Raw genomic sequence first — 114,309 nt, 5'->3', positions numbered from 1 at the left:
ACTGGTAGAAAGAAGCTGTTGATCGATACAGGAGGTTATAAAGTAGATCCTTTGGAAATAGAAGCTATCTTGACAACTCATCCCTCGATACAGGAAGCTGTAGTTGTTGGTGTGAAACAAGATGATATCGGAGAGATAATAAAAGCAGCAATCGTGACAAAAGAGGGAGCAAAAATCGAAGAAAAAGAAATTGTACTGTTCTGTAAAGAGCGGATGACAGAGTTTAAGATCCCGAAAATCATTGAATTTCGAGAAGAAATTCCTAAAAGTGCGTTAGGTAAAATTTTGAGAAAAGATTTAATTTAGTAAAAACAAGAGAGTAAAGTGATGAAAAGCGTCGAATTCATAAAAGCAGAAACCAAGAAAGTGCTATTAGAAATTTTACCCAATGTCAATCCAGAAACCCTATCAGATGAAAGTAATATTTTTAGTTTGGGATTGGGTTCAGTTGACGCAATGATGTTGCTTGACAAACTGGAAAACACTTTTGATATTAAATTTTTAAATAGTGAGATTAATTTAGATGTATTTGAGAATTTAGCAAGTCTAATAAAACTGATACAGAAAAAATCTTCTAATTCCCCTTTTTCTGAAAATTAAAAAGAGACTTAATATTTATTTGTAGCCCTGACAAAAAAAATCAAAAACATCCCTCAAGTTTGGCGATCGCTAATTTGTTGTATGTAATTACTAGGAGCCAAAATGTTATCAGATCATCCCTCTTTAAGTTTTCAACACATCCGGTTAAATAACCTAATTTTATACCCATACATAGTTCGGGAAACGGTACTTAACCTTCATAAATACGAAATAAGACCAGACGATGTTTTTCTAGTAACCTATCCCAAAGCAGGAACCTTCTGGCTAGCAGAAATTGTTTATAACATTGCTAAACCAAAGCCCCCTAACGAACAAGTATCTCGTACTGAAACAATACCTCTGCTGGAATTTTACTCTTTAGACACACTAGAACTATACCCGTCGCCACGTTATTTTAAAACCCATTTACCATCCGAAATGATCCGACCTAATAGCCAACACAGAGCGAAGTATATTTATCTGGCCCGAAATCCAAGAGATGTGGCAGTTTCGTACTTTCATTTCCTGCGTAGTGGAGTAGAATTTGGCTGGGATGGTACTTGGGAAGAATTTTTCGGGTATTTTATGCAGGGAAATGTGCCTTTTGGCTCCTACTTCGATCATGTCTTACCTTGGTGGAACCACAGAAATGATGAAAATGTGCTGTTTATCAAGTATGAGGATATGAAGAAGGATTTGATAAACAATATCAATCTAATTGCTGAATTCCTAAACTTCAATCTTTCTAGGGAAGAAGCAGAATTTGTAGCTCAAAAATCCTCTTTTAAAGAGATGAAGGCTAACCCAGAAACGAATATGGATCAATGGTCTGAATCTTTTAAACCAGGTAGTTCGTTTATGCGTAAAGGGATTGTTGGCGACTGGATAAACTATTTTTCAGATGAGCAGATCGAGCAATTCAACCAATGGTACGCATCCCATATAGAAGGCACCGATCTTGAGTTTGAATGGTTATCGTAGAGATGAGAAATCATCGGCTTCTAGAATTTATCCGATCGCCATAAAATAGCTTGTTCGATCCTCCACAGGCAATCCCCGTCGAAGTGACGGTTTTTGGATGATTTATATCCCGATGCCAATGCTCTAAATTAACATTAAATCCTCGCAGCAACGTCCCTTAGCTCCTCTACTATCTTCTTATTTTTATGGCTGCGGCTTCCGTATAAGCGGGCTGAGAAAACAGTAATTATTTCCAACACATCTTTAGCTAAATGGCTCTCCCGTGGTTGTGGTGATAATAAAAACTTATTTAATCGTAGGGTGGGTTAGGCACGGGCGATAATTTCAACACTTTCAAGCAATAATTAAGTTCCCGTGCCGTAACCCACCATCCCAGCTATCTGTAACATATACAAACATTTTCCACCATCAACCCGAAAGACCCGCAGAGGCAAGCCCTCAAGCTTAAGGATTTTCGCGGCACTCCCAGATGGGAGTGTTACCTTATTGCATACTTTCTTTTGCGAATTTGTATGTTATGCAACAAATTATTGCATTGTTAGCCATTATGCAATTTATCCTGCTATTGTATAAGAGTACACAAAACAGGGGAGGGAGTTGTGAGTCAAAGAGTCACCATTGCAGTTCCGGAATCACTGTTTGCCCGACTTCAGCCCGTCAAGCATCAATTTAATATTTCCGCTATTTGCCAGGAGGCCCTAGAGATGGCTATCACCTACGAAGAACTCAAAGTCCAAGTCACCGAACAAGACAATTTGGTGGAACGCCTTCAGACGGAAAAGAAAGTTCTCCTCAACAAAGTCCGTCAAGAAGGGTTTGAATTAGGCATTCGCTCCAGTGCCAAGTTATCGTACAAAGATTTCCGCCATTTTGAACGAGTTCAGTCTCTGGCGGTTGCCCTTGATGAAGATGTGCTGGACTACCTCTGGACTTTTCTGAATCTGAAAGACTATCCAGAACAAGCTCGTTTGAATGATGCCGATTTTACTTACTTACTGGAAGTCGATCCCCAAAGTCGGATTAGCTTTGTTCAAGGATGGATCGATGGAGTGTTATCCGTTTGGCAAACCATAAAGACTCAAGTAGAGAACCCTCAGTAGTCGCATCCTCAACCCAGGCTTTATCTTTTGAGCAATTACCCAAGTGGTATCACAATAGACATCTCCGCCAAAAGAATCTCAAAGGGCAGGCAGAATGCCTACCCCACAAGAATTTTTGGAGATGTCTAATAGAATTCATCGGGTAATACCGAGCAAGTAATCTAACAATTCTGCTGTACTCGTGCCAGTAGCCATATCTGTATAGTTATAGCCATTGCCACCACAGACAACTGCCCATTTAACGATCGTCAAATTTGGTGAGTGGGAGAGCTTTAGGATGAGGTCAGTTTCCACCTCTCCCCCTAGAGATCCCCCATAACCGCGCTCAATTTTCAAGTCACAGCCGCAGACAGTAATTATATTATAAATCCAAATATTTGCAGCGTTTTTACCCTCTATATTTGCGACTAACTGCTCATAGTGATATTCGTCCATATATAAATCGTAACTAGCGTTATGATTATGTAACCAACACGGAGAATTTGTGGCTGTGTAATGTTTAAATCCTGGCAGTGGTTGTTGCCTGACTTCTTCAGCTAGCTGTAGCCCTTCAGAGGGCTTGAAGGTAGCCAAAAATAAGTAATCTGGCCCAGCGCGATTAAGCTCAATTTCCCAGAACCAATTCAAAACCATCAGCAACATCCTTAATCTAATATCTTCTCTGAAAATTTCTTTTTACCACTACGACAGATTATCGCGGGAAAGCAACTTGATAGAATACATCTAGTGTAGGGCTGGGTGAGAGCCTTTATCCCTGAGTTATACTATCTATCCAATAAGTTGCTTTCTGCTGACATTAATAGAGGAACTGCCCAATGGCGACAAAAGAGGAAATCTTACACAACTTCGATCCTAGCGGGATTGGTGTCGATAACGGTAATCTGTTGGGACTTCCGTTTGATTGCGAATCAGCCAATATTATTGTATTTGGCATTCCTTGGGAAGTTACTGTTTCCTATGGCTGCGGTACAGCGGCGGGGCCGCAAAGGGTGCTGGAAGCTTCTCGGCAACTAGATTTATATGACTTCGATTATCCTGATGGCTGGAAAGAGGGTATTTTTATGTATGAAATTCCCTCACATATTCAGCAGAAAAATGAAATTTTCAGACAAGATGCTGCCAAGATTATCGAGCATATGGAACAAGGGGGGCTGGTGGAAGATAATCCAGACTTAGTTCAAGTGTTGGAAAATATCAATCAGGAATGTATTGCTGTCAATCAATGGCTGTTTGCACAAGCTACTGCTGCCATGAATCAGGGCAAACAAGTGGCTGTAATTGGTGGCGACCACAGCGTTCCGCTAGGATATTTTCAGGCATTGGCTCAACGTTATCCTGAGTTTGGAATTCTGCATATTGATGCTCACGCAGATTTGAGAGAAGCATATGAGGGTTTTCAATTTTCTCATGCTTCGATTATGTTTAACGTGCTGCAATTGCCGCAAGTTTCTAAATTAGTTCAAGTTGGGATTCGCGATGTTTCTTTTGATGAAATAAATCTGATTGAGCAGTCGGAAGGGCGAGTTTCTGCTTATTACGATCGAATGCTCAAACAAAAACTTTATGCTGGAATTACTTGGTTAGAGCTTTGCAAACAAATTGTGGCAGAATTACCCCAGCAAGTCTATATCAGTTTTGATGTTGATGGACTCGACCCCAAACTGTGTCCGCATACGGGAACACCCGTCCCTGGAGGTTTGGAATTGGAGCAAGCTTTTTGTTTGTTCCGGGAAGTGGTGGATAGCGGACGGCAGATTATTGGTTTTGATCTGTGCGAAGTTGGCAATGATGAGTGGGATGGCAATGTGGGGGCGAGAGCGGTTTATAAATTGTGCAATCTGATGAGTTTATCGCGGCAAAAGCTGTTTAAGTGACTGAAAACCTCGAAGACTCACAAAGATGTGATGGTGGGTGATGGCACGGTTCGTTAATTATTGGTTTTTCTCAAAAGTTATCGCCCGTGCAGTCCCCCACCCTACTGGTTAGATAATATGTTAGATAATATGTTGCGATCGCTCTCACTATAAACATAGTTTTTAAACAAAAATAATATCAAATCGCAATTTTATATATTAGATATCTCCTCCAAAAGAATCTCAAAGGGCAGGCAGGATGCCTACCCCACAAGAATTTTTGGAGAGGTCTAATGTTTGTCTGTCAAAAGGGAGTCTGTGTCACAAGATGGAGAATTTCTCCTAAGTGGGGATGCAGAAAGGAAAGTTCTCTGGCGTGCAAATGTAACCGATTTGCTATTGTACGACAACCATAGAGGCGATCGCCTAAAATAGGCACGCCAATTCCTCTGGAATCGGCAGCGTGAACCCTAATCTGATGAGTGCGTCCTGTGACGGGAACAAACTCCACGCGAGTGTAGTTTCCTTCTCTTGCCATAACTCGGAAGTGCGTCATACTGGGTTTTCCGCGCTGTTCATCGACTTGCTGAGAAGGGCGATTTTGCGGATCTCCCCATAATGGCAATTCGATCGTACCTCGTTCAATCGTGACAGAACCTGAAAGTAGAGCTTCATAAACCTTGCTCACCAGTCGCTGCTGAAACTGCCGGCTGAGTTGTGCATAAGTTTGACGATTTCGAGCTAACAGAAGAATTCCAGATGTTTCCAGATCCAAACGATGCACGGCAAAAATCTCCATACCATCCGGTAGCTGATGGCGCAAGCGACTGAGAACGCTATCAATGCGATCGCGATAACGCCCAGGCACAGAAAGCAGTCCGGCTGGTTTGTTGACAGCAATCAGCCATTGGTCTTCATAAATAATCGGTAGCGATTGCTCTATAAAACAGTTATGTGCGATCGCATCTTTGCCAGACAATCCTGATAGCAGAAACCCCATTAAAGGCTGACAGCGCTCCGCACAAGCTGCATAGAATTCTCCCGGAATTTTGTCACCATTAATAGAAGGTAGGCCCCACCAAAACTCCGCCATTGCCAGGGGTTTTAAGTTGTGTGTTGCTGCATAGTGAAGCAGCTTTGGGGCGCAACAGTCGCCGGTGCCAGTGGGCGACCCTCCCGGCATTAACTGCTGCAACGATCGCGATTTTCCGAAAAAATTGGTGAGAGAGTAGGCAGCGTGCATCTGAGCTTGCAGTTGACGCGACAACTCTTTGCGCTGTTGTTTTAGTTCGCGCATCCTCATATTAGCTTGTGCGATCGACTGTTGGAGTGGCTGCAATGCTTCATCCCGTTGACGTTTGAGTTGCCGTCGTTCCATACCATCTAATTGGCTTTGTCGATCGAGTTGTTCAAGCGCAACGGAAAGTGCTTCTTTTGTGAGCGTTTCGCATAAAATTTGACGTTTTTCTTGTCGTTCCTGTTTGTTCGTGCGATGGTGAGAGTTCATTTGCAGCAAACGTTGTTCAAACTCGCGACAAAGATTTTCGTACTGCTGCCTTTCTGGAAGTTGTTTGAGGGCAATTAGTTCTTGCTTAATAGCCTCCAATTGTGCTAAAGTTAGAGACTCTTGCAAAACAACTTCATCTCTTCCTGGAATCGGCGGCACCCAGCCCTCAACCACACTCTGACCCAAAAGAAGTCCGGAAAAAGCTTTGAGAACTTTTTCTTCTCCAGAAGGCAGTTGCACCAGCAATACTCCATACATCTTGCCCTCACGAGAATAACGGTCATCGCTGGCAAGGAATCGCATCAAACCAAAAGCGATCGCTTCTATTTTTGCTGTGCGAGGAAGTCTCAACAAATCGCCGCTTTCAGGACATCGCCCTTCGTACCAATAATGAGGAAATAAATCGCCGATAGCATTATTGTCATCAATAAAATCTGAAATTAAATGAATAATCGCCATATATTATTGTGTTTTTGTGCTAGACTCTGACAAAGTTAAAAAATTCCGACAATGCCGTAATAAATGCAAGCACTGGCACCAATAATGTAGACGAACCAGGTAAGAAAGAACCCAATAGCACGACCGGGCGAAGGCCCATAGGTTTTTATCAAGCCCCAAGCATGGGCGATCCGACCAACTGTCAGGGCACCTCCAAGTAGCCACAAAAGCAACCTGGGTGCGTGCATTAACTCAAGTACAAGTACGAACAACAATGCGTGGGGAACATATTCCGCAAAATTACCGTAAGCACGCACTTTCCGTTGCAAAAGACCGTCATCGTTTGTTTTCGTCGGTACAGATTTTTGGGTTAAACTCTCGACAAAAGCTGCCCAGGCATTAGGGTTTTCCAAGTAATTTGATTGTGTGGCAATATCTTCTTTTGATTCTCCATGCCAAACCCTTGTTTTCGTGCGCTCCATCACGACGATGTAGGAAAGTGCAAAAGCAATTAAGCCGTTGACTCCGATGAATAAAGTGGAAATGGGGATAGGGATCGAGTTCATTTCGAGTTTCCTTAGTTAACTGACAATGGTGTTTCGCGTTTATGGTGGAAAATGTTTGTTGATGTTACAGATGTATGAGATGGTGGGTGACGGTACGGGAACTTAATTATTGCTTGAAAGTGCTAAACTTATCGCCCGTGCCTAACCCACCCTACGGCTGAATAAGTTTTTACTATCACCCCAAAAAGGGGAGAGCCAAAACTTAGTATTAGGACACATAAATGCGTTAAGTGCGGTACAGTTTGAGATTGTGCGATCGCCATGCGTTCAAAAAACATTTTTAAACTGAAAATCCCCCACTAAAATCTTTGATTTGGTGGGGGAGAATATCAAGATTTGGGAGAATATTCCAGCGCTGCGCCATCCCAGTTGCCTGTATTGGCAGCTGCTTCGTATGTAGTTTGCAAGAAAGCAAGCAGCATAGCATCTGGGTCGTCAGCTTGTCGCACTGCTTCGTAGGGGAGGATAAATTCTCGCAACTGCGAACTGTAAAATGCCTCTTTTGGCTGCACGGGGTAGTCTGGGAATCCTTGCGGTTCCGGGTAAGCGTAGGCGTAAAAAACAGGCTCGTCTACTGACCCACCACCCGGCCAAAAACCACAACTGCTGACCTCGTGCGAGTATGCGTCTCTGGTCACCCAATCTGCTAAATTAATAACCCCACCTGGATGTTCTGGCGCACGCCGTCCGGAGAAGCGGGTGACGGCGAGGTCAAAGCTGCCCCAGAAATAATGTACGGGGCTGCATTTACCGATAAAACGAGCCCGAAATGCTGTCATCACCCGGTCTGCTTGCACAAAAATCCGCCAAAGCCGCTGTGCGTATTCCGCATCGTAAGCTGCGTGTTTCGTGTCTCGGTCAAAAGGAATTGGGTCTGCGACTTCCTGGGGCATATTCCAAATCTTTACTTCGATGCCCAATTCACTTAATGTACGCATCACGTCCTCGTAGAAATCTGCCACGGAGCGCGGTGCGAGCCCAATAGTTTTGGTCATACCGTCGCTAGTCTGGAAAAGCAACTGGTGAGCGAGAAAATCAAAGCTAATTTCAAAGGTACGAGTTCCGTAGGGAATTGAAGCGGTTGTTAACCCACGGGGCGTTACGTACAAAGTGCAATTCCAACAGTGGTTAATTTTGGGAACGAGCTTGAGCCGAATTTTGCCGACTATCTGAGTCCACATATGTAGCGTTTCATAGGTATCTTGCCATGCGGCAAGAGGCAAACTTGGCCAAGCGTTATCGGTAATGGAATCTACCATGATGGAAACCTCGATGTGAGGAAATGGCTAATACAGTAGAGAATGCTTCCATAGTAACCGATGGGCTCTTCCGGATTTACAGAGAAAAATGTTTGTTTATGTTACAGTTGAGTGCGCTCGGTGGGTGACGGCACGGAAAGTAAATTATCGATCGAAAGTGCTATAGAAGCGCGAGATACTGCTTCGGTTGTGCCGAGAGAACGCAGAATACCAATTGCTACTACTAAAACTCATATTGTTCAATTCGCTCTGTCTCTCCAATGGCATCTTTAACCCAATCTTGCATAGCTGGTAAAGACCAAATTGTGTTTGCATAAGCTGAAGAAACGGGGTCTAATTCGACAGCATAAGTAATAAAACGAGAAACAACGGGAGCAAACATAGCATCGGCGATCGTAAAATGTCCGAACAGAAAATCACCGCCTGACTCGAACTTCTGACGACAATCTTGCCAGATACTGACAATGCGTTGAATATCTTCTGCGACTCCCGGTTGTCTGCCTTTTCCAGGCAACCGGGCTCGACAGTTCATGGACATATGCTGGCGGAGATTGGCAAAACCTGCGTGCATTTCTTGAGAAATGGAACGAGCGATCGCTCTTGCTTGTCTATCGATTGGCCATAAATTGGCTGACGGAAAACATTCGGCTAGATATTCGCAAATTGATAATGATTCCCACACATTCACATCGTTGTGTAGCAAAGCTGGTACTTTTCCGTTTGGAGAATATTGCAAAATCTCTTGTTTCGCGGTCGGCGTATAAAGGGGAATGCGTATTTCGGTAAACTCAATGTCTAAGTGTTTGAGAACTAACCAAGGACGCAGCGACCAAGAAGAATAATTTTTGTTGCCAATTATTAAAGTAAATTCTGCCATTTTAACTCGACTTCAATTGTATTTATCGGAGATCGATCGAGAGGGTATGGGCTTGATGAATTTGAGAGTCATGCGATCGCTCTCCTCCAATTCCCGATTTGTCCGCAGATAATCTCGCACGCGATCGCAACCATAATTTAACAAATCCAGCTTGAGGATTCGCTCTACATTCCACAGATTCAGGGTGTTATCCTCACTGACGGAAGCGACAAAAGTTCCGTCAGGACTGTACGCCACTCCCCTAATTGCCGCAGTGTGACCTCTGAGGGTTGTTAATTCCGTACCGTCGAGTTTCCACAACTTCACCGTATTGTCTACACCGCCAGAAGCGATAATTTGACTGTCAGGACTAAACCCCACTCCCCATACTGCTGCTGTGTGACCTACAAGCGTTCTGAGTAATTTCCCATCAACTGTCCAAAGCTTAACGGTATTATCGCCACTACCAGAAGCGATGATATTACCTTGACGGTTAAAAGCAACTCTCCAAACTGCCGCAGTGTGACCTCGGAAAGTTCTCACCAAACTACCGTCCAGCTTCCACAACTTTACAGTACCGTCTCCGCCTGCGGAGGCAAGTAACTGACCGTCGGGACTAAATGCTACCTGCCAAACAGGAGCGTGATGTTCGGTCATGGTATGCAATAATGTACCGTCGCGTCGCCAAAGCTTAATTGTGTTATCTACACTTCCCGTAGCAATAATTTGAGCGTCTGGACTGAAAGCGACTGAAAAGACGGTAGCTTGATGACCTGTTAAAGTTGCGATCTCTTTCCCATTTCGCTCCCAAATATTTACCTTATTATCGTTTCTGGTAGCAGCAATTAACTGGCCATCCGCACCGCTAGCAACACCAACTCCATAGAGTGCCGAATTTTCTCCAGTGAAAGTCGCCAACAATTTGCCTTCCCGACTCCAAAGTTTAACTGTACCGTCCTCGCTAGAAGTAGCGATCGTCGAACTATCGGCACTGATAGCGATTCCCCAAATTCCACCTTTATGGGCAGTAATAGTTGTCTGTAAGGGATTTTGACTTTCCCACAATCTGACGGTATTTTCTGCACCCGCCGAAGCAATATAGCTGCCATCGGGACTCCAAGCTACATCCCAAATCGAGGCGCTGTGACCTCTAAAGGTAGTCAGTTCTGTGCCGTCAATATGCCAAATTTTGACAGTTTTATCCCGACTTGCAGAGACGATTTTTTGACCGTTGGGACTAAACGCCACTGAAGATATGACAGCAGTATGACCGACAAGCGTCCTCAGCAAAGTACCGTCCAGCTTCCAAACTTTTATGGTTTTGTCTCCACTTGCCGAAACAATTGTTTTACCGTCGGGACTAAACGCCACTGAAGATACGATCGCAGTATGACCGACGAGCGATCTCAAAAAAGTACCGTCAAGCTTCCAGAGTTTTATAGTTTTGTCTCCACTTGTTGATGCAATTATTTCACCATCGGGACTAAATGCGACTGAAGTTAAGGCACCACCAGTACGAGCTGGGAAAGTTTTTAATAAAGTACCGTCTAACTGCCAGAGTTTCACAGTATTATCTTGACTTGCAGAGGCAATTGTATTACCTTGCGGACTAAAAGCGACTCCCCACACGGCAAGACTGTGACCCTGAAAAGTTTTCAGTAAAGTGCCATCTAACTTCCAAAGTTTTACAGTACCATCGTCACTTCCAGAAGCAATTAGCTGACCGTCTGGGCTAAATTTGACTCGGCGAACGATCGCTTGATGACCTTTGAGGGTGGCAATTTCCGTACCATCGACGCGCCAAACTTTAATTGTTTTATCTACGCTTGCCGAGGCAATTAGCTTGCTATCAGGACTGATATCGACTGTCATCACAGCCGCTTGATGTCCCGAAAAATGATTGTATTCATCTATTCCGTAAACAGTTTGCCGCATTACATTTTGTACGCGATCCTGAATATTAGCGTTTGTTTCACTTAATTTTTGCAATCTTTGTTGGGCTTTGATTGCTTCGATCAGTGCATCTAATCTGCGATGGGAGGCAAACAATCCTTCAGAAGAAGAAACTAATGCTCGAATTTCGCTGAGTCTGGCTTGGCTTTCGCTTTTGACTGCTTGGCGGTACTGAAGGAAAGCTCCTATTCCCAATGCGGTAGAAACTACAGAGGCAATACCGACTGTTACCAGCAGGAATCTTTGCAATTTAGCAGTTTTTTTCTCTTGAGTGAGTCGCGCTTCTACTTCTTTAATGCGTTCTGCTTCTAGTGCCTGCTGAACTTCTTTGCGATCGAATTCAACCGAAGCTGCTAAAAACTTATAGTCTAAATCGCTCAAGCTTTTACCTTGCGCCCAGAGTTGGGCATCTTGCAAAGCTTGTCCGCGCAATAATCGCGATTCGTCTGTTTGTTGAGAGACAATCCAAGCATCAAATGCTTGCGAATAAGGACGCAGCAACGCTAATTGATTTTCTACCCATGCCAAGGTAAAAACTTGTTGATAAATGAGATTTTTTACCTCCAAGTAACCTTGCTGTTTTTCGATCGAACCGCTGAGGATAAGTTCGATTTGCTCGCGGCTATCATCGCTGGGAACTTTCACCCCTTGTAAAATTTGCTGATATATGCCCAATAATCTGCCTGTTTTTTGGCCGTTGTGAAGGATGCGATCGCGTATCGTTTTTAAATGCTCAGGCTCATCTTGCGATTCCCATTTATTGATGATGTGTTCTCTCACCACCGACTCCACAAAAAATCCCTCTGTCCCCAGCGGTATTGTCAAAGTGCCGCTTTCGGATTCTTCTGCCGCTCTTATCACCAACATACACAGCTTTTGGGTCAAAAATGGTTGTCCGCCAGTCCAAGTCAATATTTCTTTAATAACTGCTTGGGCATTACTTATGACAGTTTCTAATCCCTTGACTAAGGGCGCGGCTTCTGATAATTTAAAGCCCTGCAAATCTATGCTTTGTCCGATATTAAATGGCGTTCGACTTTTATCGGCTATTAAGTCGCTGGGTGTGGCGACTCCGAAAAGGGCAAAGGTAATCCGGTTGTACTCTGGATCGATCGCGCGTTGGTTATAACAATATCGAATTAAGGCGAAAAAATCATCGACGGGAAAATCTAAACTTAAAATACTATCAATTTCATCGACAAATATAAAAATTCTGTCATTAGGAAATTTCACCAATAAGATTTCTTCTATAAATTGACTCAACCTTTGCAGGAGGGAAATTTCTTCTTGTTCCTGCCACCAACTTTTTAAATTAACTTGTCCTAATAGGTTAAAACCGCGCCACAAATCGCCCACAATTCCTTTGTACCACTGTAAGGGGGTGATGTTTTCGCTGCCGATGCGAGTCATGTCGATCGTACTGCATAAAAATCCTTCTGCTTGCAGTCGGTGTAGGGTACGAACGAGCAGTGAAGATTTGCCCATTTGACGGGAGTTGAGGACGTAACAAAACTCGCCCTTTTTTAAGGCTTGATAGAGTTGGTCGTCTGCTTTTCGTTTGACGTAGGTGGGTGCATCTGTGTTGAGACTGCCACCTACTTGGTATGTAACATTGTTCATTGCCCATCTGCAAAAATCTGTTTGGCAGTCAAATTTAATTCTGGAAATGTCGGAGATACGATCGAGTCATCACCTCGAAACTGATTAACCTGATATTCCCCATCGACTAAATAATAGATGGAAATAGTCGGTTGTTTGGGATGTTCCACTCACTCAACAGTTTAACTAACTGAGGACTGCTCTTGCTGGTTTATGGTGAAAAATGTTAGCCTATGTAACAGAATATCGTGATGGTGGGTTACGCACAGAAAGTTAATTATTAGTTTTTTGGTAGAAGTTATCGCCCGTGCCTCCCATAAATTTATTTACGGGTTTCTACTTACGTGCTAGGGTACAAATATTTTATCCGGGAAGGAACGGAATAAAGAGTCTACCCTATGAGGGAGACTGCATCTGCGATCGCGATTTGGTCGATCGCCTAAAGTAGATGCCAGAGGTGACCCGCCACAAAATTGCCAAACTATTGAGTAGGTTGACCAACTAGCCCTGTCAGCTTTTTTGCGATCTATCAAGATTTTTCTATCTTACCGTCGTTTTTGCAACAAATTTTTTACTAATTGTTCCGAGCGCTCGCACAATTCGCCCAACCCTTACAAATTATTATATTTTTAGTACAATTAAGATATGCCTAGCTTAAGTTGATTTTATTATTCTCCCAACTGTGCTGTGCAAGTTTTACAAAAAGAATATTGAACTTATGCAAATTATTCCAGGGTACATAATTACCGAAAAAATCTACGAAAACTTTAAAACGGTTGTTTATAAAGCATATAGCCATGAAGCTCAAGCAGCTGCGATCGTAAAAATACCTAGAGCTACTCATCCTACGTGGGAAGAAATTATTTGTTTGAAAAATGAATACGAAATTTCTAAAAACCTGGACATACCGGGGATCGTCAAACCTTACAAATTGGCGAATTACCCGCACGGATTAGCCCTGATATTAGAATATTTTGACGGCGAATCTCTCGAACAATTTGCTCTGGGGAAACCCCTGGAAACAATTGCTTTTTTAAAAATTGCGATCGCGCTGGCCGATACACTTAATAGAATTCACAGCAATTTGGTAATTCATAAAGACATCAAACCGCATAATATTTTGATAAATCCCCAAACATTAGAAACAAAAATCACAGACTTTAGCATTGCATCGCGGCTGACAAGAGAAAACTTATACTTAAGTAACTGTAATTCTCTAGAGGGTACGCTTGCCTATATATCACCAGAGCAAACTGGTCGCATGAACCGGAATATTGACTATCGCACTGACCTTTATTCATTAGGAGTCACATTTTATGAAATATTGACCGGGCAGTTACCATTTGATAGTACAGACCCATTGGAATTAATACATTGTCATATTGCCAAACAACCCTTGCCCCCAAACAAGCGGATTAGTAATATTCCCGAAGCTGTTTCCGATACGATCGTCAAGTTGTTAGCTAAAAATGCTGAAGATCGATACCAAAGCGCTTTGGGATTAAAAGCAGACTTAGAACTTTGTTTAGATCGGCTATCAGCCACTGGCCAAATTATAAACTTTTCTCCCGGTCAGTGGGATAAAGCCAGCCAATTCCTGATTCCGCAGAAACTGTACGGACGAGAGAAAGAAGTAGCCAGTTTGATGGAGGCTTTTGAAAGAGTCAGTAACCCCCGTCTTTCACAGGAGCGATCGGGAAATGAAAGCGGGATAGAGATGATGCTCGTAAGCGGCTATTCCGGGATTGGCAAATCTTCCTTAGTGAATGAAGTTCATAAACCGATTGTGCGTCAGCGAGGATATTTTATCGCTGGTAAGTTCGATCAATTTAAGCGGAATATCCCTTATGTTTCTGTAGTCAGCGCCTTTCAAGATTTGATTCGGCAGTTGTTAACGGAAAGTAAAGAAAATATTGCTGGCTGGAAAAATAAACTATTAGATGCCCTTGCTGCGAACGGTCAGATAATTATTGATGTGATACCGGAAGTCGAATTGATTGTAGGGCCACAGCCACCAGTGCCGCAGTTGGGGCCGGCTGAATCGCAGAATCGATTTAATCGGGTATTTCAGCAATTTATACAAGTATTTACCAAACCAGAACATCCCCTCGTCCTATTTTTAGATGATTTACAATGGGCGGATTCAGCATCTCTGAAATTGATTCAGGTGCTAATGACGAATTCGGATAGCAAATATTTGTTGCTGATGGGAGCGTATCGAGATAACGAAGTCAGCGCGACTCATCCGTTGATGCTGACTTTAGAGGAAATTCTCAAAGCTGGCGCGATCGTCAATAATATTATCCTGCGTGCTTTGGATATGGAAAACGTCAGCCAATTAGTAGCGGATACGCTTGGCGATATGCCATCCGGCACGAATAGCGAACGCACTCACAGATCCCAGCCGTTAGCCGATTTAGTTTACAACAAAACTCAAGGCAATCCCTTCTTTTTAACTCAGCTGCTCACCTCGCTTTACCAGGAAAAGTTATTAAACTTTGATTTTAGTAGCGGAATGTGGCAGTGGGATATCGCCCAGATTCAAGCGATCGGTATCACCGATTATAACGTAGTCGAACTCATCGCGAAAAATATTCAGAAGCTGTCGGAGGAGACGCAAACTGTCTTAAAATTAGCTGCCTGTGTTGGCAATCAATTTAATTTATCCGTTTTGGCAATTGTCAATGAAAAATCTCAGTCAGCTACAGCTGCCGATTTATGGTCAGCGCTGCAAGCCGGGTTAATTTTACCTCTTAGCAATGCCTACAAAATACCGCTCTTACTTGAAGAAGACAGCAGGGCGGCTTTAACGTTCGATCGTGTGAACGTTAGCTACAAATTTTTGCACGATCGCGTGCAGCAAGCAGCCTATTCTCTGATTCCCGAAGAACGAAAAAAAGAAACCCATCTGAAAATTGGCCAACTGCTGCTGAAAAATACTAATCCAGAAGAACGGAAAGAAAATATTTTTGCTTTAGTTAACCAACTGAATTTCGGGACTGACTTAATCGCCTGTGAAGAAGAAAAATATGAGTTGGCTGAGTTAAATTTTATTGCGGGTCAGAAAGCGAAGGCGGCGACAGCTTACGAACCAGCGCTCAAGTATTTAAATGTTGGGCTAGAACTGCTGGGTGCAGATAGTTGGCAAAGCCACTACGAATTGACATTAAATCTGTATTTAGAAGCAGCAGAAGTAGAATATTTGAATATTAACTTTGAGCGCTCGGCTATTTTAGCTGACACCATTTTACAACACGCCACTAACCTGCTCGATCGAGTCAAGGTCTACGAGATCCAAATACAGTTTTATATGGCTCAAAACCAGATGCTTACAGCGATGAATACTGGCTTGCAAGCACTGGAGATGCTAGGTGTTAGTCTATCAAGTCCGCCGAGTAGCGATCGTTGGGTGGTTGATTTGCCTGAACTGGAAGACTTAGAAAATCTTCCCGCTATGACAGATCCCTATCACCTGGCAACTCTGCGCCTTCTTATGACCGTTGGCGCTCCTGCTACTATGGCAAAGCCAGAAATTTTACCGCTACTGGTATTGACTCAAGTCAATCTTTGTATCGAACACGGCTATTCGGGAATAGCCGCTTTTACCTATGCTTTTTATGGCATGATCTTGTGTGCGATAATCGGTAAAGTGGATGCCGGATACAAGTCTGGGCAACTAGCTTTGAGGCTCTTACAAAGATTTGATGCCAGAGAACTGCAATCTAAAGTATATAACCTATTTAACCTTTTTATCAGACCTTGGAAAGAGCATACTAAGGAAACTATTACACCGTTTTTGCAGGGTTTTCAAAGTGGATTGGAAACTGGTGATTTAGAGTTCGCTTGCTATTGTGCTAATAACTATTGCTCTAATATGTTTTGGTTGGGAGAACCAGTTGAATTAGTTGAAAAACAGCAACATCAATACCTTACTCTCCAGTTAAGCTTTAAGCAAGAATACTCTATTTACTATGCAAAAATATGGAGACAATTGAGCTTAAATATTTCCGGTGCGGAAAGTGGATACCTATTAATTGGGAGCAGTCTAGATGAGTCGGAGAGCTTGCCAGTTTTTTTAGAACTTAATAATCCGATTTTGCTTTTTTCCATTTATTTTGCCAAAAGTTTTCTATTTTATTTATTTGGAAATTATACTGAAGCTGTTGCCAATGCCGAGTTAGCAGTAAAATACGCTGCTCCTGTGATGGGTTGGATAGTAAGTTTTGCTGCTTATAACTTTTACTATTCTCTTGCTCTTCTGGCTGTGTATCGCCAGGGAGATTGTGGGAAAGAGGATCGGCAACAAGAATTGCTCAAACAAGTGGAGGAAAATCAGGAAAAGATGCGGAAATGGGCAGAATACGCCCCATGCAATTTCCAACACAAGTACGAGCTAGTGGAAGCAGAGAAAGCACGGGTATTAGGACAAATTTTAGCAGCGATGGAGTATTACGATCGCGCCATAAACGGAGCCAAGGAACAAGGATACATTCAAGAAGAAGCACTGGCTAATGAACTAGCAGCAGAATTTTATTTTTCCCTGGATCGAAAAAAAGTAAGTCAGACATATTTGATGGAAGCATACTATGGCTATATTCGTTGGGGAGCAATGGCAAAAGTTAAAAATTTAGAGTCAAGATATAGCCAAATATTATCTCAAATAATCAAAACAGAAACGCAGATTTTTAATATAACAAAAACAACTACTTTGACGAATAGTATTGCTTCGGATAAGTTGGATTTTGCCACAGTAATCAAAGCTTCACAAGCCGTTACGGATGAAATTGTTTTGGATAGATTGCTAGATAAATTATTGAATATTGCGATGGAAAATGCGGGGGCCCAAAAGAGTTGCCTTATTTTAGATAAAAATGGTCAACTCTTAATAGAGGCTACTGGTAGCGTAGAGCGAGACGGGGTTGTAATGCCATCATCAATACCCGTTTCTTGCAGTCAGCATCTGCCGATATGCCTGATAAATTTTGTAGCTAGGACTTGTGAAAACGTAGTTTTGAATGATGCTGCAAAAGAAGGGAAATTTACCGCAGATCCTTATATTATCAAAAATCAACCGAAATCGATTTTATGCGTACCGATTATCAATCAAAGTAAATCGATCGGCATTCTTTATTTAGAAAATAACTTGACCGCTGGTGCATTCACTCCCGGACGTTTGGAAGTCATTAAGATCCTTTCTTCCCAAGCAGCCATTTCTCTAAAAAATGCTATGTTGTATAACAATTTAGAAGTGGCAACTGAAAACTTAAAACAAGCCAACGAACAGTTAGAAGATTACAGCAAAACTTTGGAACGGCGGGTGGACGAGAGGACGCTGGAATTAAGGGAAAAAAATCAGCAGTTACAACAAACTTTGCAAGAATTACAGCAAACTCAGACTCAGTTGATTCAAAATGAAAAAATGTCTTCTCTGGGGCAGTTGGTTGCTGGGATCGCTCACGAAATTAACAATCCAGTTAACTTTATCTATGGCAATCTTAACCATGCTAGGCAGTATCTTGAAGACCTCTTACACCTGATTCGGGTTTATGACAAATACTCCAATAACTCACCTGAAATTGAAGCTGAAATAGAAGCGAGCGATTTTGAATTTGTCAGGACTGACTTCCCGAAAATTATAGATTCCATGCAGGTAGGGGCCGATCGCATTCGTCAGATTGTGCTGTCACTGCGAAACTTCTCCCGCCTGGATGAAGCGGATATGAAATCTGTGGATATTCATTCCGGTATCGATAGCTCTTTGTTGATTTTACAGCATCGCCTCAAAGAAAAGGTAGGAAATCCACCAATTGAAGTTATCAAAGATTACGGTCAGCTTCCGAAAGTCGAGTGTTATCCAGGGCAACTGAACCAGGTATTTATGAATATACTGACCAATGCTATTGATGCTCTATACGACCGGGAATATACAGACAAAAATTCGGTACACGCTAAGCAATCACCTTACATCCGAATTTGCACGGATGTGCTGGATAACGGTTGGGTACTAATCAAAATAGCAGATAACGGCCCTGGTATGAGGGAAGAGATCCGTCAAAAGTTATTTGACCCCTTCTTCACCACAAAACCAGTCGGTTCTGGCACTGGGTTGGGTTTATCTATTACCTATCAGATAGTGGTGGAAAAACACGGCGGTAAACTCAAATGTTCCTCAGTGCCGGGAGAGGGGGCGGAGTTCGTCATTGAAATTCCTGTCAAGCAGCAGAGAAAGGGGTTAGGGGTTAGGATCTAGGAAAAAAACTCTTCTTTTGGGAAATTGTTAAACTTTTCCTAAAACTGGGAATACTATAAACTACCAGGGATGTAGCGCCTATAAATAGTCGCAAAGTTAAGCGCGTTCAAAACTCGCGTTTGCCTCTAATAGATCGTCAAACGCTATCTAGGACAAAATGACAAAAATATACCTTTTGGGGGATGCGGTAACGCCATTTGCTTGAAATTACTTTTGCCCAAAAGCTCGGTTTGATGGTCAAAGATAGCGCGATCGACGATTTTTAGGGAGGCATCTATGTTTTGGTTGTTTAAATTACAAATAAAAGCTGTAACCTCATGTCAGGCAATTTTAGGGATGCTTCTATCGATCGGCTGTTTGAGGAGCAAGTAGAGCGAACCCCCTCTTCGATCGCCGTAGTTTTTGAACGCGAACAGCTGACTTATCAAGAACTGAATCAACGAGCGAATCAGCTAGCACATTATCTGCGAAATCTGGGCGTGAAACCAGAAGTGCTGGTGGGGATATGCGTCCATCGCTCTTTAGAAATGGTCATCGCGATTTTGGGCGTCCTGAAAGCTGGTGGGGCATACTTACCGCTAGACCCTGCTTATCCGAAAGAGCGCTTGGCTTTCATGTTGCAAGACGCACGAGTTTCAGTGCTGCTGACTCAGGAAAAACTACTGGCAGACCTAACCCCCCCTCCCCGTGGCGGGGAGGGGTTGGGGGTGGGGTCACAACAGCAACATCCCACAGTTATTTGTTTGGATAAAGACTGGGAAAATATCGATCGCAACAGCAAAGTAAACCCCAGCAACATCGTAAAACCGGATAACTTAGCTTACGTTATTTACACTTCAGGTTCTACAGGTAAACCCAAAGGAGTATTAGTAGAACACGAAGGTTTGTGCAATTTAGCGATCGCACAAATTAAAACCTTTGACGTACAACCAAACAGTCGCGTTCTCCAATTCGCATCCTTCAGCTTCGATGCTTGCGTTTCGGAAATTTTCATGGCATTAATTGCAGGCGCAACGTTAGTTTTGGGAACGCGGGATGCTTTAATGCCGGGACAAGGTTTAATTAAACTGTTGCGCGAGAAAGAAATTACTACAGTTACCTTACCGCCGTCAGCACTTGCAGTTTTGCCAGTCGAAGAATTACCATCTTTGCGATCGCTCATTATTGCTGGAGAAGCCTGTCCTCCCGATATCGTAACTCGTTGGGCGAACAATCGTCGCTTTTTCAACGCTTATGGGCCAACAGAAGCGACCGTTTGTGCAACGATCGCCGAATGCACTCCAAACGGGAAGAAACCGCCGATCGGTCGCCCGATTCCCAACAAAGAAGTATATATATTAGATGAGGAATTACAGCCCGTTTCTATCGGTGTTCCCGGCGAAATTTACATCGGTGGGATTGGCATAGCACGAGGTTATCTCAACCGTCCCGAATTAACTAGCGATCGCTTTATTCCCAATCCCTTTTTGAATAATTCCGAATTAAACTCAAAACTTTACAAAACTGGAGATTTAGCTTGCTATTTACCTGATGGAAACATCGAATTTTTGGGGAGAATTGACGAACAGGTAAAAGTTCGCGGCTACCGGATCGAATTGGGTGAAATCGAAGCAACGCTGCGCCAACATCCAGGCGTGCAAACTGCGGCGGTGACGGCGCGAGAAGATGTACCGGGACAAAAACGTTTAGTCGCGTATTTAGTGCAAAATCCCGATTACGAGGGTGATGGAGAAGAATCTGAATATATCGAACAATGGCAAGCTGTTTCTGATGAAACATACAGCCAAACTTCTGTAGAACAAGATGCAACATTTAATGTAGCTGGTTGGAATAGCAGTTACACGGGAAAGCCGATTCCAGAAGAAGAAATGCGGGAGTGGGTAGAACAAACAGTCGATCGCATTCTGGCTTTACAACCCAATCGCGTCTTAGAACTCGGTTGCGGTACGGGGATGTTGCTATTCCGAATTGCTCCCCAATGCACCTTATATTTTGGTGCTGATTTCTCGCAAGAAGTGGTGCGATATCTGGACAAACAGTTAGAAAAACGAGAACAAAAGTTACCGCAAGTAATTCTCAGTCACAGAACCGCCGATAACTTTGAGGGAATTGAAGCGGGAGATTTCGATACGGTAATTCTGAATTCTGTTAGTCAGAACTTTCCCAGTATCGAATATCTTTTGCGAGTTTTGGAAGGAGCGGTAAAGGCGGTTAAACCGGGTGGCAGCATTTTTGTGGGAGATGTCCGCAGTTTGCCGTTGCTGGAAGCTTACCACACCTCGGTTCAACTGGATCGAGCATCAGAAGAATTGGAGCGATCGCAACTTTTACAGAAAGTGCGATCGCGCCTAGCTCAAGAAGAAGAATTGGTCATCGCTCCAACTTTTTTCACAGCACTTAAGCAACATCTACCTCAAATTAGCGACGTTCAAATTCAACTCAAGCGCGGCGTTCACCACAATGAATTAACTCGTTTCCGTTACGATGTAACTCTCCACATTGGCAACGAAGTTATCCCCAACGCCGATATTTCTTGGTTGGATTGGCAACAGGAGAAATTCACTTTGCCAGCACTTCTCCAGCTGCTAGTAAAAACCAATCCCGAAATTTTAGGATTGCGTGGCGTACCCAATGCACGTTTATTAACAGAAGTCAAGACTATTGAATGGTTAAATAGCTCTGATGGTTGCCAAACTGTCGGCGAATGGCGCGAAGAGTTATTGCATAAATATGAGGGAACTGGATTAGATCCCGAACAATTTTGGGCATTAAGCAGGGAATTACCTTATGCGATCGATATTAGTTGGTCGAGTGAAATTGGCTGCTACGATGTGGTGTTGCAACGTCGAGAAAGTGTAGGAAAGTTCACCAATCACCAACTAGCAACTACCAATTACCCACCACGTTGGAACGACTACGCCAACAAACCGCTGCAAGCAAAAATTGCCCGCAAACTAATCCCGCAATTACGCAGTTTTTTGCAAGAAAAACTGCCCGAATACATGGTGCCAGAACGCTTTGTGATGCTGGATAGTTTGCCGCTGACTCCCAACGGCAAAGTCGATCGCAAAGCACTGCCAGCACCCGATTCTAGCAGACCGGAATTAGAAGAAAACTATGCAGAACCTCGCACGCCTGTCGAAAAAGTTTTGGCAGGAATTTGGGCGGAAATTTTGGGAGTGGAACGAGTTGGCATCAACGACAACTTTATAGAATTGGGCGGACAATCATTATTGGCAATTCAAATAATTTCTCGCGTGCGCGAAACTTACCAAGTAGAGTTACCGCTGCGTTGCTTATTTGATGAACCTACCGTAGCGGGATTAGCTCAACAAATTGAGATCGCACGCCGAGAAAAACCGGGATGGCAACTTCCTGCGATCGCACCCATTTCTCGAAACCAAAACATACCTCTTTCTTTCCCCCAGCAAAGACTTTGGTTTTTTGAACAATTGGTGCCGGGAACTCCATTGTGTAACGAATCTGCCGACGTTCGCCTTCCTTGCGCGATCGATGTAGAAGCAATGGAAAAAAGCCTCAACGAAATTATCCGGCGTCACGAAATCTGGCGAACTACTTTTGCAGTGGTAGACGGACAACCAGTGCAAATTATTCAGCCAGCGGCTCATCTTAAACTGCGCGTGGTAGATCTCCAGCATCTTCCTTATTCGGAAAGAGAAGCAGAAGCGCTTCGGTTAGCAACAGAGGAAGTCCGACAACCTTTTGACTTAACAAAAATGCCGCTATTGCGAGCAAGTTTAATGAGATTGGGCGAGACAGAACATCGGTTATTCCTAACTCTGCATCACCTAATTTTTGATGGCGTTTCTCTATATAATGCTTTCCTGCAAGAACTGGCAACACTTTACGAAGCATTCTGTGCGGGTAAACCTTCTGCCTTGCCAGACTTGCCAATTCAGTATGCCGATTATGCTTACTGGCAGCACCAATGTGCCGAGGAATATTTGCAAAATCAGATCGAATATTGGCAGCAGCAATTAGCAGATTTACCAACATTACAAATGCCGACCGATCGACCTCGACCCGCAGCAGAAACTTTCCGAGGTGCGAGATATTCTCTGGCATTACCCAAACAGTTAAGCGAAGATATCAAAGCACTTAGCAGTCGGTCAGGAGTAACCTTGTTTATGACCCTGCTGGCAGCATTCAAAACTTTGCTGAGCAGATATGCAGGACAAGACGATATTCCCGTTGGTGTGGTTATCTCCGGTTCTAATCGTCCGGAAATTCAAGAACTGGTTGGCTTCTTTATTAACATTTTGGTTTTGCGTTCCGACCTTTCGGGAAATCCCAGTTTCCGACAATTATTAGGGAGGGTGAAAGAAGTAACCTTGGGTGCTTATGCTAACCAAGATGTACCTTTCCAAAAGTTAGTAAAAGAACTGCGACCCGATCGTCATTTATCCGGACATCCCCTGTTTCAAGTCATGTTTCTCCTCGAACCGCCAACACCTGCATTAGATTCGGGGTGGAACCTCAGACCGCTAGATGTGGATACGGGTACGGCGAAGTTGGATTTAACTGTTTCCTTAGACGACAAACCAGAGGGATTGATCGGTTACTTCCAATACAATACAGATTTATTTGATGCGGCGACGATCGATCGCATGGCAGGACATTTTCAAACTTTGCTAGAAGGTATTGTCGCCAATCCCGATCGCCAACTCTCCGAATTACCTTTACTAACAGCAAAAGAGCAGCAATCGCTCCTAGAATGGGGAAGCGATCGTCAGATATCGGGAATAGAAAATAACTTAATTCCCAAACATTCCTGCCTTCATCACCTGTTTGAGGCGCGAGTGCAGCAGACACCAGACGCCGTGGCGGTGGTTTTTGAGGGGAAACAGCTAACTTACCGACAACTGAATCGGCAAGCCAACCAATTGGCCCATTACCTGCAAAAATTGGGCGTTGGCCCAGACGTACTGGTAGGAATGTGCTTAGAACGTTCTTTGGAAACGATCGTAGGCATTTTGGGCATCCTGAAAGCAGGTGGGGCTTATGTCCCGTTAGATCCCGCCTATCCGGAAGAACGGCTGGCTTTTATGTTGGAAGACTCGCAAGTTTCGGTGTTGCTGACGCAGGCGCATCTAGCTAACACGCCGATCGCACAAAAAGCTAAAGTAGTTTGCTTAGATACAGAGTGGGAAATTATCGATCGAGAAAGCGATAATAACTCGAATAGTTCAGTAAAACCCGACAATTTAGCTTACGTTATTTACACTTCCGGTTCTACAGGCAAACCTAAAGGTGTGCTGGTAAATCACTCGAATGTAGTTCGTTTGTTTGCCGCAACAAATGAGTGGTTTGAATTTAACGAACGGGATGTATGGACGCTGTTCCATTCATCTGCATTTGACTTTTCAGTTTGGGAAGTCTGGGGTGCTTTAATTTACGGTGGGCGTTTGGTAGTAGTTCCCTACTGGGTAAGTCGATCGCCCGAACAATTTTACAACCTTTTGTGCAGCGAAGGAGTAACAGTTCTCAATCAAACTCCCTCTGCTTTTCGCCAACTGATGCAGGTCGAGGAATCTTTGGCCGAAGTTAAAAAGCTGGCACTTCGCTTCGTAATATTTGGCGGAGAAGCTTTGGAAATCCAAAGTTTGAAACCTTGGTTCGATCGACACGGGGACGAGTTACCGCAGTTAGTCAATATGTACGGCATCACGGAAACAACTGTCCACGTCACCTATCGTCCGCTGACAAAAGCCGATCTTAATAGTAGGGGAAGTGCGATCGGTATTCCTATCCCCGACTTGCAAGTTTACATCCTCGATCGATACTTACAACCTGTACCTATTGGCGTTCCGGGTGAATTATATATCGGTGGTGCAGGTTTAGCGCGAGGCTATCTCAATCGTCCCGAATTGACTGCCCAAAGATTTATTTCCAACCCCTTTAATGATTTGGGATTGTCAGATTCCAGTCCCAATCCCAAATCCGAAAAACTCTACCAAACGGGAGATTTAGCGCGTTATCTGCCGGATGGTAACATTGAATATCTAGGCCGCATAGATAACCAAGTGAAGATTCGCGGTTTCCGGATCGAGTTGGGAGAAATTGAGACAGTGTTGGGGAAACATCCCGACGTGCGGGAAACAGTAGTAATGGTTCGCGAAGATGTACCGGGCGATAAACGTTTGGTGGCATATATTGTTGCCAAACATCAGCCAGAAAGAGTGCCTTATCAAACTTCGTGTTTGGTAGAATTTGGCGGTACAAATTCGGCAATAGCCCGCACAGAGGATATCTCATTCGGTGGTATTTGTCTGGAAAATGTGCCAGATATCGCTCCCGGTCAACCTGTTCGACTGCACCTCCAACTACCCGGTGCTAGCGAGCAAAGCTGGTTATCTGGAACCGTTGTCTGGCAGTACGAAGAACGCACGGGAATTGAATTTGAACGGGAAGAAGAACAACAAAATATAGTTCGGGAAAGCGTTAAATACCTTTTGACAGATCGAGGCTTTTTGAAAGTTTGGCAACGCACGTTTACGTCAAAGTTGCGCGACTTCCTCAAGCAAAAGTTACCCGATTATATGGTGCCTTCCAATTTTGTAATTTTGGATGCTTTACCGCTAACTCCAAATGGTAAAATTGACCGTCGATCGCTACTTGCGATCGGGCAAACAATAGGCGATCGCGTGCAGGTAAAAACAATCGCAGAATCCGACAAAGGAGAGAACAACCAAGACTCTTCGGAGGGAATAATTACTGATAACCTCCCAACCGAGTTGCCAGCAGGTTTTGTTGCGCCTCGCAATGAAACCGAGCAAGTAGTAGCTGGGATATGGGCGGAAGTTCTCAGAGTCGAAAAAGTTGGCATTGATGATAACTTTTTGGATTTGGGCGGACATTCTTTATTAGCTACTCAAGTAATTGCTCGGTTGCAGGCTGCTTTCCAAATGGAATTACCGTTACGCACCATTTTCGAGTCACCTACTGTACGCGAACTTGCTGAGGCAATTACGAAGTTAAAAAGTAGTAAAAATCCCTTCCAAGCACCAACTATTACATCAGTTTCCCGCGCAGCTTATCGCCAGAAACTGTCCTCCCTCAAAAAGGGGCTAGGGGATAGGGACTAGGGGATAGGGGGAGCGGGGGAGCGGGGGGGCAGGGGAGCGGGGGAGCGGGGGGGCGGGGGAGATGGGGGCAATTAATCTTTTTCTCTTTCTCTTTCTCTTTCTCTTTCTCTTTCCCTTTCCCTTTCCCTTTCCCTCTCCCTTTCCCTTTTCCCCTAATCCCTAATCCCTAATCTCCCTTTTCCCCTAATCCCTACTCCCTAACCCCTTATCCCTAATCCCTAATCCCTAACCCCTAACCCCTAACCCCTAACCCCTAATCCCTAACCCCTAAACCCTTGCCCCTAGCTATGACAACTATCGATATTTCCGATGAAGATGTGTTCGTACTTCCGCTATCTTTTGCCCAGCAGCGGTTGTGGTTTTTCGATCGATTGTCTCCCGGTAGTGCTATTTATAACGTTCCCGGTGGCGTACAATTTAACGGGGCGCTGAATCTGGAAGCGTTAGAACAGAGTTTTAACGAAATTGTACGGCGTCACGAAGTATTGCGGACTACCTTTACTATCGTGGATGGGCAGCCAGTTCAAGTTGTTGCCCCAGCGCCAACTGGCACAGCAAGGGGGCGTCACTACCTGCTAGATGTAGTAGACCTCAGTTACCTTCCAGAAAACGAACGTCAGACGAAAGCGCAACAATTGGCTACAAGGGAAGCCAGACAGCCGTTTAACCTGGAGCGCGGCCCACTGCTGCGCGTCAAATTGCTACGCTTTGGCGAACAAGAGTACGTCTTCCTGATGACAATCCACCACATCATCTCGGATGGTTGGTCATTGGGAGTATTCATGTATGAATTGATACAGCTTTACGATGCTTTCTGCTTGGGCTTGCCCTCCCCACTGCCAGAACTGCCAATTCAGTATGCCGACTATGCGATTTGGCAGCAGCAATGGCTGGAGGGAGAGATTATGGCCAGTCAGCTTTCCTTCTGGCAGCAGCAACTCGGCGGTAGTTCGCAAACGCTGGAATTGCTCGCAGATCGATCGCGACCTGCCGTGCAGAGTTTCCGTGGTGCCAATCAACCGCTAACACTATCGCCAACTTTGGTGGAAAAACTCAAGGCACTGTCGCGTCGAGAAGGTGTCACTTTATTTACGATTTTGCTGGCGGCATTCAACATTTTGCTATATCGTTACACCGGACAGGAAGATATTTTAGTCGGTTCGCCGATCGCAGGTCGTCAATATCCCGATTTAGAAAAATTAATTGGCTTTTTTGTCAATACTATAGTAGTGCGAACTGACCTCGCTGGAAACCCCAGTTTTAAGCAACTGTTGCACCGAGTTTGGGAAACTACCTTTGGAGCTTTTGCTAACCAAGAGCTACCTTTCGAGAAGTTGGTGGAGGCGCTGCAACCAGAACGAAGCCTGAGTAAAAATCCGCTGTTTCAGGTAATGTTTGTTCTCCAAAATGTCAATATGCCCAGCCTCGATTCTAGATGGAGTGTCACCCAGCTAGATTTTGATACTGGTGCGACGCAATTCGATTTAACTTTGGCATTAGAAGAGAGGCACGATCGCATCGTGGGCGGGTTTATATACAACACGGATTTATTTGATGCCGATACCATGACCAGGATGGCAGGGCATTTTCAGACTTTGCTTGAAAGTATTGTCGCCCATCCAGAACAGCGCATTTGCGAATTGTCTTTGTTGACCGAGCGAGAGCATCAGCAACTTTTGTTGTGGAATAACACGCAGGCAGATTATCCTTTAAATGCTTGTATTCACCACCTATTTGAAGCTTGGGTAGAACAAACGCCAGATGCAGTAGCTCTCATCTTTGAAGATGAAGAATTAACTTATCGAGAACTGAACGCCAAAGCAAATCAGCTAGCACATTATCTAATAAGTTTTGGTGTGAAAGCAGAGGAACTCGTAGGAATTTGCGTAGATCGATCGGTGGAAATGATAATCGGAATTTTGGGAATTTTGAAAGCTGGTGGTGCTTACGTTCCGTTAGATCCGGCATATCCCCAAGAGCGCTTGGCATTTATGTTAGAAGATGCTGGCGTTTCGGTGTTGCTAACTCAAGCAAGTTTATTAGCAACTCTTCCCAAACACAAGGCGCGTGTTTTCTGTTTGGATAAAGACTGGCAAGAAGTTGCATTACAGAGTGAGGAAAATCCTTCGCTGGAACTGACACCGAATCATCTCGCTTACGTTATTTATACTTCTGGATCTACAGGCAAACCTAAAGGGGTACTGATAGAACATCTGGGTTTGTGCAATCTAGTTACTGCACAGATCGATTTGTTCGATGTGCGATCGAATAGCCGCATCCTCCAGTTTGCTTCGCCAAGCTTTGATGCTTCCATTTGGGAAATAGTCATGGCTTTAGGATCGGGCGCAACGCTGGTGATGGGAACGCGGGAATCCTTAATGCCGGGACAAGCTTTGCTGAGGTTGTTGCGAGAGAAAGAAATTACTATAGTTACCCTTCCGCCGTCAGCATTAGCAGTTTTGCCATCAGAAGAACTTCCGGTATTAAGATCGATTGTGGTTGCTGGAGAAAGTTGCTCTCCAGAGATCGTAGCTCGTTGGGCGAAAGGTCGTCGTTTCTTTAACGCTTATGGGCCGACAGAAACTACCGTTTGTGCAACTGTTGCTGAATGCACTCCTTTTGACAAAAAGCTTTCGATCGGTCGTGCGATCGCTAATAGCCAAGTTTACATCTTAGATACTCATTTGCAACCAGTTCCGATCGGCGTTCCAGGAGAAATATATATCGGTGGTGTTGGTTTAGCAAGAGGTTATCTCAACCGCCCCGATTTAACTGCCAAAAAATTTATTGCCAATCCATTTCTCGATAATTCTGAGTTTAACTCAAAACTCTACAAGACTGGAGACTTTGCTCGCTATCTCCCTGATGGCAATATTGAATATCTCGGTCGGATAGATAACCAAGTAAAAATTCGCGGATTCCGCATCGAAACGTTAGAAATCGAAGCACTTCTGAAACAGCATCCCGACATAGAACAAGCGGCGGTAATTGCTAGGGAAGATATCCCTGGCGACAAGCGTTTGATAGCTTATGTAGTTTCTAAACTGATGCCCGATCGCGTGCCTTATCAAAGGGAATGTTCGATCGAATTTGATGGAAATACAGCGGTAAAATTACAGACCGAAGATATTTCGATCGGCGGCGTTTGTTTGGTAGGAATATCAGATATTGTTGCAGGTAAGCGATTGCGCTTGCACTTCACACTCCCAGGTTCTCATGAGGCAATATGGCTGTGGGGAAAAGTTGCATGGCAAAAGGGAAAACAAGCTGGCATTCAGTTTGAACTTAACCCTTCAGAACAAGCCATTTTAAAGAAGAGTCTAGACTATCTTCTGGAAACTCAAGGTTTCTTGAAAGTTTTGCAACGCACAGCCGTTGAGAGCTTACGCAGCTTCTTAAAACAAAAGCTGCCTGACTATATGGTTCCTTCCAGCTTTGTGTTTCTGAACGAATTGCCGCTGACACCTAATGGCAAAGTCGATCGCAAATCGCTACCCGCACCAGAACATCTTCGCTCGGATTTGTCAGCAAATTACGTACCTCCCCAAACTGAGATCGAACAAACCATTGCTAAAGTTTGGCAAGCAGTTCTGCAAACTGACAAAGTGGGTATGAATGACAACTTTTTCGATTTAGGCGGTCATTCATTACGCATGGCTCAAGTTCATAACAAATTACAAGAGGTATTGCACAAAGAGCTATCGTTGGTAGAACTATTTAAATATCCGACGATTGGAGCTTTGGCTAAGTATTTAAGTCCAGAACCTAGTCATACCAAAGCTGACCAAATGAATGGATTCAATGGCTCACCTTTACAACAAAGTATCAACAGGGCCAAGCAGCAAAAAGAAGCGATCGATCGCCAAAAGCAACGCCTACAGGTAAGGATAAATAACAATGGATGAACTGCAACAAGCTATAGCCATTATCGGTATGGCTGGTCGTTTCCCCGGTGCCAAAAATGTCGATGAATTTTGGCAAAACCTGCGCGACGGCGTGGAATCGATTTCTTTCTTTTCTGACGAAGAATTGCAAGCTTCTGGTATCGACTATGCTTTGCTGAAAAATCCCCATTACGTGAAAGCGAAAGGCGTTCTGGAAGAGATCGAATTATTTGATGCGGGATTTTTTGGTATTAATCCGAGAGAAGCAGCAATCACCGATCCGCAACATCGTTTATTTTTAGAGAGTGCTTGGTCAGCACTGGAAAATGCTGGTTACAATCCGGAAACTTACCAAGGTTCGATCGGCGTCTATGCTGGCGTCGGAATGAGCGGCTATTTGTTAAACAATCTTTATTCAAATCCCGAAGTTATCCATTCGGTTGGCGCTTATCAGTTGTTGATTTCAAACGATAAAGATTTCTTGCCTACGCGAGTTTCTTACAAGTTAAATTTGAAGGGGCCAAGTGTCAATATTCAAACAGCTTGTTCTACTTCCTTAGTTGCTACTTGTTTGGCTTGCCAAAGTTTGTTAAATTACCAATGCGATATCGCATTGGCGGGTGGCGTTTCCATCAGCGTACCATCAAAAATAGGTTATTTGCATCAAGAAGGAATGATTCTTTCTCCCGACGGACATTGTAGAGCTTTTGATGCGAAAGCGCAGGGAACTGTGAATGGCAACGGTGTGGGAATTGTTGTCTTAAAGAGATTGGAAGATGCGATCGCAGACGGCGATAGCATCCATGCAGTTATCAGAGGTTTTGCAATTAATAACGATGGTTGTTTGAAAGTTGGCTATACTGCTCCTAGTATAGACGGTCAAGCTGAGGCGATCGCACAAGCTTTGGCGATGGCAGAAGTCGATCCGGAAACTATTAATTATATTGAAGCGCACGGAACTGGTACTCCTTTGGGAGATCCGATCGAAATTGCGGCATTAACGCAAGCTTTCCGCGCCAATACTGAGAAGAAAGGATTTTGTGCAATTGGTTCTGCAAAAACAAATATCGGACATTTGGATACCGCTGCTGGCGTGACTGGTTTAATCAAAACAGTGCAAGCACTCAAACACAAATTATTGCCACCGAGTTTGCACTTTGAAAAACCCAATCCTCGGATTGATTTCGCCAATAGTCCGTTTTTCGTTAATGCCAAACTTTCCGAATGGCAGAGAAATGGCACTCCCCGCCGTGCTGGTGTAAGTTCTTTTGGTATTGGTGGAACTAACGCTCATGTGGTTTTAGAAGAAGCGCCTATTCTCGAACCATCGGGAGATTCTAGACCTTGGCAATTGCTAGTTTTATCTGCTAAAACTGAATCTGCGATCGATACCGCAACTGCTAATTTAGTTGAACATTTAAATAATTATCCTGAAATTAACCTTGCTGATGCAGCTTACACGCTTGGCATTGGTCGAAAAGCTTTCAATCATCGACGGATATTAGTTTGCCAAGACCGAGAAGATGCTGTTACGGCACTTTCTCAACTCGATGCCAAACGAGTTTTTACTAATTTTGGAGAAGTTAAAAATCGACCTGTCGCGTTCATGTTTTCCGGTCAAGGTTCGCAATATGCAAACATGGCGGCGGAACTCTACCAACTAGAACCGATATTTAGAGAAGAAATCGATTTTTGTGCGGAATTTCTCATCCCATATCTGGGATTGGATTTGCGCGATGTGCTGTATGCAAGCGAGGAACAAGCAGAACAATTAGACATCTCCAGAAAAGAATCTCAGAGACAGGCAGGATGCCTATCCCACAAGAATTTTTGGAGGGGTCTATTGCAGCAAACTGCGATCGCACAACCAGCTTTGTTTGCGATCGAATACGCCTTAGCTAAATTATGGATGTCGTGGGGTGTGCATCCGCAAGGTGCGATCGGTCACAGCATCGGCGAATATGTCGCCGCTTGTCTCGCAGGTGTTTTCTCCCTAGAAGAAGCACTATCGCTAGTAGCTGTACGGGGAAAATTGATGCAGCAAATGCTACCTGGGTCGATGCTGGCAGTACCGCTGACCGCACAGCAAGTGCAACCTCTGCTGGACAACGAACTTGAGCTTGCTGCGATTAACGCGCCGTCTCTGTGCGTTGTTTCCGGTGCGACAGATGCGATCGAAGCACTGCAACAAAAACTGTTAGAAAAAGGCGTGGAATGTCGTCGCCTACATACTTCTCATGCGTTCCATTCTCAAATGATGGAACCCATTTTAGAGGTATTTACAGAACAGGTGAAGAAAGTAAACTTGAAAGCACCACAAATTCCCTACATTTCCAACGTCACTGGCACTTGGATCGCCGCAGAAGAGGCAACAAATCCGCATTATTGGGCTAGACATTTGCGCCAAACAGTGCTTTTTAGTTCGGGATTGCAAACATTATGGCAAGAATCGGATTGGGTGCTGTTAGAAATTGGCCCCGGCAAAACGCTTACTACCCTCGCCAAACAGCATTTAGATAAAGTTAGCGATCGCATTGTAGTTTCTTCTTTAAGACATCCCCAAGATCGACAATCTGATGTTACCTTTTTATTAAACACAGTAGGCAAACTTTGGCTATCGGGAATACAAATAGATTGGTCGGGATTTTACAGTCAAGAAAAACGCGATCGCGTACCTTTGCCAACTTATCCGTTTGAGCGTCAACGATATTGGATTGAACCGCCAAAAATAGTAGGTGATAAAAACAATAACTCTGTACCTGAATGGACATCAATATTAGAAGCAGCAAAGATACAAGCACTTGCGGAAATATCGAAATTTGACAATCCAACCTATCTAAGAAAGAAAGAGTGTTTGGATCGTTTGTGTATTGCTTATATGAACCTTGCCTTGAGAGAATTGGGCGCATTTAGCAATCCAAACGAAAAGTATTCTCTAGAAGAGTTGTGCGATCGATTCCCAATTCTGCCGCGTCACAAGCAATTAATATCTGTATGGTTGAAGACTTTGGTAGAAGAAAGGCAGTTACAGGAAGATGGAGAAAAATTTACCAATCTTGTCACAATTTCTCCAGATTCAATCAATGCTCTTGAAGAAGAACTAAAAGCAAAATGGGCAGACACGCCTGAATGGGCAGAAGTTATCCAAACCTATCGGCAAAAGCTTGTCCCGATACTTGTTGGCAAAGAAGATCCGCTACAGTTAATATTTTCTGAAAGCTTCTATGATGTAGCGGAAAGTATAGGTCGAGCTTTACCTCTGCTTCCTTATCACAACAATATCCTACGAACAAGCTTGCAGCAATTGGTGAAGTCGTTATCACCGCAAGTAAATCTGCGAATTCTGGAAATTGGCGCGGGAATGGGACTCACTACAACCGAGTTATTGCCTGTCTTACCACCGCAGCAAACTAACTACATTTTCACTGATGTTGCTCGTTTTTTCTTAGACAAAGCCAAGCAAAAGTTTAGCGATTATCCTCATGTTCAATATCGCCTATTAGATATCGAACAACCTCCAGAAAAGCAAGGTTATGAGGCGCACAGCTTTGATGTAATAATAGCCGCTCAGGTGTTGCACGTCACCCGCAATATAGAGGAAAGTTTAGCTCATATCCGCTCTTTGTTGGCCCCCGACGGTTTGTTATTAATTTGGGAAGTAACGCAAGCTCAAATGGATTACAACATCACCGATGGTTTAATGATGAAACCGTTGTCCGATGGAGAACGCACTCAAGGTAATCCATTTTTATCTAAAAAACAGTGGATTGAAGCATTACGAAATCATGGATTTGTTGACATCGCGGTTTTCCCTGAAACCGACGTTTTAGGACACCATATTTTGTTGGCTAAAGCTTCTGCATCGGCAGATATAGCCGCACCTTCAGCATTTACAGTTTATCGAGAAAATGCTGTAGAAAAAGCAGAAGTTGCTTTTGGGAAAAAGGCGAAGATTGCTGAGTGGTTTTATACTCCTTCTTGGCAACGATCTCTACCTCCAAAACCCGATAAGCTAATTAATCGACAAAGTTGGTTATTGTTTGTTGATGAGTGCGGTTTTGGTGAAAAACTGGTGAAGAAGCTGGAACAAGAAAACCAGGATGTTATTGTTGTCAAAGCGGGTAATGAGTTCATCTCTCACAGCGATATTGTATATACAATTAACCCTCAACAACGCGATGATTATGAAGCTTTGCTGAAAGAAGTTCGGAAAGTGAATAAAACTCCACAAAAGATCGTTCATTTATGGAGTGTCACGCCAAACAATGAATTAGAAATCGCATCTCTGGAAGCATCTCAAAATTTAGGTTTCTACAGTTTGCTATTTCTAGCGCAAGCACTTGGAAAACAGGATTTTAGCGAGGAAATTGAAATCGCGGTTATCTCGAATAATATGCAGGAGGTAACTGGCGATGAGATACTTTGTCCGCAGAAAGCAACTATTTTGGGGCCATGTAAAGTTATTCCGCAAGAATACTTAAACATAAGCTGTCGCAGCATTGATGTTGTACTTCCGGAAGCAGGAAATAGACAAAGAGAGAAAATTGCCGATTATCTGTTCGCGGAAATAACTGCAAAATCATCCGATTTAGTTATTGCCTATCGGGGAAATCATCGCTGGGTACAAACTTTTGAATCGGTACAATTGGATAGTGAAGAAAAATTAAATTTGAGAGAAGGGGGAGTTTATTTAATTACAGGTGGATTGGGTGGGATTGGATTGGTGCTGGCGGAATATCTGGCAGAAAAAGTGCAAGCTAAATTAGTTTTAATCGCTCGATCGCACTTTCCCGCCAAACATGAATGGCAACAATGGCTAGCCTCTCACGAAGAGAAAGATAGCATCAGTTGCAAGATTCGGAAATTGCAACAAATAGAATCCTTGGGTGCAGAAGTTCTCGTAGCCAGCGCAGATGTGGCTAACTTAGAACAAATGCAACAAGTAATAGCTAATGCGTGCGATCGCTTTGGCACAATTAACGGAGTTATCCACGCGGCTGGAATTTCGCCCGGAGGCATGATTCAACTAAAAACCAAAGAAAATTTAGCCAATCTTTTAGCGCCAAAAGTAAAGGGAACTTTGGTAATTGACGCTTTGCTCAAGGATTTTAACCTGGATTTCCTGATCCTTTGTTCGTCTCTGAATTCATTTATAGCTGGACTTGGTTTAGTAGACCATTGCGGTGCTAATGCTTTTCTCGATGCCTTCGCACATTACAATACTACTAAATGCGATCGCTTCACCATTTCAGTTAACTGGGATGGCTGGCAAGAAGTAGGACAAGCAGCCAATTCAGCCACATCAGAACAACTCAAAAAGTGGCGCGAAGCAAGTTTCAAACAAGGCATATTTCCCCAAGAAGGAATCGAGGCATTTAAGCGCATTCTAGGAACTACATTGCCTCAAATTATGGTATCGACCCAAGATTTTATAATTCGATTCCAACAGTACAAAGCTTCTAAAGAATTACAGCACTTGCAATCTCAAAAGGAAACAAAACAATCCAAACTGCTAAACTCGCGACCGCAACTGAATACCGCTTATGTAACACCTCGCGATCGCATTGAGCAAACTATTGCTGAAATCTGGCAACAATCTCTAGGGATCGACAAAATTGGCATCTACGACGACTTCTTTGAATTGGGAGGAGATTCTCTCCTAGCAATTCATTTAATTGCCAAGATTAGCGAAGCTACTAATACAAAATTGTCAGCCCATAGCCTGATCGATGCACCGACTATTGCCGATTTAGCTAAATTAATCGCACAGGCAACATCGCCAACAACATCTAATTCCACACTGGTGGAAATTCAAACTGGCAGCAACACTAAAAAACCTATCTTCTTAGTGCATCCCATTGGCGGTCACGTCTATATTTATCGGGAATTAGCACGTTATCTGCCGGATTTACCTGTTTATGGATTCCAGGCGCAAGGAGTAGATGGAAAAGCAGAACCTCTGACTACAGTTGAAGAAATGGCGGCTCAATATATCGAAGCATTGCGCGTCGTTCAACCTGAAGGGCCGTATTTTTTGGGCGGTTCTTCTTTTGGCGGAACTGTAGCTTTCGAGATGGCACAGCAACTACAAAAACTAGGTCAAAAAGTAGCAATGCTTACCTTAATCGATACTCCTAGCCCCGATCGATTACCATCAGAAAATTTAGAAGATGATGACCTCAAAACGATGGCTTATGCACTCGGCGTTGGTGCGGATATTTCGATTTCAGCAAACAAACTCGCACAGATGAACGATGAAGAAAGACTGCTTTACTTTTTGGAAAAAGGTAAGTCCGATCTGAAAATGCCTGCTGATTTTGGCGTTGCCGAACTTCGCCGCTTTTATCAGGTTTTCAAACTCAATATGAAGGCGATGAAAAAATATATCCCCCAAGTTTATTCTGGCCAAATTATCTTTTTCCGTGCGTGCGATCGCGATGCCTTTAACCCGGAAAATCCCGAACTCGGCTGGAAAGATTTGGCTGCTGGGGGACTGGAGATTCACGTAATACCTGGAAATCACATTACCATGAATTTCGCTCCTAACGTGGATGTGATGGCCCAAAGGCTGAAGACGAAGATCTCTGAGGTACTGTCAGCAGACTGAAAATTTGTGCGATCGCTCAAACTTTCACCGCTGATATCGATCGATTACCTGCTCAATAAATGCCTGCCATTTCTGATTGGGAACCCAAATTCTATGTAAATCATTTTTGGCAGTTTCTTCATCTACCCCTTCATGAAGCAATCTGTATAAATAGATAAAAGATGAAACTCTCATATTGGCAGCGCAGTGAACAAACACCGATTTGTTCGCATTCGCTTGCATGACGCTAAAAAATTGACTGATATCCTCAACAGTAGGATTTTCCCAAACTACTGGGATGTGTACGTATTCCATTCCCAAATTTTCAACAAGTGCTTGCTCGTTTGGCAAGGCTTTGGGTGATTCGGCTAAGGCTAAATTCACTATAACTTGATATCCAGCATCTTTAATAACACCTAACTGCGCTTCGGTCGGCTGTCCCGCCGTTGCCACTTTTGCCGACACTTTGAAAAAGTTGTAAATGCTTTCAATTTGGTTCTCAGACATTCTGTTCTCCTTTGGTCGGCAAATGAGCGATCGAAATATTGCCACCAGTAATATTTACTATTAAGGTTCTCTAGCGGAATAGCTGAGGATAAATCTGCCTCCAAGCCATCCACGTAAAAACTCCAGTTAACAGCACCATCCATAGCAATTGTATTAACCAATACTGCGGGATTGCTAACTCCCAACGCAACAAATCTACCAACGGAGAAAGAGGAAGAAAACTAGCCACTTTACTCAATAAAGGTGGTAGAGTTTCGCGGGGAAAAAAGGTGCCGCAGATAGTGTACATTGGTACAATTAATAAGTAAATTGGCACGTTTATGTGATCGATCGTTCGCATGACACCAGCTGTGAGCAGTCCCATCGCCGCAAAGAGCAGACTGCCCAGGCAAATTAACGGTAAAGATAATAACAAATTCCAGCCAGAGAAAAACCCCAATAAAACTTCTACGATACCCGTCACAACTCCGGTAATTGCGCCGCGAGTCGCCGCCCAAAGCCAGTCGCCGCAGAACACTTCTGCAAAAGTCAGCGGTGCTGTTAGCAACGCTTGCCAAGTTTTTTGGAAATTCAAACGAACAAAGCTGCCGAAAGCTCCTTCAGAATAGGACTGGAAAATCACTCCGATCGCAATCATTCCCGGTGCAATAAACGTCATGTAATCGACAGTTTTACCCGCATAAGTAACGTCTCCCAGTAGCGGCGTTAAGCCATAACCAAAAGCTAGCAAGTAAACGATCGGTTCTAACATAGGAGGAAGACAGTTAACCAGCCAAGTCTTTTGATAAACTTTAGCGTGGCGATGCCAAACTGAATAGATTCCCCAAAGTGTGATGCTCGATTTAAACTTCATTTAAAGACCTACCAGTTAGGCGTAAAAAGACATCTTCTAAATTAGCTCGTCGCCGCGTGAGCGAGGTTGGCTGTTTGGCGACGAGTTCCTCCCACAACAGATTGGGATTTTCAGGCGGTAAGGTCAACAAATATCCGCTACTGAAAGGACGACACCAAGTTCCTGTTTGTTTTGCAAGTTGTTGCAGGATTGATTCGGCAACGCCTTCAATTTCGACAATTTCTTGACCTACTATGCGCGAAATTAGTTCGGTGGGAGTGCCAGAATCAATTACTTGACCTTCCTGAAGCAGCAGGAGACGATCGCACAATCGTTGCGCTTCGTCCATATAATGAGTAGTCAATAAAACTGCACAGCCATTTTGTTTCAATTGACTCACCAATTTCCAAAATTCTTGCCTTGCATCTGGGTCTAACCCCGTAGTCGGTTCGTCTAAAAACACTACATGAGGTTTATTAATTATCGCACGCGCTAAAACTACTCGCCGCTTCCATCCTCCAGAAAGTTCATCAATTTTATAATTTGCATAATCTTGCAATCCCAGTCGATCGAGTAATTCTCCGACCTGATGCCGCGCCGCTTTACCCGTGATGCGATAATGATGGGCAAAGTGAATCAAATTCTCTTTAACTGTGAATTCCGGATCTAAATTATCTTCTTGAGTTACAATTCCCATGAAATAGCGAGCTTGCCGACCCTGAAGGTGTACTTGCCAGTCTCCCAACTGCACAAATCCTCGACTGGGAATCACCCCTCCGTAAAGCATCCCCACCGTTGTGGTTTTTCCAGCTCCATTCGGCCCTAAAACTCCGAGAATTTCTCCTGGGTTAAGCGTAAAATTGACGTTTTGCACGACTGGGCGAGTGCCGTAAAATTTCCACAGGTCGTTTGCTACTAATGCGATCGATTCCATAAATTACCTGGATGTTAATTATCCTCACTGCCCTAATTTACAGATTGCTATATAATTTGGCGATCCTGATGTGAAAGCTGCCTTATCGTAACCTCCCAACTTAGTTTCTACTGTAAATCCATTGTACTTAAGCAAGTTCCCCATCTCGTTCGGGTGATAAAGCCGCAGTTTTGTTTCTTCCACAAATTCCTTTTTCTGTTCTATTAATCGGAAAAATAACTTACTCTTGGCGATTTGTGCGCTCACATCCAACTCGTTAACAACAGTTACCACCATTGTTCCTCTTCCATCTGGATCGGGATATACAGAATATAGGGTGGGCAATGGAGACCACATCGCCTCTATAGTCTGTTTCGTATAATAATTAAGCATATCTATAATAAATTTTCCGTCTGGTTTTAAATGTTTTTTCACGCAATTAAAACAGGATTCCAAATCTTCTATCCTTAAGAGATGGTAGATTGAGTTTAAGGAAAATATAATTAACGAAAACTGCTTGCCCAAATCGAAATCGCGGACATCAGCTTTTATCCATTCTACTCGGTCAGATTTCTTTCTAGCTTCCCCCAGCATAGAGTCCGAAATATCAATTCCCGTTACTTGCAAACCTTTTGCCGCTAACGGAAAAGCGATTCTCCCCGTACCGCAACATAGTTCTAAGACAGGTTCGCCATACTGACTAACCATGTCAGTCCAAAAAGGAATGTCTATCTTGGCTAAGTTAGAGAATGGGTAAAAATTATCGTAGATTAGATCGTAATGTCTGCCATCATAATGGATAGACTCGCGATCGGAAAGCTTGATAATGCTTTCCCCCTCTGGTTGACTTTTTAAATCGTCAATATTTGAGATTATCTGATTTTCTAATTCGTTGCTCACTTCGTTACTCACCGTTAAATTTACTCATTTTATTATATAGCAAGGGCAAATGAGTGAGGGAAACATTGCCACCAGTAATAATTACCCCGATTTTGGCATCAGATGCCGTAACTGCACCTTCTAATAAAGCAGCAGCAGCTAGCGCACCTGTAGGTTCGACAACAATCTTTAAACGTTCCCACAAGAAAAACATGGTGCGAATAATTGCTGCTTCAGATACAGTTACCATGTCATCAACATAATGCAACACTAATGGAAAGGTAATCTCACCAAGACAAGGGGTGCGAACACCGTCGGCGATCGTATCGGGATTGCGAACTTTATGCAATACTTTGGTGTGGAAAGAACGAGTGGCATCATCAGCTTTTTCTGGTTCTACGCCAATGACGCGACAGTTTGGCGATCGCATCTTGGTAGCGATCGCAGAACCGGAAAGCAAACCTCCACCGCCACAACAAACTAAGAGTAAATCCAACTGACCCACTTCTGAAATTAGTTCCAGCGCTGCTGTACCTTGTCCCGCGACTACATGAGGATGGTCGTAAGGAGGAATCAGGGTTAAATTGCGATCGCTTGCTATCCTTTTACCCAGTTCTTCCCTTGTGGTTTCGTTAGGATTGTAAAGAATAACTTCCGCACCATAACCGCGAGTGGCCGCAATTTTCACATCTGGAGCATTCTCCGGCATTACAATAGTAGCGGGAATTGCGAGTAGTTTGCCAGCCAGAGCTACTGCTTGTGCGTGATTGCCGGAAGAATATGTTAAAACACCCTGCCGCTTTTGTTCCTCCGACAATTGTACCAGTGCGTTATAGGCTCCTCGAAATTTAAACGAACCCGTGCGTTGAAAATTTTCGCATTTAAAAAATACCTGACAGCCTGTTAGTTCGTTAACCGTAGTTGAAGTGATAACGGGAGTGCGATGAGCTATACCTGCTAATCTTTTGGCAGCAGCTTCTACGTCTGTATAGGAGACAGGTAAACTTTTGGAAGAGGATGTGTTTGATTGATTTTGCGTCATAAAAATTACCAAAAATAAAGCCAAGGATTGTTTGCGATCGACTCTCATTTAATCAGACGCAAGAGGGTAGAGGACTTTTGACTTTTAGAGCGCCCGTGCCTAACCCGCCCTACGATTACATAAGTTTCTATCACCACAAAAAGTAACATTGGGTTTCTCCAGAATTATACCATTATGTGCGGTTGTTACTACTTGGTATGTAGGGTTTTCTTCACTCCCATTACCTTGACTGATTGCCCAATCATAAATTTCCTAAAAAATACGGTTTACTTCTATTTATTTTTCGGTTTTCCTCATCGCCATCACTGATTATCTTAGGCATCATAAAGATGTGCTTGAACAAAAGCTACAGCAAATCTCAAACAAAAGCGAGGAAATAGAGTTATGGCTCTTCTTAGATGGAATCCTTACATTGAAATTTCTACTATCCACAGTCAATTGGATAAAATATTTGACGAAATGATTGGATTTTCTCCATCCCAAAACAGCATTTGGACACCAGCAGTTGAGTTGCAAGACAACGGCGACAATTTGACCTTAAAAGCTGAACTGCCTGGTATTGAAGCTAAAGATTTGGATGTCAGCGTTACTCGCGATGCTGTTGTTCTTCGTGGGGAACACCGCTACGAAAATCAATCGGAAAATAATGGTTTCTTCCGTTCTGAGTTCCGTTACGGTAAATTTGAGCGCGTAGTTGCTTTGCCTGTGACGGTAGAAAACGATAAGGTGGAAGCTAATTTTAGCAACGGTATTCTGATGCTAACTCTGCCTAAGACAGCAGCAGCTAAAAATCGCGTAGTGAAGGTGAATTTAGCTGAGACTGAAACTGCTGCTAATGTAGAAACAGAACCATCTGAAGCTAAGTAAGCCGATTCGAGCGACAAAGTAATCTCTGAATAGTTGAGTAAAGCCACTCAAGTTGCGATTAATCTGACAACTTGGGTGGCTTTTTCGGCTCTTTCCGATTGATGGGGTAAAATGTTGATTTGTGTTACGAATTTGGGGGATGGTGCGTTAGGCACGGCAATTTAATTATTGGTTGCCATACTCAATTTATCGCCCTTGCCCAACACAACTTACAGTTAAATAAGATCTGATTATCTAGTGGCTAGGGAAGAGGAAAATTTTTGACTTTTAACTTTTGACTTTTGACTTTCCTATTTAACCCCTAGTTTTGTCAATTCTTGAATAATCTCGAATTCGTAGTTGCTCGCTAAGTCTGTAAGAGCCTGCGCTATGGAAGCATTTTCTGGCGGAATTTGCTTAACTAAATTCAAAATTATATCATCGCTGCATTGAACTGCGGCTTGCTGTATTTGTGCGACCAACTCAGTTGGAATTTTCTTGAAACTTTCAGATGTTAACTGAAAAGTGGTTACCGAATCATCTCGATCGGCAGCTAGTTTGCTCGCGTCTGCGGATGATTCCGCACAGATATATTGGACACCTAAATGTTTCCTAATTTTTCCTAGCAATTCCTCTTGTTGAAATGGCTTGCTCAGAAAATCGTCACAACCGGAATCGAAGGCCATTTTTTGGTCTTCTTCAAAGGCGCTGGCACTCAAGGCAACGATCGCAGTTTCTTGACCTCGCAAAGAGCTTTTAATGTGTTTGGTAGCTTGATAGCCATTGACGATCGGCATTCTCATATCCATCAAAATTAGGTGCGGTTCCCAACTTTCCCACAGGGAGATCGCCTCTAGCCCATTTTCGGCTTCTTGGACTTGAAAGCCGATCGAGGTGAATAATCTGGCTAACAAAAGGCGGCTTTCCGGGCGATCGTCTACGACTAAAATGCGATATTCTACTTGGTTAGGCGCTAAACCAATTACTTTGTAGTTACTGCGATCCGTTTTAATCTCAGTACGATCGGCAAAGCTGATTTTGATATCGAATGTAAATATACTTCCTAACCCCAATTTGCTACTGACTCTAATATCTCCGCCCATCAATTGCACGAATTTTCGGCTAATCGGCAAACCCAATCCGGTTCCTTGTCCTGATTTTATACCTGTTTCTGTTTGCCCAAAGGCTTCAAATAACTTGTTCATCTCAGTCGGACAAATGCCGGAACCGGTGTCTTCTATTTCAAAATAAAGTCGAGCATCCTTCATTCTCGATCGTTCGTCGTTCGTTGTTGATGGCGATGAACCATCAACTCTCACGCGCACCGTTACCCTACCTTTTTCTGTAAACTTGATGGCGTTCCCCAGGATGTTAATCAAAACTTGGCGCAATTTTCCTTCATCTGTTTTGATAAATTGAGGTAGGTCTGTAACTCTCTCGAAAATTAGCTGCAATCCGTTAGATTTAGCTTTTAATCGAAACATATCTTCAACGCTATCCAGCAAACCAATTAAATCAAAGCTGCTTTCATTTAAAGTGGTGCGACCTGCCTCTATTTTGGACATTTCGAGAATGTCATTAATTAGGGACAGCAGGTGTTCGCCAGCGCGATTGATAATTCCCAGATATTCTTGTTGCTCGGTTTTGAGGGAAGCATCGCCAGCTATCATTTGGGAAAAGCCGAGAATAGCATTGAGAGGGGTACGCAGTTCGTGGCTCATCGAAGCTAGAAATTCGCTTTTGGCACGGTTGGCTGTATCTGCTGCCAATGCTGCTTTTTGTAACGCTTCCGATTGCTTTTTAGTTCGCTCTAGTAATTCGGCTTGCTGCAATGCAACTCCTAACTGATTGCCAATTTGAATGGCGATTTTAATTTCTGCTTCTTGCCAGTGGCGATGGCCAGAGTTTTGATAAATTGCCAGCAATCCCCAAAGTTTTTTGCCGGAAAAGATGGGAACTATGATGTATGCTTTGGCTTGAAATTGCTCTAATAAGTTAATATAACAATCGTTAAATCCAGCGTTGTAAATGTCTTCTACAGCTAGGTAGTTTCTCCCTTTACTGTAAAGGCCACCTTTAGTTTCTTGCAGATAAGTATCTTGAAATATGACACTATTTCCGCTTTCAAATGATTTCACAACGCAGCGATCGTGTTCTGTAGAAACGGCTGTCAAGCTGGGGTTACTAGCTTGTGACTGCATTACGGACATCCATCCCGGCCCAACTGACTCGGCGACCAATTCGCCGCTCCAGTCGGGTTGGAAACAATAAACTAGGACGCGATCGCACTTGATTACCTGCCGCAATTCTTGGGTAGTAGCGGTAAATATGGTTTCCATATCCAAGGTTTGCCGCATTCTTTGAATTACTTGGGCGATCGCTTTTTCCCGTTCCGCACTTTCTCTGACAGCTACTTCTGCTTTTCTGCGCTCTGCAATTTCAGTTTTGGCTTGTTCAAATAGGGTAGATTGCTGAATCGCGATCGCCAGTTGCACGGAAATTTGTTTGAGAGATTCTATTTCCGAAGCGAGCCACTGACGAGGGCTGCTACAGTGATGGACAACCAGCAATCCCCATAACTTTTCATTATACGAAATGGGAACTACCAAGTTAGCTTTTACCGCAAATTGCGAGAGTAAATTAACGTGGCACTCGCTTAAATCACCTGCGTAAATATTTTCGATCGCCCGAATGCGACCTTGCTGATAAAGAATAGCGTAGTTTTCCCGGAAGCAATTATCTTCAATATCGATGCCCTTCATCGGCGTCCACCCTTCCCCCACCGACTCGACAACGACCGAGCCACCCCAATCGGGATAAAATTGATAAATAATTGTCCGATCTGTTGACAAAAACTGCCGCACTTCTTCGACTGCCGTTGTCAGCACTTCCTCCAAGTTGAGAGAGGAACGAATCCGCTCTTGGATCGCACTGACTAGGCGCTCCCTTTTCAGTTGTTGCTCCAGGGCAATTTCCGCTTGCTTGCGATCGGTAATGTCAGTCGCCGAGCCGATCGCCTGTTTCACCTTACCATCAGGGTTTCTGGCGAATACGCTCTCTCTCGTGAGAATATACCGCCATTCTCCTTTGGTATCTCTCACCCGATATTCCAACTGGAAAATATCGCCATCCGTCGCCGTTTCATATTGTTGGAAATGCGCGGCCATTTTTGGTAAATCTTCAGGATGAATAATACTGCGGAAAAACGCCCCTCCCATTTCTGGAACTTGTGCTGGGGTATAGCCGAGCAAGGTAGCAATTTGGCGATTGCTATAAACAGTGCGGCGCTCGATTAGATCGTAAATATATAAAACATTTGGAGAAGCCTGGGTAATCCGCTCAATAAAATGCTTGCTCTGTTGCAAGGCTTCTTCTGCTAACTTGCGATCGCTAATATTGCTAAATGTACAAACCACGCGCTCGATGTTGCCATCATCGCTCAATTGCGGATCGACATTCAGCAGCAACCAAAGCGTATCTTGTTTGGCAGGACGAAATGCGCCGATGACGAGGTTATGCACGGGCTGACGCTGCACGATCGCTTGCTTTAAAGGATGGCTCTGTTGGCAAACGACATTACCTTTTTCATCGAGTAGCTGCCAATTGAGGTCAAAAGCACTTTTTACCGGGATTTCGCATGGGCAAATACCCAGCAATTCTCTCCCCACTTCGTTAATTAAAATAATTTGGCCATCCCCATCCAGCAGCAGCACTCCTACTGGCATAGTCTCGATCAGCGATCGAAAGCGTTTTTCGCTTTCTTGCAATGCTACTTGCCTAACTAATTGAGCTGTATATCGGCGATCGAACAGTGAGGTGACTAACGTTCCAACTAAGACGATCAGGGTGCCAACTCCAATCTGAATTGCTAACCAAGAATTATCAGATCTTTCGATTGGGATTTCTTCCCAATCCGGCATTTGTAAAAAGCAAGTCGCCCACATTCCGGTGTAGTGCATTCCGCTGATGGCAATACCCATGACGAAGGCGCTGGATAGTTTCAGCAACGGGATCGACCTCGACCCCCAGCCTACCTTCCCTAGAACGGTAGACGGGAATGTTTCTCCTTCTCTCGTAGGCAAGAAGGTTGCGGGGTTAGGTTTACTTGCATTGCGAAATTGAAAAGCCAACCACAAGGCAGTACTGGATGCGCCGATCGCCACCGCCACTGACAGGGCGACGAGGTGGGGGCGGTAGTGTATCGCCACCGGCACTCTCAGCCCTGCCATACCCAGGTAGTGCATTGAGGCGATCGCCAGTCCCATCGCCGTGCTACCCCCCAGCAGCACCGATAGATTCAGTTCGGGGCGGCTGAATAACAGCAATGCCAATCCCGATGCCACAATTCCATCCAACCAAGAAAGGAAGGTTAGCGGCACGTCGTAGTTGACTGGGATAGGTAGCTGGAAGGCTAACATGGCGATGAAGTGCATCGACCATATCCCCGTTCCCATTGCGATCGCGCCACCCAGTATCCAAGCCAGTCGCGATCGCGGCGATGATGCAGGCGTCACTCGCCCCGCTAAATCTAGTGCTGTGTAGGAGGCGATCGCTGCGATCGTAAATGAGAGGGTTACTAAAATCGGGTCGTAACTGCCAGGAATTATGTCCATAAAAAAATACTTGACAAACTTAAACTGGGACTCCTTCACTTACTAACACTTTTTCAAAACAGCTTATTTCCGATCTTACTTTTGACTTGAGAGGAATTTTAATCACAAACTCGGTGCCTTTCCCGAACTCAGAGTAACATTGCAAGAAACCTTGGTGTTTTTTGATAATCTGATAAGAAATCGCCAAACCCAGTCCGGTTCCGTAACCTATGGGTTTGGTAGTATAGAACGGATCGTAGATTTTAGCCATCACTTCCGGACTCATACCCATGCCGTTATCGGCAATGTGAATTTCCACCCATTTATGTTCGACTAAAACGGTGCGAATGTGTATTTTAGGGTGGTAACCTTGCACCCTGGTAACGTTGTATTTTTCCCGCTCTTCGATCGCATCGATCGCATTACTCAGAATATTCATAAACACTTGATTTAGCTGCCCTGCATAACATTCGAGCGGCGGCAAATCCCCATACTCTTTTATCGTTTGGATCGCCGGACGGTGGGGCTGTTCTTTCAAACGATGTTGCAAAATCATTAAAGTGCTGTCAATCCCATCATGGATATTTACTCGTTTCATTTCCGCTTCGTCTAGGCGGGAAAAGCAGCGCAAAGAATTGACAATTTTTTTGATTCGCTCTGCTCCCACTTTAATAGACGCTAAAATTTTCACCAAGTCTTCTACTATAAAATCTAGTTCGCTCGCGTTAATTTTTTGCTGAATCTCGCCCACTGGCTGAGGATAATGCTTTTGATAAAGTTTAACTGTTTCTAAAATATCTCGAATATATTCACTCGTCGGAGCAATATTGGCATAAATAAAGTTGATGGGATTGTTAATTTCGTGAGCTACTCCGGCTACCATTTGCCCCAAAGAAGACATTTTTTCGGTTTGCACGAGTTGAATTTGGGTGCATTTAAGTTCTTCTAGGGTTTTTTCTAACTCTTGCGCTTGGCTGCGAAGTTTGGCTTCCGATTGTCGCAAAGCCGCTTCTGCCAAGGAGCGATCGCAATTTTCCTGTTGCAAAAGTTCATTTGCTCGCTCTAATGCTGCGGTTCTTTCGCGCACCCGCTTTTCTAACTCAATTGTTAGTTGGCTGAGTGCATTTTGAATTTGTTTGCGTTCGGCAATTTCGTTTTGTAAAGCCGCATTTGCTGCTGTCAGTTGCGCCGGATTGGGTATAGCTATAATTTTCGGGATCAGTTCTATCATTACAGCTGCTGTAGTTATGGAAACACCAGCTGTCATTGCTTTCAGAAAACCCGACCACCAATAATCGGGATGCCACAGCGTCCAAATTTCCATAATGTGGGTGATGCCGCAGCAGATAATGAAAGAACCGAACAAAAAGAAAATCCAATCAAACGGCACGTCTTTCCGCTTTTTTATTATGTAAATTAGTTCGATTGGAATTAAAAAGTAAGCTAAGGCAATCAGAGAATCTGAAACTATATGCAATCCCACCAATCCAGGCTTCCATAAGTAGCAGTGTCCGTGCGGAATAAAGTACCCTGAAAAAAATTGCCCTGAAAAAAATTGATGGAGATTTTCTGTCACGATAAATTATCCTCCCTGGTTGGCAAAAATTTACTTTATTATTGATGGTTTCCTAAAAAAGCTAGGTTTGTTCAAATTTTAATTTGACGAAAGTTTCTATATCTTAAGATACAGTTTAATTGTACCTTGACAGGAGGCAGACGATCGCTCTGTTATAAATATACATTTGCCGACTGTAATGCTAGCTTATTTGCATTGTGGAGTTTACCCTGGCGAGATCGTCACTCTAAAGAAAGATTTTTTTGATTTTTCTGGGAGTGCTGCTGCGCTCCAGAAAAAATAAAGCTGGCAGAATTTTGGTAAAAAAAGTAACAATTCTTAATTTCGATCGCATATAGACCTTCTCAAGTAAATAAATGTTCCGCTTTTTCCCCCTGATTTTTCTAAAGCAAGCCCAACAGTTCTGTTTGCTTAATACATTTAAATAAGTTTATCTTAAAAAAGATTGATTTACTGAATCTAGATTGTCACATTTTTAACAGTGTCCGAGCCTATGATATGTGACATTTAAGGTGACACGCCGATGGATGATCGGGCCCATCTTGGCAGCAGGGATAGCTCTGTGAAAACTGTCCGGACTCGCTGAATGTACGGCGACAATTTTTTTGACAGCAAAAAAAGAATGAAAATAAATTTTATCAAGGTGAAGCGATTGACAGTCACCCTACCCTTTATAATTTATCGTGTGCTGACGAAACTCAAAATACGAATGTTTGCTGAAACAAAGGACACCAATATAACATAAAGAGCGTCCCGCCTTAAGTCGATAGGCTTTTGAATTGATACATCCAAAAATTGACTATTTACAGAAAAAGAGAAATTTGGTAAATAAATAACACAGTAAGATTAATTGACAATTAATAATTCATAAATTACCTGCTTACAATTGCAATTTACAATTCAAGCGAGGAGTCAGATAAGTTTATTTTATATGGCGATGGTACGTTATGACAATAGACGAAGTAATAGAATTAATCCGCGCTAAATTCCAAAAGGAATTAAATCCCGTACAGGAAATGGTACTCCGCGAAGTCTGGCAAGGAGAAACATATTCTAAGATAGCATCTGCCTCTCACTATGGGGAGCATTACCTGAGAAACACAGCGTCCTCCTTGTGGCAATTGCTGTCAGGAATTTTTAACACAACCATTACCAAAGCCAACTTCCGCTCAACTCTAGAGTCCCGCTCCCTGTCAGCGGATGAGCAACAGTTAATCGCAGAATTCAGCTGCAAGCAAGCTCTGGCAACACCCTTGGAATTTCCCAGTGGCCCAGTGCCGATCGCTTCCCCATTTTACATCGAGCGCCCACCGATTGAAGAACTTGCTTATCAAGAAATTGTCAAACCGGGAAGCATTATTCGGATCAAAGCCCCTAGAAAAATGGGTAAAAGCTCCCTGATGCTGCGGATATTAGAGCGAGCCGTTTCGACTGGCTACCGCAGCGTCACTTTGGACTTTCAGCAAGCAGAAGAAGCTGTTTTTGAGAACCTGGATAAATTTCTGCGTTGGTTTTGCGCCAACGTCAGCCGACAGCTACAACTAAAATCTTTATTAGACGATTATTGGGATGAAGATATGGGTAGCAAAGTGAGCTGCACTATCTATTTCCAAGCGTATCTGCTCAAAGAAACAGACAGCCCTTTAGTGTTAGCTTTAAATGAAGTGAATGCGCTTTTTGAGTATCCTAAAATAGCTCAAGAATTTTTGCCCCTGCTGCGAAGTTGGTACGAAGAATCCAAGCGGATTGACAGCCTCAAAAAACTGCGGTTAATCGTGCTACACTCCACAGAAATTTATGTTCCCTTAAAACTTTCCCAATCACCTTTTAATATAGGATTGCCACTGGAATTACCTGATTTTACAAAAGCGCAAGTAATCGCTTTGGCGCGACTGCACGGACTGAATTGGACAGATGGCCCAGAAGCCGATCGACTCCTCGCAATGGTGGGAGGACATCCCTATTTAGTGCGGCTCGCTCTCTATCAAATGGCTCAGGGAAATTTGACCTTAGACCGACTGCTCCAAGAAGCTCCCACAATAGGTGGAATTTATAAAGACCACTTACGGAGCCTGTGGGCAATTTTGCAAGAGCATCCAGAACTGTTGGCAGCACTCAAACAAGTGGTCGTCGCCCAAGGCAAAGTACAATTAGAACCGATACTCGCCTATAAGTTAGATAGCATGGGGCTAGTACAACTCGATGGCAATGAGTGTAGTTTCAGTTGCGAATTATACCGCCAGTATTTTAGTTCGCAAAACCTGGGTTAAAAGGGATACCTTGGGCGGTTGCACTACAATATCTAATTGCAATCGGCTTGAATTGTGTTTGAAGATGTGAGCGATCGCAATTGTTAACTCATCGATTATCGTGCGTTTCCAAGCTTAAGCTTCCGGGTCAAGGAACTGCATAACTTTTCGCGCAATCAGTTCGGGAGAATAACGAGTTGTATCGATTACCAGAGTTCGATCGGGGGCTAATTTTTCTAGTGCTACTCTTGTTGCAGATGGATCGTAGCTTCGTCGTTCCTCAACTACAATCTTTAAGCGATCGCGCACAGCAGATACCGAGTATACTCCCTGACGTACCCGCTCTAAAATTTCTGCTGTTTCTCGATCTGAAAAGAAAGCTGTGGCTTCTGGCACTCCCAAATCTGCAAAACTGCTACTTTGGCTTACTTCAGAATGATGTCCTGCTTGACTCGATTTGGCAACGCGATCGAAAGAATCATTACGAATTAAAAGGCGTTGCAATCTCACATATTCAGGAGCATCCAAAAACACAAATTGCGCTAGGGGAAGCATTTTTGTTGCATAAGTAACCTCATTTTCACCCCGCAATCCATCAAATATGAGTGGGAAATGAATTTCCAAAGGATCGATCTGCAATTGGCTTAAAATATGTACCATTCCTGCCGGAAATAGCTGTTTGTATCGACGGGTATAGTAGAGCCGCGATAAGCGACACGAGGGATTCCCCCCTTTTTCATCCATCTTGACGATCGTCGGAATAATAAACCGATCGGTTAAAGTGCGCCGATTCGGGAGCAAGCTAAACTCTAGTCCTGCATGGGATAACGCAGCAGTGACCGTACTTTTGCCAACACCAGTCAGCCCTACCAAAATCAAAAACGGACGCTCCACCAGTGGGAGCCACCCTTGAGAAACTGAAAACCCGATGCCAATACCAGGAGCTAGTTCCACGGAAACAAGCTCGTCTTGAAAGAACAGCATTATGTTGATTCTACTTCCTATGATGTAAATTTATCAGAACTTTGGTTAGTTTTGGTGAAAAAAAATATACCCCTTAAAACAATCACAAAGGCCAATAAGTTTAAGCATTATTAAAAGCACATTAACTAATTCGCCGTCAGCCTGCCAGTCAATTCAGTAGTCCCCATCAGTGATGGGATATAAGACGGGGAATGGCCGATCGATCTCTAACCGCTTCAAAAGGGCGGTTTGAAAGGGCAAGCGGTCGATGAGGAATCCCCAAATATTTCCGTAGGGGACTTTATCTCAAATTGTATATTGTGATATGATCTCTAAATCCAGGAGGTGATATCGAGTGTTATAGAAAGGCATACAAGTTCGTCTATACCCATCAGGAGAGCAACAAATACTATTAGCTCAGATGTTTGGCTCTGCCGATTTGTGTAACTATGCCTTGAACAAATCTATTGAAGTTTAGAAAGAAACAAATAAAAGGCTTGGAGGTTCACCACTCAATGCACTTCTGCCCGCATTCAAAAAACCATTTATAAATTGTTGTTACAGACGGTGAGAAAGGGTTATACCTTTGTTTGTCAGAGATCGCTTCGATCGGTTTATTGTCGGTGTATTTCCAATTCCAACACTATTTGACATCATTCTGCGCTCGCCGGAAGGCGATCGGATCGGAACCTATCAGGACAATAAATTAATTTACGGTGTCAGTGCGGGGAATGAAACCTCATTACTAAAAGAAACTGTGTCGATCGCAGCCTATGGCGCGAACTGGAAATTAGAAATTATCACGAATCCAGCATTAATTATGGGAGCGCGATCGCTGCTGCCCGATATTGTTTTATTTGGCGCACAAAACTTTGAGTTTCTTCGCATTGTGCAGTTGGCAGAATTATCTCAGAATCGGGAATTATTAAGTTAAGGGGGTATCGTTATGTCTGCAATTGCAGTTCCTAAAAAAACAAAGAGCAAAATCAATATTCTGATCGTGGATGACCAGCCGGACAATTTGCGAATCTTGTCTAGCATTTTGCGGGATGAAATGTACAAGGTGAGACAAGCTATAAGTGGAGAAGTCGCCTTGGCTGCGATTCAGGCAAATACTCCCGATCTGATCTTGCTCGATATCCGGATGCCACAAATGGATGGCTATCAGGTTTGTTCGATTCTGAAAGCCAATCCTGCCACTCGCGATATCCCCGTGATTTTCTTGAGTGCGTTGAATGATGCCAGCGATAAGGTCAAAGCCTTTGCGGCGGGTGCAGCAGATTATATTACCAAACCCTTTCAAACCGAGGAAGTACTGGTTCGGATCGGACATCAACTCACGATTCGGCAGCAGCAGCAGCAATTATTAGAGCAGAATCAACAGCTACAGCAAACCGGAGTAATGCTGCAATTTCAGGCAGAACAAGAACGATTAATGGGCACGATTATTCAACGAATTCGGCAATCTCTCGATAAAGAAGTTGTTTTCAGTACAACGGTTTCAGCCATTCAACAGTTGCTGCGAGCCGAGCGCGTTTTAATTTATCAATTGTTTGATAATCACACGGGAAAAGTGGTTGACGAAGCCGTTTTGTCCGGTTTTCCAGCTATTTTGGGAATGGATTTTCCAGCAGAAGTATTTCCCTCCACTTATCACGAACTTTACAAACACGGCAGAATTTGTATCATTAATGATATCTATGCCAAAAATGCCGATATTACCCCTTGTTTAGTTGAATTTGTCGAACAATTGGCAGTTCGGGCCAAGTTAGTTGTACCGATTCTGGCTAATGAAAAACTGTGGGGATTGCTAATTATTCACCATTGCTCTGCCCCCAGAGTGTGGCTGCGTTCGGAAGTGAGTTTGCTTTCCCAACTGGCAGGGCAGATTGCGATCGGTATTCAACAGGCAGAACTATATCAAGAAATCCAAAATTTTAACAGCACTTTGGAACGGCAAGTGCATATTCGTACTTTACAATTACAGCAATCCCTCGCCTTTGAAGCTACTCTCAAACGTATTTCCGATAAAGTACGCGACTCGTTAGATTCCCATCAAATTCTGCAAATTGCAGTCAAAGAGTTAGCCACCGCCATCGAAGCAAAAGCTTGCGATGCTGCTCTCTACAGTCCAGATCGCCTCACCTCGACAATTCACTATCAGTATGTACAACCTGGGCTACCCGCGACTCAAGGACAACAAATCCAGCTCGAAGATGCACCTGAGATATACGGTCAATTGCAGCAGGGATATTGTTTTGCGTTTTGTCAGATGCAAGCTAGCCCCATTCCCCATCATTCAGCAATTTTCGTCTGTCCGATAGTTGATGGGCAATTGCCACAAGCTGGAATCATTGGCCATCTTTGGGTGTTCAAAGCGATCGCTTCTAGCTTTAGCGAGATGGAAATTAATTTAGTGCAACAAGTTGCTAACCAGTGTGCGATCGCTCTCCGTCAAGCTCAATTGTATGAAGCCGCTCAAGCTCAGGTCAAGGAACTCCAACGACTCAATCAACTCAAAGACGATTTTCTCAGTACTATCTCCCACGAACTGCGTACTCCAATCTCTAGTATCCAAATGGTCACTAACTTATTGATAACGCTAACTAATCAGGAAGAAACTTTCGTGCGGGAAATTTTTCATTTGAAAGAACAAAATAACAAAGCGATCGATTATCTCAAGGTTTTGCAGGAAGAATCTGAGCGGGAACTAAACTTAATCGAAGATCTGCTCAGTCTTCAGCACATCGAAGCGGGTGTTTACGCCAGTCAACCTACTCCGATCGATTTGCGAGACTGGTTGCCTCATGCGATCGAAAGTTTTGAAATTAGAGCCCGAAACCAACAGCAAACACTACAAGTTGAAATCGCTCCCGATTTTCCGATCCTGACTGTTGACTTGCATAGCTTCAGCCGGATCGTCACCGAACTACTCAATAATGCCTGCAAATATACCCCCCCCCGTGAGACGATCTCTATTTTTGCTTATACAAAAGCCGACCATTTCTATTTAAATATCGTGAATACGGGTGTCGAAATTGCTCCTGAAGAACTGCCTCGTGTTTTTGATAAGTTCTACCGGATTCCTAACAAAGACCCTTGGAAACACAGTGGCACTGGCTTGGGACTGGCACTGGTGAAAAAGCTAGTTGAGCAAATGCGTGGGACGATCGCTGTTCAAAGCGCGAACAATGCCACCCAATTCATCATTCGATTGCCTCTTTTTATTGAAAATTGAGATAACTGGGGTGGGCATTGTCCACCTTACTAGCCCCGCAGCCCCAGTCCCTTTAAATTGACGATCGCCTTTACCAACTCTTCTGGCTCAACAGGCTTGGGAATATGCCGCTGAAATCCAGCTGCGATCGCTTGTTGTTGGTCAATTTCTCCTGCATAAGCCGTCAGAGCGATCGCAGGCACCTGTCCCCCCTGTTCTGGCGGCATAGTTCGGATTTGCCGAATTAACATATAGCCATCCATCTTTGCCATACCAATATCGCTGACCACCACATTTACACTCGATCGCGAGAAAACTTCCAAAGCTTCGATCGCCGATTGAGCAGTGATAACGATCGCCCCTGCTTGTCGCAGGATGAACGCAACTACGTCCCGTGCATCTTCCTCATCATCGACTAACAAAACTCGAAGCTTAGCAAGTGGGCAATCGGCAATAGACAATGAAGAGTAGTCCAATAGCTCACTTTTCTCTTGTGCCAATTCGCTGTTTTCGATTAAGGGCAGCTCAACTGTGAAGGTAGCACCCTGTCCTTCGCCAGGGCTATCTGCGCGAACAGTTCCACCATGTAACTCAACTAAATGACGAACTATTGCCAACCCCAGTCCCAATCCGCCAAACATCCGCGTGGTGGAAGAATCTGCCTGACGGAAATACTCAAACACATGAGGTAGAAATTCTGGAGAAATGCCTTTACCAGTATCGCTAACAGTAATTTGAGCGTAGGAATGGAGAGAAAGAGAAGATGACGAAGCATTTTTGCGATCGCTTTTATCTTCCTCAACTTGCTGCAATCTCACCTCCACTCGCCCTTTCTCAGGTGTAAATTTGACTGCATTAGAAACTAAATTCCAAACTACTTGTTGCAAACGTCCAGAATCTCCTAAAACCTTTCCAGTTGTTGAATCGAGCGATACCTGGATTTGAATCGACTTGGCTTGTGCGGCTAAACGCACCGTCTCCAGTGCCGCGTTAATTGTCCAACCTAAATCTACCGGAGCCATGTTTAGGTTTAATTTACCTCGTAGGATGCGGGAAACATCCAACAGATCCTCAATAAGTTGAGTTTGGAGTTTGGCATTCCGCTCAATTGTTTCTAGGGCGTAAGCAGTTTTTGCCGCATCTAATCTGCCACTGCGAAGTAATTTAGACCAGCCGAGAATTGGGTTGAGGGGCGTTCGCAACTCGTGAGATAATACAGCCAGAAACTCGTCCTTGATGCGGTTGGCTGCCTCGGCTTCCTCTCGCGCTGCTTCCGCCTGTGCTAGATTTTCTGCTAGTTGCCGCTCCCGTTGCAAAAGCAAATTAGCCGAAAATTCGAGGGACTTACCTAATAAAGCGATTTCTTTGATGGGTGAGGGCGCGATCTGAGGGCGTTCCCCTTTGGCCAACGCTTCGGCGGCGGCGGCAGATAAGGTAATGCTGCGAGAAATCTGCCGCGCCAGTACGATCGCACCACTACCGCTGATGAGCAGCAATGTCAAACCAGAGCCGATCGCGACCCACATCGCTTTTTGTGAGGGGCCTTGGATGACTGCCACCGGGACAGTGACGGCAACCGTCCACCCCAAATTATTTATCCGACTATAGGCGACATATACCCGCTTTCCTTCCAGGGTCGTGTCGCGGTACACTCCCTCACTTGACTCCCGAATCCGTTTGAGGAAAGATGCTGTTCCCCGCTTTCCCACAAAACGATCGGGATTGCGAGTGCGAGCCACCACGATCCCGTGAGCGTCAACGACTGTACGAGTCCATTCTCCATCTACAGGAGATTGTTCTTCCACGACGCTCGCTAGTGCTTTCGGGGTAATCACAGCAGTGAGAATGTAGCGTAAATTGCCGTTGCGGATCGCGGGAACGCGGACTGGAAAGGCGAGATTTCCCTGCTCTCCAGGGGTGAGATTGCCCACTGTCGGCTGGCGTGTCAGGACAACGCGCCCCAGGCTTTCTCGCTCGATCGCAGAAGGCAACGGCATACCAAAAGGTTTTTTGGTGTTCGCCAACTGACGACCGTTTGGTGATAAGAGGATGGCAGTTAACCAGGTTGGTTGCGTCTGCACTACCCGCAGAGCCTGATTGTAAAAGGACTTGAGATCCCCTCGGTCAAGTTGCTCCGATGTCGCCAGTGCTTGCAGCGTCCGAGATGTGCTAGCAATCTCGCGCTCTACTGTCTCTGCTAAATTACGGGCCGCTAGAAGTGCGCGACGCTCTGATGTTGCCTTCTCTTGGTTTGACAGTCGGTAGACGACGGCAACCGCAAACAAGACTACCGGGAGCAAAGACCCTGCCACAAGTAGCACCAGATGCCACCTGAGCGGTAGCACCCAGCTACTGAACATTGTCGAAGTGCGATCTGTGCTTGTTTGAGGCAACCCATTCACCTAGCGGAACCGAAAATTTATTGCTGTAGTTTTTGTCGGTCATATCTTCGATTGTTGCTCTATTAAGAGATCTCCTCCCTCGTGCCGATCGAAGATTATCGGGAGGGCTTCCTCATATTACTTTCCGGAAACCCCGACGTTTTAATAAAAAAGTAGGATTAAAAGTCAATTTCTCACTGCTAATTTTAATGATGGAGTGCCAATCCCCGAACTAAAGTTTCCGTGACGAAGGTAGCAAGACTTTCAACCTCTTTAGTATTACATAGGGAAAGTTGACCATCCATCAGCAGCATTGCCAATCCATGTACCAACGACCAAGCAACCCACGCTAACTGTTGAGTTTCTCCAGAACGGATTGCACCAGCAATTTGTCCTGCCTCGATCGCATTCACAAGTACTCCAAACGCTTGCTTACCTGCTTGCTCCAAGGATGGGTACTTGTCTGGATTGCCCCGATCAGCACCAAACATCACCCGATAATGGGATGGGTGTGCGATCGCATATTGTACGTACCTTACACCGATCGCTTCCAGCCGCCGCAACGAATGGGATTCAGCCACATCCAACGCTGTATTGAGCGCTTTTGTCAATCCCATAAATCCTTCTTGCGCTACAGCTGCTAAAAGTGCCTCCTTGTCCTCAAAGTGACGATAGGATGCCGCATGAGATACCCCAATCCGACGCGCCACTTCTCGCAGCGACAGGCTGCTGACATCTTTTTCGGCAATCAGTGCGATCGCTTCATCCACTAACGCCTGTCGCAAATCCCCGTGGTGATAAGTCTTTTTGCCACTCATCCGTTACCAGTCCCAAATTGAATAACTTTTCTTTATTATATGTTGACACTGGTAACTTGTTAAGTTAAATTAAAAGTGTATGGCGATCGCGCTAAACAAAGCATTTAGCGATAACTCTTTTGGCAAGAGCGAAAAATTATCGCCCAAATGCTTTGCCCCTCCCTAACTCTTAGTTTCTCGCCCCTAGTTCCTGGCTATATTTGTTTACAAGCGGAGATTGTTTCAAATAAAGCCTTAACAGGCGTAGCCAGCGCAACCAAAGTTTAGCAGGTTCCTCAAAGAAGGTAAAAATATCACCGTAAGCCTGGTTAGTTTTTTGATGGTGTATCCAATGCCTCTCAGGAGTTGTGATAAAGATTAATTGGCACAAAATAGTTACGAACTTGGGAGTTTTTGTTCCCAAGATAGTTATATGTCTCCACCAAACATGAAATTGACCGAAAAGCAGTCCGCCAATCACACCTATAGGAGAAAAAGGCCACAGTACTACTGCCAGTATCAAGTAAGGCAAAGCACCCAAGATTCCATCTAAAAGAACCAGAGGATTAAATGTCAAGATAGCGTAATGACGAAAGTTTTTTTTCCAGGAATGGTGCGTTTTTACGTGGAGAGTACCAAAAATGTGTTCGGGTATGTGGTAAAAGAAGGTAGAAAGGAAGTCACCCAAAAACAGTAATAACCAAGCTACACAGATTGCTTCAAGCATTTTTACTTCTCAAATTCACTCAGAAACACCACACAAAATAGTTATCCCAAGAGCGCTTCCAGCACACCAGTGTTGAGGTATGAGCCAAATACCGATGCTGTGGCATCGTCGATCGAAATCAAAATGATTTTGGGGCTCATCGTCGCTACCTTAGTTTCCAGATGGCATCCATAGGACTTACAGAACTGACACATAGAATAGGGTGGGTCAGATGCTGAAATTATCATTCTGTCGATCCATAATTTCGTCCGACGCTTCCTACAAGTTCATCTAAGTGTAACACTTGCCTAAGTCCGGATTGATTAGCACGCTTGATTTTATCTATCAAATGTTAAAATAATAGTTACTTTTGTTAAAGGAAAGTTTAAAAAAGTATTAACATTTAATTAATTATTTAACATTTCAACTACTCTAATTGCTCATATGGCTGGATCTAGTCCCAGCTATCCACAAATGCCATCGATATAAACGAGATCGATCGGCCATTAAACCTATCGATTGCAACTCTACAAGGAGTATGAAAATATGTTTGATTACAGCTTAGAACATCTCTTTTCTTACACCATAACTCTGAAAAACCCGATTGAGTTTATTGGGCCAGTCCCAGAGGGAATTCGGGCTAATGCTTACTTTGTTGGGGGATTAGTGAAAGGCCCAAAAATGAATGGAAAAGTTCTTCCTGGGGGAGGGGACTGGGTAACTATTCGCCCTGATGGTGTGGGTTTAATTGATGTACGAGCTACTTTTGAAACCGATGATGGAGCATTAATCTACACAAATTATTTGGGAGTATATGATTTAGGAGAAGATGGCTACCAAAAGTTTTTGAACCAAGCAATACCACAGCAATTTCCATTACGCATCGCTCCTCGCTATCATACAGTTCATCCAAACTACAAATGGCTTAATCGCTTACATTGTATAGGAATCGGTCAAGCTTTTTTAGAGCGTTCGGAAGTGGAGTATGATATCTATGCGGTTAGGTAGCTTAGTTGCAGTTGATGAAATTTGAGTAAAAAAATATTCCGCTTAATGATGAGTGGGATAGTTTTTTTTCAGCCCTCGGTAATTTATGGAAAATTACCTTATTTGAGTGCTATTCGACGGTCTAGCAATGCCATAATAGTTTTCTGCAATCCTATCTGGTAATCGATTTTAATGACTACGCCCATACAAGTTCTAGTTACTGGTGCAACAGGACGTACAGGTTCGCTCGTTTTCCAGAAATTACAGCAACGTCCCCAGCAGTTTATCGTGCGGGGATTTGCTCGTTCCAGCGATAAAGTTCGGCAATTATTCGGCACAAGCGATAACTTTTTCTACGGTGATATCCGCGACTCAAACACTCTGATAAAAGCGCTAGAAGGTTGTTCTGCGTTGGTCATTCTCACCAGTGCTATTCCCCAGATGAAAGGAATCCCACAACCGGGTCAGCGTCCTGAGTTTACCTTTCCTGATGATGAAATGCCACAAGTAATCGATTATCAGGGTCAGGTTAATCAAATCGATGCTGCAAAAGCTTCTGGAATCGATCGTATAGTTTTGGTCGGTTCAATGGGCGGCACTAATGAAAAGCATCCTCTTAACAGTATCGGCAATGGCAACATCTTGATTTGGAAACGTCAGGCAGAACAGTATTTAATTGATTCTGGTATTGATTATACGATCGTTCGCGCTGGGGGTCTATTAGACCAAGCGGGAGGCAAACGAGAACTTCTAGTCGGTAAAAATGACACCATGCTGGTTAATCCACCAAATGGAATTCCGACTTCGATTCCGCGTGCAGATGTGGCAGAAGTGGTGGTGCAAGCTTTGTTGGCACCAAATGCTCGCAACAAAGCATTTGACTTGATTTCTCAACCGGAAGATGCGCCCGGTACTGTGGTGACTACAGATTTTACCGCTTTGTTTGCACAAACGACGCCAGGATTGTAATTTATTAGACATCTCCTGCCAAAGAATCTCAAAGGACAGGCAGGATGCCTACCCCACAAGAATTTTTGGAGATGTCTATTAGACATCTCCTCCCAAAGAATCTCAAAGGACAGGCAGGATGCCTACCCCACAAGAATTTTTGGAGATGTCTGGTGATGTTTTGGCACACTCACTGCCAAGCTACCCTGTGGCGGTGAGCGTGTCAAACTGCTGCACAGGAATTATGGGTGGGACTGGGCAGTTGGAAAAGAATACGGAAGATTTGCAAATCGAGAGAAATGTGTGTTATAGTGTTGAAGCTGAAAAGGACGCATAGCTCAGTTGGTTAGAGTACTACGTTGACATCGTAGGGGTCACTGGTTCGAGTCCAGTTGCGTCCATTGAGTTAAAACCTTTTCGCGTAAGGGTTTTAGCTTTTAATCAGGGTTTTGCTCAAGCTGGGTCGCATCGATGACTATGACAGGCTATGTCAGCTTGAACCATCTAAAAGGATAAATTAAAGATACCGAATTTCAAGGGTTTAGGCATGGCAGGCCACCGAAATCGAAAAGGAACTGTAGCAGTTCAAAGTTTCAAAGGAGTGCTTCGGTTAGTTTGGACTTATCAAGGTAAACAGCATTATCTTTACTGTGGGCTGGCTGATACCCCCCTAAACCGCATTGTGGCTGAGGGGAAGGCTAAGGCAATTGAAGGCGATTTGGCCACTGGCAACTTTGACCCGACCCTAGCCAAGTACAAACCGGAACGCCAAAATCAGATTTCTGTAGTTGAACTGTTTGAGAAATTCATGGAACGTCGATCGCGTCAGATTTACGACCGTAGCTTGGCCAAGTACAAAGGACTTCTCGGTAAACTGCAAAATCACTTTGGCAATAAGGCAGCGATCGGTATTGGTGAGAAGGAAGCTGAAAAGTTTATCCACAAACTAGCAACTAAAATTGCTGCAATTACTTTGAGAGAACGCATTGCCCTGCTCAGAGCTTGCTGGAATTGGGGAATTAAGCAGAAGCTAGTTACTGAAAACCCTTGGTTGGAAGTTAAGGTTAAAGTTCCTCCCAAGCAAAAGCCCAAACCTTTTACTAAAGATGAAATTTTGAAAATTGTTGAGGGTTTTCAAGAATGTCAACCTCATTATACTGATTTTGTGAGTTTTCTTTTTGGAACTGGGTGCAGAACTGGTGAAGCGATCGCTCTTCAGTGGAAGCACATCAGCGACGATTGCTCACAAGTTTGGATTGGAGAAAGTTTGAGCAGGGGTATTCGCAAGGAAACTAAGACTGGGCGCGATCGTACCGTTAATTTGACCCTACACCTTCAACAATTGCTTTTAACCCGTCGCCCAGTTAATTTCAACCCTGATGACTTGGTTTTTATGGCTCCACAGGGCGGTGCGATCGATGATCATAATTTTCGTAATCGGGCTTGGAAACCAATTCTTACTGAACTTGGGATTTCCTATCGCAAGCCTTATACCACTCGGCATACTTTAATTTCTCATGCTCTTGAACGAAAGGTAAATCCGGTAGAGGTTGCGGAAATGACTGGCCATGATGTGCAAACTTTGTTTGAGCATTATGCTGGTGTAATTAACAAAACTAAACTGCCTGATATTTTTTCCGACGACCCTTGAGTTGATTTCCAAGTTTCTGGGATTGATAGTAAGCGATCGCTCTCTGATGGTCGGGGTGCTGCGGATTCATGTTGCAGCTAATCAAGTCCAAAATCAATTCCTCGTTGTATAGCCATTCGTTCCCAACAAACGCGCAGTGAATTCCCTCTATCAGAATTCCCTGTTGGCGATACCTTACTAAAGTCCGAGGACTTTTTGATAAAATCTCACTGGCTCGATTCTTGTTTACGAACATATTTCCTGAATAGCAAAATAACAGAGTTTGTTACTCTCCAAAATCAATAGCAGATTTTGCTATCTGTTTCTGAGAGGTTTGTAATCAGCAATGATTTGAAGTGCCGTTTTACACTTCATCAAAAGTTTCAGGGAATAACGATGGTTCGCTATTTTGTTCAGTAGTCGATCGCATTCTTGAAGAAGCTGAGCTTTTTGGAGATTTGCGGCTGCTAAAGCGTTCTCTTTTTTCATCGTATTTTTGCTGAAGTTAGAATTCTAATGTTTTAACCCATCCACATGAATTGCAATAAAAGATTTGGATTCCCGGAATTTCAATGGGATTTCCACATTGGTAGCAAGTTCCGTATTGGTGACTTCCAAGCAAATTATTTTGACTCATCTAATGCTAATTTAAACTGTTTCTGTTGTTCAACAGAAAGTTTGTTCCATAGTTTCGCCCGGAACGAAGCCACTTCATTTGATGGCATCATTTTTTTGAATTTTTGAATTAAATCCCAAATAAGCAACAGAGCTTCTTTAACTAATTCCTTATCAGATTCAGTGCAAGCAAGTGTAATGTACATTGCTAAATTATCAACCTCTTTATCAATTATTTCTGGGTTTAAATATTCTTCAGCAATTTCTTCTGACTCTGCATTCGCTTCTACATTTTCTACCTCACTCCCCCCCTTGAGGCTCAGGTGTCCGTCTAATGTCTGCACCTCAGTCTGGGTAAGTGTTTCAGCTTTTGGTTCTAAATTAGTGTCCAATGTTGTCGAATGTGTGTCCAATATCGTGTCCAATGTCTGTATTTCAATCTGGGCAAGGTTTTCAAACGTTGGATCGGTGTCGTTGACAGGCGATTGGGGGGGGGAGTGTTCTGGAATAGTGTCCGGTGTTGATTCTGATTGAATTAATGGCAATCCATAGACTTTGAACCGACGATTCTTTTCTGATGGACGCTTAACTAATAGACCACGTTTGCAGAGGCGATCGAGTGCTTTATAAAGTGCATCGGCTTGACCGCCAACTTCCTCTCGAATTTCTGAAACTTCTAATCTGGTAGTTGGATATTTGGTTGAGAAAAGCAGCAGGATTTTTTCGGACAAAGTTTTAGCTGCTGAATCATCTATCTTTCCTTGAACAACTGAATAACGACCAGTTTCTGGATCGAGTTTTACATCCCATTTAAATAGCTCAGAACCACGCATTTTTACTGCTGATAATGATTTGACATTGCCTTCTCCTTCAAGAAGAAGTACAGCACTGCAAGCTCCAGCGATCGCTGTATTTCCACGCAACTTTGCTACTCCTTTTTGCTCAGAGTTTTTATTGCAGTGGTGAATTAAGAGGATGGCACATCCATATTTATTGGCCATGCTTTCCAGCCAATAAATATTAGCTTTAGCCTGAGATGAGTTTTCGTCAAAACTTTCGTCCCGATGGATGGCTGCGAAACTATCCATCATTACAAATAGAGGGCGGAAATCATCTAAATATTCTTCAAATTCTTGTTTTTGGGAAATGTCCCAATCGGTTACAAATTGCCACTGGTCATTAAACGTAAATCCCCGGTTGATAAATTTGTCCTGCGCGAAGCATGGTTGCTCATCTGACGAAACAAACAGAACTTTTCCCGGTCGATCGATATCTTCACCAAGAAAGGATTCCTGGTACAAAATGCTGGCTGCCATATCGTAAGCGATCGTTGTCTTACCAGCCCCCGGCGCTCCACCCAGGATAGTCACGCCCCGACCGGGAACAATGCCGGGTATAAGCCATTTAATACCTTCAGTTTCTAAAAGGATAAATTCAGCGCCAGTAAAGCGTTTAGCTTTTGGTACAGTCGATCGCCCTTTGATGAAATCAACTAATTCCTGTAATTCCTTGGCTGAGATTCGGTAATTGGCACAAATTTGCCCTTTCATCCGCATCTTTTTGAATGGATCGGATTCATTGGAGTAGGCCAAAACCTCTAACTTAAATACCTCATCTGGATTTGGCTGATTGCTTGGTGGCAAATTGCCCGATCCATTTCTACCCCCATTCCCCAAATCAGATCCGCCACTGTTTTCAGTTTCAGGTAAGGATTTTGAGCCAGAACCAGACGAACTAGATGAAGCAACCAAAGCAGGAACTTGCTTTTGTGTATATTTCCAAGCTTTTACACAATTGGCTATAGCATCATCAGTTAGGCACGCCGTTGGATTTTTCTTTTGAGCGTAATCCCAAATGGTTTTAGCTTCGTGGGCAGGGAGTGGGGGATTGCAGCGATTTGCGAATTCCTCAAATAATCCTCGCGCACTGCCAGCGTACTCAATTCCCAGATATTCAAGTCTGGCTGCTGTTCCGATTAAATCCCGCACCAGCGCCGCACCTGACTTGTTGCGATTTCCCTCTGCTACTCCGCCTAGAAAATCCCGGTGTTGTTTGGTTAGACAATTTTCGAGTGGGATTTTTTGAGTAGGTGTGGGGATTGGGGTAGGTGTGGGGACAAGTGCGATCGGTGCGATCGGTGAAATAATTGCCTTCAATTGTTCGTAGTTATAGGTTTTTGCTGATTTTGAAACGATCGCCGCAACTTGTTTGGTTCCTTGATGCACAGACCCAGCCAAACGCATCACACGGGATGGATTTTTAATTGAGCGATCGGCATCTGCGAATTCTAATAAATCAGCTTGTAGCGTTTTCCACTGTTCGATCGGGATAGAACGATCGAATACCCAGTAACTATGGATGGATTTACCACCAGTATCTACCTGAAATGTTGGTTCAGGTAAATTCAGATGTTGCCAAAGCTCACGCTGAATATCCTTTGATAAATTGTCATGTTCATAAAAAATAGCCCGACCAGATTTAACTTCGGCGTCAGTATCTCCTCCGTTAATCACAAGGTATAAGTTGTAACCATATTTTTGTAATTCCTGAAGTTTTTCATAAGGCAACTCATCTCCTTTACATTTAATTTTTTGACAGCGGCTATTCTTCCCAGTTTTAATTGCTCTAAAAAGTATTACGTCATCAAGTCCATACCCAAGCAAGGTCAGTTGGGTTTCAATGCCTTCAATCAGAGTCAGATTTTGTGATGTCATAATTTTTGTTCTTGTTCCAACATTTTTCGAGTAATTGGCGACTCCAGATGATTTCATAAAGCTGCCGCATTTTTCTTCGTATTCAATTATTTTGGAATTCATATTGAAATTCCAAGGTTTTTGTAAATGCTTCTACATCGCATTCTCGGATTTTCTTGATCCAAGATTTTCGATTTCCATCCCAACTGAACCCAGTTTGTTTGGCTAATTCCCGGTTGTTATAATTCACCAAAGCTTTTAGCTCAACAAATGGAGAATTTGAGCGTTCGATTGCATCTGTAATCATCATTGGCAAGATTTCTTTTTTACGATTAAAACATTCAACCAAAAGCCGAACATCATCACCTGCACGATGAACTGTAGAAACTCCAATTCCTAACCACAGAGCTAAATCAATTAGCTTAAAACCACCGTAGGAATTAACTGATGGATACTCCCAATTAATATCTCTCATGGCACACAACCACTTTTGTTCACCTAAAATTTGGTTTACCAATGGTGCATCAAATTCGGCATTGAAGGCGATCGCATAATCTGTTATCTCTGAAAGTTCCTTCATTAACATTAGCGATCGATCCAATAAAGTTGAGGATGCTAATGTTAGCTCAAAAGGAATTTGATTGATTGATTCGGCATCGTTGTAGGTGACAGGCATTAGAGTTGATATTGATGCGATCGCTCCTGTTGTTCTTTCATTTTCACCAATCTGGTAAAATGTCGCAGCAATTTCGCAAACGCTATCAATTTTGTCGGTTCCTGTTGTTTCGGTATCAATTACTAACAGTTTCATTTTCCTTTTTGAGTAAGTAAGTGTGTGGTTTGGTTATACTTGATGATTTAATGAGCAAAACTTTTCCTTCTTTGGATAATTTATGAAGAATTTCTCTTACCCATGAAGGATTAAATTCTGCTGGCATTTCTTTGGATAATTCATAAGCTGTTTTGGGATTGTTTTCTGTCAGAAAATCTAGAATTGTTTCTGATAGCGAAATTCTCGAAAATGTGAAAAGTTTTTTGTTTCGCAGTTTCCGAGATATTTTTCTAACTTTTTCAACCGGCCATCCAAGACTATTTGCTGCTTTTGATTTCCAATAAGTCTGAATTGAGTTCGATCGCAACCAATTCAGCAAAATTTCTTCATCTGTAGAAAGTTTTTGAATTGGTCTACCTTTTTTAGCAGGTTTATTACAACCTGGAGTTGTTTTTACTATTGGTTTTGATGGTTTGAGTGGGAGTACAGTTGCACCAAATTTTTTTATGCAATCAGCGCAGCGTCGATTTGTTAACTCGCGGAAAAGCTTTTTACCGATCCGATCGCGGCAACTCTGACACCATCCGTAACTCATACAGCTAACTCCAACTGCAAAGTTTTTGGTGACCATTTCCACGAAGGTTCGGAAAGTCGGTAAATCCATAAAATTTTTTGGCTGCCGCTGACACTGCCTCGACTTGTTTCTCTAGCGCGGGTTTTTTGGGTCATTCCCCAGCGGGTGAAATTAGCAGCTTGGTAAACAATGCCTTCGTGACCGACTCCCAAATCTGCATGAGCCAGAATTAATTTGAGGTGATAGGGCAGTTCTGGGAATACTGGTGGATGATGCTCGATCCAGTCGCGTTGAACACGCCGCAGCATTTTAGCGATCGCACATGACCCAATATTTGAAGCATGACCATTACTTTGCTGATTTTGAACTGATGGATCGATCCATAGCCGGGAAATACAGAGAACTTGCCATGCTGTAGGTAGATGCTTTTCGCCACTAACCCATTTATCTTGTGTCGTGAACAAGTTTTTCTGGCGGTTCCAATGAGGAATTGCCATGATAATTGTTCCGATCGCTTTCCCATCAAGGTTGATTGAATAAGCGAATGGCATGGCACGGCGATCGACTGGCTTGTGTAGGTAGTGATGCTGGGTTACTAATTGTTGTGCCCATTTTAGGTTGCAGCGTTCTACTGAAATTCTGTGTTTGAGTGGCAGGTTTTCTTTCATTTGTGCTAAGCCTCTAGGCCACGTAAATGTTTTTGCTGACTTTTGTGGCGAGTGTTTGCTGTATGTGTTAAGCCTCTAGGCCACATCTTTGTTTGTTTTTGATTGGATTGTCGGAGGCACACTGTTGTTAAAGAAGAATTGCTTGAGAGCTTCTTCAATTAGTGTTGAAGCTGGCTTGCGGGAAGAAGCCGATCGCAATCTCAATTCCATATCAACTTCATCTGATAGGCAAATCGTTCTTTTCAGCTTGTCCATCTTCTTGAATACGTAGTTACGTTTACATAGTAACGTATTTACGGATTCATGTCTAGTAAAGTTTTGTTGAAGTAAAAGGTGTTAAGGGTAGGTGCAACTATGGATGAAGAAGCCAGAAAAAGATTTGCTGAGGCTGTCAAGGTTTTGCGAGGCGATCGCGATCGAGAGGAATTTTCAAAAATTGTTGGTGTGAGTAGGCCAACAATTATCGGCTGGGAAACCTGCAAGAATACACCAAAGCGCGAAAGCCTTGAGCTTATTGCCCAGATGCGAGGCGAAACCTTGGATGAATTCTTGAGCTATCTCAACGGCGCAAAGCGTCGCGATCCGTTGGAGCGCTTGCTAAACCAGATTGCTGGACTTTCGCATGAGCAGCTTGCTATTGTTCTGCGTGCGATCGCGGATCGTCTCGGCTCTTAACAAAAATTTATTTGTTGGTGCATTTACATATTTACGTAAAGCGTGCTATCCTAAAATAGGAAAGCGAAAAGGTTAGTTCATGATTGAGGATCTAGTAAATCCAATGGGATTAGATTCGATTCCATTGGGTGAAAGAAAGAAATTACCAGAAATAGCCTGCATTTATTTTGTAATTGACTCAGATGATCAGATTCAATATATTGGGTCAACTATAAATTTAAAGATTCGGTGGGCTGGACATCCAAAGTATCAAGAACTTAATGATTGCAGAATAAGTTGGTTGCCAATTACTGAGGCCAGTTATTTGGAGGCGATCGAAGCTCAGTTTATTGCGAAGTATCGTCCACCTCTAAATAAGCATAACAATCCCTTAGTTGTTGATACAAAAAGCCCGAACTTCAAAGAAAAATTTTCTCGGTTAATTATAGAGCTAAAAGGAGATAAAAGCTACCGAGAGATAGCAGAAGATTTAGGTGTCTCTCACCCAACAATTCTAGCCTGGGAGCAAAAGGAATCATCACCACGCATAGAAAATTTGGTTCCGATCGCTAAATTGCGTGGAGAAACCTTACAGGAATTACTTGATTATCTTAATGGCACAGCTTCAAAAACAGGGATTGAAAGACTACTTGAGTCAATAGATTCCATAGCACCAAATCATTTGGCTTCATTGCTTCGTGCGATCGCTAATCGTTTAGAAAATCTGTAGAGGTGAATGATGGCTAAACTACCAACAACATTTACAACGCTTGATTTACAAGGATTTGACATAGATTCTAATCAACAACACACCAGCATCAACCGCCAAATGGTTGATTTAGCTTGCGCTGTACTTCAGAAAAATAGATTAGGTGTAGTAACGCGATCGGTTCAAGCAGCGCTGAAACACATCTATGGTATTGGTGGTTCAGCAGACACTGTTTGCCAACTACTCAAGGAATGGCGTGCTGAGAATTTGTCGAATCTGAAACAAGGCAAGAACGAGAAAGATTTAGTTTCAGCAATTCTGGAAGCGTCTGATGATGGATTACTTGAGGAAACTGATATTCCTGAAGAATATCTGACGGTAACAAAGCAGATGGCGATCGCAACATATCGGCTTGCTTACCAAAAGGCTGATACATCGGTTGCAGGCGATCGCATGAAAACACTTGCTTCTGAAAACGACTTGATGCAACGTCAACTGAAAGATTTTCCACAGTTGCAGCTTGAGTTGAATTTCTACAAGGGTGAATATGAACGCCAACGCAATGAACTGCGTGAAGCATACATGAATCTGAATAAACAGCAGTTGGCTGATTCAGATAATTTCCGCCAACAGTTGGATTCTCTTTATCAGGAGCGTAATGAGTTGGTTGGTAAACTAGCTGTGGCTGAAAAGCGGTTGACTGAATTGGCTGATTTTGAAGCTAAGGAACGCGATCGCAGCGGTGAAATTTCTCGATTAACTGGTCAGCTTGAAGCCCGCGAACGTGAGATTTCCAGCCAGCATGAACAAGTCCAAAAGTTACAGGCTCAAGTTGGTGAAAAGCAGGTTTTGGAGAGTCAATTAGACCAATTAAAAAATCAGCTTAAAGAAGCTAACGAAACTATTACACGCTTACAAGCACAACAGAAATCTACTTCAGCTTTGGAGGTTGATGTAGATGTGGAAGGTTTGCAAGCAGCTAATGAAAGTTTGGCCAAAGAATTAGCTGAATTACAATCACAATTGGCTCAAAAGTCTGATTCTTTCACCAATACAGTTCTTGAGCAAAAAGTTGATGATTTGGAAGCATTGAATCGATCGCTTGAACAGGAACTTGAGCTACTTAGATCTCAGCTTTCTGGATTCCAGTCAACTGCCAAAAAAAACGGCAAAGTACCAGTAGCAAGTAGCAAATAATGTTTTGATATTCCCAATAGCATAACGCAGGAATTGCTATTGGGAATCGCATCGATCAGGGACAAGGTTAATTATGCCAGAAATCAAGTCAGAAATCGAATTAATGTTGGCTGCGCGGTTTCCACTTCTCTATGTAGTAGCCGCTGAGGAAGAAACAGTAGAAGAAGAATTTTTAACTATTGCTCAAAATCGAAAAGCTCAAATCTACTTTTACGATTTTGCAAGAGGTTGGAGTGACAAGGAAGGTGCAGATAAAGGCAATCCAATGAATGCACTTTTGAGGATTGCAAAATCTCCTAAAGACCAGCCAACAATTTTTGTGATGAAAGACTTAGGGTGTTTGATTGCGCCCGGTGGAAATGGTCAAATTACCGCAGGTCAATTGCCGTTGGTGAGGGAGATAAAAAATCTGGCACGAGAGATGGCACGCGATCGCCGTTGTTTAGTCATCCTGTCAGACCAACTCAGACTACCTGCTGAACTCCGCGAAGAAACGACAGTTGTAGACTTTGAGCTTCCCAGCATCGAGGAGATATCTGAACTGGTCGATCGCTTGGTTGGCAAGAAATTAAAGGTATCGTCGGAACATCGGGAACAACTGCTCAAAGCTTGTCAGGGTTTGACTCGCTGCCGTATGACGCGGGTGCTAGCGAAGTGTCTGGCCAAGTCAGGAAAAGTTGATGAAACCAGCATCGATGCTGTCATCGACCAAAAGCGGCAAACTATTCGGGAGACGGGCATTCTCGAATTTATTCCCGTTCAGTCTGGTCTTGAAGCAGTTGGCGGTTTGGAGAATTTGAAAGCTTGGGTAAGAGTTCGATCGCATTCATTTACTGATGCTGCACGGGCTTATGGTTTACCAAGTCCAAAGGGTGTTTTGTTGGCTGGGATTCAGGGAACTGGTAAATCTCTGAGCGCTAAAACGATCGCACAAGAATGGAAACTACCACTGTTGCGCCTTGATGTTGGGCGGCTATTTGGTGGCATTGTGGGTGAAAGCGAGTCACGGGTACGGCAAGTAATTAAGTTGGCTGAAGCTATTAGCCCGTGTTGCCTCTTCATAGATGAAATCGAAAAATCGTTCTCCAATGACCAATCCAACGGAGATTCAGGAACCAGTCGCAGAGTCTTTGCCACATTGTTGACCTGGATGCAAGAGAAAACCGCTCCCGTGTTTGTGGTTGCGACTGCCAATAATGTTGATTTGTTGCCTGCTGAATTAATTCGGAAGGGCAGACTTGATGAATTATTTTGGGTGGATTTACCCAATCAACAAGAGCGATCGCAAATCTTTAAAGTTCATCTCAGCCGATTACGTCCTAATCGTACTGATTTTGATTTTGAATTATTGGCTAATCGCTCTAAAGATTTCTCTGGCGCTGAGATTGAACAAGTTATTTATGAAGCCATGCAAAACGGGTTCAGTCGCAACGAAGAATTTACGATGGGCGATTTACTGGATGCGATCGCCTCTTGTGTTCCCTTGTCTCGAATCGCTCAACGTCAAATTGAATTGCTCAAATCTTGGGCTGTTCGGAGCGGTGCTAAATCTGCTTCCTTTCAAGACAATAGCAGTGAATCCAAACAGATGCTTGCGCTTTTAGAAGTTGATTCTTGAGGAGCAAACATAATGAAACAACCAAATTTATCACCAAAGGCTCAATATGTAGCGGGTGTCCTGCGAAAACATGGATTCCGTTACTGTGAAAAGCAATTTCTATTTTTGGGCAATTGTGCAGAATCGGCAGGTGATTGGCTTATTGGCGGAGCTTATCAGGAGCTTGGATTAGATGCTGTTTGCGAAGGTCAACTTTTCTTTAAGGAATTGCCAGAAAATTGCGATCGCACAATGCTTGAATCAGAAGTCGATCGCATTAAAGCTTTGATACTTGAAACTGAAAAAGAATCTGAAGGATTTAGGCTTGAATAGCTTGCAAACCTATTTAAAATGCCTTTTGATCTAAATGCAGGCTGGAGTAAATAAATAGCATAATTGGCGGTTCGCTACCGCCAACAACAAATGACTACTCTACAACAATGCAAAACTTGTCCTTGGAAGAAAGAGGCTAAATGCTCTGATATCCCCAATTACAATCGCAGCCTCCACGAAAAATTATCAGATACGATCGCTGAAAGTGACGGTAACTTGTCTCGGATTAACGACATCAAAATCAAAGCAATGGCTTGCCACTATTCAAAGGATAACGATGAACAATACTGCGTTGGCTGGCTCCACAACCAATTGGGTGTTGGCAACAATATTCCTTTAAGACTGAAGATGATCGGTTCCAGCATTAAGATTGTTCTTGATGGTGAACAAAAGCGAAGTTTTGACGAAACTTTTGAATAATGCTAGCGCAACTTGAAACTGACTTTTGAGGTTTCTATCATGTCTGAACTTAAATACTACGGCTACTCAATTACTGTAATTCCACAACCTGATGGAACTTACAGCTTTACTATAGAAAACTGCTTCCAAAGCAAACATCAAGTAGATGGGTTTTCGTCAGAAGATGATGCTTTTGATGATGCTTGTTGTCGAATTGATACAATCCTAGAAAGTCTCTAATAGCGTTTTGGTGGGTTCGCTACCCACCAACATTATGACTCAATTTCACCCGCTCTCAAAATTTGAAATCATTCAAACTGAATCAGGGCCAAAAGAGACCATAAATAATTGGGCTTTTGCTTCAATTATTTGGGCGGAATGTAAAGAAAATAATTCCAATGCTAGACAAATGGCATTAGATTTATTTTCTAATATCATTCAACTTGATTCACTGTTAGGACAAAACAATGAAGCTGCGGATAGGGAAGCGATCGCTATCATGGCATTTGCATTAGATGAAAAAGTTGAACAGGCTTTTCAAAGCTAATGCTTGCGCTTTTAGAAGTTGATGTTTTCTGGAGTCAGTAATTATGCAGGATAAAGATTTTTTAATCGAAAATTACCAGGAAAGATTTTGGCAATATCAAACCAAAGAACTTAATCGTAATTACCAGCGGCTAACACTAAAGGCCATCAAGGTTAGCGTTGTCGTTGGTGTTGTTACTGGTGCATTTACAGCAGTAATACTGACCATTCTGTTAAACAAGTAAGCGTTAAGGGCAGTTCGCTACTGCCTTCATTTTGAAACAAGTACCTGTTTGGCTTATTAACGATCGCACCGCTAATGCGCTCGTAAATGATGGGTTCATTTATTATGGATGTCCATACATTCCCGAAAATATGCTTTCACCTGAACCTGTTGGCAATTGGTATATTTCCCCTGGTTGTCAAGAACCAACAATTGAGGTTTGCGATCGCTACGGAGCATTGTTCTTGAGGAAATACAAATTAGATTTCTCTGACTTGGACAACGCCGAGTACGAACGAGTAAAAAGCTTACTGGGAGCATCTGATGAAGTTTAAACGAATTACTGTAACTTCAACACAAGTCTATTTGCTGCCGATACGCGCAAGCAAGTCTCTTGATGGGCGAAGTGTAGAAGAAATTTTGAAAGAATGGTTTGAGGAATTCCCACTCCATCAACACCACGCTACCAGAGAAAGTTATGCAATTGGAAATTCCCAAAAAGTTTTGAGGGTGGAAATCTCTGATGGAAACTAAAGGAAAGTACAAAACCAACGATCGCATCGGTCAACTGAAATTATCGATTGCTCTCGAGTTACTTCCAGATCTGCCACCAATTCACGGCAGTGACTATAAGTTGATAGTCGCCGATCCCCCCTGGTCATACAACCTGCGTGAAACTGACGTAACTCATCGGGGACGATGCCCATATCCAAATATGAGTGACGAGGCAATTCTGAATCTACCAATTGGTGCGATCACTGCCAGTGATGCCTACTTATTACTGTGGGTAACAAACAATCATTTGCCGCTAGGTTTCCGATGTCTGGAAAAATGGGGTTTTGCCTACAAGTCAATTTTTACTTGGGTGAAGACAACTAAGAAATCCACAGAGGAAAATCCGCACCCTCATATAGGTATCGGGCATTACGGGCGTAATTGTACAGAACACTTTCTAGTTGCTACCAAAGGCAATCCAGGCAGTTTCACAAGTCATGGTTTGACCAATATTCCCAACGTAATCTTTGCACCACGGGGTCAGCATTCACGCAAACCTGATGAATTCTGGACGATCGCTAATAAATTGGGTAACTGCTTAGGTGGCGTTGGCGACAGCCTGCCGGAGGCAAATCGAATTGAATTATTTGCTCGTGAACAACGACCAGATTGGCAAGTCTGGGGTGCTGAAGTTAGCTAACGCTTACGCTTTCAAGTTTTGATGTTTTTTGAAGTAAAAATGGCTATCTGGAAGTTTGGATACGAAGTTGTAATCTACCAAAACCAAACAGCATTTGTTGTCGATCGATGTTTTGGTAAGCACAATGGCGCATCTTATTTCATTCAATTTGAAAGTGGGGTAAAGAAGTATGTAAGCGAGAGTGAGCTACAGGTTCATCCAAATTCTGACGAATTATCAGAATCCCATCCTGGTATTTCTGATGTCAGATAACTAATGCTTTCGCTTTTAGGTTTTGATGTTTGAGGTAAACCAATGGATTTTAAATTCAAACTTGAGCTAGTTGTAAATATCTCCACAGATATTGATGGAGATAAAGATTCGCAAATTGAATTCATCAAAAATCATCTTCCTTCAGCGATCGGTATTGTTCTTCCTGATGCTCCAATTCAATCAGAAGTCGAAATCGAAGAAGGTTCAGTTTTTATTAAATCTTGCTGTCTAGCTTGCGGCGAAGAAATGGAATTTGACGATTTAGATTGTTGGAATTGCAATGATAATTGGGGAATTTAAATAGCGTATTGGTGGGTCGCTCCCACCATAAATCATGCTTAAGATATTGTTTTCGATCGCCAGAATTGAGATGCTAATCCTACTCATCAACATCTTAATTACATTGGCTCAATTTATTCACTGTCTCAACTGGTATCTAAGTCAATTTATCTACTTGCATTGGTTGGAACGCTTTTACGAAAGTATTGCAATTACAGCAAAGCTACTAACCAATCATCTCGAAAGTACTCTCAACAAATTATGAATCAGATGTGCAAAATTACATTAGGCAGAATTGTTGTTTCTGCCAGAAAAAGTCAGGGGTTGAGCCAACGGGAATTAGCTGAATTGATGGCAAATCGATTTGCAGTTAAATTCGATTTTTGCGAATTGTCGAAAATTGAAAACGACCGACTCGATGTGCGCGATCGCAACTATGATTGGTTCATCCACTGCTTTTGTGAATTATTTGAAGTCCATCGCAATTGGATTGAGCAAATTCGTCAGCAAACTGAACCGCAGCCACTTGATTTAACTAAAGCTGTCTTTCCAGTTTATTTGCACGATATTGATTTCATTAATTAACTATTTGAGGAGTTCAAATGCTTAACCAACTTAAAGATTTTCTGGACTCCTCAGTCAGAAATCAATGGCTTACTGATGAATTTATGCAAGTCTATCTCAGGAAATCACATCGTTACTACGCTGGTAATTTGATTCAAGTTTTGGATATTGCTACAATTGAAGTGTATCCTGATTTTCAACGCCAAGGTAAATGCAGCGAATTTCTCAGAATCACACATCAAATTAATCCATATCAAGCTACATTCGTAGAAAATGTGCTTCATGAGTTTCTTCGATTGCATTTGTTCAAAAATCAATATTTAGAGTATTCAATCCCTAACTGTTTTTTAAAATTGGTAAATTTAAATGAAAATTAAACTATTAAATGTTGCTCAAGCTTTTTATCAAGAATTAATTTTGAGAACAATTAATTCATCAATCAATGAGGTGAAATAAATGGAAAAATCAAATGCGATCGAAGAAATGACAAATGCTGTGGATAAACTAAATTCAGCTTTTAAAAGATTCAAAGAACTTGAGAAATTAGTTTATGAATCATATACTCATTTTGAAGAAAGTCAAAAGTTGGCTCCCCAAAAGAATCAATTTCAATATTTGGTGGTTTGTGCCGAAATAAAATTTGGTTATTACTGTTTAGGAGCAGCTATTCAAAATATGAATATAGCTTTTGAACAGTCAGCCATAAAAAAAATAATTAAGGCAGGTAATTACAATAAAGATTTGTGATTGAGTGCTTTCGCTTGCGGAGATTGATGAGTTTATTAATTTCATGATTCCTCAATCTTGGTACAAGTACTTGGTAAGAGTTGATGTGGATGTTATCTACTGCGATCATTTAGCTTGTTGTTTGCTAGCAGAACTAATCAATAAACAGCAGAATCCAATTCTTACCAGCTATCGATCGCTTTCCGATTTGGTTAATCATTTAACTTCAGATGTGAAACATTCTCTTGAACTATTGAAGGAACTTGATTTAATTCAAATGACGCACCCCACAGATCCAGAGAAACTTTTGAGTGGTGCGATCGCTATTCATTTGAACCAACAACGCATCAATCAAATTACCAATTGTAAATTTGACTCTCAACCCAAGCAAAATGCCCGTGATGGCATTGTGTATGTGATTCGCGCAGGTCAGAGTAATCTGTACAAAATTGGTCGGACAACTAATATCGATCGCCGTCTTCGTCAGCTTCAAACAATGAATAGTCAACCGCTGTCAGTCGTGAAATTGATTCAATGCCATGATGCGATCGCAGTTGAAACGACACTTCACCAAAAATTTAAACCATATCGACGCCAGGGTGAATGGTTCGAGCTTTCTGAATCAGCAATAAAATTTATGGAGGCACTATGAATTGTCCACTGCAAAAGTCAAATTTTATCTAAAGCTGGTGTATCACGAGGCAAACCTAAATTTAGATGTGGTTCATGCAATCGCCTCTTTTCTGAAGGTGCTTCCCGTCGTCCTCAATGGACGACAGAAGAGGATGAAACTTTGATTTCGATGGCATCTGCACCAAACCTTGAACGTGAATATAATACGATCGCAACCAGTAAAAAATGGCCTAAACGAACTAAGGCAGCATTGATAGCAAGACTTGAACGTTTAGGTCAATCCAGATATGATTCAAGCAATGGCTGGATGACTCGATCACAATTACTAAAAGCACTTGGACTTAGCGAAAATAATGCTTTCAGTTTCAGTGCTTGGGTTGCTAATGGATTGCCAGTATACAAAGAAGAAAATGGATTTCAGCGTGTTTTTATTGGCGATTTCATTAAATGGTGTTTATCCCCAAGCGGCCAGCCTTATGCAGCCAAATTTCTTTCCAAAAATCAATCTGTTGCAGCTTGGTTTCTTGCAGCTATTAACGATTGGCTTCTTGAAAATCCATCAAATAAAAAAGTGAGGAATAAATGAAAGCACCACTAATCTTAATCCCCCTTGAATTAAATTTAAGCATTAAGCCAGAAGGTAAGCGATCGCCTAAATTCTGGTTTGGCGATCGCGTAGAAGTTGAAAATAAGTTTGGCTTAGTTTACGGAGTTGATTACCGTCCGCTAGATGTTTTTCCTCACAATGATTGCCGTTGGTGGTATCGAATTCGATTTGATACTTACAATTGCTTGAATTCATACCCAGAAAACTCAATCAAAAAAGCTGAATGGACTGAATGATGCTATCGCTTTTTGAGATTGATGTTTAATTTGAGCTAAAATGTTGACAGCAGAAGAACTGAAATCACAATTAAGTTAATTCACTGGAACTGAATATTACTACAAGCATCCGTTTTTTGGAGTTCAATACACAGACGGAATCAGATTTTTAGCTGAGAATGCAGGTGCTTTTTGGTTGATTGATGCGATCGCTTCTTATCAACCTCAACTTTCGAGAAATCCAATGTTAGGTGACTTCCAAAGTTGGATACTAATTGTTGGTGATGGACATGAATTCATCAAACCTAAATCACCAAATATGGCTGTTTTGACTTGTTGGGAAGATACGCCAAATAAAGGCGTTAAACCAGCAGTTAGTCAACAAATTCCATACACTGATTTCCCTTTGCCTGAAATTCAGCTTTACTTTGAAAGGGGGGTTTTGATACTTCCAAGCGAACATTAATCTTTGAAGTAAGGTAATTGCTATTGTTAGTGATTACTTTACAAGTATTAATGTTTAATGTCAGCAATTAATGTAAAATAGAATTAGCTTAAGGTGAAGTGATGCAATACTATAAAGTTGAATTTACGATCGATAAAAATGGCAATGTAACCGAAAAAGTTATTGCTTCTGGAACGAACTGTACTGCTGTTACCAAAGGACTCGAAAAAGCAATGGGTGAGGTGCGATCGCAAGAACTTCTTCCTGAATATAATCAATTAGTTGATTGCACTGGCTCTGAAACCCTTTGGAGTCAAGTATAAGCTGAATCTGTTTGCCTTATAATCAAAATAGTTTTGAGTCAAGTCAATGGCAAACAGAAAACTTATCTTAAGCGCTTTTAGTCTGGCTTCGGTAATTGCTGCGATTTGGATTTGTCAGCAGAATCAAAATACTGGTAAATACCATGAAGAAACTTACCCGATTGGCCAACAGGAAGAAGATTACTTCAACTCAAATTCAAACTGACATCACATAACTATGAGAGAAATTGAGTTTACAAATACCATTTACCACATAAATGCAGAAATGCAGAGAGTGGGCTGGACGGTACAACAAGGTAGAGAGCATTTAATCAAAACTTATGGTAAACGCTCTCGTAGCCAATTAAATGACGAGCAACTGCTTGAATTTCTAAATCATTTGAAGTCCTTACCATGAAACAGATAGAATTTGAAGAAGTTATTTCTTTATTACCTGCAAGCGCAACAGAAATAGCTCAACACTTCCCCGATAGCTCCCTACGAGGAATCAGAAACAAATTAAATCAATGGGTAGCTGAAGAGAAAATATTCAGAAGCTACTTTGAATGTAAAACCCGTGGTCGCCCAATAAACAAATACACTGGAAAAACCAATGGAAACTAACACTAAGTCAGAAGGAAATTTTGAAGGGTTCGTAATTATTGAAATTATGGGTCATCGAAAGCTTGGCGGGTATATTAAGGAGCAAACGATCGCTTCAATGGCTTACATCAGACTTGATACCTTTAATAAAGCTGGCGAAGTTGCGGCGACGCAATTTTACAACCCATCAAGTGTTTATTGCATTACTCCTACAACTAAGGAAGTAGCGATCGCATTTGGATTAAACAATCAGCCTGCACCAGAAAAAAGCTGGGAATTACCCAAACGTCAATTAACTATTGCTGGTACATCAGATTACAATCCAAATATTTTTTCAGGAGATAACTATGAAGAGTAAGATGACGCGAGAACAATGCAAAATGCCTAATTGTAGTAATGATTTGCCACCCGGCAGAACTTATGAATGTCCCGAATGCACTTCTAAAATTATTGACTGGTTTCGTTATTTTAGTCGTCCACTTTCATCAATTTTGCCAAAAGATGATAGTTCATCTTGAATGTTTATTTCACTATCGCTGCGATCGGTGCGATGCTTGGTGGTCGATTGCCGATCGCCGTTCATTAATTGGTAATTTCAAAATCTGCCCCGACTGCGGGTATCACAATACTATTGAAGGAATTGAATCCCATGAGTCACCTAACACATATCCAGACAACCCTCAAGAATCCAATAGTTCTTCAGAAAGTCCTTCAACAAATGATTGATTCTGAACTTAACGGTATTTTATCTGGAGCATATTTAGAACAGGATAGCGCTATTCACGATCCGTTCGGCAATAGCAAGATAGCAGATTTTGTTATTCGGAGACAACAAAGTTATCAAGGTGGATATGACTTTGGATTCAAGATGACTGAATCAGGGGAATTTGAATTTCTCACTCGTGACGGCAGTAAGCGCGATGCAAAATACTTCATGGAACAATTACTTCCTTGGTATGCGCGGGAAAATATACTAGCAGTTCTTCAGTCTCAAGGATTTGAAATTGAGTCACAAAGCTTGGAGAATGGTGTGGTGAAGATTATTGCTGGAAAATGGCAGTAGATACATAAAATGAAACCGATCGCTATTTAATCAAGCGATCGGTGAAAATGCGCGAAGTGTAACGGAGATAAACAAATGATATTCTTTTTCGACTTAGATGGAACGCTGCGGCAAACAAAATCTGGATCAACATTTATCAATAATCCAGATGATCAACAACCAATACCAGGCGCAGAAAAAGCGGTAAAATATTTCAGCGATCGCGGCTACCAATGTATTGGCATCACTAATCAAGGTGGCGTTGCGGCTGGACATAAAACAATTGAGGATGCCATCAAAGAACAACAAATTACTTTAGAGCTTTTCCCAGAACTGAAGGAAATCTATTTCTGTCCAGACTTTGAAGGACGAAAATGTTATTGGGTTAACAGGAAGGACACTAAAATAATTCACGAGTGTGAATTCAATTTCAGAAAGCCACATTCAGGTATAATAATGATTGTCATAAGTAAGAATGGGGCTTATGACAAACAAAATAATTGGATGGTAGGCGATCGAACTGAAGATTTTGAGTGCGCCAAATCTTCAGGCATCAATTTCATTTGGGCAGATATTATGCTGGATAAATTTAATCCAGGTATTCATGAGCGAACGATCGCCAATATTGATAAAGAAACTCTGCTTAAGTTTTTGGCGATTTAATGCTTACGCTTTTTGGAATTGGATTCTAGAAAAGGGGCTTTCCATGCTCCTTTAAAATTGAATTATCAGCAAAAATCAGGAGACAAAACAAATGCGAATTCTCAAAACGCTAATCCATAACTTAACCGCTGCTCAACGTACTGAACTTGTGGCTAATTTTGAAAATGCTGAAATTGTGGAGTTGAAAATGATCGCACCGGAACTTGCGGAATTTTTGGCCAACACACCAGATGATGATAGCAAGCTTGTTGAAGCAGCAGATCAATTAATTGTATTGGCACTGAACTATAGCGCAGTTCTGTTACCTTGCGGCAGTCCAAAGTTTGCCTGGTTACTAGCTCAACGGTGGCCTGAGTCCGTAAAGCCGTTATTCGCCCATAGCGTTCGCGCATCGGCAGAGAAAGAAATTGAAAAGTTTGAACCGATCGCAGACGAGCCAGACAAGTTTAAAAAAGTGAAAGTTGTTGAAAAAGTAGCAATTTTCAATCACATTCGCTGGTTCTAATAAGTTCATGCCCCAGAAATGGGGTTTAACTTTTTGCTAATATTTTTGATACTCGGAGTAAACAATGGAAGACGCTTACAGGGAAAAACTGAAAGATTTGGCGATCGCAATTGCCAAATACCAAGATTTAGACGAATCGGAACGACAATGGTTAAAACCAATGTTGTCTAAGGGAATTCAGAACACATTGGAGATGTTGGACTTGATAGCCGATCGGCCAATGACTTTTGAGGAGATTGCGATCGAACTTGATATTTCAATATCAACAGTTACTCAAAAGCTCAATGCTTTACTAGATGGTGGATACCCGCTAACGCTAACTGATAAAACAGCTTTTGCTGAAACTGGCAGACCCAGAAAACTTGCCAGAAAATCTGATCTTAAGAAAAAGTTGACTAAACTTCTTGAAGAGTTAGAATAAACTAAGGGGCATTATGCCCCTTTTTACAATAAATCAATAACTATGGATATTCAAAAAGAACTAACTAATTCTGTTCAAGCACTCACCAATTGGTTAGCCAATTACGAAAAAGTTTATGTATTTCAATCAAGCTTGAATGACTCAATCCAAAAACTTGATAACTGGTTAGCTAGATGGAAGCAAATTTATGCGATCGTTCGCAAGAAATCTTACAGCCTTCTTGAAGCACAACAATTAGCAGCAATTTTTAGTTGCTCCGTTATTAGAGTTGGAACAACATCTCAATATTATTTAATGAATAAAGATAATAAAATTTTGTTTATTGGCGATTTAGTTGGCGTGGTGGATTATTGCTTTAATAGACTCATAGAAATTTAACTTAAGCCCAAGCTTGATGCCTGGGCTTGTAAATTAGCCTTGAGCCTCAGAAACCACATTAGATAGGTTTTCAGCAATTTGCTCAAGTTGTTCCATCATTGCATCAGCGGCAGCGTCTTCAGCAGCTTCATCTTGTTGGAATTGAGCGTACTCTTCGGAAATTTCAGCTAGTTTACCCTTTAACTCTGCGATCGTGTCCTTCTGCGATTTAATTAGGGCAACTGCTCCAGCGATCGCTTGCTTAATTTGTTCTACAATTTGTTCCATTTTTCTTCCTTTTAATTTGATAGTTAGGTATCTACAAATTTGTCAGCCAATTTGCTGTTAAATTTGATGCAAATACCTACTTATGTAAGTTTAATAAATTTGCTAAAATTTGTCAAATAAACTAGAATTATGTGAATTCATTCTAAACGAATTTATGTTTAATCTCCAATTAGCAAACACCTACAGCCCCACCAAAAATTATGGTGTTAATTCCTGGTGGGCAAATCCGAAATTAGATGGTGTGCGTGGATTGTATATTGCTGGTCAAGGTTTAATAAGTCGCAGTCAAAAGACTAAATATGTAGGTTTGGAACATATAGAATTTGTATGCCAACAAATTGCTGCACTTGGATACCAAGTAATTGATGGTGAATTATACATTCCTGGAGAAAAATTTGATATTATCTCAGGGATAGTGCGCGATCGAAAAGACTACGATATTAATCAGAAACACCGGGTTCAGTTTCATGTATTCGCTTTATACTCAGATTCAAAGGTTTGGACTTCTACAGAAGAGATGATTCAAGCGATCGCTCAAGCCATCCCTAGCCAAACCGCAGTAGTTGTGATTCCATACGCTCAGATTCTCAATAATCCAGTAGCCATTCAAGCCCAAAATCAACTTAATAAAGATTCCGGCGCTTCTAGTGAAGGAACTGTACTTAGACACCCAAATATAGCTTATAGTTTTGGGCGATCGAATAATTTACTCAAAGTCAAGAATTTCGAGAAATCTGAATTTACAATTAAAGGTTTTGTTAAGGGTTCTGGTAAATATTCCAAATCACTTGGTAAATTATTTGTTGAAGGCACAGTTAATGGAGCGATCGTAACTGCCAAAGTTGGTACAGGATTTACTGATGCTGAACGGCAGGAATTTTGGAATAAACAGAATACTTATCGCGATCGAAAAGCCGAAATAATTTACATGGGTGTAAGTTCAAACTCTAGTTTAAGACTTCCTGTATTTTCTAAACTTCTACCAGAAATATTGGCTCCCAAAAATTGACGTAACTTAAGTTAATTTGTTAAAATAGTTTCAAATTAGTCAAAGGTTTTTATGACAGAACTAACAGGAGCGATCGCATCAAAACTTCTCAAGACAATAGTTGCAGACTATAATTTTTGGGGTGAATCTGAAGGAGATTCGCCACTGGCAGTAAAACGTGCAAAAGTTCCTCTGGATGAGAAAAAAATCCTTGCTTTAGATGCTTCGGCCAGAAAAAAAGCAGAACAGATAGAAGGATATAAAGCTCCGGAACGAACGATTGTCACAAAAACACTGGACGAAGTTTTTAAACCTCTGGTGACAAGCAGTTTACTTCAATTAGAAGGAAAATCAAATTCAATTTTAGAGGGAACGCTAACGATCGAGAGCTTGGAATCGGCAGCAGAAGCAACAGAATATTACATCCAGCTTTATTCTGCTTTCAAACAACTAAACTCGCCAAAGGTCTGTTATGTAGAAGATGCCAGTGATCCCTATACTGGTATGTTTATTATAGGTACGTCCGCAGATGGTCAAACTGTGTTTGCTCAATCTCTACTAATTCAAACCTAATTCAAATGCGAGCGGTAAAAAAGTGGGCAAATAGCCCATTTTTTTTGGTCAAAAAAACACCCCATTGCTGAGGTGAGTAACTTCTGCAAATTTTAGTTGGCTCAACGTGGATAAATTTGACCGTGTGGATATGGATATCTCACAAAATTAGACTGGCGATTTTTTGGAGATTGATACCATTGATAGTCCCATGTGTCCCACTGAAGATTAGGTTTTTCGATCGGTGGGGATGGTTTTGTAGTTTTTGGTTTAAAGACTGCTTCGCGATCGCAAATCATTTTGTTCTTCTGTTTGTTTGTTTGTTTGTTTCAATTCTCAATTCCCTAAAAAGGGAATTGTTACCTCCTAAGCAACTCGAAAGGCTAGCGATCGAGCATTACGAATATTCACCCAAACTTCGCCACCAGATTCATATTCAGCTAATTGCCCCATGCCGCCTGCTGCCAAAATCCCAATATCAGGACTGGTTTGGCCTGCAATACCGCCTTCTCTTGAAACAATCAGTCTCTTGAGTATGTCCCGATTTCCACCAAAGTTTACATTGTTTGGGAATCCTTCATGATAGGGGCTAAAATCTTGCCAACCAGGTCCATAAGGATTGCCTGGTAAGCAGCGTAATGCTCCAAAATCAACGTGCGTTGCGGCAAATGCAAATAACGAATTATCTGGCCAGGATTCACTTTTCATGGATGGGAATATAAAGCCAGCATTACCGATGCTTTGTTGATTATCCGATCGCATCCAACAAACTAGCTTAACTTCTGCGGAGTCAAAGGCAACAAATTTAATGGGGAAAGATTCACCAGAACCATAGCCAATAATATTTGCATTTCCGACTGCTTCTACCATGATCGGGGCTGAATTAAGCAGAGTATTTTGATTTACCCCGTCGCCTTGCCAAACCTGAGTTCTGATATTTGTTACTGATAGCTGCTCAACTAGAACTCTCAAATAAGCTTGATCTTTTGGTGGTTTGGAAAGTGGCGCAGCGATCGAAAATATTAAGTCATTCCCCGAACCAGCTACTTGCTTGTATCCTAATGCAATTAAAGCCGATACCAACGCGGCTCTAAATTTGTCAGCATTCCAAACATCTACAACGATGTTTTCAGTACGTTTGACTGGCATATTACTCCTTGTGCTTTCAAGCTATTCCAACGATCGACAAATTAATTTTTTGGCTTTGCGGCAATAAATTATCTACTGCCACAAATACAGGTTGTTTGGAAACTAGCACTTGCGGACATAGTTTCAAACTCAGACTCGTTTGTTCTACTCCCAGAACTACATCAAATAGAATTCCCGGTGATTCGCTCATGTCTGGATATAAGTAAGTTGGACGCGAGCGATCGGATTTTCTAGTCTCAGTAGACAGATATCCCCTAATCCGGGTCGGTGATGAAGCAGTTAATTGATGAATTGACAGCAGTTTTTCTGTCAGGTCAATCGTCGAGTTTCCATAAGCGTTGATATCCAACTCAGCACGAATCGTTTTTTCGCTGATGCCAGAGTTAGAATCAGCACCTTGGCCTTTGAGGTCTAGAGCATCACCCCAGGTGCCATCGGGATTTTGGAATTGCAAAGCAGTCCCGTTCCAACGATGTGCTGGGATGGGAGAATCATCATCAATGATGATTAGATTTGCTTGAATGATTTCCCCTGGCGATACGTCACCTTTGTAAGTACCAAGGGAAAGCGGAATAAATTCATTTCCTTCTACCAAGTCATCATTAGTGATGGTGAAGTCACAATATTTTATTCCGCTTTCACCGGCAGCCCATGAAAGTAACTGACTGGTTCCGGTGGATGTAGCTGGATTATCAGCTATAAAATCAACTTTTCGAGTTGCTCTGCCTGGAGTAGCTGAACTGGAATTCGTGACTCTGACGCTGACTGCGCCATCAGTTCCATTCGATCGCACTACCCCAACCTTTTGGGTTATCCAGGTCCCGTTTTCTCTAATTTGATATTCGGCTGCGGTAAAGCCTAACTTTCCTGCTGGCATAATTAAGCTGCTTTATTGAATAAGTAAGAAAGGGCTGGAATATCTTTAACAAAACGCCACCCGGTTTCTTCAGACCATACTGGAGTTTCTGAAGTGGCGACAGATGGCAAATCCCGCTCCATAAATTCTTGGGTCTGACCATTGATACTGACAAACCAAGGTTTATTTGAACCGATTAAAGAATTTGGTACTGGTGGCGGTGTTTTTCTAACACCTAATTGATTCAATGCTTGTACGTATTCGGGGCTTGGAGTATATTCGCCTGTTGGCATTTCCAATGCTGGCTTTAGTGTTTCTGGTGTTTCGATCGCTCCATCCGGTTGAATTGATTCGATAAAAGTTTTACTAAATTTGAAATCAGGTTTTCTTTTGGCTGCGATCGTGATTTCTTCTCCAGTCCGAGGGTTTCGTCCCTGGCGTTCTGGCAAATCTTTCGTATAGAAGTTGCCAAATTTTTCAATTTTGACTTCATTCCCTTGTCGAAGTGAAACTTGAATAAATTTCAAAAACCCTTCAACTACATTACTTACAGTTGGTTCACTGTAGCCTGTATTTTTTTGCAAATAATCTAGCATTGCGGAATTCATAACCGAGCCTTAAATTGGAAATGACTTATTAAATTATGACACTAAATTAATTATTCTGGCCAGAGCAACTCATTTAATGGGTAATCTAGGTAGTCTTGTATGTCCGGGTGGTACTTAGTATCCTTATCGAAAAGTTTTACGTTTACGCAATCATCATTTTTTACTCTGTTGGTAATTACTCTCATAATCCTTGTTTCTCCTGGCACAACACCAGGCAAACTTTTGATTGCAACAATTCCCAAATAGATAAAATTGGGCGTGTTCCCGCCCTTTACCTCAGCACACAGCCTTTCCTTGCCAGCCTTCAATTGAAACATAAACCTTATTTGAAGTCTTTGACCAGTCCAAATAATTTTTTTGAGATCACTGTATTGAACGGCAAAAACTTCAATTACTTTGTAGGTAATTTTTTCGTCTATTTTTTCTAACTTCTCAATAATTTCATCTACGAAAATAGAAAATACTATTCCTGCTGTTCCTGTTTTTGCCTGATGTGCAGCCTTCCAATAAGCAGCCACCCAGGATTCTGTTGAATATTTGTTGCCTTGAGAATTTGTTTTGTCGTAAATAAGTTCTTTCTCCGTTCTGAAGTTGTTTGCAATTTCTTTCTTATATTTTGAGGTGAGAAGATTTTTTAGATTCTGGTCGTCGCCTGCTTCTTTTTTGGCGACTTCCTCAGCCTTGCTCATTGCTTGTCCATATCTTTCGCGTTCTGATAAGGCAAAATCATATTGTTCCTTAGTGTACTCAACATCGCCAAACAATACACTTTGATAAGCTTTTGGTGAAGAATCTGGGAAAGTAGCAGGTACTTTATAGTAACTGTTAACAAGTTGAACAATACGGGAAACTGTATCGATCGCATTATCATCAACTGCACAAGGGCGGTTTTTATAGCAGTTCTCGTCTTTAAAATCCTTTAACCAGGGGGCTTGGGCATTAATACCATCAAGAAATTTCTTAACAGCGTCCAACCCTTCCTTATTGTTTGGATAAGCCGATTTGAGAGAATCTACAGCGATTTGCAATTCCTGAGATAAAAATTCAATAATTCTCATCTCTTTGGCTTCCTTCTGTTCGCCACCAGGGGGAATATTTAAAACCATATTTTCGGCATTAGCTGCTCTGGCTCTACCCAAGAGAGAGGCAACAACACCCGTGAGGTCAGTCATCGATCGAACGGCAATTTCTTGTAGACTTCCAGGCAAAGCAACTTTGGGAAATTTAGCAACTGTCGGGGGCTTGTCAAAGTTGGCGATCGTTTCCCTCATCCCTGGATATTTGCTGGATTTGATTAGCTGAATAAAATCCCCATCGGTATCCCGTCCCAAACTAGCTAGCAATTTTCTGGGTGCTGCGATCGTACCCATTGCCCCTATGTAAGTTCCTTCGTGCTTATTCTCCCAAAGCTGAATATCGCCCCAGTGTCGCATGGGATTGCAGTAAACAATGTATTCACCTTCTGGAAGTGAACCCGCACAAAATACTTTTTGACCAACAATATTACCGTCTGGCTGAACTACATGATAATGAGCCAAACTTTCATCGGGCTGCGCCATCAAACTGTAAAAGCGGACTCCGGCTGATTTAGCAAAATTAATCCACATTTCCTGAATGCCTTGATTTACCCTTTCAATCACATAGGGGTGAAGTAGAAGGACACCACGGCGATCGGCTTTGATAATTCTCAGAACTGGACTTTTGTAGGAGTCGCTCGATATTTCTTCTCCAGCTTGCTCTAGCTCTTTCTGTTCTTCGTTTTGGTCAACTCTGAGAATTTCTGCTAAGTTCTGAATGGAATTGAAGGCTGCACTCAATTTTTGGCATTTACTAATAAGCTTGCTGATAATATTGTCTTGTTCGAGGGTTTCAAACGCGAACCACTGCCAAATCATCCACCCTAATTTAGTATTTCTCTCTTCAGCTTCAAACACTGTACCAATCAGTATTTTGCCTTCGTAATTTCCTAATTCAGGTTTGTTGCCTTTCAAGGATGAAAGAGGAATTACCAAATCAATCCCCATTTCATCACACTTGGGATTATATGCGACGGTTCCTTTACCTACCCACCCAGGTGAGTCTTTTGTTGCTCTTAGTGATGCTCTAAATTGAATTGGAATTTCATAATCAACTTCTATTTGATTTCCGTTTTCATCAACTGTAGAGATTTCCAATAATTTCATTATTTCGCCACTGGCTTTAGCATGAGAATCGCCTGTTTCCCAATGGATTCCATTTATTTTGTCATCCAGTGGATTACCTGTATGAGTTTTTCCTTCATCATCAACTACTACATATTTCATTTGTTTGTAGACAAGTTTTTTGCATCCGGTATGGACGATTGAACCGTAAATGATGCGCTTCCATTGGTCTTTATTCGATTCTCCATAGTAAAGTTTTCCAACAGTTTTTTCACGGGTAAAAGTAAATCTCCCATGTGTTCTGGCTCCCGATGCCAAATCTAAAAAATACGGCTTATTTTCTCCATTTGGTTTAAACGCATCTAATCTACGATGATTTTTCTCATTTTCATCGATTTCGCCTACACAAAATATTTCTATTGGATACATTGCACAAAGCATGATGTTTCTAAATACTACTGGTGGTTTTTCTGACCAGTTTTTACCGTAACAATCCCAAACTGAAAATGTAGAAAGAGTTTTCAGTTCTCCAATGCTTCTATCTTCCTTGTAGAAAATGTTTTTAAAAATTGTCATTAAAGTTTCTGACATATTTAGTCCTTGAATAAATCAAAAATAGGTGAATCAGATATAATTTGCCAAAATTCTTCCGCCTGCTCTTTAGGCATTGGCAAAGGAGTGAGTGATGACATATTCATAGCTAATTTATGATTTTTATCAATATCAAAGCTAAACCCGTAAACTTCAGCATAATCCTTACCAGTTTCTTGAAGTAATTCTTGTTTCATTTCCAAAAATTTAGCTAAAAGCTGTTCCTGAGTTCCGCCCGAATATTTACCAAAATTTAAATCAAAATCATTAGCTCCTTCCCGACGCCCAAAAATAAATATTACATGACCGACTTCAGTTTTTTTGGACATTTCGATCGCCAGTGTAACTAATGTAGCAGCCAAAATAATATATGGGGCTGCGGCCATCAAAAAACCAAATGCACCTGTGAAAGTTCCCGTAGCATTCCATATTGCAGGCAAAGTTGAAGTAGCTTGTCTCAACCCTTGTCCTGCAAAGTATCTTGATACTTCAGCGCCACCAGTAAAGGCAATATTCTTACTAACCACCCCTGAAGTTGCATTAACGATCGCACCTACACTCGATCCCGATGCTATACCCAATTCTGGTAATACAGGAGCAATTAAAAAATCTTTTACTATTGCCCCTGATATATTTGTGACAACACCGATCGTCTGCATCGTTGTTGGTTCAGCTAATGCTACAGGTAAAAACCTTTCTGTATAAGGCTTATCTGTATAAGGTTTATAAATCAATTCACCTGCGTTTCTCGTAAAATTAACTGACCCAATTGACCGGCCTAAAAACTTAGACAATTTTTTTATTAATCTTTTCGCTTTAGATTTAGCTGCTCCAGTCAAATCTTCAACTTCATTTGAAGCTGCATCTACAATGCGTTCCAACCATGATTTATTATCATCTTGCATTTGAGCAATTCTTGAATTAATATCTGCTAATCTCCCCTGATATGGATTCTCTTTAAATCTCTTTTGTAAATCAGGGCAATTTAACCAAAAATCGTATGTATTAACTGCATATCTGTAATTGAGTTTATCTCGATTGCTCATCCTGGTTTTAGCAGCGATCGCTTCTCCGGCTGCTTGCAAATTCTTATGTTTTAAACTATTGAAACATTTATTTGTCCCATAAGCAGTTTGCAAGAATGAATCAGCGGATTTGCTTATAGTAGATGCTAAAACGTCTGGTTTTTGATATTTGAGCGAATTAGTCAAAGTCGGAATATTTGAATTATCATCCATGACGTAATTCACTGCATCTTGACTCTCGAACCATCTCATTGGAGATTCGATCGCCTCCCCTACATCTTCTAAAATTGGCAATCCTCCTTTCCCTAGCCAGCCGCTTGTTTCGTCAATTATATCTTGATAGCCCATGATTTTTGAGAATTTTCAGTATTTTAGCACATTAGCATGAGGCGCTAGCGCTTTTTGGATTTGATGTTTTTCGTAAACTTACTTATGAAATCCGAACAAATTTGTCTAACTGTCGATCAGATTAACGCAATTAAACTCGATCGTCGAATTGTTGGAGTTCATTCGATTTTCAACAACAAGCTAATAGTTGTTTGTTGTGACGGTTTATTGCGAATGATTAAATTCAAAGGCAAGCAAATTGAATGGCTTGACAGTTACGGCGAACAAAACTAAATAAAACAAACGGTCAGAGCGATTTCGGAAACTCTGACCGGAACAAACATTACATTCTCAATTGGATGATAACATGGAAACAATCAATTTTGCTGGCATTAAAGGTAAAGTAATTCAGTCTTCACCACATGGCAATTACCTGGTTGTTAGTTTGAGCGATCGCATCTCAATTACAGGTACTTTTAGCAACCAATTCAATTGGGAGGAGTCCGAAGACGAAACTTCAGGGTTCCTCAGCTTCATCACTTACATTGGATTGCGATCGCAACACGAAGCTGAAACTTGGCTTAAACGCGCAGTGATTCGTGGTGGTTATTTCCAGGGTGAAGAAGATATCCCCCGCAAATCCAAGCGTGTCAAGTCCTTTCCTTTTGAAATCAAAGTCCGAGGGCTTTCACCTCAGTCCGTTCTTGAATTGATTAATCTCAAATAGCAATTTGCGTTATCTGTTATTCCACAATAGCAGATAACGCTATTCGTTATACAGGCAGGACATGATAAAGCTAGTGAGCAGTTTCTTTGAGTTTCAGTTTGAGGATATCAAAGCAGCTTTAGAAGAAGCTGAAGTAGAGTTTCAAACAAAACCAAGGCAATTCGGATTTGATTTATATGTGGACGATCGAGTGCATGATGCTGCAAGTTCTCTGGTTTGGGATGTTGAGCAATACCAGGTTTTTTGCGGGAATCACGAATCTAAAATTCGCCAGCTTGTAAAAAGTTACAGCCGTTTCACAAATAGCAAATAGCTGTAGTTGCTGACGCAATTTGAGTTTAAAATTGATGAATTTAGTAACAGTATGCAACCAATCAACATTTGGTCTGGTTCCAAAGTGCCTTTAGGTGCAGCCCTAACAAATCCAACTGAGTTAAGCTTTCGCAAGAGGAAAATAAAGTTTCACTACCCGATTGAATTTAGAGGCAGAGCTTTTGCCGATGCAGAAGCAGCCTATAAGCATTACAAAACTGGTGACTTGAGAGAAGATATGGCAATTATGACCGAAATTATAGTTGCTAAACTTCAGCAGCACCCTAAGCTATTTAACGCGATCGCTGCTAATGGCGGCATTGAATGGCTTGAACAATGCAGTCATAGAGTTGTTGGCAATGTGCGGTGGGAAGGCGTAGGACGTGAGAGCAACTTTATTGTTTGTTTGATTCGGGCTTATGCGATCGTTGATCCTGTAACTGAAAGTACAAACTTGATTGATACTGCGTTCGATCGTGATGAAGACATTTCTTCATGCTAAACGAAGAATTTGACCAGTAAATTACTAAACCTCAGCAGCAATGCTGGGGTTATTTATTATCGCCAGAATAACGCTAACGCGGAATGAAATTGATGAGTTAACGCAAATTGAAACCATGAAAGTATTTCTAACTGGAACCGAAAACCTAAAATCCCTTGATATTAATCCAGAAATTAAAGAACGGATTGACAACATTTGCAGACTTAATGCCGAAATCTTAATCGGCAATTACAGGGGATTTGATCGATTAGCTTTGGCTTACTTGCGATCGCTAAACTATCCCAATGTCACTGTCTATGAAACTGGCTCAAAACTTAATTTTGGATATAATTTAGTTAACGTTGGCAGATATCCACTGCAAGATATCCGCATGAGTGAGCTAGCAGATTTCATGTTGGCTGTGCATGATGGCAGCAAAGGCGTAGAACGCAATTTAAAGCGAATGCCAGCTAACAAAATTAGATTGATTCGCGTTTAGCATCAAAATCTAAAGTATCAAACCTCAGCAATAATTGGGGTTTTAATGAGGAACGCTAACGCCGATTGAAGTTGATAAATTCAAGCTAAATCAATGTCTAAAATAGTAATGATTTCTGGTAGTCGATCGATTCAACAATTACCAGCCGCAGCGATCGAATCCATCAACCGCATCATTGAATTAAAGTTTGAGATAATCATTGGTGATGCGCCTGGTATTGATACCCTAGTTTTGGATTACCTACGCTCCCAAGGATATCGTCGAGTTCAAGTTTACTACGCTTTGTTCAATGGCAATGGCAAACCGAGACATCGACGTGGCTATACAGCGATCGGAATCAGCGGAAATTATACCGATCGCGATAAACAAATGTGCTACATAGCCGATTATGGATTGGCAGTCTGGGATGGAAGGAGCAAGGGAACCAAAGCTAATATCGATCGCGTTAAGAAAACTAAAGTAATTTTTGTCAACTGAATTTTAACCTCAGCAGAAATGCTGGGGTTATTTAATCTGGCGCTAATTGAAGCTGATGTTTTGAGGATTTGGTATGAAATTCATTTGGATTCACTTTGGTTATACTTTGCTATTCATCCACGGTTGGGGAAGCGTTGAAACAATAAAACTTTGGTCAAAATCTGAAAAATATTGACGATCGCAATGAAGATTGCGTTCGCGTTGGTATCGAGTCAAAAAAGGCAAACTCTAGCTTTCATAGCTAGGGTTTTATTTTTAGATTGTCGTGAAGGGACGCTAGCGCGAATTGAAATTGATGTTTTGAGGATTTGGTTATGATTATCGAATTTGAATCCATTCCAGTACATTTCTGGGTAAGTGGAAACGGATTTCGGTACTGGCCAGAAACAGGGTATCGAAGTGAAGTATTTGATACCTTGGGTAAAGCGATCGCATCTGCTAAGTTGGAAGTCAATAACTTAGTAGCAGAATTTGGATGTTTACCAATGTTTCCTAGTTGGGAAGTTTATTGGAAAAGCCATCCGCCAGAGGAATTTTAGAATCTAAAATTAATATCCCAGCAGCAATGTTGGGGTATTATTTTTTAAATTATTGGAAAAATACCGCTAGCGCGAATTTAAATTGATGAATTAAGGTTTACCATGCTCAAAGTTTCTGATGGCAGAATAACAGGCTTTATCGGCCAAGACAAAATTTATGTTGGTCGAGAAAATAAAATTCATAAGTTGCTGCGAAGCCCATTAGCGAATCCATACGAAATTGGTAAACATGGCGATCGCGACCAAGTTATTGAAGTTTATCGACAATGGCTTTGGAATCAAATCAAAGCTTGGCAACAAACTGGTGAATTGAATCCAGTAGTTGAGGAGTTGTTTATGATTTGCGATCGAGTCAAAAAAGGCGATCGCATCACATTAACTTGCTGGTGTTATCCATTGGCTTGTCATGGCGATGTGATTGTGCGTTGTATCAGATGGATGATTAATCAAGGATATTAGTGTTCGACTTGACCAAATAAACCTTAGTTTTAATAGCTAGGGTTATTTTTGGCTTTAGACCGTCGCGGGGAGCCGCTAGCGCGGAATGAAATTGATGTTTTTCGGATTCCTATGTCTACCAATTCTTCTGCTAAGTCTTCTATCAAAATTTCCATTCCTACCAAGGAAAACAAGCAGGCTTCTCAATTGCGCGATGCTTTGCGCGTTATTGCTTGGCAACAGTTCAAGATTGAGTACGAAGGCGATATCAAAGGCTTAAAACTATATCAAGAAGTTTTTGAGCCTGAATGGAATCAGCATGAAGTTCACCAAATGAATCTTCAGCAACTGATGGAAATGATTAAGTCTTTGGGCTATACAGTTTCCGAAGTTCTGAATATTCGCAACAAATATTATGCTGATAGTCGGAATGGAAATCGCAACGATCGCCCTCAGAATCAACAGCGTAATTCTGGCAATCGTCAGTATCAAGAATTCAGTGAAATTCCTGATTATGACGATGTTGAACCCTACTAATAACTAAGAAATCACCTCAAGTCTAGCAATAGATTTGGGGTGATTTTTTTCATCAAAATCAATATTCAATTTGAAATAGTACATATCGTATTCGATCGGTTCTAGTTTTTGTAGTTTTATCGCTGGGAAGCGCTGGCGCGAATTGAAATTGATGTTTTTGGTAAATTACAATGAGCTTACAACTAACAATTCGTCTTAACCAATACATTGAAGAAATGTTTTGGTGGTTGTTGATTACAAGTAAATCTCAAAAAACAAGTAATAAGTTTCTTAAGATTTACGAAAACATAGAGTATTTTGAAATTAAATTCTAAATTTATAAATCCTGAGTTGAAAAACTTGGGATTTATTTTTTTCGATCGCACTGAAATAAACTTATAGCTAAATTATCGCCATGAACGCTAGCGCGAATTGAAATTGATGAATTAAGGATAACTACGATGAAGTGTGGATATCATGAAAATCTGTTTTTAATCGGCAAGGTTAAAACTAATCTTGAAGACCTTCGAGAGTGGTGTCAGGATCGAATCCCCGATTTAACTGTCGATCGTAGTAATTATACTGACAATCGGTATAATCTTTGGTTATTTAATCGTTGTGATTTGCGGAACGGAAACATAACCAAAGGATATTTCGACGATCGCAATCGCATTTGGGAATTTAGTCAGCGTATTTATCCCGGCTGCAACATCGGCTTACTAAGTGTTCATAATAACTTTAGTAATGGTCGAATAAGACCTCATAGAGATCATAGGTATGCAAAACCGATCGCTAGAGGTGTAAATCTAGGCAGTTGTGTTTTTGGCTATGGTGATAAAGAACATAAGCATTACAAACTCAATGACGGTGATATTATTGAGTTTAATTGTAAGGTTCTTCATAGTGTACCAAAGATATTAACTGCTGAACGATTTAGTTTAGTGTTTTGGCAACTGAATGAATCTAAGGGTTTTCAATCGGTAATGTAATGCAATAGATCTTGGATTTAATCCAGGATCTATTTTTTTTATCTGTCGCCATGAACGCTAGCGCGGATTGAAATTGATGAATTCAACGATAGCTATGTTACAAATCAAGCACATCAAAGAATCCAGCTTTGAAATTAATAAGCGTGAAGGAAGATTGTTTGATGATGATGGAAGAGTAATGACTTCTGATAAACAAAACGAGTTTATCAAGAATAACATTGCGATCGGCTACCAAGGAAATAATATAGCTTTGCGAACCTGGGCAGCTAAACATAGCAAGGGATTGGTAGTTCGCAACATTCCAGGTGAAACTGTTGAACAAAAACGACAGTTTTTATGGCAAGCAGTTCAGCAAAACGAACTCGATTCCTGGTTAATTAGCTTAATCGAGCGAGTTAAGCAAGGTAATATCGTAACTGTTTATTATTTATCTAGTTACGACAAACCTGTTGCAGAACTTATCCAAAGATTTGTTGCTTGGTACATTCAGCGATAAAAGAATTAGATCCGGTTTCGATCGGATCTAATTTCATCTAATGCTTTCGCTTTTTGATGTTGGCGTTTTCTCAAATCATCATGTCAATTAAACAATGGAATGAAGCAGCAGGAATTCTCAGACCAGAATATGAAATAGACGAGCCAGAAATTTCTGCATCTGAATTACAGAATCAATGTGCAATGCTTTTGAATGTTCTAGTTTCTGCACAATATCAGATTGATAATCTGAATAATCCGATAATCGATCGTAAAACCAGAATTGTTTATATCAAACGTTTTCTGGAACAAGCAATTGATTTAACTAATGCCATTCGCAAAGAAATGGAAATCCCAATGAAAGCGATCGGTCAATGAGCAAGCCGATCGCTTATTTGCATAGTTGCATACACAATTATTCTATCATGAAAGCATTCTTCACTGGACATCGATACATCGACGAATTTGGTTTTGCTAATCATATCAATCAGTTGATTAGTTATGCACGGCAATTAGGAACAACTGAATTTTACTGTGGTATGGCATTAGGAACTGACCAAATTGCAGCAAAATTGTTAATTAAACACCAACTCAAATGGACTGCTGTGATTCCTTGCGCTGACCAAGATGAGAAATGGTCGAAACAACAGCGATCGCATTACCACAAATTACTTGATGCTGCTTCAAAACAAATTGTACTTTATTCAAAGTATTCCGCAGGCTGTATGCAGGCACGTAATCTTTGGATGGTTAAGCGCAGTGATTTGTGTTTGGCTGTTTGGGATGGAAGAGATAATGGTGGAACAGCAATGACTGTAAATGCTGCCATCGATCGTAACCTGCCTATCATTCAATTCAACCCAAGTAACAGCAAATTTAGCAAAATCGATCCTCAATACCAACAATTGAGTTTATTCTGATGCTTTCGCTTCTGGGTTTTGGTCTATTTCCCAGAAGCAATGCACAATACATCCTGTTTCAATTGGGTTGTTAAACGCAACTTTTCTGATGCCGATTTCTGGATTACTAACAGAGGTACAGACAAAACTGTTGGTCAACCCACCAAAGAATTTCAGCCTTATTTAACAGGCATTCAATGTCCTGCTTTAATTTGGCCTGATTATGGCTATTACCTCTGTATCTACTTGCATTCAATTGGCATCTGGCAACAGTACGCAGTCGGAACATTAACCTACAAGAATTTGCGAATCTCAGATGTCCGCAAAGTTTTTAACCAAATGTCTCATCAGCACCGCAAGCAATATGAGCAAATCCAAATTCCAAATCACTTCTCACATTTACGGACGTATCGACAAACTTGCACAGCAAGCTCTTGATGCTGAATTAATTGTGCAATGCGTTCGCACCGATCGCGACACTTATTTACTCCAAAAAACTGGTGAACTTACACCCACTGAATACAATCCCGTTGCTACTGGCAGCATACTAATTGCTTTGCTCAATAGCAAATCAACATAGCAACAATAACAAAAATAGCAGAATCATTGAATGATATCTGCTATTACTCCCCAGATGAATTAGGACACTAAGAAAATAGTAACATGAATCAACAAGCACTTTCACGAATATTAGAGTTGCGGGTTAGCATTGATAAAACTCAGCATGAAATTGATATGCTGATGCCAGATGCGATCGAAGAAGCTCTTAAACTTCATGAATATCAACCTAAAAGTAAAATCGTTTTTCAAACTGAACAAGGTCGAATAGTCCTTTGTTTACGGAAAAGATTTTGCACACCAGATGATGATGCAAAATTATCTCGAATTGACGCAGATATTAAAGCTCGAACATCTCAGCTAGCCCAAAAACATTCTGCTGAAATAGAACAAATTGAAACTCGAATTCAGAAATTGCGGGAAGCGATCGAGCAATTAGAAGCAAAACGAGATAAATTGCTATGCGATCGATACATCATTAGACTTAAGAAAGAGTATCTGATTCAGCAAGAAAACTCCTGTTATTGGCAACCAAATTTATCAGTTTTCTTGAAATAATTAAGCTAAAATGTAAGGGATAAACATCCCTTGCATTAAGGCTTTCGCTTTGTGATTTTGGTTCTTTTCGAGTAATGCAATGGAAATTAAACGATATCGATTTAATCGAAAAGTAGGAAAGATTTACTTGGAATCTCTGAGCGGATTAATTGAAATTGGTTCGGAGATGAAAGTAATTATCCTCTGGGCTGGAGATGTAGTATTTGGGAAACCATTTCCTCATTTACCAGCACAGAATTGGGTTCAACTAACCTTTCTCGATAACCAAGGGAATTGGTGCTATGCGCTTCTAAATTCGGGAAACACTAATGCACTTTATCCCTGGACTGAATACAGAAAGAAAATTGAGCAATCGCACCAGCTTCTAGAAATTGTAACTACCATCGGATTTGATTCAAGTGAATCATATTACGGTTGGTTTGATTACAAGTTTTCAGGAGTTTTGGGTAAACCTGGATTAGGCGATCGAATGCGGCAGTTAATCCGGGATACCAAACAATTCTCATTGGTGGATTTGGACATAAATCTGCCAATTTGAACCAATGCTTTCGCTTTCTCACTTTGGTCATTTACTCAATGAAATCAATGGCTACTAAGAAATCTGAAAATACTGTCCAAACTGAACCAATGAATACTGAAGCAATGAATACTGAAGCGATGAATGCTGATAATCAAAGCATTGCATCTGAATTTGAAATCGATCCTGAACTGCTGGATGAAGCATTTAACGCACCACGAGTTCCGCGCTTAACTTATGGCATTGTAATCAATGACAACCCAGCCGGGTTATTTATTCCAGAAAAGAACCTCAGTAAAGCTGGTTGGATTGGTACACCAGAGATAACTGAGCTTGATTTAGCTGGCGGTAAAGAGAAAGGAGTATTCTTTACGAAAGCGCGACTAATTGTTTTGGGAGCGATCGAACCCTACATACGCTACAAAAATGAAAGTTCGCTCAAAGAACGTGGCGGAGATCCAAGTTTAGCTTTGATTGCAATCGGTTGGTATGAGGAAAATAAGCATCTGCTCGACAAATCCATTATGGATGCAGTCAGTGAGCATTTAATTATGTTTCTATCTGAATCCAACGAATTGCTGCATCAGCGACCAATCCGAATTCGCTTTAAGAACGTAGCCCTCTGGAGTATGAGAGAAGCTTTGGACGAATGTTATTCAAGCGCTGAATTGGCATTTTCAAAGCTAACTGGACTCCGTGCTAGCGGCAAAGATGACCGTTGGCGATCGCTTGTTGTCTTTGACTGTGAATTTAAAGGAGTCAAAGAAGGCGAAGGGGGTAACAGATCGTATTGCTGCAAGATTGAAAAGTACCAACAGCCAACGATCGAAAACTTACCAAGCTTGTTCTTAGGCACAAAAGTCAAGAAGCAATTAATCTGGGAAATTTTCGACATGAATGCAGCCGGATTTGCGCTTTCTGGTGGAATGAACGAACCTACCAAATCTGCTTTGCCTCCAGGCGAAGATGAGGGCGCACCTCAATTACTACCAACCAAAGTTAATTTGCTGAAACCTAAAGCTTAATAACTAAAAGACTCAGGAGCAATCCTGGGTCTTTAATTTAATGCTTTCGCTTGGATGATTTGGATAATTTTGGAATTCCAAAATGGATGAAATATTTTCAGGCAAAATTTGTCCTTACTGTAAAGCTAAAACCTCATTTGTCGATAGTTCGCTAATTTACAACAAATCCTACGGCATGATTTACATTTGTTTTGAATGTGATGCTTACGTTGGCTGCCACAAAAATACAGATAAAGCCAAGGGTAGTTTAGCAAATGGATCGCTTAGAAGGTTGAGAAATAAAGCTCATAGCCTGTTCGATCCTTTATGGAAAGCAAAAATGGTACAAGATGGTTGCAGTCAAAACGAAGCTAGAAATGCTGCTTATGATTGGCTATCAAAAGAGTTAAACATTGAACGTGAACTTACCCACATTGGAATGTTTGACGATCGACAATGCCAGCGTGTAATTGAGCTTTGTTCAAAGTTCTACAGGAAATAGTTCTCAAAAAAGACTCAGGCAAATCACCTGAGTCTAACTACTTAGTCATCTTTATTATGACAAGAAACCAATTCATTACCCTCAAGGAAAATGACAACATCAATTGCCTGGACAGATGAATCATGGAATCCAATCGTTGGATGCTCCAAAATTAGCGCTGGATGTGCTAATTGCTATGCAGCCAGTGCTGCCAAATCAGCCCGACTTCAACAATTTCCACAATATCAAAAAGTTGAAAAATGGGATGGAACAATTGAGTTTGTGGAGTCTCAATTGTTAAAGCCATTAAGTTGGCGATCGCCCAAAAAGATATTCACCTGTTCGATGTCTGATGTATTCCATGAAAATGCACTGGACGAGTGGCGCGATCGAGCATTTGCAATCATGGCACTTTGCCCACAGCATACATTTCAAATCTTGACCAAACGCCCTGACATAATGCTGAAATATATCAGCGGACTCACTACGAATCGGCTAAAGAGAGCATTGCCATCCAATATCGAATATTCCCGATTAGATTCTGTTAAACTGCCTCTGCAAAATGTCTGGTTGGGTGTTTCGGTGGAAAACCAGGTTGTAGCAGATGAACGAATACCTCTGCTACTAGAAACTCCCGCCGAAATCAGATTTTTAAGCTGTGAGCCACTGCTGGAAGAAGTTCATCTAGAAGAGTGGCTTTGGCAAACTGTAACAATTTGCTGGGGAAATGGCGATGATGAATGGGGTTATGATGGTGAGCCAACCGATCGACTGCACTGGGTCATCTGCGGTGGTGAATCTGGCAGCAAAGCCCGTCAATGTAATGTTGATTGGATACGATCGCTCGTCCGCCAGTGCCAAGATGCAGAAATCCCAGTTTTTGTTAAACAGCTTGGAGCAAATGTAATTGGCAGCAGTCCTTACATTGCAGATGTAGCTGACACTCATCACCAAATTAAGTTTCGAGATCGCAAGGCTTCTGATATTTCCGAATGGCCTGAAGATTTAAGGATTCAGCAGTTCCCCAATTAATCTAATTCCCATTGCCTTTAAGGTGATGGGAATTATTTTTCAAAAATTTAACAGGAAAACGCTAACGCGAATTGAAGCTGATGCGTTAAGGTTGTAACATGAATATTGAAATAGTGCTTCTCAAAGACTATGTTTTAGTAGATATATTAGATGCAACAGTTTATGAGCATAGACTGTTTGTAGGCCAGAAAAAACCAGATTACATATATCGAAATCAACATATTCAATGGGATTCAGATTGTGATTCTTTGAGGAAAACAATCTGGCAAGGATTTCAGCTAAAACCTTGGCTTGAAGAAGACGATCGACCTTTAAGTTTTCCAGAGAGATTAGCTGGTCGATTGTGGAACTACATTCATATCAAGGAGGTAGAACCAGGATTTGATTTACCTACTAAATTAGTAGTGATAATTGAATCCGAAAATTTCAGATCTCATGCCGAAATGTTGCTTAGAGCAATATCTTGGTTGAAAAACAATCAATAAACATAATCCCTATTATCAGTTAAACTGGTAGTAGGGATTTTATTTTTGAGAATATGAAAGGATTTCCAATTGAATTAGACTTAACTGAAATATTTCAAACTAACAACAAAGAAAAATTGCTAAAAAATCTGAAGAAGATTGTTAAGCATTCACTTTATTATCACAAATTAAATCAACGAACCTTCCACAATCCATCAGGCTTCACTAAATGGGATGAGTTTGTTTCCCAGATATCGTTGCAATTAATATCAGTAGATAACATACCAGTTCAATATCAAGATTTTGTGACGCTAAATAGTAACATTTTGCTAAGAGAAATTATTGAGAATAATGCTATAACTTTTCCATGCTATTGGTTGAACAAGAATTTGTTACAAGCATTTGAAGCTACAGATTTACCAAATGTAATGGGAATAAAGCGATCGCATAAATATGGTGTAATTTTCTTACCAACAGGAGAAGTGCAATCGCCGGAAGGCAAAAATGTGAATTGGATAATTTTTAGTCATATATTAAAAAGTGAGGAGCTATTAGTCAGAACTCCTTCAGAACAAGTAATTATTAATAAACCATGCTCTGAAGATATCTTACAAATTTTTACAATTACAGCAAAAGATTGTTATTTTTCAGGGTGTTCCCTGGAAAGAACAGATGAAAATAAAATGCCATATAGGGAAAAAAACTTATTGGAAATTTCTGTAGAAGAAAACGAGTTTATTAACAAATTATTATCGTTAACATTGCAATGCTTGTTGTGGCTGCAAATTTATAACCCTAAAGAGTCAATTCCAGCAGGAGCGGGATTTAATAAATCTCCTTTTCCAAATAGTTTTTCTCCTCTTAATCCAAGATGGATAGGGAAAGACTATCAACCAAAAATAATCTCGCAGCAAATAACTTCATCAAAAATTAACTGCAAGCAACTTATTAACAGAAAATCACCAACTCCGCATGAACGGCGAGGTCATTGGCGCAGCCAACGAGTTGGAAAAGGTCGCTCGCAAATTAAAACCATTTGGATAGAACCACATTTAGTAGGTGAAACAAATGTTGAGTTATAAGCAATTTTGGGCAGAATTGAAACAACGTTTTCTGTCTGATAATTCCGAATTATTATATGGAGAAGCTGAAATCTTTGTTTCCAATCTTAAACATAGAGAGGCTGAAAAAGAACTGGCAATTATTGAATGTTATAAATTATTAATGTTGCCAGAAATTAAAAATACTCAAATCAATCAAGTTATGCTTTTCACTAAAAAAGGTGGATGGTTTATTGAAAGAATTGAATTAAATGAATTTTCCGATGCAGAATGTGAAAAAATTGAGTTAGTACCGGAGTTATTAAAGTTGCCAGAATTAGTTCTTCCGCAAGAAACCAAGGGATTTGAAAGAAAAACTCAAATTCCACCAACAAAGATTAAGCTACTCGATCGAGCAATCCCAGTATGAGGCCAACAGCGATCGACCTATTCTGTGGAGCCGGAGGGCTATCACTTGGTTTGGAACAAGCTGGATTTGATGTGGTGGCTGCCGTCGATGTCGATCGCATCAACTGCCAAACCCACAAACTCAACTTCCCTCACTGCCCTGCCATCTGCAAAGACATTGCCGAACTTACGGCTGCTGAATTGCGCCAACTGGCTGGAATTGGCGATCGCACAATCAATCTTGTTGCGGGCAGTCCGCCATGTCAGGGATTTTCGCTGATTGGTAAACGACGGTTAGGAGACGATCGCAACAACCTAGTCTTTCACTTCGTTCGGTTGGTTGCAGAACTACGGGCTGACTACTTCATCATGGAGAACGTGCCGGGACTAATGATGCGATCGCACCGAAAATATTTAGATAACGCAATTGATTATCTTTGGGCTACCGGTTATGTGGTTCGTTCGCCTGTCGTACTCAATGCAGCTGATTACGGTGTGCCACAAAATCGTCGGCGACTATTTTTGATTGGCTCTCGCCGGGGACTAGATTTACCAACTTATTCCCAAGTTGTTCCCAAGATGCCGCCAACGGTTTGGGAAGCGATAGCCGATTTACCCGAAGTTACTAACTATCCTGAATTGCTCGAACGCGATTGGCTTGAAATCCAGTCTGGGCAATGGGTTACGTTACCTGGAACTTATGCGGCGCAGCTTCGATGGGATACTGATAAGCACTTTGGTTATGTGAGGCAGTTCAACCCGAATCTGCTCACCAATAGTCAGCGCTCTATTCACAGTCCTAAATCGATCGCTCGGTTTGCCGCCACACCGCCCGGTCGTCTTGAACCAGTTAGCCATTTTCACAAACTGAATCCATTTGGATTAGCCCCAACTTTGAGAGCTGGAACTGGAAGCGATCGAGGAAACCATACTGCCCCCAGACCGATTCATCCTCATCAACGCCGGTGTATCACTGTTAGAGAAGGAGCGCGACTACATTCTTACCCTGATTGGTTTAGATTTCATCCGACGATTCTGCATGGATTTCGGCAAGTTGGTAATTCAGTACCGCCGCTCTTGGCACGGGCGATCGCATCAGAAGTTATTTATGCAATGGGTTATTTCAACATTTCACACAAACTATCAATTTCATAATGTTTTTCAGCAATTAGTTGATGAGCCAACTTTTCCAAGTTTTTGATGTTTTTGGGACTGGCATCATCCATGTCATCGTTAGCTTCAGTTAGCGGAACTTGAAATCGATAATATTTTTTGGGATAACCTTGCATTGGTGGTAATAGCTGTTCCAACTGACTAGCTACTGATTCGCTATTAACATCCATCAAAATATTTACGATCGGCTCTGCCCAACTAATCAATCCCCAATTTCTTGCTTCTTCATAAGGGTATCTTCTAGTTAAAGAACCAGTTCCTAATGATACTACTAATATTTCGTCAATATCCAATTTATCGCCAGCTTTTTTAGAGCTAATTATTGTCTCCATAATTGCCAATGAGGTTGGGTTATTGGCAACTACACCACCATCAACTAAAGTATAAAACCCGCTTTTGGCTTGCACAGTAGGAAGATGATATGGTTCAAAGAAAGTTGGTGCAGCACTGGTTGCCATAGCTGCTTGCTTCATGGTAAATCCTGTTCCGATTTTACGGAAACCTTCACCGATTATTTCTGACGAGCGATCGCTTACAAAAAATATCGGCATCCGTAGTTCAATATCGTAACTCGTAAGCATAACTGATGTAAGTGCTTTCTCCAAAGTTACGTCGCGTAAGTATTCCTCCAAAATCTCACCCCTGCCTGCTGATGAGTATTTTGGTTTCATCAAATCATCAACTTTGGTAAATCTTTCATGTAGTGGCTCGTAAAATATGCGATCGCCTTCTTCCCGATACATTTTTACCAAATCTTCTGCATCATATTGGGGTTGTTGCGGATTGAGCGGATATGGCTTGGTTAGTCCTACTGCCAGTATTCCACCTGTTGAAGTTCCGGCAATTAAATCAAATAGTTCTGCGATCGGTTTCCCTAATCGGTTTTCAATTTCTGCCAAAATTATTGCTGGGATAATTCCACGAATTCCACCGCCATCTATCGATAAAATCTTCATAAAAATCACCTAAAACTTCTTATATAATTATAATTACTGAATTAACTAAAATAAAATGGATAGCAAAGAAATTCAAAAACATTTAATTCGCTTAGGATTGCTCGATCCTCCCGCAGATGGAAAATGGGGAAAATATTCAGAACAAGCTTTAAATGATTTTAAGAAAATCTATTTCATTCAAGAATCAGATCTAGCTGAAGCAGCAATTCCTTGGAGTTTAGGTTCAGATTTTGCTAGTCGCATTATTAAATATATGCTCCAGAATAAATATTTTATTGCTATTGGAGCTAACAGATTTAACATAGTTTATGTTGAAGGAGTTGATGGGGATGGGAAATTAAACCCCGATCGCCCAAATGAATTCAACGATCGCAGACTCGTTATTGAAATTATTTCAGGAATTCCTAGAATCGTTGGCAGTTGGGAAGCAACTACTGAACCGGGCTATCACTACACTAACAATCCCATGAACCCCAAAGGAGCCGCCCGCATTGTTTTTGGACAGTACAAAGCTTGGCGCGTCGGTATTCACGGTAATTCAGAACCTCACGAAGCCTTAGTGCAAGCTGCGCCGATCAAAGTTCACAGGGACGCCAACAGGGATATGATGCGTACTGGAGATGCGATCGAAGAAGGTCTTTTTGCCGTTAACCAACATTGGGGCTACGACTATCCACGCACTAACATTAGTTTAGCTAGTGCTGGCTGTTTGGTCGGGCGAACTCGCAATGGACACAGAGAATTTATGAGGCTGATCAAACAGGACAATCGCTATCAGATCAATAACAGTTATTTGTTCTTTACAACCATTATCGCTGGGGATAAATTATAGGTTGATCCTACCTTGGAATTGCTTGGGAATGGTACGATTGAATTAGCCGATCGCCGGAAATACGTCGATCGCGCTAAGAAAATTCTTACTTAATCGTGAACGGCTTTTGCTTGTAAAAATTTGTTGATGCTTTGCCAAAAGTAAAATAATTGGGTGATTGGCGCTTGGGTAATTTGGCAGCGATCGCATCCCGAAACTGCCGATATGCTCCAACGAATTTACCATCACTCCAAACCTCAAGGAGTTTTTGGGTAAACAAGCCATTGCGATCGCCATCCATCGCAACTTGACTATCTTGGCAGCCAGATAAAAGAATTCCGCAAGCTTGGCAAACTGGAATTGATTTTTCTTTTAAGCCATTTTTAATGGCTGTAAGATTTTCCTCAACTGGAACACCAGATCTAGTAACTGAACCACTGTGACATGAATCTGATACCACAACAATTCTTACACCCGCTTTAAATTTGCTCCACAATTCGTATAATTCATCGTCAACAATTTGGCGATCGTACAATACCCATGTTTCGTCTAGTCCGTCTGACTCATCACCATTGCGATCAAGAACTTGCGATCCATGTCCACTGTATGTCAGTAAAAATATATCTCCAGATTTTAATTGAGATGCAGCATTAATAATCGCTTGGACTACTGTTTCATAGGTTGCTTGAGCAGATAAAAGTATTGAGGTTTCATATCCAATTTTTTTGGCTAAATTCTCCATATCGATCGCGTCAAATTCACAAGCCTTTAAATCTGGTACTAATAATGGATCGTAAGATTTTTTATCTATTTTGTTTAAGCCAATGTGTAGAGATAATCCTTTCATCTTTATGCCCAAAATGCTAAAATCTATTATACTTTTTGATTAACTAAATATGGAAAAAATTAAAGCCAGAATCAATTATATTTCCGATGGCGACACAATAAATTTTACCAACTTAGGAAATGGCGAAAGTTTTAACAGCCGTGCTAGATGGATTGATTGCCCAGAAATTAAACACGCAAATCAATCCTCTGACGATGAAAAGGTTTTACTTCATTGGGAATGGGGAAAGCGATCGAAAGAATTTCTCTCTTCACTTATTCCCTTGGGTTTTATATTAATTATTTATAATTACGGGCAAGACCAATATGGACGAACTATTTCCGATTGGTACTTGGGTAGCTCTGCTGCTAAAAATAATATTCAATATCAATTAATTGCTAATGGATTAGCTGTTCCTTTCCTGCCATTCGATCGCTACGATTGGCCTATAACGCGAGAACTGACCCTGTACAAGGGAATCATTGACGGAACAGCTAAGGCATACAAGGGAAATTTAGGATTTTGGCCTGATTATAAATCAGGTAAATTCTTACTCCCTAGAGAATTCAAAAAATTTACTATTTAATTGCAGCAAGTTCATTAGCATGGCGTGTCAGCATATTTTTTTCTTCTAAATCTTGTGCAGCTTTTAGAGCTTTAGTTTCTCTTGACTTAGATTCCTTGGATTTTGATTTCTGAATCTTGCGATTGTTCTTGATCTGGTTGAGTTCTGACTTCAGTTGATCCAATGCTGTTTTTTTTCTGGAGTTGTAGCTCTGAACAGTAGATTTGTACTGCGAATCTGAGTTTTTATTGTACTGATCCCACTGATTATTTAGAGCAGTTAAGTCTGCTTTATGTCTGGATTTCATTGCGTTCTTTTCTTTTTTTTGTGCCGCTTTCAAGGCAGCTTTTCTTTCGGTTAATGTTGCCATTTTGGTTGATTGAATTCTAATTTTAAATTAGCACAAAATTATTTTATGAGCAACCAAAAAACAGTTTTTAGTATCTCAAAGTTAATTATTAAATATCAGGATATTTAATAACAGGCAAACCAAGCTGCTCTAACTGCGATCGGGCAGAAAGAGGATACTTCCATTTGCCAGATCCTTTCCCCAAATAACTTCCGCCTTTTGGTAAGTTTTTTTTAAATCCGTTCTGCCATTCAAATGAGTGGACAATAATCTCATCATAAGTGATTAGGATTTCTTACCTGCCGATAAAGCACCAGCAATGCTTCCAGCCCCAGCGATCGCACCTTGAGCTTGCCTCAAAATATTCAAGTCTCCTGAGATTCCGTAGGCTTTCTTGGCAAGTTTTTTCACATGGCCTAACCGATTAAGTTGAGTCATCGCAGTTTCAGCTTTGAGCGTATCTTGAGCCTGAGTTAGTCGCTGTTTATCAGTTTCAAGCTTGGTTTTCTCGGTATCTAGCTGGGTTTGCCGACGCTCAACAGTAACTTCTTGTTTATCAGCCCAAAGTTTTGCTGATTCAACTTTGGCAACGTGACCGCGAATGAGATGCGATCGCTCTTGTCGCACTAAAGTCTCCTGTTGAATCATAAACTCTAGTTCACTTAGATCCGCTGCTGAAACTTGTGTTTGTGTCTGCATTTGTTCTCCTGATTGAAAAACTGAAATTTTGCAAGAAAAACAACATTAGAATTGCACCAACAATCATTCCCCAAAAGAATTTAGCTGGTGAATGAAGTTGAGCGCGAAGTTCACCCTCTCGTCTACTCATGGCATCATAATGTGCGGAAATTCCCACCACTGCTCTAATTTCAGTTGATGGCTGCTGCTTCGGTTTCCAATGTTTGAAATGGTGAGGAGGGCAAAGAGTATTTTGGGCTTATTTCAGCCTCCTTAAGAGATTTGTGTGTTTCTTCAAATTCACCAATAAAGTTGTCAAAAGCAGTCAACACTTCATCGCCAAATTCGCCAAAGTCCCCGTTTGCAATGTCGTCCAAAGCATCTGAGATTCCTCCACCTACTACAAATGCTTTGGTTGTGTCCTTAACTTTTTGGCGAGCAGCAATCATCTTGTCCTGAATATTTCCTGCTCCTTTTTGAGCATTGGTTGCCGATCGCGTTTGCTGTTTCTGATGCCCATTGCCATTAGCACGCTCGACGCGCTCTTTGTCCCGCTGATTCATGTAGCAACTCCATTACTTTGCAAATCTGTTCGATTGCCTCTTCCCGATCGGTCAAGCGGCACAACTGATAAAACTCCCACCACACCTCCAGGACAGCACGATTGTAACCACGCCGATTTTTCCAATTGACTCGGAATCCAGACGGGCAAAGCGATCGTAATATTTCCGCATCCCGTTTGCGCTTACTGTCTGAGATTTGGAAAAACCGTTCCATTTCAGCATTGGACAACCAGAGGACCTGCGCTGGGAGAACTTCATCTAATCGTTTCGTGACCGACAAGTAAGTTCTGTTCATGCTGTCATGGTACTAATTTGAGTCTTTCTAGACTCATTTAATGACCTAAACTTTACAAATTGATACGAAGCGGCTGATTAGACTCAAGGATGAGGCATTTTGGGATAATGATTTTGGAGGAAAAAATGAGAAAAGATGCAAGAATGACGATCGCTCCCATGAGCGAGTACCATTTTGATTTACTAATGGTGGCGGCGTGGCTAGGGCGAAAAAGCCTTGCTACGCAAGCAACCAATTTAATTTGTGAAGGGTTGGATACGAGGTTAGAGGAGATTCGATCGCAAGTCTCCTATCTAGCAGCCAAAAGGGGAATTTCTACTGATGAGCTATGGAGTCAAATTATTTCGGGTGACGCCGCCCATCAAGAAGATGGGTAATACTTAATTTAGGTATCCGCATTTTCACTAATAAAATTGGGCAAAAAAGGCTTTAAATCTAAACGAGGAATTGGCGAAAAAGATTTTGAAGTTCGGCAGACCAGAATCTCTGTTTGGGCAACTAAATCTGATGCCGAAAAGCTTGATTTATATGCGAAAGCCCATAGCTTATCAAAAGCAGATGTAGTAATTTTTTTAATCCGTAATTTTCTCGACAATGATTAATTTAAAAGAATAGCTGTGATCGCAAGTATACGTGGTGATACACTTATTATTATACTTTTTAAAAATAAGTTAAAGTTTCTAATATTTTTCTGAAAATTTTTATAATACATGAATAAAATAAAGGAGATAAAAATAGCCATGAAATATTTAATAACTCAAACACCACAAACAAATCAGATTCCGATCAAATCAATCGAAGACGGAATATTAATAGTAATTCCTTTTGCTATTTCCATAACTGCCTATGCAATTAAGGAATTTATCAAATTGGAACTCAAGCGAAAAAATGCTGAATATTTAGCAGAGATCGAAAGGAGAAAATTAGATCAGAAAGAAAAAACCGATCGAATTGAATATTTAGAAAAGCAAAATCAAATGCTTTTTGAAGAAATTATCTCATTTCGGCGGATGTTGGAAATATCAGGGCCTATAAGTTTATCCATGTATGAGCCCGGAAAGAAAGTAAATCCGCAAAATCGATAAGTTTTGAGCCTGCTGAAGCAGGCTTCTTTATTTAAAAAATACAAAATTAATATATTGTTTTTGGAAAATGCTAAAATGCTTGTATTTAGGGAGCTACAGTTCGCCATACGCTCATTGACATCGTAGGGGTCACTGGTTCGAGTCCAGTTGCGTCCATTTGGTCAATCTTTTAGGTCAATCCTTTGTCAGACAAGCGTTTCAGCAATAACCGAGATGCTTGCTTTGTTCTTTTCTCTCAGCTTTCTCTCAAAGCCTTTTTTCTTTCTCGCTTTTCTCTCACCCTCTTCCCTCTCCCTCCTTTCGATGAAAGCAGTAAAACGGTTTTTAAAATCCATTTCCGGGAAAGTGGGCCTTATCCTCACCCTCACCATTATCCTTCTTTCCCTTTTAGCGCCCATCCTCCATCCTTACGATCCCGCCACAGACAGAAATTATCTAGCGCGGTTGCAATCTCCCACTCCCGAACATTGGTTTGGTACTGATGGATTAGGACGAGATATTTTAGTTTTGGTTTGGTACGGGATGCGAACTTCTCTATCGGTCGGACTCATCTCGGTGGGATTGGGACTGATAGCAGGATTAATTTTGGGATTGATTGCTGGGTATTTCCGAGGTTATCTCGAAACGGTAATTGGGTGGTTGACAGATATTTTGTTGGCTTTTCCATCTATATTATTAGCGATCGCGATCGTCACCGTTATCGGCCCCAGTTTGCCCAGCGTGATGCTCGCAGTGGCAGTTGTGCAAGTTCCCATTTATATCCGATTGACTCGCAGTATGGTACTCTCCCTCAGAGAGCGGGAATTCGTTCAAGCAGTCAAAGCACTCGGCGCTTCCCCAACGCGCATTATTTTCTACCACATTTTACCCAGTACCCTATCGCCCATCGTGGTACAAGCTACACTTTCGATCGGTACTGCTACCCTGGAAGCAGCAGGATTGGGGTTTTTAGGTTTGGGCGCACAACCTCCCACTCCAGAATTGGGAACTATGCTTTCCGACGCTTTCAAAGGCGGTTATTCTCTTTCTTCGCCTTGGACGACCATTTTTCCCGGTTTGTTTATTACGCTGACAGTCTTGGCTTTCAATCTTTTGGGAGACGGTTTGCGCGATAGTTTAGATCCTCGCTCTTAGAGAGGGAGTGGGGGAGTGGGGGAGCAGGGGAGCAGGGGAGCAGGGGAGCAGGGGAGCGAAAGAATTAATATTTTCCTTTTTCTTTTTGACTTTTGACTTTTGACTTTTGACTTTTGACTTTTGACTTTTGACTTTTGACTTTTGACTTTTGACTTTTGACTTTTGACTTTTGACTTTTGACTTTTTCTAGCCCCTACCTCTGAACCAGCCAGTTACCGTGTATAAAATCATGTTCATTGCTCCTAAGATCGCACTGAACAAGAAAATTTTTTCCCTCACTTCTCTACCGCTCATCCGATAAGTTGTGGCACGACCCCTACCGCCAGCCCCATCGCGTTCTAAATCGTAAATAATTTTTTCTACATACCACCTGTCGGACTTGCCGGGATATTTAAATTTTGCTTGTTCCAGCAGTCGTTTGGCTAAAGCTTTATTTCCTTTGACAGCCTGTAGCAACATTGGGTGTATGCCATCATTATTTTTGCGATCGTACCAAGTCAGCACACCCATCAAAGCAATTATCATCAGCAGAGCTATTATTAGAGACAGACTCATAGCTTACCTACTTGATAGATTTCGCTATTTTATCCGCTCAGTCTCTGCACAACCAGATGCGAAGGGTTTAATGTAATGAAAATTAAAGATGGGCTTGCTGCTATGTTGTCTGACCAGAACTAAATCTGCGATCGCAAATTCCTCAATCTTCTACTTCCAATTGACCCACGGTCACGGCGCAAAACGCAAACGCCCCCACCATCGGCATGGGACACTTCATCACTAAGCTGACAATGGCAGCAAAGATCGTCCCGGCGACGGATGCGATCGCCCACCATTTTTCTTCACCGCTCAATCCTTTTTGTGCTTTAATCAATTTCATAGCCTTGGTGGGGATCGGCTCTGGCATTACCGCTCCCGGAGGGAAAGCCCAATAGCTGTCACAACCGGCCACAGTTAAGTCTGTCCAGCCATTTTCCTGACACCATTCTGCAATCCATTCATCAGCGTAATGCTTCATATCTTCCCTATTTTTCCTCTCATTCGGAACTTGCGTCTTTTGCGATCGAGCTTCGATCCAAAGCCAACTGCTTATGACCGAGCGCCACCATCACTTGTGAACTTTTTAAGTTGTGTTAAGACTTTTGCTCTTTAAAATAACGCCATGTTCAAAACAGGTTAGCAAAACCAAGCGTCTAATTAAAGTAAAAGTTACCAAATTTAACGGAAAGATGACCGAACGGCTAAGTGTTATTACTTAGAGTATGGAAAAAACGTTCGAGCAGAACATTTTAATGTAACGCCAAGTGAGATATTTAGCTAAAATTGTCTCCGAATCGAGGTAATCGCATGACCACAACCACGGCCAGCACAACGCGAGAACTAACCAAGCCACCAGAACTAGAAGTGGTGAACATGACCAAGCGGTTTGGCAGTATGACGGCACTGGATAACGTCTCGATGACCCTCAAACCGGGGACATTTCATGCGTTGCTGGGAGAAAATGGCGCGGGGAAAAGTACCCTTGTCAAGTGCGTCATGGGTTTTTACACTGCGGACAGCGGCGAAGTGTCGATCGACAATCAACCATGCACGATGAAGAGTCCTCGCGATGCCCATAAATACGGCATCGGTATGGTGTATCAGCACTTCACTTCAGTACCTGCGATGACGGTAGCAGAAAATTTGGTGCTGTCTCGTTTTGACAGTCCCAATCTAATTAAGTGGGAAGAAGAGTACGATCGCCTCACTCTATTTATGAAATCGTCTCCCTTCCAAGTAGATTTACATACCCCCGTCGCCCAGTTAGCCGCCGGACAAAAGCAAAAACTGGAAATTCTCAAACAGCTTTATCTCAAAAGTCGAATTCTGATTCTAGACGAACCTACTTCTGTACTCACTCCCCAAGAAGCAGATGAAGTTTTAGGTTTATTGCGGAATGAAGTAATTGCCGGCAACTTAAGCGTATTGATGATCAGCCATAAATTCCGCGAAGTGACGGCTTTTGCCGATGAAATTACCGTTCTGCGAAAAGGCAAACTCGCAGGTCACGGATTGGTAAAAAATCTCACCGTTCCCGAAATGGCGCAAATGATGTTGGGTGAGAAACAAGAAGCGAAACAAGTGGAGAAAACAGCACCTCCCTCCCATATTCCCGTTCTAGAAATCAAAGCGGTTCGCGCCAACAAAGATAACGGTTTAGAAGCAGTTTGCGGTGTTGACCTGACCTTACGCGCAGGCGAAATCGTCGGCATTGCCGGTGTCTCCGGTAACGGTCAGCGAGAATTGGTGGAAGTACTGGCAGGTCAGCGTCCCGCCACAGCAGGTGAAATTTTAGTTAACGGTGAAATTTACAAGGCGACGCGATCGCAAATGTACAAGCACCAGATTTTTGCCCTGCCGGAAGAACCGCTCAAAAATGCCTGCGTACCGCATATGAGTGTAGCAGAAAATCTGGCTTTACGCACATTCGATCGCGCACCCCAAGCGCAAAACGGCTGGTTACTCGTTCCCAAATTAATTCGTCAATTCGCACAAGTTTTAATTAATCAATTTTCGATTAAAACACCTTCCGCAGATACACCCGTTGGTAATCTTTCTGGCGGTAACGTGCAGCGTACAGTTTTGGCGCGAGAACTTTCATCAGATAACGTCAAATTGCTGATTGCTGCCAATCCCTGTTTTGGATTGGATTTTGCTGCGGTTGAATTTATTCACGGTCAAATGGTGTCAGCGCGAAATCGCGGTGTAGCGGTATTGCTGGTCAGCGAAGATTTGGATGAAATATTGAAATTGAGCGATCGTATTGTTGTGATCAGCGAAGGTAAATTTGTGTACGAAAGCGATATCGAAGCAGCCGATTTCGTTGAAATCGGTCAACGAATGGCAGGACACTAGAGGGCCAGTCAAGTAGAATAAATTGACAAAAATAACGAAATATGTATTTTGTAGGGGCGAACGCGACGGCGGCGCGGATGCGCTTAGCATTTGGGCGACAATCGATCGCAACCTGCAACAATTTTTCTATCCAAATGCAACACCGTCGCCGAGGTTTCTGTAGAAATACACACCTTATTTGTTTTGTCAATCTCTTTTACTGCACTGGCGCTCTAGAAACGGGTGGGTTATTTCTGCGTAATGCACTAGCCAATCCAAAATCCTCTCATCCAAAATTCTCTCATCCAGTGACGGCTTTTTTAAGGACATGATGGAGGCGTAAACGAACTACCCTTAGTCGTGACAGTAGGCGCAGACGCTATCAGCACTATTTGACCTTTGTTGTCTGTTACCCAACCAGTTGCTTCCACGATTTCAGTGTTTTTTTGGGTAGTGGATAGTGAAGAGTTAGTAGCAGTTGAAATATTGCCTTGCACCTCTGTTTCTCTACCGCTCTGCTTGTCTTCATCGCTGCTCAACCTATCAACCAATACTGTATTAAAATTAGAACTAAGTACTGGAGTTTAGACTAACCGCGCTTTAGGGCGCGGTTAGTCTAAACTCCTATACAAGGCAAAATAGCTCAGCTTTTAGCTGAGTAAAAAAAGATTGATTTAATCAGGATTTAAGAGAAAAATAAGTTAGCTTTTTGAGT

Annotated in this window: 123 protein-coding genes, 1 tRNA gene and 3 pseudogenes (1 of these 127 only partly in view); 85 read left to right on the top strand and 42 right to left on the bottom strand. The window is 42.0% G+C overall.

Going from position 1 to position 114,309, the window contains the following annotated elements:
* From ACE1CD_RS16110 to ACE1CD_RS16100, 3 genes are all read left to right on the top strand, one after another.
* A protein-coding gene (locus ACE1CD_RS16110; protein ID WP_374825477.1) for a class I adenylate-forming enzyme family protein crosses the window boundary here: on the top strand, positions 1-306 show its final stretch. The gene continues 1,227 nt to the left of window position 1, outside the view; 306 of the gene's 1,533 nt are visible here — the last part of the coding sequence; its start codon lies off the left edge, out of view; it ends in the stop codon at positions 304-306.
* 21 nt (positions 307-327) lie between these two features.
* Positions 328-600 carry an acyl carrier protein gene (locus ACE1CD_RS16105; protein ID WP_374825475.1) on the top strand — a complete coding sequence of 91 codons (273 nt, stop codon included), beginning with the start codon at positions 328-330 and terminating at the stop codon, positions 598-600.
* A 102-nt stretch (positions 601-702) separates the two neighbouring features.
* Positions 703-1,560 (top strand): sulfotransferase domain-containing protein, encoded by an 858-nt coding sequence (locus tag ACE1CD_RS16100; protein ID WP_374794337.1) that lies wholly within the window; start codon positions 703-705, stop codon positions 1,558-1,560.
* A gap of 134 nt (positions 1,561-1,694) precedes the next feature.
* On the opposite strand, the pseudogene ACE1CD_RS16095 reads toward ACE1CD_RS16100, so the two are convergent.
* Positions 1,695-1,820 (bottom strand): annotated as a pseudogene (locus ACE1CD_RS16095) (IS607 family transposase); the annotation flags it as partial.
* A 339-nt stretch (positions 1,821-2,159) separates the two neighbouring features.
* On the opposite strand from ACE1CD_RS16095, the gene ACE1CD_RS16090 reads away from it, so the two are divergent.
* Entirely contained in the window at positions 2,160-2,660 is a 501-nt protein-coding gene (locus ACE1CD_RS16090; protein ID WP_374825473.1) for a hypothetical protein, read from the top strand.
* 135 nt (positions 2,661-2,795) lie between these two features.
* On the opposite strand, the gene ACE1CD_RS16085 is transcribed toward ACE1CD_RS16090, so the two are convergent.
* Positions 2,796-3,293 carry a hypothetical protein gene (locus ACE1CD_RS16085; RefSeq protein WP_374825471.1) on the bottom strand — a complete coding sequence of 166 codons (498 nt, stop codon included), beginning with the start codon at positions 3,291-3,293 and terminating at the stop codon, positions 2,796-2,798.
* Positions 3,294-3,475: 182 nt separating this feature from the next.
* Between ACE1CD_RS16085 and ACE1CD_RS16080 the strand changes: the two genes are divergently transcribed.
* Entirely contained in the window at positions 3,476-4,534 is a 1,059-nt protein-coding gene (locus tag ACE1CD_RS16080) for an agmatinase family protein (RefSeq protein ID WP_374794334.1), read from the top strand.
* 283 nt (positions 4,535-4,817) lie between these two features.
* On the opposite strand, the gene ACE1CD_RS16075 is transcribed toward ACE1CD_RS16080, so the two are convergent.
* The 6 genes and pseudogenes from ACE1CD_RS16075 to ACE1CD_RS16050 form a co-directional block, all read right to left on the bottom strand.
* Positions 4,818-6,479, bottom strand: coding sequence for a pseudouridine synthase (locus ACE1CD_RS16075; RefSeq protein WP_374825469.1), 1,662 nt, complete (start codon positions 6,477-6,479; stop codon positions 4,818-4,820).
* A 35-nt stretch (positions 6,480-6,514) separates the two neighbouring features.
* Positions 6,515-7,024: an MAPEG family protein gene (locus tag ACE1CD_RS16070; protein WP_374825467.1), complete on the bottom strand. Its 510-nt coding sequence runs from the start codon at positions 7,022-7,024 to the stop codon at positions 6,515-6,517.
* 329 nt (positions 7,025-7,353) lie between these two features.
* The gene (locus ACE1CD_RS16065) at positions 7,354-8,283 is read right to left on the bottom strand and encodes a DUF5996 family protein (protein ID WP_374794331.1); all 930 of its coding nucleotides are present in this window, start codon (positions 8,281-8,283) and stop codon (positions 7,354-7,356) included.
* A gap of 223 nt (positions 8,284-8,506) precedes the next feature.
* Positions 8,507-9,160 carry a glutathione S-transferase family protein gene (locus tag ACE1CD_RS16060; protein ID WP_374794330.1) on the bottom strand — a complete coding sequence of 218 codons (654 nt, stop codon included), beginning with the start codon at positions 9,158-9,160 and terminating at the stop codon, positions 8,507-8,509.
* Between the two features lie 12 nt (positions 9,161-9,172).
* On the bottom strand, positions 9,173-12,712 hold the full coding sequence (locus ACE1CD_RS16055; RefSeq protein WP_374825465.1) for an AAA-like domain-containing protein: 3,540 nt from the start codon (positions 12,710-12,712) through the stop codon (positions 9,173-9,175).
* Positions 12,709-12,861: pseudogene (locus tag ACE1CD_RS16050) on the bottom strand (Uma2 family endonuclease); the annotation flags it as partial. The pseudogene ACE1CD_RS16050 and the gene ACE1CD_RS16055, both read right to left, overlap by 4 nt.
* Before the next feature lie 548 nt (positions 12,862-13,409).
* Between ACE1CD_RS16050 and ACE1CD_RS16045 the strand changes: the two are divergent.
* The 4 genes from ACE1CD_RS16045 (at position 13,410) to ACE1CD_RS16030 (ending at position 36,538) form a co-directional block, all read left to right on the top strand.
* Positions 13,410-18,941, top strand: coding sequence for an AAA family ATPase (locus ACE1CD_RS16045; protein ID WP_374825463.1), 5,532 nt, complete (start codon positions 13,410-13,412; stop codon positions 18,939-18,941).
* A 317-nt stretch (positions 18,942-19,258) separates the two neighbouring features.
* Positions 19,259-26,047, top strand: coding sequence for an amino acid adenylation domain-containing protein (locus ACE1CD_RS16040; protein WP_374825461.1), 6,789 nt, complete (start codon positions 19,259-19,261; stop codon positions 26,045-26,047).
* A gap of 287 nt (positions 26,048-26,334) precedes the next feature.
* On the top strand, positions 26,335-29,952 hold the full coding sequence (locus tag ACE1CD_RS16035) for an amino acid adenylation domain-containing protein (RefSeq protein WP_374825459.1): 3,618 nt from the start codon (positions 26,335-26,337) through the stop codon (positions 29,950-29,952).
* Positions 29,945-36,538: a beta-ketoacyl synthase N-terminal-like domain-containing protein gene (locus ACE1CD_RS16030; RefSeq protein WP_374825457.1), complete on the top strand. Its 6,594-nt coding sequence runs from the start codon at positions 29,945-29,947 to the stop codon at positions 36,536-36,538. Before ACE1CD_RS16035 ends, ACE1CD_RS16030 begins: the two co-directional genes overlap by 8 nt.
* A gap of 24 nt (positions 36,539-36,562) precedes the next feature.
* Here ACE1CD_RS16030 and ACE1CD_RS16025 read toward each other — a convergent pair whose 3' ends face one another.
* From ACE1CD_RS16025 to ACE1CD_RS16005, 5 genes are all read right to left on the bottom strand, one after another.
* The gene (locus tag ACE1CD_RS16025) at positions 36,563-37,024 is read right to left on the bottom strand and encodes a protein tyrosine phosphatase family protein (protein ID WP_374794323.1); all 462 of its coding nucleotides are present in this window, start codon (positions 37,022-37,024) and stop codon (positions 36,563-36,565) included.
* Between the two features lie 70 nt (positions 37,025-37,094).
* A complete protein-coding gene (locus ACE1CD_RS16020) occupies positions 37,095-37,877 on the bottom strand; it encodes an ABC transporter permease (RefSeq protein ID WP_374825455.1) in 783 nt (260 codons plus the stop codon).
* On the bottom strand, positions 37,867-38,790 hold the full coding sequence (locus ACE1CD_RS16015) for an ABC transporter ATP-binding protein (RefSeq protein ID WP_374825453.1): 924 nt from the start codon (positions 38,788-38,790) through the stop codon (positions 37,867-37,869). Before ACE1CD_RS16015 ends, ACE1CD_RS16020 begins: the two co-directional genes overlap by 11 nt.
* A 24-nt stretch (positions 38,791-38,814) precedes the next feature.
* Positions 38,815-39,681 (bottom strand): class I SAM-dependent DNA methyltransferase, encoded by an 867-nt coding sequence (locus ACE1CD_RS16010; protein ID WP_374825451.1) that lies wholly within the window; start codon positions 39,679-39,681, stop codon positions 38,815-38,817.
* A complete protein-coding gene (locus tag ACE1CD_RS16005) occupies positions 39,674-40,690 on the bottom strand; it encodes a threo-3-hydroxy-L-aspartate ammonia-lyase (RefSeq protein ID WP_374825449.1) in 1,017 nt (338 codons plus the stop codon). The genes ACE1CD_RS16010 and ACE1CD_RS16005 overlap by 8 nt, the downstream gene beginning before the upstream one ends.
* A gap of 384 nt (positions 40,691-41,074) precedes the next feature.
* On the opposite strand from ACE1CD_RS16005, the gene ACE1CD_RS16000 reads away from it, so the two are divergent.
* Entirely contained in the window at positions 41,075-41,557 is a 483-nt protein-coding gene (locus ACE1CD_RS16000) for an Hsp20/alpha crystallin family protein (RefSeq protein WP_374794318.1), read from the top strand.
* A gap of 290 nt (positions 41,558-41,847) precedes the next feature.
* On the opposite strand, the gene ACE1CD_RS15995 is transcribed toward ACE1CD_RS16000, so the two are convergent.
* Both ACE1CD_RS15995 and ACE1CD_RS15990 read right to left on the bottom strand, forming a co-directional pair.
* Positions 41,848-46,149: an MHYT domain-containing protein gene (locus ACE1CD_RS15995; RefSeq protein WP_374825447.1), complete on the bottom strand. Its 4,302-nt coding sequence runs from the start codon at positions 46,147-46,149 to the stop codon at positions 41,848-41,850.
* A gap of 19 nt (positions 46,150-46,168) precedes the next feature.
* Positions 46,169-47,704, bottom strand: coding sequence for a sensor histidine kinase (locus ACE1CD_RS15990; protein WP_374825445.1), 1,536 nt, complete (start codon positions 47,702-47,704; stop codon positions 46,169-46,171).
* Between the two features lie 947 nt (positions 47,705-48,651).
* Here ACE1CD_RS15990 and ACE1CD_RS15985 point away from each other — a divergent pair.
* The gene (locus ACE1CD_RS15985; RefSeq protein ID WP_374825443.1) at positions 48,652-49,974 is read left to right on the top strand and encodes an AAA-like domain-containing protein; all 1,323 of its coding nucleotides are present in this window, start codon (positions 48,652-48,654) and stop codon (positions 49,972-49,974) included.
* 114 nt (positions 49,975-50,088) lie between these two features.
* Here ACE1CD_RS15985 and ACE1CD_RS15980 read toward each other — a convergent pair whose 3' ends face one another.
* The gene (locus tag ACE1CD_RS15980; RefSeq protein ID WP_374825441.1) at positions 50,089-50,937 is read right to left on the bottom strand and encodes an AAA family ATPase; all 849 of its coding nucleotides are present in this window, start codon (positions 50,935-50,937) and stop codon (positions 50,089-50,091) included.
* A gap of 349 nt (positions 50,938-51,286) precedes the next feature.
* Here ACE1CD_RS15980 and ACE1CD_RS15975 point away from each other — a divergent pair, with 349 nt between their 5' ends.
* The 3 genes from ACE1CD_RS15975 (at position 51,287) to ACE1CD_RS15965 (ending at position 54,154) form a co-directional block, all read left to right on the top strand.
* Entirely contained in the window at positions 51,287-51,394 is a 108-nt protein-coding gene (locus ACE1CD_RS15975; protein WP_374794360.1) for a helix-turn-helix domain-containing protein, read from the top strand.
* Positions 51,395-51,502: 108 nt separating this feature from the next.
* Positions 51,503-51,850: a hypothetical protein gene (locus tag ACE1CD_RS15970; RefSeq protein WP_374825439.1), complete on the top strand. Its 348-nt coding sequence runs from the start codon at positions 51,503-51,505 to the stop codon at positions 51,848-51,850.
* A gap of 12 nt (positions 51,851-51,862) precedes the next feature.
* On the top strand, positions 51,863-54,154 hold the full coding sequence (locus tag ACE1CD_RS15965) for a response regulator (protein ID WP_374825437.1): 2,292 nt from the start codon (positions 51,863-51,865) through the stop codon (positions 54,152-54,154).
* A gap of 29 nt (positions 54,155-54,183) precedes the next feature.
* Here the strand turns inward: ACE1CD_RS15965 and ACE1CD_RS15960 are convergent, their stop codons facing one another.
* The 3 genes from ACE1CD_RS15960 to ACE1CD_RS15950 form a co-directional block, all read right to left on the bottom strand.
* Positions 54,184-56,526, bottom strand: a complete 2,343-nt coding sequence (locus ACE1CD_RS15960; RefSeq protein WP_374825435.1) for an ATP-binding protein — start codon at positions 56,524-56,526, stop codon at positions 54,184-54,186.
* Between the two features lie 194 nt (positions 56,527-56,720).
* The gene (locus ACE1CD_RS15955) at positions 56,721-57,332 is read right to left on the bottom strand and encodes a TetR/AcrR family transcriptional regulator (RefSeq protein WP_374825433.1); all 612 of its coding nucleotides are present in this window, start codon (positions 57,330-57,332) and stop codon (positions 56,721-56,723) included.
* A 169-nt stretch (positions 57,333-57,501) separates the two neighbouring features.
* Entirely contained in the window at positions 57,502-58,038 is a 537-nt protein-coding gene (locus ACE1CD_RS15950) for a sterol desaturase family protein (protein ID WP_374825431.1), read from the bottom strand.
* A gap of 525 nt (positions 58,039-58,563) precedes the next feature.
* Between ACE1CD_RS15950 and ACE1CD_RS15945 the strand changes: the two genes are divergently transcribed.
* The 5 genes from ACE1CD_RS15945 to ACE1CD_RS15925 all read left to right on the top strand — a co-directional run bounded on the left by ACE1CD_RS15945 (position 58,564) and on the right by ACE1CD_RS15925 (position 61,603).
* Entirely contained in the window at positions 58,564-59,025 is a 462-nt protein-coding gene (locus ACE1CD_RS15945; protein WP_374825429.1) for a DUF3237 domain-containing protein, read from the top strand.
* A gap of 171 nt (positions 59,026-59,196) precedes the next feature.
* On the top strand, positions 59,197-59,973 hold the full coding sequence (locus ACE1CD_RS15940) for an SDR family oxidoreductase (protein WP_374794413.1): 777 nt from the start codon (positions 59,197-59,199) through the stop codon (positions 59,971-59,973).
* A gap of 118 nt (positions 59,974-60,091) precedes the next feature.
* Positions 60,092-60,289, top strand: a complete 198-nt coding sequence (locus ACE1CD_RS15935) for a hypothetical protein (protein ID WP_374825427.1) — start codon at positions 60,092-60,094, stop codon at positions 60,287-60,289.
* Positions 60,280-60,353: transfer RNA gene (locus ACE1CD_RS15930), tRNA-Val, on the top strand. Before ACE1CD_RS15935 ends, ACE1CD_RS15930 begins: the two co-directional genes overlap by 10 nt.
* A 146-nt stretch (positions 60,354-60,499) precedes the next feature.
* Complete coding sequence (locus ACE1CD_RS15925) at positions 60,500-61,603, top strand: tyrosine-type recombinase/integrase (RefSeq protein WP_374825425.1); 1,104 nt, start codon at positions 60,500-60,502, stop codon at positions 61,601-61,603.
* Here ACE1CD_RS15925 and ACE1CD_RS15920 read toward each other — a convergent pair.
* The 7 genes from ACE1CD_RS15920 to ACE1CD_RS15890 form a co-directional block, all read right to left on the bottom strand.
* Positions 61,569-61,838, bottom strand: coding sequence for a hypothetical protein (locus tag ACE1CD_RS15920; RefSeq protein ID WP_374825423.1), 270 nt, complete (start codon positions 61,836-61,838; stop codon positions 61,569-61,571). The genes ACE1CD_RS15925 and ACE1CD_RS15920 overlap by 35 nt on opposite strands.
* Positions 61,839-61,897: 59 nt before the next feature.
* Positions 61,898-62,071, bottom strand: a complete 174-nt coding sequence (locus tag ACE1CD_RS15915; protein ID WP_374825421.1) for a hypothetical protein — start codon at positions 62,069-62,071, stop codon at positions 61,898-61,900.
* Between the two features lie 134 nt (positions 62,072-62,205).
* On the bottom strand, positions 62,206-64,911 hold the full coding sequence (locus ACE1CD_RS15910) for an AAA family ATPase (protein ID WP_374825419.1): 2,706 nt from the start codon (positions 64,909-64,911) through the stop codon (positions 62,206-62,208).
* An 82-nt stretch (positions 64,912-64,993) separates the two neighbouring features.
* Positions 64,994-65,701, bottom strand: a complete 708-nt coding sequence (locus ACE1CD_RS15905; RefSeq protein ID WP_374825417.1) for a 3'-5' exonuclease — start codon at positions 65,699-65,701, stop codon at positions 64,994-64,996.
* Positions 65,682-66,257 carry a hypothetical protein gene (locus tag ACE1CD_RS15900; protein WP_374825415.1) on the bottom strand — a complete coding sequence of 192 codons (576 nt, stop codon included), beginning with the start codon at positions 66,255-66,257 and terminating at the stop codon, positions 65,682-65,684. Before ACE1CD_RS15900 ends, ACE1CD_RS15905 begins: the two co-directional genes overlap by 20 nt.
* Complete coding sequence (locus ACE1CD_RS15895) at positions 66,254-66,904, bottom strand: hypothetical protein (RefSeq protein ID WP_374825413.1); 651 nt, start codon at positions 66,902-66,904, stop codon at positions 66,254-66,256. The genes ACE1CD_RS15900 and ACE1CD_RS15895 overlap by 4 nt, the downstream gene beginning before the upstream one ends.
* Positions 66,905-66,979: 75 nt before the next feature.
* On the bottom strand, positions 66,980-67,159 hold the full coding sequence (locus tag ACE1CD_RS15890) for a hypothetical protein (RefSeq protein ID WP_374825411.1): 180 nt from the start codon (positions 67,157-67,159) through the stop codon (positions 66,980-66,982).
* Positions 67,160-67,258: 99 nt separating this feature from the next.
* On the opposite strand from ACE1CD_RS15890, the gene ACE1CD_RS15885 reads away from it, so the two are divergent.
* From ACE1CD_RS15885 to ACE1CD_RS15725, 33 genes and pseudogenes are all read left to right on the top strand, one after another.
* A complete protein-coding gene (locus ACE1CD_RS15885) occupies positions 67,259-67,579 on the top strand; it encodes a helix-turn-helix transcriptional regulator (protein WP_374825409.1) in 321 nt (106 codons plus the stop codon).
* A gap of 79 nt (positions 67,580-67,658) precedes the next feature.
* The gene (locus ACE1CD_RS15880; protein ID WP_374825407.1) at positions 67,659-68,288 is read left to right on the top strand and encodes a helix-turn-helix domain-containing protein; all 630 of its coding nucleotides are present in this window, start codon (positions 67,659-67,661) and stop codon (positions 68,286-68,288) included.
* A 9-nt stretch (positions 68,289-68,297) separates the two neighbouring features.
* The gene (locus ACE1CD_RS15875) at positions 68,298-69,464 is read left to right on the top strand and encodes a hypothetical protein (protein WP_374825405.1); all 1,167 of its coding nucleotides are present in this window, start codon (positions 68,298-68,300) and stop codon (positions 69,462-69,464) included.
* 73 nt (positions 69,465-69,537) lie between these two features.
* Positions 69,538-71,082 carry an AAA family ATPase gene (locus ACE1CD_RS15870; protein ID WP_374825403.1) on the top strand — a complete coding sequence of 515 codons (1,545 nt, stop codon included), beginning with the start codon at positions 69,538-69,540 and terminating at the stop codon, positions 71,080-71,082.
* 12 nt (positions 71,083-71,094) lie between these two features.
* Positions 71,095-71,394, top strand: a complete 300-nt coding sequence (locus ACE1CD_RS15865; RefSeq protein WP_374825401.1) for a hypothetical protein — start codon at positions 71,095-71,097, stop codon at positions 71,392-71,394.
* A 90-nt stretch (positions 71,395-71,484) separates the two neighbouring features.
* On the top strand, positions 71,485-71,814 hold the full coding sequence (locus tag ACE1CD_RS15860; protein WP_374825399.1) for a DUF6283 family protein: 330 nt from the start codon (positions 71,485-71,487) through the stop codon (positions 71,812-71,814).
* Between the two features lie 39 nt (positions 71,815-71,853).
* Entirely contained in the window at positions 71,854-72,033 is a 180-nt protein-coding gene (locus ACE1CD_RS15855; protein WP_374825397.1) for a hypothetical protein, read from the top strand.
* Positions 72,034-72,067: 34 nt separating this feature from the next.
* Positions 72,068-72,340, top strand: a complete 273-nt coding sequence (locus ACE1CD_RS15850) for a hypothetical protein (protein WP_374825395.1) — start codon at positions 72,068-72,070, stop codon at positions 72,338-72,340.
* A gap of 43 nt (positions 72,341-72,383) precedes the next feature.
* Positions 72,384-72,563, top strand: a complete 180-nt coding sequence (locus tag ACE1CD_RS15845; RefSeq protein ID WP_374825393.1) for a hypothetical protein — start codon at positions 72,384-72,386, stop codon at positions 72,561-72,563.
* Positions 72,564-72,594: 31 nt separating this feature from the next.
* The gene (locus ACE1CD_RS15840) at positions 72,595-72,876 is read left to right on the top strand and encodes a hypothetical protein (RefSeq protein ID WP_374825391.1); all 282 of its coding nucleotides are present in this window, start codon (positions 72,595-72,597) and stop codon (positions 72,874-72,876) included.
* The gene (locus ACE1CD_RS15835; protein ID WP_374825389.1) at positions 72,866-73,075 is read left to right on the top strand and encodes a hypothetical protein; all 210 of its coding nucleotides are present in this window, start codon (positions 72,866-72,868) and stop codon (positions 73,073-73,075) included. Before ACE1CD_RS15840 ends, ACE1CD_RS15835 begins: the two co-directional genes overlap by 11 nt.
* A complete protein-coding gene (locus tag ACE1CD_RS15830; RefSeq protein ID WP_374825387.1) occupies positions 73,065-73,736 on the top strand; it encodes an MT-A70 family methyltransferase in 672 nt (223 codons plus the stop codon). Before ACE1CD_RS15835 ends, ACE1CD_RS15830 begins: the two co-directional genes overlap by 11 nt.
* A gap of 39 nt (positions 73,737-73,775) precedes the next feature.
* Positions 73,776-73,988 (top strand): hypothetical protein, encoded by a 213-nt coding sequence (locus tag ACE1CD_RS15825; RefSeq protein WP_374825385.1) that lies wholly within the window; start codon positions 73,776-73,778, stop codon positions 73,986-73,988.
* Positions 73,989-74,030: 42 nt separating this feature from the next.
* Positions 74,031-74,288: a hypothetical protein gene (locus tag ACE1CD_RS15820; RefSeq protein ID WP_374825383.1), complete on the top strand. Its 258-nt coding sequence runs from the start codon at positions 74,031-74,033 to the stop codon at positions 74,286-74,288.
* 34 nt (positions 74,289-74,322) lie between these two features.
* Positions 74,323-74,532 (top strand): hypothetical protein, encoded by a 210-nt coding sequence (locus tag ACE1CD_RS15815; RefSeq protein ID WP_374825381.1) that lies wholly within the window; start codon positions 74,323-74,325, stop codon positions 74,530-74,532.
* Complete coding sequence (locus ACE1CD_RS15810; protein ID WP_374825379.1) at positions 74,529-74,852, top strand: hypothetical protein; 324 nt, start codon at positions 74,529-74,531, stop codon at positions 74,850-74,852. Before ACE1CD_RS15815 ends, ACE1CD_RS15810 begins: the two co-directional genes overlap by 4 nt.
* A gap of 17 nt (positions 74,853-74,869) precedes the next feature.
* Positions 74,870-75,208, top strand: a complete 339-nt coding sequence (locus ACE1CD_RS15805; RefSeq protein ID WP_374825377.1) for a hypothetical protein — start codon at positions 74,870-74,872, stop codon at positions 75,206-75,208.
* 79 nt (positions 75,209-75,287) lie between these two features.
* Positions 75,288-75,578 (top strand): hypothetical protein, encoded by a 291-nt coding sequence (locus ACE1CD_RS15800; RefSeq protein ID WP_374825375.1) that lies wholly within the window; start codon positions 75,288-75,290, stop codon positions 75,576-75,578.
* Between the two features lie 43 nt (positions 75,579-75,621).
* Positions 75,622-76,209: a GIY-YIG nuclease family protein gene (locus ACE1CD_RS15795; protein ID WP_374825373.1), complete on the top strand. Its 588-nt coding sequence runs from the start codon at positions 75,622-75,624 to the stop codon at positions 76,207-76,209.
* A 150-nt stretch (positions 76,210-76,359) separates the two neighbouring features.
* A complete protein-coding gene (locus ACE1CD_RS15790) occupies positions 76,360-76,776 on the top strand; it encodes a hypothetical protein (RefSeq protein ID WP_374825371.1) in 417 nt (138 codons plus the stop codon).
* Entirely contained in the window at positions 76,773-77,033 is a 261-nt protein-coding gene (locus tag ACE1CD_RS15785) for a hypothetical protein (RefSeq protein ID WP_374825369.1), read from the top strand. The genes ACE1CD_RS15790 and ACE1CD_RS15785 overlap by 4 nt, the downstream gene beginning before the upstream one ends.
* A gap of 91 nt (positions 77,034-77,124) precedes the next feature.
* Positions 77,125-77,478: pseudogene (locus ACE1CD_RS15780) on the top strand (DUF6876 family protein); the annotation flags it as partial.
* Between the two features lie 101 nt (positions 77,479-77,579).
* Complete coding sequence (locus ACE1CD_RS15775; RefSeq protein ID WP_374825367.1) at positions 77,580-77,780, top strand: DUF2997 domain-containing protein; 201 nt, start codon at positions 77,580-77,582, stop codon at positions 77,778-77,780.
* A gap of 46 nt (positions 77,781-77,826) precedes the next feature.
* On the top strand, positions 77,827-77,985 hold the full coding sequence (locus tag ACE1CD_RS15770) for a hypothetical protein (RefSeq protein ID WP_374825365.1): 159 nt from the start codon (positions 77,827-77,829) through the stop codon (positions 77,983-77,985).
* A 188-nt stretch (positions 77,986-78,173) separates the two neighbouring features.
* Positions 78,174-78,383 carry a hypothetical protein gene (locus ACE1CD_RS15765; protein ID WP_374825363.1) on the top strand — a complete coding sequence of 70 codons (210 nt, stop codon included), beginning with the start codon at positions 78,174-78,176 and terminating at the stop codon, positions 78,381-78,383.
* The gene (locus ACE1CD_RS15760) at positions 78,373-78,720 is read left to right on the top strand and encodes a hypothetical protein (protein ID WP_374825361.1); all 348 of its coding nucleotides are present in this window, start codon (positions 78,373-78,375) and stop codon (positions 78,718-78,720) included. Before ACE1CD_RS15765 ends, ACE1CD_RS15760 begins: the two co-directional genes overlap by 11 nt.
* Complete coding sequence (locus ACE1CD_RS15755; protein WP_374825359.1) at positions 78,710-78,880, top strand: hypothetical protein; 171 nt, start codon at positions 78,710-78,712, stop codon at positions 78,878-78,880. Before ACE1CD_RS15760 ends, ACE1CD_RS15755 begins: the two co-directional genes overlap by 11 nt.
* Positions 78,864-79,088, top strand: coding sequence for a hypothetical protein (locus tag ACE1CD_RS15750; protein WP_374825357.1), 225 nt, complete (start codon positions 78,864-78,866; stop codon positions 79,086-79,088). The genes ACE1CD_RS15755 and ACE1CD_RS15750 overlap by 17 nt, the downstream gene beginning before the upstream one ends.
* Positions 79,081-79,425, top strand: coding sequence for a DUF1257 domain-containing protein (locus ACE1CD_RS15745; protein WP_374825355.1), 345 nt, complete (start codon positions 79,081-79,083; stop codon positions 79,423-79,425). Before ACE1CD_RS15750 ends, ACE1CD_RS15745 begins: the two co-directional genes overlap by 8 nt.
* A 75-nt stretch (positions 79,426-79,500) precedes the next feature.
* On the top strand, positions 79,501-80,067 hold the full coding sequence (locus ACE1CD_RS15740; protein WP_374825353.1) for an HAD-IIIA family hydrolase: 567 nt from the start codon (positions 79,501-79,503) through the stop codon (positions 80,065-80,067).
* 91 nt (positions 80,068-80,158) lie between these two features.
* Entirely contained in the window at positions 80,159-80,572 is a 414-nt protein-coding gene (locus ACE1CD_RS15735) for a hypothetical protein (protein ID WP_374825351.1), read from the top strand.
* 64 nt (positions 80,573-80,636) lie between these two features.
* Entirely contained in the window at positions 80,637-80,993 is a 357-nt protein-coding gene (locus tag ACE1CD_RS15730; RefSeq protein WP_374825349.1) for an ArsR family transcriptional regulator, read from the top strand.
* A 42-nt stretch (positions 80,994-81,035) separates the two neighbouring features.
* Positions 81,036-81,371, top strand: coding sequence for a hypothetical protein (locus ACE1CD_RS15725; RefSeq protein WP_374825347.1), 336 nt, complete (start codon positions 81,036-81,038; stop codon positions 81,369-81,371).
* Positions 81,372-81,404: 33 nt separating this feature from the next.
* On the opposite strand, the gene ACE1CD_RS15720 is transcribed toward ACE1CD_RS15725, so the two are convergent.
* Positions 81,405-81,638, bottom strand: a complete 234-nt coding sequence (locus tag ACE1CD_RS15720; protein WP_374825345.1) for a hypothetical protein — start codon at positions 81,636-81,638, stop codon at positions 81,405-81,407.
* 154 nt (positions 81,639-81,792) lie between these two features.
* Here ACE1CD_RS15720 and ACE1CD_RS15715 point away from each other — a divergent pair, with 154 nt between their 5' ends.
* Both ACE1CD_RS15715 and ACE1CD_RS15710 read left to right on the top strand, forming a co-directional pair.
* Positions 81,793-82,647 (top strand): RNA ligase family protein, encoded by an 855-nt coding sequence (locus ACE1CD_RS15715; protein WP_374825343.1) that lies wholly within the window; start codon positions 81,793-81,795, stop codon positions 82,645-82,647.
* A gap of 51 nt (positions 82,648-82,698) precedes the next feature.
* On the top strand, positions 82,699-83,199 hold the full coding sequence (locus tag ACE1CD_RS15710; protein ID WP_374825341.1) for a hypothetical protein: 501 nt from the start codon (positions 82,699-82,701) through the stop codon (positions 83,197-83,199).
* Positions 83,200-83,544: 345 nt separating this feature from the next.
* On the opposite strand, the gene ACE1CD_RS15705 is transcribed toward ACE1CD_RS15710, so the two are convergent.
* The 5 genes from ACE1CD_RS15705 to ACE1CD_RS15685 are packed head-to-tail and all read right to left on the bottom strand — an operon-like array spanning position 83,545 to position 89,896.
* Positions 83,545-84,327, bottom strand: a complete 783-nt coding sequence (locus ACE1CD_RS15705) for a hypothetical protein (protein ID WP_374825339.1) — start codon at positions 84,325-84,327, stop codon at positions 83,545-83,547.
* A gap of 16 nt (positions 84,328-84,343) precedes the next feature.
* Positions 84,344-85,204: a hypothetical protein gene (locus ACE1CD_RS15700; RefSeq protein WP_374825337.1), complete on the bottom strand. Its 861-nt coding sequence runs from the start codon at positions 85,202-85,204 to the stop codon at positions 84,344-84,346.
* Positions 85,205-85,206: 2 nt separating this feature from the next.
* Positions 85,207-85,791, bottom strand: coding sequence for an HU family DNA-binding protein (locus ACE1CD_RS15695; RefSeq protein WP_374825335.1), 585 nt, complete (start codon positions 85,789-85,791; stop codon positions 85,207-85,209).
* A 50-nt stretch (positions 85,792-85,841) separates the two neighbouring features.
* Entirely contained in the window at positions 85,842-88,523 is a 2,682-nt protein-coding gene (locus ACE1CD_RS15690) for a hypothetical protein (RefSeq protein WP_374825333.1), read from the bottom strand.
* Positions 88,524-88,525: 2 nt separating this feature from the next.
* Positions 88,526-89,896 carry a hypothetical protein gene (locus ACE1CD_RS15685; RefSeq protein WP_374825331.1) on the bottom strand — a complete coding sequence of 457 codons (1,371 nt, stop codon included), beginning with the start codon at positions 89,894-89,896 and terminating at the stop codon, positions 88,526-88,528.
* A gap of 84 nt (positions 89,897-89,980) precedes the next feature.
* Between ACE1CD_RS15685 and ACE1CD_RS15680 the strand changes: the two genes are divergently transcribed.
* The 24 genes from ACE1CD_RS15680 to ACE1CD_RS15565 all read left to right on the top strand — a co-directional run bounded on the left by ACE1CD_RS15680 (position 89,981) and on the right by ACE1CD_RS15565 (position 103,443).
* Complete coding sequence (locus tag ACE1CD_RS15680) at positions 89,981-90,169, top strand: hypothetical protein (protein ID WP_374825329.1); 189 nt, start codon at positions 89,981-89,983, stop codon at positions 90,167-90,169.
* Positions 90,170-90,242: 73 nt separating this feature from the next.
* Entirely contained in the window at positions 90,243-90,602 is a 360-nt protein-coding gene (locus ACE1CD_RS15675) for a hypothetical protein (RefSeq protein WP_374825327.1), read from the top strand.
* A 61-nt stretch (positions 90,603-90,663) separates the two neighbouring features.
* Complete coding sequence (locus ACE1CD_RS15670; RefSeq protein WP_374825325.1) at positions 90,664-90,915, top strand: hypothetical protein; 252 nt, start codon at positions 90,664-90,666, stop codon at positions 90,913-90,915.
* 51 nt (positions 90,916-90,966) lie between these two features.
* Positions 90,967-91,416 carry a hypothetical protein gene (locus tag ACE1CD_RS15665; RefSeq protein ID WP_374825323.1) on the top strand — a complete coding sequence of 150 codons (450 nt, stop codon included), beginning with the start codon at positions 90,967-90,969 and terminating at the stop codon, positions 91,414-91,416.
* Between the two features lie 40 nt (positions 91,417-91,456).
* The gene (locus ACE1CD_RS15660) at positions 91,457-91,894 is read left to right on the top strand and encodes a hypothetical protein (protein WP_374825321.1); all 438 of its coding nucleotides are present in this window, start codon (positions 91,457-91,459) and stop codon (positions 91,892-91,894) included.
* Positions 91,895-91,987: 93 nt separating this feature from the next.
* Positions 91,988-92,371: a hypothetical protein gene (locus ACE1CD_RS15655; protein ID WP_374825319.1), complete on the top strand. Its 384-nt coding sequence runs from the start codon at positions 91,988-91,990 to the stop codon at positions 92,369-92,371.
* Positions 92,372-92,685: 314 nt separating this feature from the next.
* The gene (locus tag ACE1CD_RS15650) at positions 92,686-92,910 is read left to right on the top strand and encodes a hypothetical protein (RefSeq protein ID WP_374825317.1); all 225 of its coding nucleotides are present in this window, start codon (positions 92,686-92,688) and stop codon (positions 92,908-92,910) included.
* A gap of 102 nt (positions 92,911-93,012) precedes the next feature.
* Positions 93,013-93,369: a DUF4326 domain-containing protein gene (locus ACE1CD_RS15645; RefSeq protein ID WP_374825315.1), complete on the top strand. Its 357-nt coding sequence runs from the start codon at positions 93,013-93,015 to the stop codon at positions 93,367-93,369.
* Between the two features lie 111 nt (positions 93,370-93,480).
* Positions 93,481-93,885, top strand: coding sequence for a hypothetical protein (locus ACE1CD_RS15640; protein WP_374825313.1), 405 nt, complete (start codon positions 93,481-93,483; stop codon positions 93,883-93,885).
* A 440-nt stretch (positions 93,886-94,325) separates the two neighbouring features.
* Positions 94,326-94,853, top strand: coding sequence for a hypothetical protein (locus tag ACE1CD_RS15635; RefSeq protein ID WP_374825311.1), 528 nt, complete (start codon positions 94,326-94,328; stop codon positions 94,851-94,853).
* A 76-nt stretch (positions 94,854-94,929) separates the two neighbouring features.
* Complete coding sequence (locus tag ACE1CD_RS15630; protein WP_374825309.1) at positions 94,930-95,349, top strand: hypothetical protein; 420 nt, start codon at positions 94,930-94,932, stop codon at positions 95,347-95,349.
* 80 nt (positions 95,350-95,429) lie between these two features.
* Positions 95,430-95,705 (top strand): hypothetical protein, encoded by a 276-nt coding sequence (locus tag ACE1CD_RS15625; protein ID WP_374825307.1) that lies wholly within the window; start codon positions 95,430-95,432, stop codon positions 95,703-95,705.
* 47 nt (positions 95,706-95,752) lie between these two features.
* Complete coding sequence (locus ACE1CD_RS15620; protein ID WP_374825305.1) at positions 95,753-96,247, top strand: SLOG family protein; 495 nt, start codon at positions 95,753-95,755, stop codon at positions 96,245-96,247.
* A 39-nt stretch (positions 96,248-96,286) separates the two neighbouring features.
* A complete protein-coding gene (locus tag ACE1CD_RS15615; RefSeq protein WP_374825303.1) occupies positions 96,287-96,664 on the top strand; it encodes a hypothetical protein in 378 nt (125 codons plus the stop codon).
* Positions 96,591-96,806 carry a hypothetical protein gene (locus ACE1CD_RS15610; RefSeq protein WP_374825517.1) on the top strand — a complete coding sequence of 72 codons (216 nt, stop codon included), beginning with the start codon at positions 96,591-96,593 and terminating at the stop codon, positions 96,804-96,806. The genes ACE1CD_RS15615 and ACE1CD_RS15610 overlap by 74 nt, the downstream gene beginning before the upstream one ends.
* An 83-nt stretch (positions 96,807-96,889) precedes the next feature.
* Complete coding sequence (locus ACE1CD_RS15605; protein WP_374825301.1) at positions 96,890-97,342, top strand: hypothetical protein; 453 nt, start codon at positions 96,890-96,892, stop codon at positions 97,340-97,342.
* 79 nt (positions 97,343-97,421) lie between these two features.
* On the top strand, positions 97,422-97,880 hold the full coding sequence (locus ACE1CD_RS15600; protein ID WP_374825299.1) for a hypothetical protein: 459 nt from the start codon (positions 97,422-97,424) through the stop codon (positions 97,878-97,880).
* An 89-nt stretch (positions 97,881-97,969) separates the two neighbouring features.
* Positions 97,970-98,884: a DUF5895 domain-containing protein gene (locus ACE1CD_RS15595; protein ID WP_374825297.1), complete on the top strand. Its 915-nt coding sequence runs from the start codon at positions 97,970-97,972 to the stop codon at positions 98,882-98,884.
* 82 nt (positions 98,885-98,966) lie between these two features.
* Entirely contained in the window at positions 98,967-99,365 is a 399-nt protein-coding gene (locus tag ACE1CD_RS15590; RefSeq protein ID WP_374825295.1) for a zinc-finger-containing protein, read from the top strand.
* Between the two features lie 90 nt (positions 99,366-99,455).
* Positions 99,456-100,376, top strand: coding sequence for a phage Gp37/Gp68 family protein (locus ACE1CD_RS15585; protein ID WP_374825293.1), 921 nt, complete (start codon positions 99,456-99,458; stop codon positions 100,374-100,376).
* Positions 100,377-100,474: 98 nt separating this feature from the next.
* Entirely contained in the window at positions 100,475-100,861 is a 387-nt protein-coding gene (locus tag ACE1CD_RS15580) for a hypothetical protein (RefSeq protein WP_374825291.1), read from the top strand.
* Between the two features lie 53 nt (positions 100,862-100,914).
* Positions 100,915-101,922 (top strand): hypothetical protein, encoded by a 1,008-nt coding sequence (locus ACE1CD_RS15575; RefSeq protein ID WP_374825289.1) that lies wholly within the window; start codon positions 100,915-100,917, stop codon positions 101,920-101,922.
* Positions 101,909-102,310 (top strand): hypothetical protein, encoded by a 402-nt coding sequence (locus tag ACE1CD_RS15570; protein WP_374825287.1) that lies wholly within the window; start codon positions 101,909-101,911, stop codon positions 102,308-102,310. The genes ACE1CD_RS15575 and ACE1CD_RS15570 overlap by 14 nt, the downstream gene beginning before the upstream one ends.
* The gene (locus ACE1CD_RS15565; protein WP_374825285.1) at positions 102,307-103,443 is read left to right on the top strand and encodes a DNA cytosine methyltransferase; all 1,137 of its coding nucleotides are present in this window, start codon (positions 102,307-102,309) and stop codon (positions 103,441-103,443) included. Before ACE1CD_RS15570 ends, ACE1CD_RS15565 begins: the two co-directional genes overlap by 4 nt.
* Here the strand turns inward: ACE1CD_RS15565 and ACE1CD_RS15560 are convergent.
* Positions 103,407-104,417: a patatin-like phospholipase family protein gene (locus ACE1CD_RS15560; protein ID WP_374825283.1), complete on the bottom strand. Its 1,011-nt coding sequence runs from the start codon at positions 104,415-104,417 to the stop codon at positions 103,407-103,409. The genes ACE1CD_RS15565 and ACE1CD_RS15560 overlap by 37 nt on opposite strands.
* Positions 104,418-104,472: 55 nt before the next feature.
* Between ACE1CD_RS15560 and ACE1CD_RS15555 the strand changes: the two genes are divergently transcribed.
* The gene (locus ACE1CD_RS15555) at positions 104,473-105,249 is read left to right on the top strand and encodes a peptidoglycan-binding domain-containing protein (protein ID WP_374825281.1); all 777 of its coding nucleotides are present in this window, start codon (positions 104,473-104,475) and stop codon (positions 105,247-105,249) included.
* 85 nt (positions 105,250-105,334) lie between these two features.
* On the opposite strand, the gene ACE1CD_RS15550 is transcribed toward ACE1CD_RS15555, so the two are convergent.
* The gene (locus ACE1CD_RS15550; protein ID WP_374825279.1) at positions 105,335-106,075 is read right to left on the bottom strand and encodes a caspase family protein; all 741 of its coding nucleotides are present in this window, start codon (positions 106,073-106,075) and stop codon (positions 105,335-105,337) included.
* Positions 106,076-106,124: 49 nt separating this feature from the next.
* Here ACE1CD_RS15550 and ACE1CD_RS15545 point away from each other — a divergent pair, with 49 nt between their 5' ends.
* Positions 106,125-106,640 (top strand): thermonuclease family protein, encoded by a 516-nt coding sequence (locus tag ACE1CD_RS15545; protein ID WP_374825277.1) that lies wholly within the window; start codon positions 106,125-106,127, stop codon positions 106,638-106,640.
* Here the strand turns inward: ACE1CD_RS15545 and ACE1CD_RS15540 are convergent.
* The 5 genes from ACE1CD_RS15540 to ACE1CD_RS15520 form a co-directional block, all read right to left on the bottom strand.
* The gene (locus ACE1CD_RS15540; protein ID WP_374825275.1) at positions 106,633-106,989 is read right to left on the bottom strand and encodes a hypothetical protein; all 357 of its coding nucleotides are present in this window, start codon (positions 106,987-106,989) and stop codon (positions 106,633-106,635) included. The genes ACE1CD_RS15545 and ACE1CD_RS15540 overlap by 8 nt on opposite strands.
* A 129-nt stretch (positions 106,990-107,118) precedes the next feature.
* Positions 107,119-107,247, bottom strand: coding sequence for a hypothetical protein (locus tag ACE1CD_RS15535; protein WP_374825273.1), 129 nt, complete (start codon positions 107,245-107,247; stop codon positions 107,119-107,121).
* 6 nt (positions 107,248-107,253) lie between these two features.
* Positions 107,254-107,667 carry a hypothetical protein gene (locus tag ACE1CD_RS15530; RefSeq protein ID WP_374825271.1) on the bottom strand — a complete coding sequence of 138 codons (414 nt, stop codon included), beginning with the start codon at positions 107,665-107,667 and terminating at the stop codon, positions 107,254-107,256.
* 170 nt (positions 107,668-107,837) lie between these two features.
* The gene (locus tag ACE1CD_RS15525; RefSeq protein WP_374825269.1) at positions 107,838-108,209 is read right to left on the bottom strand and encodes a hypothetical protein; all 372 of its coding nucleotides are present in this window, start codon (positions 108,207-108,209) and stop codon (positions 107,838-107,840) included.
* On the bottom strand, positions 108,172-108,504 hold the full coding sequence (locus ACE1CD_RS15520) for a hypothetical protein (RefSeq protein WP_374825267.1): 333 nt from the start codon (positions 108,502-108,504) through the stop codon (positions 108,172-108,174). The genes ACE1CD_RS15525 and ACE1CD_RS15520 overlap by 38 nt, the downstream gene beginning before the upstream one ends.
* A gap of 125 nt (positions 108,505-108,629) precedes the next feature.
* Between ACE1CD_RS15520 and ACE1CD_RS15515 the strand changes: the two genes are divergently transcribed.
* From ACE1CD_RS15515 to ACE1CD_RS15500, 4 genes are all read left to right on the top strand, one after another.
* The gene (locus ACE1CD_RS15515) at positions 108,630-108,881 is read left to right on the top strand and encodes a hypothetical protein (RefSeq protein WP_374825265.1); all 252 of its coding nucleotides are present in this window, start codon (positions 108,630-108,632) and stop codon (positions 108,879-108,881) included.
* A 36-nt stretch (positions 108,882-108,917) separates the two neighbouring features.
* Positions 108,918-109,106: a hypothetical protein gene (locus tag ACE1CD_RS15510; RefSeq protein ID WP_374825263.1), complete on the top strand. Its 189-nt coding sequence runs from the start codon at positions 108,918-108,920 to the stop codon at positions 109,104-109,106.
* 138 nt (positions 109,107-109,244) lie between these two features.
* Positions 109,245-109,589 (top strand): hypothetical protein, encoded by a 345-nt coding sequence (locus tag ACE1CD_RS15505; RefSeq protein ID WP_374825261.1) that lies wholly within the window; start codon positions 109,245-109,247, stop codon positions 109,587-109,589.
* Positions 109,590-109,892: 303 nt separating this feature from the next.
* The gene (locus tag ACE1CD_RS15500) at positions 109,893-110,723 is read left to right on the top strand and encodes an ABC transporter permease (protein ID WP_374825259.1); all 831 of its coding nucleotides are present in this window, start codon (positions 109,893-109,895) and stop codon (positions 110,721-110,723) included.
* 186 nt (positions 110,724-110,909) lie between these two features.
* On the opposite strand, the gene ACE1CD_RS15495 is transcribed toward ACE1CD_RS15500, so the two are convergent.
* A complete protein-coding gene (locus tag ACE1CD_RS15495; RefSeq protein ID WP_374825257.1) occupies positions 110,910-111,278 on the bottom strand; it encodes a hypothetical protein in 369 nt (122 codons plus the stop codon).
* Between the two features lie 142 nt (positions 111,279-111,420).
* Positions 111,421-111,738: a hypothetical protein gene (locus tag ACE1CD_RS15490; protein ID WP_374825255.1), complete on the bottom strand. Its 318-nt coding sequence runs from the start codon at positions 111,736-111,738 to the stop codon at positions 111,421-111,423.
* A gap of 329 nt (positions 111,739-112,067) precedes the next feature.
* Here ACE1CD_RS15490 and ACE1CD_RS15485 point away from each other — a divergent pair, with 329 nt between their 5' ends.
* Positions 112,068-113,615: an ABC transporter ATP-binding protein gene (locus tag ACE1CD_RS15485; RefSeq protein ID WP_374794409.1), complete on the top strand. Its 1,548-nt coding sequence runs from the start codon at positions 112,068-112,070 to the stop codon at positions 113,613-113,615.
* A 299-nt stretch (positions 113,616-113,914) separates the two neighbouring features.
* Here ACE1CD_RS15485 and ACE1CD_RS15480 read toward each other — a convergent pair whose 3' ends face one another.
* On the bottom strand, positions 113,915-114,145 hold the full coding sequence (locus ACE1CD_RS15480) for a hypothetical protein (protein WP_374825253.1): 231 nt from the start codon (positions 114,143-114,145) through the stop codon (positions 113,915-113,917).
* Positions 114,146-114,309 lie beyond the last annotated feature (164 nt).

Source organism: Aerosakkonema sp. BLCC-F183 (genome assembly GCF_041929145.1).
GTDB lineage: Bacteria > Cyanobacteriota > Cyanobacteriia > Cyanobacteriales > Aerosakkonemataceae > Aerosakkonema.
This window is presented reverse-complemented; position numbering and strand designations above follow the sequence as displayed.

Bases quoted from the DNA above. Each gene is read 5' to 3' on its own strand.
- ACE1CD_RS15765 (WP_374825363.1), top strand. From the start codon at position 78,174: ATGAAACAGATAGAATTTGAAGAAGTTATTTCTTTATTACCTGCAAGC.
- ACE1CD_RS16020 (WP_374825455.1), bottom strand. From the start codon at position 37,877: ATGAAGTTTAAATCGAGCATCACACTTTGGGGAATCTATTCAGTTTGG.
- ACE1CD_RS15950 (WP_374825431.1), bottom strand. From the start codon at position 58,038: ATGCTTGAAGCAATCTGTGTAGCTTGGTTATTACTGTTTTTGGGTGAC.
- ACE1CD_RS15835 (WP_374825389.1), top strand. From the start codon at position 72,866: ATGAAGTTTAAACGAATTACTGTAACTTCAACACAAGTCTATTTGCTG.
- ACE1CD_RS15860 (WP_374825399.1), top strand. From the start codon at position 71,485: ATGACTACTCTACAACAATGCAAAACTTGTCCTTGGAAGAAAGAGGCT.
- ACE1CD_RS15650 (WP_374825317.1), top strand. From the start codon at position 92,686: ATGATTATCGAATTTGAATCCATTCCAGTACATTTCTGGGTAAGTGGA.
- ACE1CD_RS15655 (WP_374825319.1), top strand. From the start codon at position 91,988: ATGTCTAAAATAGTAATGATTTCTGGTAGTCGATCGATTCAACAATTA.
- ACE1CD_RS15725 (WP_374825347.1), top strand. From the start codon at position 81,036: ATGGATATTCAAAAAGAACTAACTAATTCTGTTCAAGCACTCACCAAT.
- ACE1CD_RS15895 (WP_374825413.1), bottom strand. From the start codon at position 66,904: ATGAAAGAAAACCTGCCACTCAAACACAGAATTTCAGTAGAACGCTGC.
- ACE1CD_RS15995 (WP_374825447.1), bottom strand. From the start codon at position 46,149: ATGGACATAATTCCTGGCAGTTACGACCCGATTTTAGTAACCCTCTCA.
- ACE1CD_RS16015 (WP_374825453.1), bottom strand. From the start codon at position 38,790: ATGGAATCGATCGCATTAGTAGCAAACGACCTGTGGAAATTTTACGGC.
- ACE1CD_RS15490 (WP_374825255.1), bottom strand. From the start codon at position 111,738: ATGAAGCATTACGCTGATGAATGGATTGCAGAATGGTGTCAGGAAAAT.
- ACE1CD_RS15855 (WP_374825397.1), top strand. From the start codon at position 71,854: ATGTCTGAACTTAAATACTACGGCTACTCAATTACTGTAATTCCACAA.
- ACE1CD_RS15785 (WP_374825369.1), top strand. From the start codon at position 76,773: ATGAAAGCACCACTAATCTTAATCCCCCTTGAATTAAATTTAAGCATT.
- ACE1CD_RS16000 (WP_374794318.1), top strand. From the start codon at position 41,075: ATGGCTCTTCTTAGATGGAATCCTTACATTGAAATTTCTACTATCCAC.
- ACE1CD_RS15885 (WP_374825409.1), top strand. From the start codon at position 67,259: ATGGATGAAGAAGCCAGAAAAAGATTTGCTGAGGCTGTCAAGGTTTTG.
- ACE1CD_RS16055 (WP_374825465.1), bottom strand. From the start codon at position 12,712: ATGAACAATGTTACATACCAAGTAGGTGGCAGTCTCAACACAGATGCA.
- ACE1CD_RS15755 (WP_374825359.1), top strand. From the start codon at position 78,710: ATGAAGAGTAAGATGACGCGAGAACAATGCAAAATGCCTAATTGTAGT.
- ACE1CD_RS15570 (WP_374825287.1), top strand. From the start codon at position 101,909: ATGTTGAGTTATAAGCAATTTTGGGCAGAATTGAAACAACGTTTTCTG.
- ACE1CD_RS15790 (WP_374825371.1), top strand. From the start codon at position 76,360: ATGGCATCTGCACCAAACCTTGAACGTGAATATAATACGATCGCAACC.
- ACE1CD_RS15720 (WP_374825345.1), bottom strand. From the start codon at position 81,638: ATGGAACAAATTGTAGAACAAATTAAGCAAGCGATCGCTGGAGCAGTT.
- ACE1CD_RS15800 (WP_374825375.1), top strand. From the start codon at position 75,288: ATGGAAAAATCAAATGCGATCGAAGAAATGACAAATGCTGTGGATAAA.
- ACE1CD_RS15515 (WP_374825265.1), top strand. From the start codon at position 108,630: ATGAGAAAAGATGCAAGAATGACGATCGCTCCCATGAGCGAGTACCAT.
- ACE1CD_RS15695 (WP_374825335.1), bottom strand. From the start codon at position 85,791: ATGAATTCCGCAATGCTAGATTATTTGCAAAAAAATACAGGCTACAGT.
- ACE1CD_RS15750 (WP_374825357.1), top strand. From the start codon at position 78,864: ATGATAGTTCATCTTGAATGTTTATTTCACTATCGCTGCGATCGGTGC.
- ACE1CD_RS15525 (WP_374825269.1), bottom strand. From the start codon at position 108,209: ATGAATCAGCGGGACAAAGAGCGCGTCGAGCGTGCTAATGGCAATGGG.
- ACE1CD_RS15745 (WP_374825355.1), top strand. From the start codon at position 79,081: ATGATTGATTCTGAACTTAACGGTATTTTATCTGGAGCATATTTAGAA.
- ACE1CD_RS15665 (WP_374825323.1), top strand. From the start codon at position 90,967: ATGCAACCAATCAACATTTGGTCTGGTTCCAAAGTGCCTTTAGGTGCA.
- ACE1CD_RS15910 (WP_374825419.1), bottom strand. From the start codon at position 64,911: ATGACATCACAAAATCTGACTCTGATTGAAGGCATTGAAACCCAACTG.
- ACE1CD_RS15645 (WP_374825315.1), top strand. From the start codon at position 93,013: ATGCTCAAAGTTTCTGATGGCAGAATAACAGGCTTTATCGGCCAAGAC.
- ACE1CD_RS15775 (WP_374825367.1), top strand. From the start codon at position 77,580: ATGCAATACTATAAAGTTGAATTTACGATCGATAAAAATGGCAATGTA.
- ACE1CD_RS15680 (WP_374825329.1), top strand. From the start codon at position 89,981: ATGAAATCCGAACAAATTTGTCTAACTGTCGATCAGATTAACGCAATT.
- ACE1CD_RS16030 (WP_374825457.1), top strand. From the start codon at position 29,945: ATGGATGAACTGCAACAAGCTATAGCCATTATCGGTATGGCTGGTCGT.
- ACE1CD_RS15820 (WP_374825383.1), top strand. From the start codon at position 74,031: ATGGATTTTAAATTCAAACTTGAGCTAGTTGTAAATATCTCCACAGAT.
- ACE1CD_RS15730 (WP_374825349.1), top strand. From the start codon at position 80,637: ATGGAAGACGCTTACAGGGAAAAACTGAAAGATTTGGCGATCGCAATT.
- ACE1CD_RS15955 (WP_374825433.1), bottom strand. From the start codon at position 57,332: ATGAGTGGCAAAAAGACTTATCACCACGGGGATTTGCGACAGGCGTTA.
- ACE1CD_RS15530 (WP_374825271.1), bottom strand. From the start codon at position 107,667: ATGCAGACACAAACACAAGTTTCAGCAGCGGATCTAAGTGAACTAGAG.
- ACE1CD_RS15605 (WP_374825301.1), top strand. From the start codon at position 96,890: ATGAATCAACAAGCACTTTCACGAATATTAGAGTTGCGGGTTAGCATT.
- ACE1CD_RS15845 (WP_374825393.1), top strand. From the start codon at position 72,384: ATGCAGGATAAAGATTTTTTAATCGAAAATTACCAGGAAAGATTTTGG.
- ACE1CD_RS15940 (WP_374794413.1), top strand. From the start codon at position 59,197: ATGACTACGCCCATACAAGTTCTAGTTACTGGTGCAACAGGACGTACA.
- ACE1CD_RS15485 (WP_374794409.1), top strand. From the start codon at position 112,068: ATGACCACAACCACGGCCAGCACAACGCGAGAACTAACCAAGCCACCA.
- ACE1CD_RS16060 (WP_374794330.1), bottom strand. From the start codon at position 9,160: ATGGCAGAATTTACTTTAATAATTGGCAACAAAAATTATTCTTCTTGG.
- ACE1CD_RS15920 (WP_374825423.1), bottom strand. From the start codon at position 61,838: ATGTTCGTAAACAAGAATCGAGCCAGTGAGATTTTATCAAAAAGTCCT.
- ACE1CD_RS15635 (WP_374825311.1), top strand. From the start codon at position 94,326: ATGAAGTGTGGATATCATGAAAATCTGTTTTTAATCGGCAAGGTTAAA.
- ACE1CD_RS15980 (WP_374825441.1), bottom strand. From the start codon at position 50,937: ATGCTGTTCTTTCAAGACGAGCTTGTTTCCGTGGAACTAGCTCCTGGT.
- ACE1CD_RS15575 (WP_374825289.1), top strand. From the start codon at position 100,915: ATGAAAGGATTTCCAATTGAATTAGACTTAACTGAAATATTTCAAACT.
- ACE1CD_RS15675 (WP_374825327.1), top strand. From the start codon at position 90,243: ATGGAAACAATCAATTTTGCTGGCATTAAAGGTAAAGTAATTCAGTCT.
- ACE1CD_RS15965 (WP_374825437.1), top strand. From the start codon at position 51,863: ATGTCTGCAATTGCAGTTCCTAAAAAAACAAAGAGCAAAATCAATATT.
- ACE1CD_RS15935 (WP_374825427.1), top strand. From the start codon at position 60,092: ATGCCTACCCCACAAGAATTTTTGGAGATGTCTGGTGATGTTTTGGCA.
- ACE1CD_RS15505 (WP_374825261.1), top strand. From the start codon at position 109,245: ATGAAATATTTAATAACTCAAACACCACAAACAAATCAGATTCCGATC.
- ACE1CD_RS16065 (WP_374794331.1), bottom strand. From the start codon at position 8,283: ATGGTAGATTCCATTACCGATAACGCTTGGCCAAGTTTGCCTCTTGCC.
- ACE1CD_RS15625 (WP_374825307.1), top strand. From the start codon at position 95,430: ATGTCAATTAAACAATGGAATGAAGCAGCAGGAATTCTCAGACCAGAA.
- ACE1CD_RS15660 (WP_374825321.1), top strand. From the start codon at position 91,457: ATGCTGGGGTTATTTATTATCGCCAGAATAACGCTAACGCGGAATGAA.
- ACE1CD_RS15815 (WP_374825381.1), top strand. From the start codon at position 74,323: ATGCTTAAGATATTGTTTTCGATCGCCAGAATTGAGATGCTAATCCTA.
- ACE1CD_RS15500 (WP_374825259.1), top strand. From the start codon at position 109,893: ATGAAAGCAGTAAAACGGTTTTTAAAATCCATTTCCGGGAAAGTGGGC.
- ACE1CD_RS15580 (WP_374825291.1), top strand. From the start codon at position 100,475: ATGAATATTGAAATAGTGCTTCTCAAAGACTATGTTTTAGTAGATATA.
- ACE1CD_RS15630 (WP_374825309.1), top strand. From the start codon at position 94,930: ATGAATTCAACGATAGCTATGTTACAAATCAAGCACATCAAAGAATCC.
- ACE1CD_RS15985 (WP_374825443.1), top strand. From the start codon at position 48,652: ATGACAATAGACGAAGTAATAGAATTAATCCGCGCTAAATTCCAAAAG.
- ACE1CD_RS15805 (WP_374825377.1), top strand. From the start codon at position 74,870: ATGCTTAACCAACTTAAAGATTTTCTGGACTCCTCAGTCAGAAATCAA.
- ACE1CD_RS16070 (WP_374825467.1), bottom strand. From the start codon at position 7,024: ATGAACTCGATCCCTATCCCCATTTCCACTTTATTCATCGGAGTCAAC.
- ACE1CD_RS15760 (WP_374825361.1), top strand. From the start codon at position 78,373: ATGGAAACTAACACTAAGTCAGAAGGAAATTTTGAAGGGTTCGTAATT.
- ACE1CD_RS15585 (WP_374825293.1), top strand. From the start codon at position 99,456: ATGACAACATCAATTGCCTGGACAGATGAATCATGGAATCCAATCGTT.
- ACE1CD_RS16080 (WP_374794334.1), top strand. From the start codon at position 3,476: ATGGCGACAAAAGAGGAAATCTTACACAACTTCGATCCTAGCGGGATT.
- ACE1CD_RS16105 (WP_374825475.1), top strand. From the start codon at position 328: ATGAAAAGCGTCGAATTCATAAAAGCAGAAACCAAGAAAGTGCTATTA.
- ACE1CD_RS15770 (WP_374825365.1), top strand. From the start codon at position 77,827: ATGGCAAACAGAAAACTTATCTTAAGCGCTTTTAGTCTGGCTTCGGTA.
- ACE1CD_RS15600 (WP_374825299.1), top strand. From the start codon at position 97,422: ATGGAAATTAAACGATATCGATTTAATCGAAAAGTAGGAAAGATTTAC.
- ACE1CD_RS16100 (WP_374794337.1), top strand. From the start codon at position 703: ATGTTATCAGATCATCCCTCTTTAAGTTTTCAACACATCCGGTTAAAT.
- ACE1CD_RS15610 (WP_374825517.1), top strand. From the start codon at position 96,591: ATGAGCAAATCCAAATTCCAAATCACTTCTCACATTTACGGACGTATC.
- ACE1CD_RS15550 (WP_374825279.1), bottom strand. From the start codon at position 106,075: ATGAAAGGATTATCTCTACACATTGGCTTAAACAAAATAGATAAAAAA.
- ACE1CD_RS15905 (WP_374825417.1), bottom strand. From the start codon at position 65,701: ATGAAACTGTTAGTAATTGATACCGAAACAACAGGAACCGACAAAATT.
- ACE1CD_RS15825 (WP_374825385.1), top strand. From the start codon at position 73,776: ATGGCTATCTGGAAGTTTGGATACGAAGTTGTAATCTACCAAAACCAA.
- ACE1CD_RS15890 (WP_374825411.1), bottom strand. From the start codon at position 67,159: ATGGACAAGCTGAAAAGAACGATTTGCCTATCAGATGAAGTTGATATG.
- ACE1CD_RS15925 (WP_374825425.1), top strand. From the start codon at position 60,500: ATGGCAGGCCACCGAAATCGAAAAGGAACTGTAGCAGTTCAAAGTTTC.
- ACE1CD_RS15545 (WP_374825277.1), top strand. From the start codon at position 106,125: ATGGAAAAAATTAAAGCCAGAATCAATTATATTTCCGATGGCGACACA.
- ACE1CD_RS15915 (WP_374825421.1), bottom strand. From the start codon at position 62,071: ATGAAAAAAGAGAACGCTTTAGCAGCCGCAAATCTCCAAAAAGCTCAG.
- ACE1CD_RS15900 (WP_374825415.1), bottom strand. From the start codon at position 66,257: ATGAGTTACGGATGGTGTCAGAGTTGCCGCGATCGGATCGGTAAAAAG.
- ACE1CD_RS15615 (WP_374825303.1), top strand. From the start codon at position 96,287: ATGCACAATACATCCTGTTTCAATTGGGTTGTTAAACGCAACTTTTCT.
- ACE1CD_RS15520 (WP_374825267.1), bottom strand. From the start codon at position 108,504: ATGAACAGAACTTACTTGTCGGTCACGAAACGATTAGATGAAGTTCTC.
- ACE1CD_RS15850 (WP_374825395.1), top strand. From the start codon at position 72,068: ATGACTCAATTTCACCCGCTCTCAAAATTTGAAATCATTCAAACTGAA.
- ACE1CD_RS15620 (WP_374825305.1), top strand. From the start codon at position 95,753: ATGAAAGCATTCTTCACTGGACATCGATACATCGACGAATTTGGTTTT.
- ACE1CD_RS15590 (WP_374825295.1), top strand. From the start codon at position 98,967: ATGGATGAAATATTTTCAGGCAAAATTTGTCCTTACTGTAAAGCTAAA.
- ACE1CD_RS15810 (WP_374825379.1), top strand. From the start codon at position 74,529: ATGAATCAGATGTGCAAAATTACATTAGGCAGAATTGTTGTTTCTGCC.
- ACE1CD_RS15495 (WP_374825257.1), bottom strand. From the start codon at position 111,278: ATGAGTCTGTCTCTAATAATAGCTCTGCTGATGATAATTGCTTTGATG.
- ACE1CD_RS16085 (WP_374825471.1), bottom strand. From the start codon at position 3,293: ATGGTTTTGAATTGGTTCTGGGAAATTGAGCTTAATCGCGCTGGGCCA.
- ACE1CD_RS15555 (WP_374825281.1), top strand. From the start codon at position 104,473: ATGGATAGCAAAGAAATTCAAAAACATTTAATTCGCTTAGGATTGCTC.
- ACE1CD_RS15540 (WP_374825275.1), bottom strand. From the start codon at position 106,989: ATGGCAACATTAACCGAAAGAAAAGCTGCCTTGAAAGCGGCACAAAAA.
- ACE1CD_RS16040 (WP_374825461.1), top strand. From the start codon at position 19,259: ATGTCAGGCAATTTTAGGGATGCTTCTATCGATCGGCTGTTTGAGGAG.
- ACE1CD_RS15535 (WP_374825273.1), bottom strand. From the start codon at position 107,247: ATGATGAGATTATTGTCCACTCATTTGAATGGCAGAACGGATTTAAAA.
- ACE1CD_RS15740 (WP_374825353.1), top strand. From the start codon at position 79,501: ATGATATTCTTTTTCGACTTAGATGGAACGCTGCGGCAAACAAAATCT.
- ACE1CD_RS16025 (WP_374794323.1), bottom strand. From the start codon at position 37,024: ATGTCTGAGAACCAAATTGAAAGCATTTACAACTTTTTCAAAGTGTCG.
- ACE1CD_RS15735 (WP_374825351.1), top strand. From the start codon at position 80,159: ATGCGAATTCTCAAAACGCTAATCCATAACTTAACCGCTGCTCAACGT.
- ACE1CD_RS16035 (WP_374825459.1), top strand. From the start codon at position 26,335: ATGACAACTATCGATATTTCCGATGAAGATGTGTTCGTACTTCCGCTA.
- ACE1CD_RS15670 (WP_374825325.1), top strand. From the start codon at position 90,664: ATGATAAAGCTAGTGAGCAGTTTCTTTGAGTTTCAGTTTGAGGATATC.
- ACE1CD_RS15875 (WP_374825405.1), top strand. From the start codon at position 68,298: ATGGCTAAACTACCAACAACATTTACAACGCTTGATTTACAAGGATTT.
- ACE1CD_RS16045 (WP_374825463.1), top strand. From the start codon at position 13,410: ATGCAAATTATTCCAGGGTACATAATTACCGAAAAAATCTACGAAAAC.
- ACE1CD_RS15690 (WP_374825333.1), bottom strand. From the start codon at position 88,523: ATGTCAGAAACTTTAATGACAATTTTTAAAAACATTTTCTACAAGGAA.
- ACE1CD_RS15705 (WP_374825339.1), bottom strand. From the start codon at position 84,327: ATGCCAGTCAAACGTACTGAAAACATCGTTGTAGATGTTTGGAATGCT.
- ACE1CD_RS15700 (WP_374825337.1), bottom strand. From the start codon at position 85,204: ATGCCAGCAGGAAAGTTAGGCTTTACCGCAGCCGAATATCAAATTAGA.
- ACE1CD_RS15595 (WP_374825297.1), top strand. From the start codon at position 97,970: ATGAATACTGAAGCAATGAATACTGAAGCGATGAATGCTGATAATCAA.
- ACE1CD_RS15710 (WP_374825341.1), top strand. From the start codon at position 82,699: ATGACAGAACTAACAGGAGCGATCGCATCAAAACTTCTCAAGACAATA.
- ACE1CD_RS15795 (WP_374825373.1), top strand. From the start codon at position 75,622: ATGATTCCTCAATCTTGGTACAAGTACTTGGTAAGAGTTGATGTGGAT.
- ACE1CD_RS15565 (WP_374825285.1), top strand. From the start codon at position 102,307: ATGAGGCCAACAGCGATCGACCTATTCTGTGGAGCCGGAGGGCTATCA.
- ACE1CD_RS15870 (WP_374825403.1), top strand. From the start codon at position 69,538: ATGCCAGAAATCAAGTCAGAAATCGAATTAATGTTGGCTGCGCGGTTT.
- ACE1CD_RS15830 (WP_374825387.1), top strand. From the start codon at position 73,065: ATGGAAACTAAAGGAAAGTACAAAACCAACGATCGCATCGGTCAACTG.
- ACE1CD_RS15865 (WP_374825401.1), top strand. From the start codon at position 71,095: ATGAAACAACCAAATTTATCACCAAAGGCTCAATATGTAGCGGGTGTC.
- ACE1CD_RS15715 (WP_374825343.1), top strand. From the start codon at position 81,793: ATGTTTAATCTCCAATTAGCAAACACCTACAGCCCCACCAAAAATTAT.
- ACE1CD_RS15945 (WP_374825429.1), top strand. From the start codon at position 58,564: ATGTTTGATTACAGCTTAGAACATCTCTTTTCTTACACCATAACTCTG.
- ACE1CD_RS16005 (WP_374825449.1), bottom strand. From the start codon at position 40,690: ATGACGCAAAATCAATCAAACACATCCTCTTCCAAAAGTTTACCTGTC.
- ACE1CD_RS15560 (WP_374825283.1), bottom strand. From the start codon at position 104,417: ATGAAGATTTTATCGATAGATGGCGGTGGAATTCGTGGAATTATCCCA.
- ACE1CD_RS15640 (WP_374825313.1), top strand. From the start codon at position 93,481: ATGTCTACCAATTCTTCTGCTAAGTCTTCTATCAAAATTTCCATTCCT.
- ACE1CD_RS15880 (WP_374825407.1), top strand. From the start codon at position 67,659: ATGATTGAGGATCTAGTAAATCCAATGGGATTAGATTCGATTCCATTG.
- ACE1CD_RS15685 (WP_374825331.1), bottom strand. From the start codon at position 89,896: ATGGGCTATCAAGATATAATTGACGAAACAAGCGGCTGGCTAGGGAAA.
- ACE1CD_RS16075 (WP_374825469.1), bottom strand. From the start codon at position 6,479: ATGGCGATTATTCATTTAATTTCAGATTTTATTGATGACAATAATGCT.